Source organism: Xanthomonas sp. LF02-5 (assembly GCF_034105325.1).
In the GTDB taxonomy this organism is placed as follows: domain Bacteria; phylum Pseudomonadota; class Gammaproteobacteria; order Xanthomonadales; family Xanthomonadaceae; genus Xanthomonas_A; species Xanthomonas_A sontii.
In genome coordinates, this window is sequence record NZ_JAXGGF010000007.1 from 113776 (window position 1) to 226642 (window position 112867).

The 112867-nt window shown below is 69.9% G+C and carries 110 protein-coding genes (1 of these 110 cut by a window edge); 71 read left to right on the top strand and 39 right to left on the bottom strand.

What is annotated here, in order from left to right; genetic code table 11:
* From SLW52_RS17570 to bfr, 10 genes are all read right to left on the bottom strand, one after another.
* Window positions 1-95 carry the 5' portion of an aldehyde dehydrogenase family protein gene (locus SLW52_RS17570; protein ID WP_320740838.1) on the bottom strand. The gene continues 1348 nt to the left of window position 1, outside the view, so the window shows 95 of its 1443 coding nt (coding positions 1-95); its start codon is at window positions 93-95; the stop codon falls past the left edge of the window.
* A gap of 125 nt (window positions 96-220) precedes the next feature.
* Window positions 221-1372, bottom strand: coding sequence for an MFS transporter (locus SLW52_RS17575; protein WP_320740839.1), 1152 nt, complete (start codon window positions 1370-1372; stop codon window positions 221-223).
* An 84-nt stretch (window positions 1373-1456) separates the two neighbouring features.
* Window positions 1457-2095, bottom strand: coding sequence for a hypothetical protein (locus SLW52_RS17580; RefSeq protein ID WP_320740840.1), 639 nt, complete (start codon window positions 2093-2095; stop codon window positions 1457-1459).
* 3 nt (window positions 2096-2098) lie between these two features.
* Window positions 2099-3547 carry an aminotransferase class III-fold pyridoxal phosphate-dependent enzyme gene (locus tag SLW52_RS17585; protein ID WP_148828535.1) on the bottom strand — a complete coding sequence of 483 codons (1449 nt, stop codon included), beginning with the start codon at window positions 3545-3547 and terminating at the stop codon, window positions 2099-2101.
* Between the two features lie 49 nt (window positions 3548-3596).
* Window positions 3597-4238 carry a class II aldolase/adducin family protein gene (locus SLW52_RS17590; RefSeq protein WP_267122258.1) on the bottom strand — a complete coding sequence of 214 codons (642 nt, stop codon included), beginning with the start codon at window positions 4236-4238 and terminating at the stop codon, window positions 3597-3599.
* Entirely contained in the window at window positions 4225-5868 is a 1644-nt protein-coding gene (locus SLW52_RS17595; protein ID WP_267099316.1) for an FGGY-family carbohydrate kinase, read from the bottom strand. The genes SLW52_RS17590 and SLW52_RS17595 overlap by 14 nt, the downstream gene beginning before the upstream one ends.
* Window positions 5869-5871: 3 nt before the next feature.
* Window positions 5872-6765, bottom strand: a complete 894-nt coding sequence (locus SLW52_RS17600) for a TorF family putative porin (RefSeq protein ID WP_320740896.1) — start codon at window positions 6763-6765, stop codon at window positions 5872-5874.
* Window positions 6766-6882: 117 nt separating this feature from the next.
* Entirely contained in the window at window positions 6883-7308 is a 426-nt protein-coding gene (locus tag SLW52_RS17605; RefSeq protein ID WP_152237637.1) for a DUF2147 domain-containing protein, read from the bottom strand.
* A gap of 74 nt (window positions 7309-7382) precedes the next feature.
* On the bottom strand, window positions 7383-7727 hold the full coding sequence (locus tag SLW52_RS17610; protein WP_320740841.1) for a hypothetical protein: 345 nt from the start codon (window positions 7725-7727) through the stop codon (window positions 7383-7385).
* Window positions 7728-7891: 164 nt separating this feature from the next.
* Complete coding sequence (bfr, locus tag SLW52_RS17615) at window positions 7892-8383, bottom strand: bacterioferritin (protein WP_026143459.1); 492 nt, start codon at window positions 8381-8383, stop codon at window positions 7892-7894.
* Between the two features lie 191 nt (window positions 8384-8574).
* Here bfr and SLW52_RS17620 point away from each other — a divergent pair, with 191 nt between their 5' ends.
* From SLW52_RS17620 to SLW52_RS17635, 4 genes are all read left to right on the top strand, one after another.
* Entirely contained in the window at window positions 8575-10965 is a 2391-nt protein-coding gene (locus SLW52_RS17620; RefSeq protein ID WP_320740842.1) for a penicillin acylase family protein, read from the top strand.
* An 82-nt stretch (window positions 10966-11047) separates the two neighbouring features.
* Window positions 11048-12094 carry a right-handed parallel beta-helix repeat-containing protein gene (locus SLW52_RS17625; RefSeq protein ID WP_150408984.1) on the top strand — a complete coding sequence of 349 codons (1047 nt, stop codon included), beginning with the start codon at window positions 11048-11050 and terminating at the stop codon, window positions 12092-12094.
* Between the two features lie 254 nt (window positions 12095-12348).
* A complete protein-coding gene (locus SLW52_RS17630; RefSeq protein ID WP_267113859.1) occupies window positions 12349-13425 on the top strand; it encodes a GGDEF domain-containing protein in 1077 nt (358 codons plus the stop codon).
* A 271-nt stretch (window positions 13426-13696) separates the two neighbouring features.
* Window positions 13697-14782, top strand: coding sequence for a GGDEF domain-containing protein (locus SLW52_RS17635; RefSeq protein WP_320740843.1), 1086 nt, complete (start codon window positions 13697-13699; stop codon window positions 14780-14782).
* A gap of 93 nt (window positions 14783-14875) precedes the next feature.
* Here SLW52_RS17635 and SLW52_RS17640 read toward each other — a convergent pair whose 3' ends face one another.
* The 11 genes from SLW52_RS17640 to map all read right to left on the bottom strand — a co-directional run bounded on the left by SLW52_RS17640 (window position 14876) and on the right by map (window position 26155).
* Entirely contained in the window at window positions 14876-15304 is a 429-nt protein-coding gene (locus SLW52_RS17640) for a LysE family transporter (protein ID WP_320740844.1), read from the bottom strand.
* Window positions 15305-15307: 3 nt separating this feature from the next.
* Window positions 15308-15493, bottom strand: coding sequence for a hypothetical protein (locus SLW52_RS17645; RefSeq protein ID WP_320740845.1), 186 nt, complete (start codon window positions 15491-15493; stop codon window positions 15308-15310).
* Complete coding sequence (asnB, locus tag SLW52_RS17650) at window positions 15490-17181, bottom strand: asparagine synthase B (protein WP_267092523.1); 1692 nt, start codon at window positions 17179-17181, stop codon at window positions 15490-15492. Before asnB ends, SLW52_RS17645 begins: the two co-directional genes overlap by 4 nt.
* 251 nt (window positions 17182-17432) lie before the next feature.
* Window positions 17433-18563, bottom strand: a complete 1131-nt coding sequence (dapE, locus tag SLW52_RS17655) for a succinyl-diaminopimelate desuccinylase (protein WP_267084434.1) — start codon at window positions 18561-18563, stop codon at window positions 17433-17435.
* Window positions 18564-18725: 162 nt separating this feature from the next.
* Window positions 18726-19184: a GNAT family N-acetyltransferase gene (locus SLW52_RS17660; protein ID WP_320740846.1), complete on the bottom strand. Its 459-nt coding sequence runs from the start codon at window positions 19182-19184 to the stop codon at window positions 18726-18728.
* Window positions 19181-19537, bottom strand: coding sequence for an arsenate reductase (locus SLW52_RS17665; RefSeq protein WP_017912256.1), 357 nt, complete (start codon window positions 19535-19537; stop codon window positions 19181-19183). Before SLW52_RS17665 ends, SLW52_RS17660 begins: the two co-directional genes overlap by 4 nt.
* A gap of 231 nt (window positions 19538-19768) precedes the next feature.
* Window positions 19769-20335, bottom strand: coding sequence for a hypothetical protein (locus SLW52_RS17670; protein WP_320740847.1), 567 nt, complete (start codon window positions 20333-20335; stop codon window positions 19769-19771).
* A 547-nt stretch (window positions 20336-20882) separates the two neighbouring features.
* Window positions 20883-21752, bottom strand: coding sequence for a hypothetical protein (locus SLW52_RS17675; protein ID WP_320740848.1), 870 nt, complete (start codon window positions 21750-21752; stop codon window positions 20883-20885).
* A gap of 1 nt (window position 21753) precedes the next feature.
* Complete coding sequence (dapD, locus tag SLW52_RS17680; RefSeq protein ID WP_295963622.1) at window positions 21754-22749, bottom strand: 2,3,4,5-tetrahydropyridine-2,6-dicarboxylate N-succinyltransferase; 996 nt, start codon at window positions 22747-22749, stop codon at window positions 21754-21756.
* Window positions 22749-25349 (bottom strand): [protein-PII] uridylyltransferase, encoded by a 2601-nt coding sequence (locus SLW52_RS17685; RefSeq protein WP_152237648.1) that lies wholly within the window; start codon window positions 25347-25349, stop codon window positions 22749-22751. Before SLW52_RS17685 ends, dapD begins: the two co-directional genes overlap by 1 nt.
* 29 nt (window positions 25350-25378) lie before the next feature.
* A complete protein-coding gene (map, locus tag SLW52_RS17690; protein WP_017911155.1) occupies window positions 25379-26155 on the bottom strand; it encodes a type I methionyl aminopeptidase in 777 nt (258 codons plus the stop codon).
* Window positions 26156-26380: 225 nt separating this feature from the next.
* Between map and SLW52_RS17695 the strand changes: the two genes are divergently transcribed.
* From SLW52_RS17695 to SLW52_RS17815, 25 genes are all read left to right on the top strand, one after another.
* Entirely contained in the window at window positions 26381-26884 is a 504-nt protein-coding gene (locus SLW52_RS17695; RefSeq protein WP_267094417.1) for a spore coat U domain-containing protein, read from the top strand.
* 14 nt (window positions 26885-26898) lie between these two features.
* Window positions 26899-27639, top strand: coding sequence for a fimbria/pilus periplasmic chaperone (locus SLW52_RS17700; protein ID WP_320740849.1), 741 nt, complete (start codon window positions 26899-26901; stop codon window positions 27637-27639).
* Window positions 27590-29959 carry a fimbria/pilus outer membrane usher protein gene (locus tag SLW52_RS17705; protein ID WP_320740850.1) on the top strand — a complete coding sequence of 790 codons (2370 nt, stop codon included), beginning with the start codon at window positions 27590-27592 and terminating at the stop codon, window positions 29957-29959. Before SLW52_RS17700 ends, SLW52_RS17705 begins: the two co-directional genes overlap by 50 nt.
* Entirely contained in the window at window positions 29956-30978 is a 1023-nt protein-coding gene (locus SLW52_RS17710; RefSeq protein WP_152245952.1) for a spore coat U domain-containing protein, read from the top strand. The genes SLW52_RS17705 and SLW52_RS17710 overlap by 4 nt, the downstream gene beginning before the upstream one ends.
* A gap of 82 nt (window positions 30979-31060) precedes the next feature.
* Window positions 31061-31381 (top strand): hypothetical protein, encoded by a 321-nt coding sequence (locus SLW52_RS17715; RefSeq protein ID WP_017916088.1) that lies wholly within the window; start codon window positions 31061-31063, stop codon window positions 31379-31381.
* On the top strand, window positions 31381-32103 hold the full coding sequence (locus tag SLW52_RS17720; RefSeq protein ID WP_320740851.1) for a fimbria/pilus periplasmic chaperone: 723 nt from the start codon (window positions 31381-31383) through the stop codon (window positions 32101-32103). The genes SLW52_RS17715 and SLW52_RS17720 overlap by 1 nt, the downstream gene beginning before the upstream one ends.
* A gap of 276 nt (window positions 32104-32379) precedes the next feature.
* Window positions 32380-33177: a 30S ribosomal protein S2 gene (rpsB, locus tag SLW52_RS17725; RefSeq protein WP_017908839.1), complete on the top strand. Its 798-nt coding sequence runs from the start codon at window positions 32380-32382 to the stop codon at window positions 33175-33177.
* Between the two features lie 151 nt (window positions 33178-33328).
* Complete coding sequence (gene tsf, locus SLW52_RS17730; protein WP_017908840.1) at window positions 33329-34207, top strand: translation elongation factor Ts; 879 nt, start codon at window positions 33329-33331, stop codon at window positions 34205-34207.
* Window positions 34208-34326: 119 nt separating this feature from the next.
* Window positions 34327-35823: a GGDEF domain-containing protein gene (locus SLW52_RS17735; protein ID WP_320740852.1), complete on the top strand. Its 1497-nt coding sequence runs from the start codon at window positions 34327-34329 to the stop codon at window positions 35821-35823.
* An 81-nt stretch (window positions 35824-35904) separates the two neighbouring features.
* Window positions 35905-36627, top strand: coding sequence for a UMP kinase (pyrH, locus tag SLW52_RS17740; protein WP_010344040.1), 723 nt, complete (start codon window positions 35905-35907; stop codon window positions 36625-36627).
* Between the two features lie 223 nt (window positions 36628-36850).
* Window positions 36851-37408, top strand: a complete 558-nt coding sequence (gene frr / locus SLW52_RS17745) for a ribosome recycling factor (protein WP_152237379.1) — start codon at window positions 36851-36853, stop codon at window positions 37406-37408.
* Window positions 37409-37446: 38 nt separating this feature from the next.
* The gene (uppS, locus tag SLW52_RS17750) at window positions 37447-38187 is read left to right on the top strand and encodes a polyprenyl diphosphate synthase (RefSeq protein ID WP_160970844.1); all 741 of its coding nucleotides are present in this window, start codon (window positions 37447-37449) and stop codon (window positions 38185-38187) included.
* On the top strand, window positions 38184-39008 hold the full coding sequence (locus SLW52_RS17755) for a phosphatidate cytidylyltransferase (RefSeq protein WP_017908843.1): 825 nt from the start codon (window positions 38184-38186) through the stop codon (window positions 39006-39008). Before uppS ends, SLW52_RS17755 begins: the two co-directional genes overlap by 4 nt.
* Before the next feature lie 4 nt (window positions 39009-39012).
* Window positions 39013-40218 carry a 1-deoxy-D-xylulose-5-phosphate reductoisomerase gene (gene dxr / locus SLW52_RS17760; protein WP_150408999.1) on the top strand — a complete coding sequence of 402 codons (1206 nt, stop codon included), beginning with the start codon at window positions 39013-39015 and terminating at the stop codon, window positions 40216-40218.
* A 26-nt stretch (window positions 40219-40244) separates the two neighbouring features.
* Window positions 40245-41603 (top strand): RIP metalloprotease RseP, encoded by a 1359-nt coding sequence (gene rseP / locus SLW52_RS17765; RefSeq protein WP_267084427.1) that lies wholly within the window; start codon window positions 40245-40247, stop codon window positions 41601-41603.
* Between the two features lie 80 nt (window positions 41604-41683).
* The gene (gene bamA / locus SLW52_RS17770; RefSeq protein WP_017908791.1) at window positions 41684-44104 is read left to right on the top strand and encodes an outer membrane protein assembly factor BamA; all 2421 of its coding nucleotides are present in this window, start codon (window positions 41684-41686) and stop codon (window positions 44102-44104) included.
* A gap of 509 nt (window positions 44105-44613) precedes the next feature.
* Window positions 44614-45636, top strand: coding sequence for a UDP-3-O-(3-hydroxymyristoyl)glucosamine N-acyltransferase (lpxD, locus tag SLW52_RS17775; protein ID WP_152245960.1), 1023 nt, complete (start codon window positions 44614-44616; stop codon window positions 45634-45636).
* On the top strand, window positions 45633-46103 hold the full coding sequence (fabZ, locus tag SLW52_RS17780; RefSeq protein ID WP_010344048.1) for a 3-hydroxyacyl-ACP dehydratase FabZ: 471 nt from the start codon (window positions 45633-45635) through the stop codon (window positions 46101-46103). The genes lpxD and fabZ overlap by 4 nt, the downstream gene beginning before the upstream one ends.
* Window positions 46104-46122: 19 nt before the next feature.
* Window positions 46123-46914, top strand: coding sequence for an acyl-ACP--UDP-N-acetylglucosamine O-acyltransferase (gene lpxA, locus SLW52_RS17785; RefSeq protein WP_152237374.1), 792 nt, complete (start codon window positions 46123-46125; stop codon window positions 46912-46914).
* Window positions 46911-48221 carry a lipid-A-disaccharide synthase gene (gene lpxB / locus SLW52_RS17790; RefSeq protein ID WP_320740853.1) on the top strand — a complete coding sequence of 437 codons (1311 nt, stop codon included), beginning with the start codon at window positions 46911-46913 and terminating at the stop codon, window positions 48219-48221. Before lpxA ends, lpxB begins: the two co-directional genes overlap by 4 nt.
* A complete protein-coding gene (locus tag SLW52_RS17795) occupies window positions 48218-48910 on the top strand; it encodes a ribonuclease HII (protein WP_320740854.1) in 693 nt (230 codons plus the stop codon). Before lpxB ends, SLW52_RS17795 begins: the two co-directional genes overlap by 4 nt.
* A gap of 195 nt (window positions 48911-49105) precedes the next feature.
* Window positions 49106-52696, top strand: a complete 3591-nt coding sequence (dnaE, locus tag SLW52_RS17800; protein ID WP_320740855.1) for a DNA polymerase III subunit alpha — start codon at window positions 49106-49108, stop codon at window positions 52694-52696.
* A gap of 55 nt (window positions 52697-52751) precedes the next feature.
* A complete protein-coding gene (locus SLW52_RS17805) occupies window positions 52752-53621 on the top strand; it encodes a hypothetical protein (protein WP_017912019.1) in 870 nt (289 codons plus the stop codon).
* Between the two features lie 115 nt (window positions 53622-53736).
* A complete protein-coding gene (locus tag SLW52_RS17810; protein ID WP_017908798.1) occupies window positions 53737-54696 on the top strand; it encodes an acetyl-CoA carboxylase carboxyltransferase subunit alpha in 960 nt (319 codons plus the stop codon).
* Between the two features lie 24 nt (window positions 54697-54720).
* Window positions 54721-55479: a tetratricopeptide repeat protein gene (locus SLW52_RS17815; RefSeq protein ID WP_017908799.1), complete on the top strand. Its 759-nt coding sequence runs from the start codon at window positions 54721-54723 to the stop codon at window positions 55477-55479.
* A 59-nt stretch (window positions 55480-55538) separates the two neighbouring features.
* Here SLW52_RS17815 and SLW52_RS17820 read toward each other — a convergent pair whose 3' ends face one another.
* A complete protein-coding gene (locus SLW52_RS17820) occupies window positions 55539-55994 on the bottom strand; it encodes a CopD family protein (RefSeq protein ID WP_320740856.1) in 456 nt (151 codons plus the stop codon).
* A gap of 81 nt (window positions 55995-56075) precedes the next feature.
* On the opposite strand from SLW52_RS17820, the gene SLW52_RS17825 reads away from it, so the two are divergent.
* Window positions 56076-56681, top strand: a complete 606-nt coding sequence (locus SLW52_RS17825) for a class I SAM-dependent methyltransferase (protein WP_017908801.1) — start codon at window positions 56076-56078, stop codon at window positions 56679-56681.
* Window positions 56682-56744: 63 nt separating this feature from the next.
* Window positions 56745-58055 (top strand): polyhydroxyalkanoate depolymerase, encoded by a 1311-nt coding sequence (phaZ, locus tag SLW52_RS17830; RefSeq protein WP_043092494.1) that lies wholly within the window; start codon window positions 56745-56747, stop codon window positions 58053-58055.
* Between the two features lie 45 nt (window positions 58056-58100).
* Here the strand turns inward: phaZ and SLW52_RS17835 are convergent, their stop codons facing one another.
* Both SLW52_RS17835 and SLW52_RS17840 read right to left on the bottom strand, forming a co-directional pair.
* On the bottom strand, window positions 58101-59027 hold the full coding sequence (locus SLW52_RS17835; protein ID WP_295938696.1) for a sensor domain-containing protein: 927 nt from the start codon (window positions 59025-59027) through the stop codon (window positions 58101-58103).
* Window positions 59024-59389 carry a PadR family transcriptional regulator gene (locus SLW52_RS17840; protein ID WP_017908804.1) on the bottom strand — a complete coding sequence of 122 codons (366 nt, stop codon included), beginning with the start codon at window positions 59387-59389 and terminating at the stop codon, window positions 59024-59026. Before SLW52_RS17840 ends, SLW52_RS17835 begins: the two co-directional genes overlap by 4 nt.
* 171 nt (window positions 59390-59560) lie before the next feature.
* On the opposite strand from SLW52_RS17840, the gene SLW52_RS17845 reads away from it, so the two are divergent.
* Together SLW52_RS17845 and SLW52_RS17850 are read left to right on the top strand one after the other, a co-directional pair.
* Entirely contained in the window at window positions 59561-61330 is a 1770-nt protein-coding gene (locus SLW52_RS17845) for an XVIPCD domain-containing protein (RefSeq protein WP_267099340.1), read from the top strand.
* A 101-nt stretch (window positions 61331-61431) separates the two neighbouring features.
* Entirely contained in the window at window positions 61432-62352 is a 921-nt protein-coding gene (locus SLW52_RS17850; RefSeq protein WP_148829574.1) for a peptidylprolyl isomerase, read from the top strand.
* Between the two features lie 30 nt (window positions 62353-62382).
* Here the strand turns inward: SLW52_RS17850 and SLW52_RS17855 are convergent, their stop codons facing one another.
* Complete coding sequence (locus tag SLW52_RS17855; RefSeq protein ID WP_152181955.1) at window positions 62383-62895, bottom strand: DinB family protein; 513 nt, start codon at window positions 62893-62895, stop codon at window positions 62383-62385.
* 78 nt (window positions 62896-62973) lie between these two features.
* Window positions 62974-63900: a DMT family transporter gene (locus SLW52_RS17860; RefSeq protein WP_295927857.1), complete on the bottom strand. Its 927-nt coding sequence runs from the start codon at window positions 63898-63900 to the stop codon at window positions 62974-62976.
* Window positions 63901-64116: 216 nt separating this feature from the next.
* Between SLW52_RS17860 and SLW52_RS17865 the strand changes: the two genes are divergently transcribed.
* Window positions 64117-65058: a LysR substrate-binding domain-containing protein gene (locus SLW52_RS17865; RefSeq protein WP_320740857.1), complete on the top strand. Its 942-nt coding sequence runs from the start codon at window positions 64117-64119 to the stop codon at window positions 65056-65058.
* Between the two features lie 100 nt (window positions 65059-65158).
* Here SLW52_RS17865 and SLW52_RS17870 read toward each other — a convergent pair whose 3' ends face one another.
* A complete protein-coding gene (locus SLW52_RS17870; RefSeq protein WP_152247006.1) occupies window positions 65159-65545 on the bottom strand; it encodes a hypothetical protein in 387 nt (128 codons plus the stop codon).
* 212 nt (window positions 65546-65757) lie between these two features.
* Between SLW52_RS17870 and SLW52_RS17875 the strand changes: the two genes are divergently transcribed.
* From SLW52_RS17875 to SLW52_RS17895, 5 genes are all read left to right on the top strand, one after another.
* Window positions 65758-66864: a histidine kinase gene (locus SLW52_RS17875; protein WP_320740858.1), complete on the top strand. Its 1107-nt coding sequence runs from the start codon at window positions 65758-65760 to the stop codon at window positions 66862-66864.
* The gene (locus tag SLW52_RS17880) at window positions 66861-67640 is read left to right on the top strand and encodes a LytTR family DNA-binding domain-containing protein (RefSeq protein ID WP_320740859.1); all 780 of its coding nucleotides are present in this window, start codon (window positions 66861-66863) and stop codon (window positions 67638-67640) included. The genes SLW52_RS17875 and SLW52_RS17880 overlap by 4 nt, the downstream gene beginning before the upstream one ends.
* A 159-nt stretch (window positions 67641-67799) precedes the next feature.
* On the top strand, window positions 67800-68114 hold the full coding sequence (locus SLW52_RS17885; RefSeq protein ID WP_019798027.1) for a metalloregulator ArsR/SmtB family transcription factor: 315 nt from the start codon (window positions 67800-67802) through the stop codon (window positions 68112-68114).
* A 30-nt stretch (window positions 68115-68144) separates the two neighbouring features.
* Complete coding sequence (locus tag SLW52_RS17890; protein WP_320740860.1) at window positions 68145-69578, top strand: DUF2867 domain-containing protein; 1434 nt, start codon at window positions 68145-68147, stop codon at window positions 69576-69578.
* Window positions 69579-69644: 66 nt separating this feature from the next.
* Window positions 69645-69938 (top strand): hypothetical protein, encoded by a 294-nt coding sequence (locus SLW52_RS17895; protein ID WP_017909065.1) that lies wholly within the window; start codon window positions 69645-69647, stop codon window positions 69936-69938.
* Between the two features lie 373 nt (window positions 69939-70311).
* On the opposite strand, the gene SLW52_RS17900 is transcribed toward SLW52_RS17895, so the two are convergent.
* Complete coding sequence (locus tag SLW52_RS17900; protein WP_267099341.1) at window positions 70312-70974, bottom strand: DUF4349 domain-containing protein; 663 nt, start codon at window positions 70972-70974, stop codon at window positions 70312-70314.
* A gap of 419 nt (window positions 70975-71393) precedes the next feature.
* Between SLW52_RS17900 and SLW52_RS17905 the strand changes: the two genes are divergently transcribed.
* The gene (locus SLW52_RS17905) at window positions 71394-73208 is read left to right on the top strand and encodes a DUF885 domain-containing protein (RefSeq protein ID WP_320740861.1); all 1815 of its coding nucleotides are present in this window, start codon (window positions 71394-71396) and stop codon (window positions 73206-73208) included.
* A gap of 497 nt (window positions 73209-73705) precedes the next feature.
* Here the strand turns inward: SLW52_RS17905 and queA are convergent, their stop codons facing one another.
* Together queA and SLW52_RS17915 are read right to left on the bottom strand one after the other, a co-directional pair.
* On the bottom strand, window positions 73706-74788 hold the full coding sequence (gene queA, locus SLW52_RS17910; protein ID WP_267104395.1) for a tRNA preQ1(34) S-adenosylmethionine ribosyltransferase-isomerase QueA: 1083 nt from the start codon (window positions 74786-74788) through the stop codon (window positions 73706-73708).
* Between the two features lie 104 nt (window positions 74789-74892).
* The gene (locus tag SLW52_RS17915; RefSeq protein WP_017909210.1) at window positions 74893-75324 is read right to left on the bottom strand and encodes an Lrp/AsnC family transcriptional regulator; all 432 of its coding nucleotides are present in this window, start codon (window positions 75322-75324) and stop codon (window positions 74893-74895) included.
* 127 nt (window positions 75325-75451) lie between these two features.
* Here SLW52_RS17915 and SLW52_RS17920 point away from each other — a divergent pair, with 127 nt between their 5' ends.
* From SLW52_RS17920 to SLW52_RS17935, 4 genes are all read left to right on the top strand, one after another.
* Complete coding sequence (locus tag SLW52_RS17920) at window positions 75452-76948, top strand: aminotransferase class III-fold pyridoxal phosphate-dependent enzyme (RefSeq protein ID WP_320740862.1); 1497 nt, start codon at window positions 75452-75454, stop codon at window positions 76946-76948.
* Window positions 76949-77587: 639 nt separating this feature from the next.
* Window positions 77588-79882 (top strand): catecholate siderophore receptor Fiu, encoded by a 2295-nt coding sequence (locus tag SLW52_RS17925; protein WP_320740863.1) that lies wholly within the window; start codon window positions 77588-77590, stop codon window positions 79880-79882.
* Window positions 79883-79945: 63 nt separating this feature from the next.
* The gene (locus SLW52_RS17930; RefSeq protein ID WP_320740864.1) at window positions 79946-80638 is read left to right on the top strand and encodes a Fe2+-dependent dioxygenase; all 693 of its coding nucleotides are present in this window, start codon (window positions 79946-79948) and stop codon (window positions 80636-80638) included.
* A gap of 169 nt (window positions 80639-80807) precedes the next feature.
* Window positions 80808-81728, top strand: coding sequence for an FAD:protein FMN transferase (locus SLW52_RS17935; protein ID WP_320740897.1), 921 nt, complete (start codon window positions 80808-80810; stop codon window positions 81726-81728).
* A 165-nt stretch (window positions 81729-81893) separates the two neighbouring features.
* Here the strand turns inward: SLW52_RS17935 and SLW52_RS17940 are convergent, their stop codons facing one another.
* The 3 genes from SLW52_RS17940 to SLW52_RS17950 all read right to left on the bottom strand — a co-directional run bounded on the left by SLW52_RS17940 (window position 81894) and on the right by SLW52_RS17950 (window position 83890).
* Complete coding sequence (locus SLW52_RS17940; protein ID WP_017909205.1) at window positions 81894-82586, bottom strand: response regulator transcription factor; 693 nt, start codon at window positions 82584-82586, stop codon at window positions 81894-81896.
* A gap of 132 nt (window positions 82587-82718) precedes the next feature.
* Window positions 82719-83327 carry a HutD family protein gene (locus tag SLW52_RS17945; RefSeq protein WP_267094197.1) on the bottom strand — a complete coding sequence of 203 codons (609 nt, stop codon included), beginning with the start codon at window positions 83325-83327 and terminating at the stop codon, window positions 82719-82721.
* 230 nt (window positions 83328-83557) lie between these two features.
* Complete coding sequence (locus tag SLW52_RS17950) at window positions 83558-83890, bottom strand: ComEA family DNA-binding protein (protein WP_017909203.1); 333 nt, start codon at window positions 83888-83890, stop codon at window positions 83558-83560.
* A gap of 204 nt (window positions 83891-84094) precedes the next feature.
* Between SLW52_RS17950 and SLW52_RS17955 the strand changes: the two genes are divergently transcribed.
* The 4 genes from SLW52_RS17955 to murU all read left to right on the top strand — a co-directional run bounded on the left by SLW52_RS17955 (window position 84095) and on the right by murU (window position 87946).
* Entirely contained in the window at window positions 84095-85585 is a 1491-nt protein-coding gene (locus SLW52_RS17955; protein ID WP_320740865.1) for a M20 family metallopeptidase, read from the top strand.
* Between the two features lie 252 nt (window positions 85586-85837).
* Entirely contained in the window at window positions 85838-86107 is a 270-nt protein-coding gene (locus SLW52_RS17960) for a GlsB/YeaQ/YmgE family stress response membrane protein (protein ID WP_010344083.1), read from the top strand.
* Between the two features lie 73 nt (window positions 86108-86180).
* The gene (locus tag SLW52_RS17965) at window positions 86181-87209 is read left to right on the top strand and encodes a phosphotransferase (RefSeq protein ID WP_320740866.1); all 1029 of its coding nucleotides are present in this window, start codon (window positions 86181-86183) and stop codon (window positions 87207-87209) included.
* A complete protein-coding gene (gene murU, locus SLW52_RS17970) occupies window positions 87206-87946 on the top strand; it encodes an N-acetylmuramate alpha-1-phosphate uridylyltransferase MurU (protein ID WP_320740867.1) in 741 nt (246 codons plus the stop codon). The genes SLW52_RS17965 and murU overlap by 4 nt, the downstream gene beginning before the upstream one ends.
* A gap of 148 nt (window positions 87947-88094) precedes the next feature.
* On the opposite strand, the gene hda is transcribed toward murU, so the two are convergent.
* The 3 genes from hda to SLW52_RS17985 are packed head-to-tail and all read right to left on the bottom strand — an operon-like array spanning window position 88095 to window position 91092.
* Window positions 88095-88814 carry a DnaA regulatory inactivator Hda gene (gene hda, locus SLW52_RS17975; RefSeq protein ID WP_267084407.1) on the bottom strand — a complete coding sequence of 240 codons (720 nt, stop codon included), beginning with the start codon at window positions 88812-88814 and terminating at the stop codon, window positions 88095-88097.
* On the bottom strand, window positions 88811-89980 hold the full coding sequence (locus SLW52_RS17980) for an AI-2E family transporter (RefSeq protein ID WP_320740868.1): 1170 nt from the start codon (window positions 89978-89980) through the stop codon (window positions 88811-88813). Before SLW52_RS17980 ends, hda begins: the two co-directional genes overlap by 4 nt.
* Entirely contained in the window at window positions 89977-91092 is a 1116-nt protein-coding gene (locus SLW52_RS17985; protein ID WP_267084540.1) for a DUF2066 domain-containing protein, read from the bottom strand. Before SLW52_RS17985 ends, SLW52_RS17980 begins: the two co-directional genes overlap by 4 nt.
* A gap of 94 nt (window positions 91093-91186) precedes the next feature.
* Here SLW52_RS17985 and purM point away from each other — a divergent pair, with 94 nt between their 5' ends.
* The 6 genes from purM (at window position 91187) to SLW52_RS18015 (ending at window position 95589) form a co-directional block, all read left to right on the top strand.
* Window positions 91187-92245, top strand: coding sequence for a phosphoribosylformylglycinamidine cyclo-ligase (gene purM, locus SLW52_RS17990; protein WP_320740869.1), 1059 nt, complete (start codon window positions 91187-91189; stop codon window positions 92243-92245).
* A gap of 5 nt (window positions 92246-92250) precedes the next feature.
* Window positions 92251-92880, top strand: a complete 630-nt coding sequence (locus tag SLW52_RS17995; RefSeq protein WP_320740870.1) for a DUF2238 domain-containing protein — start codon at window positions 92251-92253, stop codon at window positions 92878-92880.
* An 8-nt stretch (window positions 92881-92888) separates the two neighbouring features.
* Window positions 92889-93335, top strand: a complete 447-nt coding sequence (locus tag SLW52_RS18000; RefSeq protein ID WP_320740871.1) for a hypothetical protein — start codon at window positions 92889-92891, stop codon at window positions 93333-93335.
* Window positions 93332-93985 carry a phosphoribosylglycinamide formyltransferase gene (gene purN, locus SLW52_RS18005; protein ID WP_267092547.1) on the top strand — a complete coding sequence of 218 codons (654 nt, stop codon included), beginning with the start codon at window positions 93332-93334 and terminating at the stop codon, window positions 93983-93985. Before SLW52_RS18000 ends, purN begins: the two co-directional genes overlap by 4 nt.
* Window positions 93986-94180: 195 nt before the next feature.
* The gene (locus SLW52_RS18010; RefSeq protein ID WP_320740898.1) at window positions 94181-94903 is read left to right on the top strand and encodes a DUF3108 domain-containing protein; all 723 of its coding nucleotides are present in this window, start codon (window positions 94181-94183) and stop codon (window positions 94901-94903) included.
* Between the two features lie 2 nt (window positions 94904-94905).
* Entirely contained in the window at window positions 94906-95589 is a 684-nt protein-coding gene (locus tag SLW52_RS18015; RefSeq protein ID WP_017910671.1) for a DUF3108 domain-containing protein, read from the top strand.
* A 459-nt stretch (window positions 95590-96048) separates the two neighbouring features.
* Here the strand turns inward: SLW52_RS18015 and SLW52_RS18020 are convergent, their stop codons facing one another.
* From SLW52_RS18020 to SLW52_RS18030, 3 genes are read right to left on the bottom strand one after another with little or no spacing between them, the layout of a single operon-like run.
* Window positions 96049-96363: a hypothetical protein gene (locus tag SLW52_RS18020; RefSeq protein ID WP_010344096.1), complete on the bottom strand. Its 315-nt coding sequence runs from the start codon at window positions 96361-96363 to the stop codon at window positions 96049-96051.
* Window positions 96360-97634, bottom strand: coding sequence for a UDP-N-acetylglucosamine 1-carboxyvinyltransferase (gene murA / locus SLW52_RS18025; RefSeq protein WP_010344097.1), 1275 nt, complete (start codon window positions 97632-97634; stop codon window positions 96360-96362). The genes SLW52_RS18020 and murA overlap by 4 nt, the downstream gene beginning before the upstream one ends.
* A gap of 47 nt (window positions 97635-97681) precedes the next feature.
* Window positions 97682-97924: a BolA/IbaG family iron-sulfur metabolism protein gene (locus SLW52_RS18030; RefSeq protein WP_017910668.1), complete on the bottom strand. Its 243-nt coding sequence runs from the start codon at window positions 97922-97924 to the stop codon at window positions 97682-97684.
* Window positions 97925-97976: 52 nt separating this feature from the next.
* On the opposite strand from SLW52_RS18030, the gene SLW52_RS18035 reads away from it, so the two are divergent.
* From SLW52_RS18035 to SLW52_RS18115, 17 genes are all read left to right on the top strand, one after another.
* A complete protein-coding gene (locus SLW52_RS18035) occupies window positions 97977-98978 on the top strand; it encodes a KpsF/GutQ family sugar-phosphate isomerase (protein WP_017910667.1) in 1002 nt (333 codons plus the stop codon).
* 88 nt (window positions 98979-99066) lie between these two features.
* Window positions 99067-99615: an HAD hydrolase family protein gene (locus SLW52_RS18040; RefSeq protein ID WP_017910666.1), complete on the top strand. Its 549-nt coding sequence runs from the start codon at window positions 99067-99069 to the stop codon at window positions 99613-99615.
* A complete protein-coding gene (gene lptC / locus SLW52_RS18045) occupies window positions 99612-100178 on the top strand; it encodes an LPS export ABC transporter periplasmic protein LptC (RefSeq protein ID WP_152182017.1) in 567 nt (188 codons plus the stop codon). Before SLW52_RS18040 ends, lptC begins: the two co-directional genes overlap by 4 nt.
* Window positions 100156-100731 (top strand): lipopolysaccharide transport periplasmic protein LptA, encoded by a 576-nt coding sequence (lptA, locus tag SLW52_RS18050; protein ID WP_267092550.1) that lies wholly within the window; start codon window positions 100156-100158, stop codon window positions 100729-100731. The genes lptC and lptA overlap by 23 nt, the downstream gene beginning before the upstream one ends.
* On the top strand, window positions 100731-101450 hold the full coding sequence (gene lptB / locus SLW52_RS18055; protein ID WP_267106060.1) for an LPS export ABC transporter ATP-binding protein: 720 nt from the start codon (window positions 100731-100733) through the stop codon (window positions 101448-101450). Before lptA ends, lptB begins: the two co-directional genes overlap by 1 nt.
* 43 nt (window positions 101451-101493) lie before the next feature.
* Window positions 101494-102957: an RNA polymerase factor sigma-54 gene (locus tag SLW52_RS18060; RefSeq protein ID WP_267122225.1), complete on the top strand. Its 1464-nt coding sequence runs from the start codon at window positions 101494-101496 to the stop codon at window positions 102955-102957.
* A gap of 50 nt (window positions 102958-103007) precedes the next feature.
* Entirely contained in the window at window positions 103008-103325 is a 318-nt protein-coding gene (gene raiA, locus SLW52_RS18065; protein ID WP_010344105.1) for a ribosome-associated translation inhibitor RaiA, read from the top strand.
* Window positions 103326-103346: 21 nt separating this feature from the next.
* On the top strand, window positions 103347-103799 hold the full coding sequence (locus SLW52_RS18070; protein ID WP_152182014.1) for a PTS sugar transporter subunit IIA: 453 nt from the start codon (window positions 103347-103349) through the stop codon (window positions 103797-103799).
* The gene (gene hprK, locus SLW52_RS18075; RefSeq protein WP_017910661.1) at window positions 103796-104746 is read left to right on the top strand and encodes an HPr(Ser) kinase/phosphatase; all 951 of its coding nucleotides are present in this window, start codon (window positions 103796-103798) and stop codon (window positions 104744-104746) included. The genes SLW52_RS18070 and hprK overlap by 4 nt, the downstream gene beginning before the upstream one ends.
* A complete protein-coding gene (gene rapZ / locus SLW52_RS18080; protein WP_017913816.1) occupies window positions 104743-105621 on the top strand; it encodes an RNase adapter RapZ in 879 nt (292 codons plus the stop codon). The genes hprK and rapZ overlap by 4 nt, the downstream gene beginning before the upstream one ends.
* A 144-nt stretch (window positions 105622-105765) precedes the next feature.
* Window positions 105766-106158, top strand: a complete 393-nt coding sequence (locus SLW52_RS18085; RefSeq protein ID WP_017910659.1) for a PTS sugar transporter subunit IIA — start codon at window positions 105766-105768, stop codon at window positions 106156-106158.
* A complete protein-coding gene (locus tag SLW52_RS18090; RefSeq protein ID WP_010344110.1) occupies window positions 106151-106420 on the top strand; it encodes an HPr family phosphocarrier protein in 270 nt (89 codons plus the stop codon). The genes SLW52_RS18085 and SLW52_RS18090 overlap by 8 nt, the downstream gene beginning before the upstream one ends.
* 58 nt (window positions 106421-106478) lie before the next feature.
* Complete coding sequence (ptsP, locus tag SLW52_RS18095; RefSeq protein ID WP_026143486.1) at window positions 106479-108197, top strand: phosphoenolpyruvate--protein phosphotransferase; 1719 nt, start codon at window positions 106479-106481, stop codon at window positions 108195-108197.
* A gap of 470 nt (window positions 108198-108667) precedes the next feature.
* Entirely contained in the window at window positions 108668-110026 is a 1359-nt protein-coding gene (gene mgtE / locus SLW52_RS18100) for a magnesium transporter (protein ID WP_010344112.1), read from the top strand.
* Window positions 110027-110237: 211 nt separating this feature from the next.
* On the top strand, window positions 110238-111056 hold the full coding sequence (locus SLW52_RS18105) for a prolyl oligopeptidase family serine peptidase (RefSeq protein WP_017910657.1): 819 nt from the start codon (window positions 110238-110240) through the stop codon (window positions 111054-111056).
* Between the two features lie 97 nt (window positions 111057-111153).
* A complete protein-coding gene (locus SLW52_RS18110) occupies window positions 111154-111894 on the top strand; it encodes a tetratricopeptide repeat protein (protein ID WP_226980575.1) in 741 nt (246 codons plus the stop codon).
* Window positions 111895-112235: 341 nt separating this feature from the next.
* Window positions 112236-112685 (top strand): hypothetical protein, encoded by a 450-nt coding sequence (locus SLW52_RS18115; protein ID WP_152182012.1) that lies wholly within the window; start codon window positions 112236-112238, stop codon window positions 112683-112685.
* The last annotated feature ends 182 nt before the right edge of the window (window positions 112686-112867 follow it).

Genomic DNA, 112867 nt, shown 5'->3' on the forward strand with positions numbered 1-112867 from the left:
GACGAGCCGCGCCAGGCCAGCGCGGTGGCCTGCTGCGCGGCGAACAGCGCCGCGACCGTCTCCGGTGGGGTGTCCAGCACGGGCTCAAACGCCATCGCCGCGCTCCTGCTTGGCGGACATCGGCCATCGCCCGGTGCCTGGCAATCTCCTGCCCTGCGCCATGCGCGGCCGACGGAAGCGCGTCATCGCAGCGGCCGGCACGCTCGCACGGCCACCCCCATCAGCCCGCATGCGAGCCCGCCTCCACGACGGCCGGACGGCGCTGCCGCCGGCCGATCCACAGCGCCAGCAGCGCCGCGGTCAGCGCAAAGCCCAGACCGACCAGCGGCACCGGCGCCGGATCGTCGGCATGCAGCAGCAGCGACGCCAGCAACGGCCCGCAGGCCGACCCGATCAACTGCGCGGCCGGCACCAGCACCGCCACCCGCCCCTGCGCATCGGCACGCAGCGCCAGGCCGACATGGAACGGCATCAGGAACATCCAGGCGAAGCCGAACGCCACGCACACCGCGGCGAAGCCCAGCGTCGCATTGCCCGGAACCCGGTACATCGCCGCGGCCACCAGGCACAGCGCCACGCTGCCCAGGGTCAGGGTCGCCGTCACCGACAGCCGGCGCACCCAGTAGATCGCCGCCAGCCCGCCGACGATCTGCATGCCCAGCACCCACGAGGTCTGCAATTGCGCCGCATGCGCGTCCAGCCCCGCGCGCAACGCCAGCGGCTCCAGGTAGGCCCACAGCGCGCCGATCGCCGACATCTGCAGGAACGCCACCAGCAATGGCGCCAGCGTCGCCAGCGACCAGCGCAGCCTGGCGGTGGCGGTCGCCGCGCACTGCGCATCGGCGGCGGGAGCCAGGCTTGCCGGCACCGACAGTGCCGCCGCCAGCGGCAGCACCAGCAGGCAGGTCGCGGCCATGGCCACGAAACCGCCCTTCCAGCCGGCCGCCGGCAACACCCACAGCGCCAGCGCCGCCGCCAGCGCGATCTGTGCGAGCGCCTGCAGCACCATGAACACCGCGGTGATCCGGTCCGGCGTGGCCGCGCGCACGATGCTGACCGTTGCCACCCAGACCAATAGACCCTCGGCCAGGCCGGCGACGGCACGCAGCGCGACGAACGCCGCATCGCCCTGCGCCTGCACCGTGGCCAGGTTAAGCGCCGCGGCCAGCAACGCCGCCAAGACCGCCGTGGCACGCTGCCAGGACACCGGCAGCAGCGCATCGCCCAGTGCCACGCCGATCCCCAGCGCGATGATCTCGCCCATCGCCACCACGCCCACGCCGGGCAGCGTGATCAGGTGCTGCTCGACCAGTGCGCCGAGCACGATCGGCTGCACGCCGAGGATCAGCAGCGCGATGGCGCCGATCGACAAGGCCGCGGCGAGCGGACGTGTCGCGTGGAAGGCGGTTGATGCGACGGAAGACGGGGATGGCGTGGCGGTCATCGCGATGGACCCTCAGTAGCCTTTGCTTTCGGCCGGCAGTTCGCCCGCGGCGAAGGCCGCGGCGGCACGCCGCTGGTCCTTGCGCAGCCGCCCGTTGGCGATGCGCCGCACCCACCAGGGCAGCTCCCGCACCTGCCCGCCGGTGGCCGCGGCAAGCACATAGGCCTTGGCGCATTTCTCGAACAACTCCACGTTCAATGCCAGCCGCTGCGCGGTGATGCCAAGACACAGCGGGCGTCCGCCGAACAGCAGGACGCTGCCGCTGCCCGGCGCGGCCGTCGCCAACGCGTCGAGCGCAGGAAACGGCGCCGGCATCGGCCCGATGTGCCGCGCCTGTTCGTCGAACACCTGCGGCAACACGCCGCCGACATTGGCCAGAAGGTGGCCGAACGCACCGGCCGACCAGGCGCTGGCGCCGACATCCGGACGCCGCGCGTACACCTGCGCGTGCACCTGCGCCGCGGCCGGCAGCGCTGGGTCGCGCCAGTCCAGCCACTGCGGCCGCTCCGCATCGAGCGCGCCACAGCACATCGCCGTGCTGCCCGGACAGCGCAGCGCCAAGGCTGCCGCGTCGTCGCCGAGCAAACGCTTGGCGGCGAGCCGCTCGCGGGTCTGCAGCCACAGCGCTTCGATGTGCGAGAGGGTGGGCATGCGCTATACCAGCTTGAACACGTCGTCGAAGCGGTTCAGCGCCTCGTCGACCACCGCATCGGTATCGGCGCGGCTGGTGTAGATGCGGCTGCCGGCCAGTGTGATCAGCCCGTGCGCCGAATACGCCGCGCCCATCTCTTCCATCATGTGCTTGCGCTCCTTGGCTTCGTTGCGCACGCGCCACAGCTTGTACAGGTTGCCGGTGTCCAGCAGCAGCACGCCGGAGGTCTGCAGGTGCACGATCGAGCCCATGTTGTAGACCACGTACGGCAGGCCGAGACGGCGGATAATCGCCTCCAGGCCCTGCCGCAGGCGATCGCCGGCGCGGCCGGCCTGGCCGGCGGCGTCGCTGCGCTGCGCTTCCAGCAAGGCGTGGTAGCCGGCCACGCAGGACAGCGGATTGGCCGACAGCGTGCCGCCGACGAAGGCGCGCCGCGCCGTCGTGCCGATGCCGCCGACCAGGCTCATCATCACCTCGCGGCGGCCGCCGATCGCGCCGGCCATCGGATAGCCGCCGGCCAGGCACTTGCCGAGCACGGTGATGTCCGGCAGGACCCCGAAGTAGCCCTGCGCACCGCCCGGGCCGAGCCGGAAGCCGGTGACCACTTCGTCGAAGATCAGCAGCGCGCCGAACTCGTCGCACAACTTGCGCACCTGCCGGTTGTAGTCGTGGTGCACCGGCCGCGTGCCGCTTTCCGGCCCCAGCGGTTCCAGCAGCACCGCCGCGGTGCCGCCGCGCAGGCGATTGAACTGCAGCTTGCGCCGCAATGCCTCCAGATCGTTGGGGTGGCATTCCTGGGTGTAGGCGGTGGCGCCGCGCGGGATGCCGATCGCCTCCATGCGCCCGGTGCCCGGCAGGCGCATGCCGTACACCAACTGGTCGCTCCAGCCGTGGTACGCGCCGCCGATCTTGATGATCCATTTCTTGCGGGTGTGGGTGCGGGCCAGGCGCACCGCGCCCATCACCGCCTCGGTGCCGGAGCCGAGCAGGCGCAGCATTTCCACCGCCGGCATGCTGGCGCAGACCAGTTCGGCCAGCTTGACCTCGTACGCGTGCAGCAGGCCGGTCACCGGGCCGCACTGGTCCAGCACCGCCTGCACGTGTTCGCGCAGTTCCGGCGGATTGGACCCGAGCAGGGTCGGCCCGCCCGCCTGCAGGAAGTCGATGTAGCGGTTGCCGTCCACGTCGGTCAGGTACGCGCCCTCGGCGCTGTGCATGGCCAGCGGGAACGGATGGTTGAACGCCAGGTTGTGCTGCACGCCGCCGGGGATCACCTGCTTGGCCGCCTCGCCCAGGCGCTTGGAGCCCTGGCAGCGCGCGTCGAAATAGCGCATCACCTTGGCCATGCCGGCGGCGCCGATCGGCCGCATCGGCTGGTTCACCAAAGCATGGAAGCGTGCGTACAACTGGTCCACATCGGGCCACTGCGAAATGGCGGGGGTCTGGCTCATGGTCGGTGCCGGGTTCGGGGGAACGGAAACGGAAAGCGCGTGCATGGGGTCAGGCCTCCAGTGCAGTGAGGACGGCACGCAACGGCAAGGCCAGGCCGGCGTCATGCAGCGCGCGGCGTTCGATGCGGCGCGCCAGGTGATCGCACGCCAACTGCTCCAGCGCATCGACCGCCGCCACCGCCTGTTCCAGGCTGCGGCCGCAGCACAGCACGCCGTGGTTGCGCATCAGGTAGGCGTTGCTCGACGGCCGCAGCTGGCGCGCCAGCAACCAGGCCAGCAGCCCGGTGCCGGACGGGAAGTAGCCGACCATCGGCACGCGCGTGCCGATCGCTGCCTGCAATGCCGGATCCTCCACCGCCAGCGCCGCGCCTAGCAGCGCGCAGGCGCTGGCCACCGGCTGATGGGTGTGGATGCTGCAGGCCACGTCGGGCCGGCGGCGCAGCACCTGCGCATGCAGGCCGGTCTCCACCGACGGCGTGGCGGCGCCGTCCAGTTGCCGCAGGTCGGCCAGGCGCACCACACAGATGTCCTCGGCGCGCATCGTCAGGTAATCGATGGCCGACGGCGTCACCGCGAAGCGCTCGGCATCCAGGCGCAAGGCGACGTTGCCGCCGGTGCCGGCCAGATAGCCGCGCCGCGACAGGTCCACGCACAGCGCGACCACGCGCGCGCGTTGTTCATGGGCAAACATGCTGGGGAACCTCCGGCACGCACTCGGGAACGGGATTCATGCGCCGGTAGATCGGCGCCAGCGTGCGCTGCAATTCGCGGAACATCGCATAGCGGTCGTCGTACAGCGCGCGCGTGCGCGGCGACGGTTCGTATACCCGGCGCGCGCGTTGCAGCGCCGGCAGGTCGGCGAAGTGCAGCCGGCCCAGGCCGACGCCGGCAATGAAGGTGGCGCCGATCGCATTGGCCTGGATCGGGTTGTGCAGTTGCCGGATCGGCTGGCCGCTGACGTCGGCGATGATCTGGCACCACAGGTCCGACTGCGCGCCGCCGCCGACCGCGGCGATCACGCCCGGATCGCGGCCGAGCAAGCGCGCGAACGGTTCCATCATCCAGCGCGTGTTCAACGCCACCCCTTCCATGAAGGCGCGGATGATGTCCTCGCGGGTGTGCATCAGCGACAGGTTGACCAGCCCGGCGCGCAGGCTATGGTCCTCCACCGGGGTGCGCTCGCCGAACAGCCACGGCATGTACACCAGGCCGTTGGCCCCGGCCGGCACCCGCGCGGCGATGACGTTGAGCACCTCGTACACGTCCGGGCGTTCTTCGTCGCGCAGCAGTTCGTCGGGATGGAACAGGATGCGGTCGCGCAGGAACGACAGGTTGGCGCCGGCGGTGGACTGCAGCGCGGTGGCCAGGTAGCGCCCGCTAACCGCGCACGGCACCGCGGCGATGTTGCTGAACACGTCGGTCTTCATCCGCGGAACGTGCGCGCCCAGCCACGACGAGGTGCCCAGATACAGATGCGCGGCGTAGTCCTCGACCGCCGCGGCCACCGCCACCGCCGAGTTGTCGATGGCGCCGGCGATCACCCGGGTCTGCGGCGACAGGCCCAGTTGCGCGGCCACGCCCGGCAGCAGCGGTCCCAGCACCTCGGTGGAGGCCACCAGCTCCGGCAGCTTGTCGCGTTCGATGCCGAGCAGCCGCAGCAGGCCGTCGTCGTAGCGGATGCGCATCGGGTCGCGGTTGTCGGTGACCCAGGTGGTGAGCACCGAATCGGCGGTGGCGCAGAAGCGCCCGGTCAGGCGCAGGTTGAGATAGTCCAGCGCGTTGAGGAACTTGTGCGTGCGCTGGTAACGCTGCGGTTCGTGGTCGCGCAGGTAGGCGATATGGCCGGCGCAATCCTTGCCGCTGCCGGCCGGCGCGCCGCCGCTCAGGCGCAACCAGCGCAGCAGCTTCAGCGGCGCATAGCCGCGCACGTTGAGCCAACGACCGCGCAGGCGCCGCGCGATCGCGGCCTGCCCGCGCATGTCCAGCCACAGCATGGCATTGCCCAGCGCGCGGCCGTCGCGGTCCACGCACACGGTGCACTCGCCCTGGGTCGAGCAGCAGACTGCGGTCACCCGCTGGCGCAACGCCTCGCCGCCTTGCAGCACCGCCGCCGCGGTGACCAGCAACGCGTTCCACCAGTCGCGCGGATCCTGCTCGGCGCAGACGCCATGCACGTGCAGCGGCACCGGTTCGAAGGCCCAGGCGATCACCTGGCCCTCCAGGGTGACCAGCGCGCACTTGCAGCCGGAGGTTCCCAGGTCCACCGCCAGCACCAGCGGCTGGTCGCCGCCCCGGTCGGCATCGAGCAGTTCGCTGCGCATCGGTCAGAACGTGTAGCCGATCGAGGCGACCAGGGTGTCGCCATCGGTCTTGCGGATGCGCGCGCCGTCCTGCACCCAGTACAGCTCGTGCGCATTGACCCGGGTGCTGACCCAGTCCAGGTTCCAGTCCAGGCCCCAATGCTTGTGGGTGACGCCGATCTGGTAGTCGGCGAAGCTGCCCTCGCTGAAGTTGCCCAGCTTCTGGTAGCCGGCGTGCAGGCGCAGCGTGGTCGACGGCAATACCGACGGCAGCAGCGGGGTCTGGTAGTTGAGATCGCCCAGCAAGGTGCCGCGCGATTCGTGCTCGCCACGGGCGAAGCAGCGCAGCGCCGTCGTCGGGTCGGCGGCGAACTGCAGGATCTGTGCGCACACGCCGCCGGTGTCGGCGCCGCGGTAGGTCTTGGAGAACACGTACAGCACGCGGCCCTCGACCGCGCCGTAGCCGAGTTCGAGCACGCCGAAATTGCTGTCGTAGTCGGTGCGGCGGATGTCCTCGGGCGTTCCCGTCTCCAGGTCGATCCGGTGCGGGGCCAGGAAGCTGGCGCCGGGGAAGCGCTCGGTGGCCAGGCCGACGCCGGCATGCCAGGCATCGGGATTGCCGAAGCGGTAGCCGGCCGCGGCGGTGATGCCCAGGCCGTCGCCGTCGAGGAACTGCTTCTTGCTGACCTTGGCCACCTCCAGCAGCGCGACGAAACCACTGGCGTGCACGAACTGGGTGGTCCACTTCAGCGACGGGCGCATCAGCGAGTCGGACACGCCGCGCGTGCGTTGCTCGCTCATCAGCTTGATCTGGTTCTGGAACTCGTAACTGACCATGCCATCGGCGTCGGCCTGCTGGGCGTGTGCCCGGGCGCAGCACGCGCCGTGCAGGGCCAGTGCGCCCGCGAGGGTCGCCATGAAGCGGACTGCGGTCATCTCAATCTCCCCTGTTCGCTGAGGAAGGTGGGACGCGCGGCGGCCGTCGCTGGCCCCGCACATCGATGACGCCGGCGCGTTGCGCGCGCGGCGGGTGAATCACGTCGCGCAGACCGGCGTGCTGGGCAGCGTCTGCACGCGGGTGAAGCGTTCGGTCTCGCCGAGCACTTCCACCCCGACGAAGGCGCGCAGGTCCAGCGATTTGCCGCTGGCGCGCAGCGTGGCCTTGTAGCGCTTGCCGCTGCGCGGATCGAAGGCCCAGCCGTCGCGCCAGGTATCGCCGTCCTCGCGCCCCAGGCGCGCGATCTGCACGCCGCAGGTATCGGTGGCGGTGCCGGCGTCCTTGTCCCAGACGATGCGTCCGCACAAGGCCGTGGCCGCATCCGCGCACGGCGCGAACTCCACCACCGCGTCCTTGGCCGCGGTCAGCCACAACCCCTGCGCCGCGGCCGGCGCCGCACACGCCGGCGCGGTCGCCAGCAGCCATCCCGCGACCACCACACCGACCGCGCCGTACCGCTTCATTCCCGGACTCGCCTGCATCGAACGCCCCCTCGCCATCGCGCAATTAAGTAGTGAAAACTACCGTATAGCGATCACTACCGTTTTGCAAGCATTGTCCGCAGGGCCTTTGCCGCGGACGTGGCGAGGCGCGCAAACGCCTGGATTTCAAGGGTTCGCGTGTGCAGCGACATGCGTGCGACGGCCGATTTTTGCGGCATTGCAACAGCCATCGGCGAGGACGGCGACGACAGATCGGCTCGCCCGATCGCCATGGCGTCGCACTGCGAACCGAGCGAATGCGCCAGCCACGCCATCCAGCCACGCGGCCGCGCGCGGCCGAACCCGATCGGCGGCGTCAGGAAACGAGAAGGGCAGAAGGCGTGTCGGCAGTCGCTGCGGCCTTGCTGCAGCAGCAACCGCCGCGACACCGCGATGCGCACTGTCGCCCGCGAGGGTCGGCAGCGCCGGCGCGGGCCAGCGAGAGTTGTGGCGACCGGCACGATCGGCGGGTCAGAAGCGGCCGGCGATGGCACGGCCGCGGTGGCGGGGATGGGTCCCGCTCAGTGCATCGGCGCCTCCCGCATGTGGGAGGCGCACGGACGGATCAGGCGTCCTTGCCGGACACGTGCCCGTCGATCTTCGAGGTCTGGTACAGCGCCATGCCGATGCGCTTGATCAGGCCGAGCTGCTGCTCCAGCCACCAGGCATGGTCTTCCTCGGTGTCGCGCAGCTGCGCCAGCAACACGTCGCGGCTGACGTAGTCGCCATGCTGCTCGCACAGCTTCATGCCCGCGGCCAGGTTGGCGCGCACTTCGTACTCGACCTTCAGGTCCTTCTCCAGCATTTCCTCGACCGTGCGCCCGGGTTCGAAGGCATGCGGGCGCATGTCCGGGTCGCCCTCCAGGAACAGGATGCGCCGCAGCAGCGCATCGGCGTGCTCGGTCTCCTCTTCCATCTCGTGGTTGATGCGTTCGTACAGCGCCAGCAGGCCCTGGTCCTCGTAACGCCGCGAGTGGATGAAATACTGGTCGCGCGCGGCCAGTTCGCCGCGCAGCAGCTCCTTGAGGCATTGCACAACGTCGGGGTGTCCCTTCATGGGGCGGGCTCCGTGGGGTCGACTGAGGGCGCCATAGTGCCCGATGCCGCCGCACCGCGTTCCAATCGGAATCATTCACATCCCGACTCGCACATCCGCGATGCGTGACCCCGCGCACAGCGCGCCGCGCCTACGCGGGAACGACACGCAGTCGTGTCTAGAATCGCAGACTTGCCCACCGGAGAGAGACGATGCGCGGTCGATGGAAACGCCTGCTGCTGGGGACGCTGCTGCTGACGGCGGCCGTGGCGCTGGGCATCTGGCTGCTGCTGCGCGGCAGCCTGGCCACGCTCGACGGCAAGGCCCCGCTACAAGGCCTGCGCGCACCGGCAATCATCCAGCGCGACGCGCTGGGCACGGTCACCATCGATGCCGCCGACGAGGCCGATGCGATGCGCGCGCTCGGCTACGTGCACGCGCAGGAACGCTTCTTCGAGATGGACCTGCTGCGCCGCGCCGCCGCAGGCGAACTGTCCGAGCTGGTCGGTCCGCACGCGCTGGACGTGGACAAGGCACGGCGGGCGCATCGCCTGCGCGCGCGCAGCAGCGCGCAACTGGCCGCGTTCGCCGGCCAGCACGCGGCGGCCTTGCAGGCCTACAGCGCCGGCGTCAACCAGGGCCTGCATGCGTTGCGGATACGGCCGTGGCCTTACCTGATGCTGTTCGCCGCGCCGCGCGACTGGCAGCCTGTGGATTCGGCGCTGGCCGGCCAGGCGATGTACTTCGACCTGCAGGGCAAGCAACTCGAGCGCAAGCTGGCCCTGTATCGCCTGCAGCAGCGCTTGCCGGCGCCGCTGTACGCCCTGCTGCGCCACGAAGGCAGCAGTTGGGACGCGACACTGGACGGCAGCGTGCGCGGCGACGCGGCGCTGCCCTCCGCCGATCAGGTCGATCTGCGTCGCCTGGCGCAGGCGCCGGCCGCCGCCGCGACCGAGGCGGTCGCCACCAGCGCGCCCGGCAGCAACAACTGGGCGATCGCCGGCAGCCGCACCGCCGACGGCCGCGCCATCGTCGCCAACGACATGCATCTGGGCCTGCGCGCGCCCAGCCTGTGGTTCCGCGTGCGCCTGCGCTATGCCGATGCGCAGGCGCCGGGCGGCCACGTGGACGTGTCCGGATTCTCGCTGCCCGGCCTGCCGGCGGTGATCGTCGGCAGCAACGGTCACGTTGCCTGGGGGTTCACCAACAGCTATGCAGATACCGCGGACTGGTACCGGCTAACCCCGTGCGCCGCGGTGGCGCAGCCCGGCTGCACGCCGGTCACCGTGCATCGCGAACGGATCAAGGTCTCGGGCGCCCCCGACACCGAACTGCAGGTCGAAGACACCGCCTATGGCCCGATCCTGCAACACGAACCCGACGGCAGCGCGCTGGCGTTGCGCTGGGCCGCGCAGTTGCCGGGTGCGCTGAATCTGGGGCTGGCCGACTTCGCCCGCGCCGACACCCTGCCCGATGCCTTCGCCCGTGCGCAGCACATCGCCACGCCGGCGCAGAACCTGGTGCTGGCCGACCGCGACGGCCACATCGGCTGGCGCGTGCTCGGCCCGCTGCCGCTGCGCGGCCCGCACTGCGCGGCCGATGCGGTGATGCACGACGTGCGCGCGACAGTGCCGGCGGAGGCGCGCTGCGCGCCATGGCCGCTGTCCACCAGCCAGTCGCCGCAGCGCATCGACCCCGCCGACGGGCAACTGTGGACCGCCAATGCCCGCGTGGTCGGCGGCGCCGAACTGGCGCCGCTCGGCGACGGCGGCTACGCGCTGGGCGCACGCGCACAGCAGATCCGCGACGACCTGCGCCTGCATCCGCGGCTGAACGAACCGCAGTTGCTGGCGATCCAGCTCGACGACCGCGCCCTGTTCCTGCAGCGCTGGTGGGCGCTGCTGCAGCAACGCGATGCCGGTTCGGCGACGCCGGCGTTGCACGCCATCTCGCAAGCGGCCAAGCACTGGGAGGGCCGCGCCAGCACCGGCTCGGTGAGCTACACCCTGGTGCGCGCCTGGCGCCTGGCGGTGCTGACCCGGATCCGCGACGGCCTGATCGCACCGGCACGTACAGGATCGAACGCAGATACCGCGCCCGCGCCCCCGGCGCTGCCGCAACTGGAAGGCGTGGCCTGGCCGCTGCTGCAGCAACAGCCGCTGCACCTGCTGCCGCGCCGCTACGGCAGCTGGCAGGCGCTGCTGGAAGACGCCGCCACCGAGGTGCGCACGCACCTGCAGGCCGATGGCCCGCTGGACACTCGCCGCTGGGGCCAGGAGAACCGTGCGGCGATCTGCCATCCGCTGGCGCAGGGCCTGCCGGCGCCGCTGCGCGGCTGGCTGTGCATGCCGGACACGCCGCTGCCGGGCGATGACGACATGCCGCGGGTGCAGCGCCCGGCCTTCGGCGCCTCCGAGCGCATGGTGGTGGCACCGGGTCACGAGGCCGACGGCATCGTGCACATGCCCGGCGGCCAGAGCGGCCACCCGCTGTCGCCGTTCTGGGGCGCCGGCCACGCCGACTGGGTGCAGGGCCGCGCCACAAAGTTCCTGCCCGGCCCGACCCGGCACACGCTGACATTAAGCCCGTCCGCACCACAATGACCCGCGATCGGCTCCGCGCCCGCGTCCGACCGCATACGCCGGCCTGCCTTCCCCCTTCCCCCACTGCCGAGTCTGCCTACCGATGAAGCGCCCTCCCCTGCTCGCCCTGTTGCTGCCGCTCGCCGCGGCCGTGTCGTTTTCCGCCTGTGCCACGCCGGCTGCCGACGCGCCCGCGGCCGCCTCCGACTGCAGCGTGCGCGCCCAACCCGGCGACGATCTGCAGGCCGCGATCGACCGCGTCCCCAACGACGGCAAACCCGCCACGGTGTGCCTGAGCGCCGGCGAGTTCCCGGTCGGCAAGCTGATCTCGATCCAACGCGACGGCCTGCGCCTGCGCGGCCAGGGCGACAGCACCGTGCTGCGCATGCGCGACCACGTGCAGCAACCGACCATCGTCATCGGCGACTATCAGAACGAGCGCCCGATCCGGCCGATCCGCGACGTGCGCGTGGAGCAGTTGCAGATCGTCGGCGGCACCATCGACAAGGAGTTCATGCCCGAACGCCCGTACCTCAGCAACAGCCTGGTGGTGGTGCGCAACGGCCAGAACATCCAGCTGACCCACCTGCGAGTGAGCAAGTGCCGCAGCGCCTGCCTGCTCAGCGAGTTCGACAGCCGCGACCTGCTGATCGCGCACAACGACGTCTCCGGCGCGACCTGGGATGGGGTGTCGTTCAACCGCACCGCCAAGGTCAAGCTGATCGACAACGTGATCCACGACAACGTCGCCGCCGGCATCACCACCGAGCACCTGGAAGACAGCGAGATCCGCGACAACCGCCTGGAGCGCAACGGCAGCCAGGGCGTGTACCTGGCCGACGCGCGGCGCAACCTGTTCGCGGGCAACCAGTTCATCGACAACAAGGGCGCCGGGCTCTACCTGACCTGCTCGATCCGCCAGCGCACGCCGCAGATCCTGTGCTGGGACAACAGCATGAGCCAGGACAACACCTTCGAGAACAACACCTTCCGCGGCAACCCCTACACCTACACCATCGGCGTGGACAGCGCGGCCAACTGCACCGGCCCGGAGTTCCGCCCCAACCTGTGGCGCAAGAACAACCAGGCCGATGCCTCAGGCATCGACATCCAGCCCGAACGCTACGGCCACTGCGTGCGCTTCGAGTAAGCGCGCGCGGCCGCGGCGCCTGCGCACGCCACCCGGCCGGCCTTGAACAGGTCGGGCAGGCACGCCCGGCTGCGTCCAGTAGGGTGTCGGACCACCACCCAGGCGGGCGACACGCACGCCGCGACACATCCATTAAAGCTCTGCCTGCAGCGGCCGCTAACCGGTGACGACGCCCCAGCGACCGACGGACCGCGCTGGACCACCGACCGGCCGTGCCGCAGACGCTGGAGTGCCGCGGCGCTCTGGGAGAGCAGATGAACTACCACCTTCATGTCCGCCGCACCCTCGACACGCCGATCCTGGCGATCCAGGGCCTGACCCTGTGCGTCTGGCTGGCGCTGCTGCTGTGCAACCCCTACCTGAGCCACCCACTGGACGCGCGCTATGCGCTGGCGTTCGCCGCCATGCTCGGCAGCGCCGCGGTCATGCGCATGGCCAGGCACTTCTGGCAATGGCGGTTGAGCGCCTTCCTGTCGGTGATCGCGTTCGACGCCGCATTCCGGCTGCAGTTGCACCACATGGGCGGCGCCGGCCTGCCCTGGATGCTGCCGGTGGCGGTGACCCTGAGCCTGGGCTACAGCCTGCTGTTCTGCCACGCGCGCGACTATCTGCTGGCGCTGGCCTGCACCTGGGCGATCATGCTCGGCTGGCACGACAGCCTGGTGCCGGCCTCCGCCGACCTGCCGCTGCTGGAGATCCTGGTGGCGGCGGTGACCATGGTCGGGTTCGCGTTGAACCGCATCTTCGTCACCACCATGCGCAGCAACCACGCACTGAAGGAAGGCTATCGGCGCCTGGCCGCGACCGACGCACTGACCGGCATCCCCAACCGGCGCGCGCTGATGGCCGACCTGCAGGCAGCGGTCGGCACCCAGCACGCCGTGCAGTTGGCCATGCTGGACATCGACGACTTCGAGCGGATCGGCGCCGAGCACGGTCACCACGTCGGCGATGCGGTGCTGCAGGCGCTGGCGACGGAACTGGTGCGGCTGGACCCGCGTTGCCGCGTCGGCCGCCTCGGCGGCGAGGAGTTCGGCCTGCTGTTCGAGGGCGTGTCGCAGGACAAGGCGAGCGCACTGGTGCAGCGCCTGCAGCAGCGCATCCGCGGCCTGCGCGTGGACGGCGCCAGCTTCACCTGCAGCGTCGGCATGGCCTCGTTGCCGGCCGGCGGCGAACTGTCCGACCTGCTCGCCCGCGCCGACCGCGCGCTGTCCGCCGCCCGGCAGGCGGGCAACGGCAGCCTTCGCCTCGACGGCGCCACGCCGGTGTCGGCCAGCACGTCCGCGGCGTTCGCGCGCGATCCCGTGCTGCCGGCCGCCACGTCGCTGTAGCAGGCAGCACCAACAGCCCCCCCGCGGGGCGGCGCATGCCGCCGCCCCGCAGCGCACTCGCTCGTGGTGCACGCGCATCAGGCCCGACGCAGACAGCGCAGACGTCCACCCCGCTTCACCGCCGCTGCGTGCGGCACGAACAGGCTGAACCGCAGACGCTGCGGCCACTCAAGCCGCCACGCCGGCATGCCGATAAGCTGCCATCGATCCAGCGCGTGCGCGTCGGCGTCCGCACATCACGAACCGGCCGGGACGCGCCGTTGGGCAGCACATGACGTACCCGGAGTACATCCGCCACCTGCTGGGCCGGTCGACCACCGCCATCCAAGCGCTGACCCTGTCGATCTGGGTCGCGACGCTGCTGTTCAATCCGTATCTGCAGCGACCATGGGGCCTGGTCAATTTGATCCTGCTGGCCGCGCTGCTCGGCGCTGCCGCCTGCACCCTGCTGGTCCGCCGCTTCTGGCACTGGCGCCTGAGCGGCGCGCTGTATGTGCTGCTGCTGTCGTGGGCGTATCAGATCGAGCTGCGGCAGATGGGCGTACATGGCGAATTCTGGTGGCTGCCGACCGCGGTCACCCTGTGCCTGGGCATCAATCTGTTGTTCCCGTTCACGCGCGACTACCTGCTGGCGCTGGCATACACCTGGACGATCATGCTGAGCGGTCGGGCGCTGCCACCGGCGGCCGCCAGCGACCCGATGCTGCTGGGGCTGCTGGTCGCCGCGGTGTCGCTGATCGGCCTGGCCATGAACCGCACCTTCGCGCGCAGCATGCTGATCACCTACCGTCTGAAGGAAGACTACCGGCGCATCTCCGAGACCGATGCGCTGACCGGGCTGGCCAACCGGCGCGCCCTGATGGCGCAACTGCATGCGCTGGCGGCCGAGCGCGGTCGCCGCGGCACGCTGCAGTTCGCGATGCTGGACATCGACGATTTCAAGCAGGTCAACGACCGCCATGGCCACGATGTCGGCGATGCGGTGTTGCTCGCCCTGGCCGCCGAACTGACCCGGCTCGAACACGGCTGCCGGGTCGGCCGGCTCGGCGGCGAGGAATTCGGCATCGTGCTCGACGGCATGAGCGACGCCCAGACCGATGCCCTGCTGCAGCGGCTGCTGGAACGCGTGCGCCAGACCCGCGCCAAGGGCGTGGCCTTCACGTTCAGCGCCGGGGTCGCGCGCATGCACCCCGACGGCGACGTCTCGGATCTGCTCAAGCGTGCCGACCGTGCGCTGTATGCCGCCAAGCGCGACGGCAAGAGCCGGATCTGCCTGGACAGCGCCACAGGGCCAGCCCCCATGGCGGCCGTGCACGGCGGCCTCGACAGCGCGGCGCCGACGGCGGATCCGGCGTAGCGGGAGGCGCGCGGAAAGGAGCCGCATCCCGCGGCACGCATCGCCGGCGAACACGCACGCTACCCGGGCAGCGCGACACGCCTGCGCTTGCGGCTACACCGCCCGCCACAGCAGGCGCAGGCCCAGGCCACTCATCAGCACCGCACTGAGCCGGTCCAGCGGCCGCCGCGCGCGCAGCCACCAGCGCCGCGGCGCGGGCGCGGACAGCAACCCGGCCACCAGCGCGAACCAGGCCGCATCGATGGCGAAGGCCAGCGATGGCAGCGCCACGTACTCGACAGGCACGCGCTGCGCCGGCAGCAGCGCGGCGAACAGGCCGGCGAACACCAGCGCGGTCTGCGGGTTGCCGAGCTGGGTCAACAGGCCCATGACGAAGGCCGAGCGCACCGCCGGCACCTGCTGTTCCGGCGCGATGGCGGCCAGCGACACCGGCGTCCGCCACGCCCGCCAGGCCAGCCACAGCAGATAGGCGGCACCGGCGACCGACACCGCGCGATGCAGCGCCGGCACCCGCTCCAGCAACGCCTACAAGCCGAACAAGGCCGCCAACGCGAACAGCGCGCAGCCCACGCCCATTCCCAGTGCCGCGGCGAGCCCGGCCGTGCGCGAGCGCCCCGCGGCCAGCCGCGCCACCAGCAGGAAGCTGGCGCCGGGGCTGATCGCCCCCAGCGTCAGCACCCCGGCGATCGCCAGCAGGCTGGCGCCGGTCACCCCAGCGCCTGCGCGTGCACCCCGGCCACCGCACGGCCGGAGGGATCGGCCATGGCCGCAAAGCTGGCATCCCAGGCGATCGCCGCCGGCGAGGAGCAGGCGATCGACTTGCCGCCAGGCACGGTCTCGGCGGCGGCCGGCGTCGGGAACACGCGCTCGAACAGGCTGCGGTAGTAATAGGCTTCCTTGGTCTGCGGCGGGTTCACCGGGAAGCGCTTGTCGGCCGCGGCCAGTTCGCGGTCGCTGACCTGCGCCTCGGCATGCGCCTTCAGCCCATCGATCCAGCCGTAGCCGACGCCGTCGCTGAACTGCTCCTTCTGCCGCCACAGGATCGACTCGGGCAGATAGCCCTCGAAGGCTTCGCGCAGCACCGCCTTCTCGATGCGCTTGCTGCCGTCGGCGCGGGTGCCGGCCATCTTGTACTGGGCGTCCATGCGCATGGCCACGTCCAGAAACTCCACGTCCAGGAACGGCACGCGCGGCTCCACGCCCCAGGCCATCATCGACTTGTTGGCGCGCAGGCAATCGTAGTTGTACAGCGCGTCGAGCTTGCGGATCAGTTCTTCGTGGAATTCGCGCGCGTTCGGCGCCTTGTGGAAGTACAGGTAGCCGCCGAAGATCTCGTCGCTGCCTTCGCCGGAGAGCACCATCTTCACCCCCATCGCCTTGATCCGCCGCGCCAGCAGGAACATCGGCGTGGAGGCGCGGATGGTGGTGACGTCGTAGGTCTCGATGTGCCGGATCACCTCCGGCAACGCGTCCAGGCCTTCCTCGAAGGTGTACTCGAAGCCGTGGTGCACCGTGCCCAGCGCCTCGGCGGCGATCGCCGCGGCGGCCAGATCCGGCGAGCCCTTCAGGCCGATCGCGAACGAGTGCAGGCGCGGCCACCAGGCCTCGGCCTCGTCGTTCTCCTCGATGCGCTTGCGCGCGAAGCGCGCCGCCACCGCCGCCACCAGCGAGGAATCCAGTCCACCGGAGAGCAGCACGCCGTACGGCACGTCGGTCATCAACTGGCGATGCACGGCGCGCTCGAAGGCCTCGCGCAGTTCCTGCTTGCTCACCTCCACGCCCTGCACCGCCGCATAGTCGCGCCACGGCTTGCGGTAGTACTGCACCAGTGCGCCGCTGGCGCTGTCGTAGTAGTGGCCCGGCGGGAACTGGGCGACGTCGGCGCAGCTGTCGGCCAGCGACTTCATCTCCGACGCCACGCGCAGCCGGCCCTGCGCGTCATGACCCCAGTACAGCGGGCACACGCCCATCGGATCGCGCGCGATCAGCACGCGGCCGGCGGCCTTGTCCCACAGCGCGAAAGCGAAGATGCCGTTGAGGCGGTTCAGCAGCGCGTCCGGCGTGGTTTCGCGGTACAGCGCGTTGATCACCTCGCAGTCCGAGCCGGTCTGGAAGGCGTATGGCTGCACCAGCTGCTTCTTCAGTTCGCGATGGTTGTAGATCTCGCCGTTGACCGCCAGCGCCAGCTGCCCATCGTCGGAAAGCAGCGGCTGCGAACCGCCGGCCGGGTCGACGATGGCCAGGCGCTCGTGGACCAGGATCGCGCCGTCGTCGACATACACGCCGCTCCAGTCCGGGCCGCGGTGGCGCTGCCGCTGCGAGCAGTCCAGCGCCTGCCGCCGCAGCGCCTGCAGGTCGTCGCCCGGTTGCAGGCCGAAGATGCCGAAGATCGAACACATGGGAAAGCTCCTGATCGTGGGGTGTTGGTTGCGGAGGGGAACACCCAGGCACAAAAAAAAACCCGCATCGGCCGATGCGGGTTTTCTGGTGGCTGGGCGTGGTGTTTCTGGTAGCGCCTAGTCGCAGACCCGCATCGGCCGCGCACGATTATTCGCCAGCGCATTATTGCGGCCGTTGGCGTTGCTCGAGCGGAGGGCGGACAGCGAGGTCATGGAACGACCGTAACCCGGCACGCGGGCCGGCGCAACTGTTACCGCAGCAACCGTTCGATCAGGCGCAGGTACAAATCCGGCAACGCCTCCAGGTCGGCCACGCGCACGTGCTCGTCGACCTGGTGGATGCTGGCGTTGACCGGGCCGACTTCGATGCACTGCGCGCCCAGCGGGGCGATGAAGCGTGCATCGGAGGTGCCGCCGCCGGTGCTCTCCTCCGGCGGCGCGCCGGCGACCTCGCCCAGCACCTCGCGTGCCACCCGGCGCAGCGTGCCTTCGGGGGTGTAGAACGGCTCGCCGCTGCGGTGCCAGCGCAGTTCGTAGTCCAGGCCATGGCGATCGAACAGCGCGGCGATCTCCGCTTCCAGCCGCGGCGCATCCCAGTGCGGGGTGTAGCGCAGGTTGAAGGCGACCTGCAGTTCGCCGGGGATCACGTTGTTGGCGCCGGTACCGGCATGGATGTTGGAGAGTTGCAGGCTGGTCGGCGGGAAGCTTTCGTAGCCGTCGTCCCAGTGCCGCGCGACCAGCTCGGCCAATGCCGGCGCGGCCAGGTGGATTGGGTTGCGCGCCTTGTGCGGATAGGCCACGTGCCCCTGCACGCCGCGCACCCGCAGCGCGCCGGAAAGACTGCCGCGACGGCCGACCCGCAGCAGGTCGCCAAGCCGCTCGGTGGACGAGGGTTCGCCGGTGATGCACCAGTCGATGCGCTCGCCACGCTCGGCGAACAGCCGCGCCACATGACGCACGCCGTCGATCGCATCGCCTTCCTCGTCGCTGGTCAGCAGCAGCGCCAGCGTGCCCGGGTGCTGCGGCTGCGCGGCCACGAACCGTTCGGCGGCGACCACGAAGGCGGCCACGCTGCCCTTCATGTCGGCGGCGCCGCGCCCGTACAGCACGCCATCGCGGACCTGCGGCGCGAACGGATCGCTGCTCCAGGCCTCGCGCGGCCCCGGCGGCACCACGTCGGTATGCCCGAGCAGCGCCAGCACCGGACCGTCGCCGCCGCGATGGGTGGCCCACAGATTGTCGACCTCGCCGCAGCGCAGCCGCTCGATGGCGAAACCGGCGCGCTGCAGCCGCTGCGCGATCAGGTCCTGGCACCCGGCATCGTCGGGGGTGACCGACGGGCGGGCGATCAGGTCGCAGGCGAGTTCAAGGACATCGGACATGCAGGGACACCGTTGGAAAACACGAGGGAGACGCGATGCGGATCGGCGGCGGGAGCGTCGCGTGCCGACGGCGCACGGCGTGCAGTGTACGAGTGGGACTGGCGGATTCGAAGCATCGGCCAGGATCGCCGAACGGGTGCGCGGTCGCGGCGCCGGTCGTCGCTACGGCGCAATGCCGGGCCAGCGCATGCACTGCACGCGCACCGCGAAAGCTTCGTTGCCAGGCATGCGCCCGCCGTGCGTGCTGGTTTCGACGAAACCGCAGACGCGGTAGAACGCGAGCGCCGCGGCATTGCCCTCCAGCAGTTCCAGCGTCAGGCCGGCCGGGCTGGCACCCTGCACCGCGGCCACCAGCGCCTGACCGACGCCGCGCCGGCGCGCGGCCGGATCCACGTACAGCCAGGCCAGTTCCTCGCCGTCGTCGGCGACGAAGCCGAGCACCTGACCCTGCGCTTCTGCGACCTGCACGCGGTAGTCGAACAAGCCTTCGCGCTCGGCCGCGATCGGCAGCGGCAGGAACGCCTCCGCCAACCCCGCCGCCTGCAACTCCTCCAGGCGCGCGCCGTCGTGGATGGCGCACAGCCGCGCCCAGTCCTCGGCCCGGTACGGGCGGACGGTCACGCCACCCCGAACCGCTGTTTGAAGCCGTTGTCGGAGAAGCCCTGGCTGAGCTTGCCGTCGTCGGTCACCACCACCGGGCGGCGGATCAGTTGCGGGTATTCGCGCAGCAGCAGCTTCCACTCGGCATCGGAGCCGGGTGTCTTCTTGTTGTCGGGCAACTGCCGCCAGGTGGTGGAGGACTTGTTGACCAGCGCGTCGAACCCACCGGCCTGGCCGGCCCAGTCCAGCAGGGTCTCCGGGGTCGGCTTGTGCTCGCGGTAATCGACGAAGGTGTAGGCCACGCCGAAGCGGTCCAGCCACTTGGTCGCCTTCTTGCAGGTGTCGCAGTTCTTCAATCCGTACAACGTCGTCATCGAAACATCCCTTCAAGCGAATGAAGCCGCTCTCCCACCGGGAGCGGGGTTGGGGTGAGGGTCGGTCGGCCCAGAACAGATCGCACCCCAAAGCACCGCGCACCGCCTTTCGGCGGGCGATGCCATCAGGAGACGAACCGGGCATGCCGTCATCGACAGGCAGCAGCGCGCGTGATCTTACCCGCCGCGCGCGCCATCGGCCTCCCAGGCGCAAGAAGACGCCGCCAGGCCTCACTGCACCGGCACTTCCTGGAGCTTGGCCGAGTCGATCCGCCAGCGCAGCTGCGCCGCCGAAGCGCCGTCCACACCGTTGACCCGGCGCAGCACGTAGTCGCCGCGGAAGCGTTGCCGCGTGCCGTCGGCCAGCGTCGCCTCCACGGTGACCGGCACCGGCTGGTACACCGAACCGGCGGCGCCATCGCTGGCGCCCAGCGCGCCGATCGTCGCCTTCACCGCACGCGTCTGCGCGAAGCCGGCCTTGAAGGCCGCGTAGGACTGCCCCGGGCGCCCATCCTCGCCCCACTGCTGCCAGGCCGTGGCGTAGTCGCGCGCATTGATCGCCGCGTAGTAGCGCCGCACCACGTCGGCCGCGGCCTGCGGGCTGTCGGCGGCCGGGCCGCACCCGGCGGTGGCCGGCCCGTCGCGGCCGAGCAGCGCGCAACTGCGCGCGATCTCGTCGTCGATCATGGCGCAGCTGTTGGCGGCATTGCAGGGCGGGTGCGTGGCCGGCGACACCGAGCGACAGGTGGCCGCACGCGCCGCCGCGGCGTCGGCGCCGATCTCGTCGGCGCAGGACAAGGGCGCGCCCGCCGCACCGGCAGTCCCCGTCGTCGTCGCAGGCGCTTGCGCAGGCGCAGGTGTCGCGGCCGGCGCCGGATTTGGCGCAGCGGCGGCCGCCGCAGGCGTGTCGCCCTGCTTGGGCGTCGTCGACGCCGGCGCGCCCTCACGGCCGCACCCGGACAGCGCGAACGCCGCCGTCATCCAGCAAGCCCACATGATCGTACGCATCGGTCTCTCCTGTTCGTTCGTGGCAGCGCGCCAGGCCTCTTCCGTTCCGCCCCCTGACGTGGCGGCAGTGGCGCAATCGCGTGCGCCAGCGTATCGGGCCACCCATGTACGCCGGGTATGCACAGCGCTCCCGACCGGCCGCGGGATCGCCCGGTTCAACCGACGGCCGGCCGTCCATCTCCTGCAACGTCGATCACCCAGGCGGAGGCGAGCGTCGACGCAACAGGGCACGGCAACGCTACGGTGCAACCGGCGCGCATGGTCCTCTACCCGCAGGCACGCGACGGAACCGCTCGAACATGTTGCACGCTGCCGGCGTTACCCAGGCGCCAGGCGCTCAGAGCAGCCGTTCGGACACCACCCGGAACGCGACACGCGGCAGGCGAAAAACCAATCCCTCCTCCAGCGCGACACCCAGCGCCTGCAGCCGCGGGCAGGTCAGCGCCCCGGTCAGCCGCAACGGCTGCAGCGTGGCCGGGTCCACCGGCAAGGCGATGCGGGTGCTGGCCCAGCGGCCGTCGCAGGTACGGGCGATGGCCTCGTCCTGGCAGGTGAGGAAGCGCAGCAGCGCCTCGCGCGTGGCGAACGCCGGCGTCCAGTCGGCATCGTGCCAGGCCTCGGCAGGCTGCCAGTGCAGTTGCAGCGCCGGCGCGCTGCCCTGCCCCGGCTCGATCTGCGTGTGGCCGCTGCCATCGGACTGCAGCGCGTGCACGAAGCGCGCGGCCAGGTGCGGCTGCATGGCGTCGCTGGCGGCGCGTGCGCCGGCCACGTAGGCCAATCCATCCATCACGTTGCGGTCGAACAGCACCACCGGCCCGGCGCCCACGTCGTCCACGCGGCGCAGGTACCACCGCCAGTTGCTCTGCAGCGGCGATGGCAGCAGCTTCCGCAGCGGTCCGGCCAGGGCCGGACCGAAGTGGCCGTGGCGATAGCTGAGGATGGTGTACGGCGTGCGCCCCTGGTGAACGACGTGGGCGTAGCCCGGCGGCGGTGGCGGGGCGCGACGCACGTCGACCCACCAGTTCAGATAGACCACCTCGCGCACGTCGCTCACAAGCGCCGGCAGCGGCCAGCGTTGCGTCAACGCACGCCGCAGCCGGGTCCAGCCAGGCGCATGCAGCAGGCGCGGCAGCGCGCGCCCGTACCAGGCGGCGGACGGGTGCCGGTAAGCCGCGGCCTCGGCCAGGTCCGGCACCGCCGCCGGCATCTCAGTCGGCCAGGCCGCGCAGCAGGTCGTTGACGCTGGTCTTGCTGCGGGTCTTGGCGTCGACCTGCTTGACGATCACCGCGCAGTACAGCGAGTGCGAGCCGTCCTTGGCGGGCAGCTGCCCGGACACCACCACGCTGTACGGCGGCACGTAGCCGTAGGAGATCTCGCCGGTGGCGCGGTTGTAGATGCGCGTGCTCTGGCCCAGGAACACGCCCATGCCGATCACGCTGTGGTGGCCGACCACCACGCCCTCCACCACTTCCGAGCGCGCGCCGATGAAGCAGTGGTCCTCGATGATGGTGGGGCTGGCCTGCAGCGGTTCGAGCACGCCGCCGATGCCGGCGCCGCCGGACAGGTGGCAGTGCTTGCCGATCTGCGCGCAGGAACCGACCGTGGCCCAGGTGTCGACCATGGTGCCCTCGCCCACGTGCGCGCCGATGTTGGTGAAGCTCGGCATCAGCACCACGTCCTTGCCGAAGTAGCTGCCGCGGCGCGCCACCGCGCCCGGCACCACGCGCACCCCGGCCTTGCGGAATTCGGCTTCGTGATAGCCGGCGAAGCGCGCTTCCACCTTGTCCCAGAACGGCGCCGGCTGCGCTTCCACCACGGCCATCTCGTTGACCCGGAAGTACAGCAGCACCGCCTTCTTCAGCCACTCGTTGACCTTCCAGCCGCCGTGCCCGTCCGGCTCGGCGACACGGAACTCGCCGCTCTCCAGGCCATCGATGACGCGGTTGACCACCGGCCGGGTCGACCCCTCGATCTCGTCGAGCGTCAGCGTGGCGCGACGCTCGAAGGCGCTGTCGATGGTGAACTTCAGCTCGTCGGCGCTGGGCACGGCCACCGGCTTGGCGCGCAGCGGCTTCGGCGCGGGCTTGGCGGGCTTGCTCGCCACGGTCGGCGCCGCAGGCTTTGCGGCAACCGGCTTGGCCGTCTTCTTGGGGGCCGCCGTCTTGGCAGCGGGCTTCTTGGCGGCAGGCTTCTTGGTGGCCATCAGCGGGGGTCTCCAGGCGGGGTATCGGGGTCCAGGCAGGCCTGCAGCGCGGCCTGCAACGCCTGGCGGGCGGCGTCGGGCAACGGCAGGTTGTGCTCGTCGGTGATGTGGAACAGATCCTCGGCGCGCTCGCCGAAGGTGGCGATGCGCGCGTCGTGCACGCGCAGGTGCTGCCGGCGCAGCACCTGGGCCACGTCCGACAGCAGCCCGGGGCGGTCCGGCGCGACCAGGCTGAGCCGGGTCAGGCGGCCGTCGAGGCTTTCGCGGAATTCGATGCGCGGGGCGAAGCGGAAATGCCGCAGCTGGCGCGGCACCACCCGCCGCGCCGGGCGCAGCCGCGCCAGGTCGCCGGCCAGCGCCTCGCGCAGTCCGGCCTGCAACTGCGCGATGTCGCCGCTGGCGAAGGCGTCGGCCGGCATCACCTCGAAGGTGTCGAAGATCGCCCCGTGCGGGGCGTCGAGCACGCGCGCGCGATGGATGCCGTAGCCGAGCCGGTCCAGGGTCATCACGATCGCGGCGAACAGGCCGTCGCGGTCCGGCGAATACACGAACACTTCCAGCGCCGCGTCGTCGGGGGTGACCGGGCGCACCTTGACCAGGGTGCCACCGAGTTCCACCTCCATCAGCGAGGTCGCCTGCCAGGCCAGTTGCTCCGGACGGAAGCGCAGGAAGCTCTCGTCCGGCATGCCGGCGAACTGGCGGTCGATGATGGCGTCGTCGTGGCCCTGGATGTGCATCAGCGCGCGCGTGGCCTCGCGCGCCTCCTGCAGGCGCTCGGCCACCGGCAACGGATGCTCCAGGCCTTCGCGCAGGGCGCGGCGCGCGGCGAAGTACAGATCGGCCAGCAGCCGGTCCTTCCACGCGTTCCACAGCTTGGGGCTGGTGCCGGCGATGTCGGCGCAGGTCAGCAGGTACAGATAGTCCAGCCGCTCGCGGTCGCCGACCAGGCTGGCGAAGCGATGGATCACCTCCGGATCGGCGATGTCCTGCTTCTGCGCGGTCACCGACATGCGCAGATGCTGCTCGACCAGCCAGGCGACCAGCTCGGTGTCGGCGGCGCTGAGCGCGTGCGCGGCGCAGAACGCGCGCGCATCCACCGCGCCCAGCTCCGAATGGTCGCCGCCGCGGCCCTTGGCGATGTCGTGGAACAGGCCGGCCAGCAGCAGCAGTTCCGGCTTGCGCAGCCGCGGCCAGACTTCGTGGGCGATGGAGAAGCGTTCGTCGGCGCGCGCGTTGGCGAACACCGCCATGTTCTTCAGCACCATCAGCGTGTGCTGGTCGACCGTGTACACGTGGAACAGGTCGAACTGCATGCGCCCGGACACCTGCGCGAAGGCGGGGATCCACTGCCCTAGCACGCCCAGCCGCGCCATCCGGGTCAGCGTCTGCACCGCGCGCGGGCCGCGCAACAGCGCCAGGAAGCGCTCGCGCGCGGTCGGGCTGGCGCTGGCGTAGGCCGGCAGATGCGGCAGCGCCTCGGCCAGCGCGCGCGCGGTCAGCGAATGCAGGCCGCGGATCTCGCCGTGCGCGGCCCAGGTGGCGAACAGCGCGAACACCTGCACCGGATCGGCCTGCGGCCAGCGCTCGTCGTCGGCAGCCAGATAGCCACGGCGCAAGGAGAAGCCGCCGTCCAGCGGCTGCGGCTGCGCTTCGCCGTCGAACTGTTCCTCGAAGCGCTGCAGCAGCCGGTCGCTGAGCCGGCGCACGATCGCCGCGCTGCGATAGAAGCGCTGCATCATCTTTTCGACGCCCAGGCTCTCGACGTCGTCGGAGAAGCCCAGGCGCTGCGCCAGGGTCTTCTGGTAATCGAAGCGCAGGCGCTCTTCCGGACGGTTGGCGACCAGGTGCAGCCCGTAGCGCAAGCGCGCCAGTTCGCGGCGCTCGCGGCGCAGCGCGGCGGCCTCGTCGCCGCCGACATGGCCCAGCCCGATCAACGGCTCCAGATCGCGCACGCCGAACGCGCGCAGCGCCATCCAGCCCAGCGTATGCAGGTCGCGCAGGCCGCCGGGGCCGTCCTTGATGTCCGGCTCCAGGTTGTCGGCGGTGTCGCCGAAGCGCTGGTGGCGGGCCTGCAGTTCCTCGCGCTTGGCCATGAAGAATTCGCGCGGCGGCCACACCCGCTGCGGGGCGATGGCCGCCGCCAGCGCCGCCTTGGCGGCGGCGTCGGCCTGCAGCGGGCGCGCCTCGATCAGCGCGGTCAGCACGGTCTGGTCGGCGCAGGCCGCGGTGCACTGCGCGGCCGAGCGCACCGCATGGCTCACCGGCACGCCGGCGTCCCACAACAGCGGGAACAGCCGTGCCAGCGCCGGTTCGCAGGCGGGATCGAGGTCGCCGAACACCAGCAGGTCGATGTCCGAGCGCGGGAACAGTTCGCCACGGCCATAGCCGCCGACCGCGAACAACGCCAGCCCGGCCTCTCGCGGCACGCAGCGGCTCCAGGCGTGGCGGATCAACTGGTCCAGCGCGCGCGCGCGCAGCGCCAGCAGGCGATCGATGTCGTCGCCCTGGTCGAAACGCTTGCTCAGCCGCGCATCGGTCTGCGCCAGCAGTTGCCGGACCGCAGCCGCCCAACCGGCGTCGTCGACGCCGGCACCGGGCATGCCGGCATCGGCACCGGCCGGCAGCAGGCTCACGGTTCGCCGAGGCCGCCCGGCGACAGGGTCAGGACCTCCACCCCATCCTCGGTGACGGCGACCATGTGTTCCCATTGCGCGGAGAGCTTGCGGTCCTTGGTCACCACGGTCCAGCCGTCCGGCAGCACGCGGGTGTAGCGCGTGCCCTCGTTGATCATCGGCTCGATGGTGAAGGTCATGCCCGGCTTCAGCACCAGGCCATCGCCCGGCCGGCCGTAGTGCAGCACCTGCGGTTCGTCGTGGTAGACCTTGCCGATGCCGTGGCCGCAGTACTCGCGCACCACGCTGAAGCGCTCGCTCTCGGCGTACTGCTGGATGGCATGGCCGACGTCGCCGAGCGTGGCGCCCGGCTTCACCGCGCGGATGCCGCGCCACATCGCCTCGTAGGTGGCCTCGATCAGGCGCCGCGCCATCACCGACGGCGTGCCCGCGCAGTACATGCGGCTGGTGTCGCCATGCCAGCCGTCCTTGATCACGGTGACGTCGATGTTGACGATGTCGCCGTCCTTCAGGACCTTGCCCTCGCTGGGGATGCCGTGGCAGATGACGTTGTTCACCGACGTGCACACGGTCTTCGGAAAGCCGCGATAGCCGACGTTGGCCGGCACCGCCCCCTGCACCTTGACGATATGGTCGTGGCAGATGCGGTCCAGCTCGGCGGTGGTGACGCCGGGCTTCACGTACGGGCCGATCAGGTCCAGTACCTCGGCGGCCAGGCGGCCGGCCACGCGCATCTTCTCGATGTCCTGCGGAGTTTTCAGATTGACGGTCATGTCGTCATTATCGCTCATCCCGGCGCTGGCTGAACGCGCCGGACGCGTTGCCGGGTTTTTGGCACGCCGGCGCGGTCGCCGCTGCCTTCATCGCGCTGAACACGGCCCCCTGTGGCGGCCATCCCATGTGAAAACTGGATAACGATCCATAAATATGTGAACTGGCGCGCATTTTGCACTGGTGGTGGCACCGGCGGTTGTCCGCCCTCACCGAAGAACCCTGCCATGTACCTCTTCCATCGCGTTCTCGCCTTCATCGTGCTGTTCGCCGCCGGGACCGGCCTGGCCTGGGCCCAGTCCGACTCGCGCACCTTCAACGTCAAGATCCAGATCACCAGCGTCTGCGACATCCAGACCGCACCCACCGACGTCGATTTCGGCAGCGTCAATTCCACCCAGACCGCGATCAACAGCACCGGCACCTTGAACGTGCGCTGCACCTCCGGCACGCCGTACAACATCGCGCTGAACGCCGGTTCCGGCTCCGGCGCCACGGTCACCACCCGCACCATGGGCAGTGCCGACGCCAGCAATACCGCACGCGTGCCGTACGCGCTGTACCGCAATGCCGCGCGCACCCAGAACTGGGGCTCGACCATCGGCACCGACACCCAGGCCGGCACCGGCAATGGTGCAGTGCAACCGATCACCGTCTACGGCCAGGTCGCCAGCACCAACTACCCTGCCGGTTCCTACAGCGACGTCGTCACCGCCACCGTCACCTGGTAACCGGAGCCGCCTGCATGCGTTCGCGACTGTCTTCCTTCCTGCGCCTGACGGCGCTCGCCGCGCTGTGGCTGGCGGCGGCAGGCGCGGCTGTCGCCGCGAGCCTGCAGGTGGCGCCGACCTCGGTGTCGCTGCGTGCCGAGGAGACCGCGCAGGGCCTGTGGCTGAGCAACAGTGGCGACGTGCCGCTGCGCGCGCAGGTGCGCGTGTTCCGCTGGCAGCAGCGCGACGGCGAGGATGTGCTCGACCCAAGCGACCGCATCGCGCTCAGCCCGCCGATGCTGCAACTGGCGCCGCACGCGCGGCAACTGGTGCGGGTGATCCGCCTGGATCCCGCGCCCGCCGCCGGCGAGGACGCCTATCGCATCCTGGTCGACGAACTGCCCAGCCAGGATGCCGGCGGCAACGCCAGCGCCGGGCTGCAGTTCGTGCTGCGCTATTCGGTGCCGGTGTTCCTCAAGCCGGCGGTGGCGACCGCGCCGGCGCTGCGCGCGCGGGTGGTGGGCGAAGGCGAGAGCGCGGCCCTGGAAGTGCTCAACCAGGGCAATGGCCACGCGCAGTTGGTGGACCTGCAGTTCGTCGCCGGCGATGGCCGCCGCAGCGCCATCGCCGAGGGTCTGGCCGGCTACGTGCTGCCGGGCCAGCGCAAGCGCTGGCCGCTGCCGGCGGCGCTGGCGCAGCCCCAGGGAACGTTCGAGGCAAGGATCAATGGCGAGCCACGCGCACAGTCGCTGGTCGTGGACGCCGCGGCGCCCTGAACTGCTGCTGGCGCTGTGGGCCGGCAGCGCCGCGCTCGCCGTCGCCCAGCCGCAGCCCCCGCCCCGGCCCGAGGCGACCGCTCCGGCGCAGGAAACCCTGTACCTGGAGGTCACCCTGAACCAGACCCGCCAGCCCGGCCTGTTCCAGTTCCAGCGCGACGGCGAGCAACTGCGCGCCAGCGCCGCCACCCTGCGCCAGCTCGGCCTGCGCGTGGACGGCAGCGACGCCAGCGCGGCGATCGCCCTGGGCGACCTGGACGGCGTGCGCTTCCGCTACGACGCCAGCCTGCAGCAGGTGACGATCGACGCGCCGGTGGCGCTGCTGGACGTCGCCACCACCCGCATCGACGCGCGCGGCGGCGTGCCGTCGCTGCCGGCGACCAGTTCACCCGGCGCATTGCTCGACTACGACCTCTACGCCAGCCGCCAGGGCGGCGCCAGCAATCTCACCGCCAACGGCGAACTGCGCGTGTTCGGCCTGGGCCAGGGACTGCTGCGGCAGTCCTTCGTCGGCCGCGTGTACCGCGAGCCGCAGCAGGACTGGCGTGCCCAGACGATCCGCCTGGACACGCAATGGCAATGGTCGCTGCCCGAGCGCATGACCAGCGTGGTGCTGGGCGACACCTTCAGCAGCAGCACCAGTTGGAGCCGCACCGTGCGCCTGGGCGGCGTGCGGGTGGGCAGCGACTTCGGCCTGCAGCCGTATCGCGCGATCACCCCGTTGCCGGAATTCCTCGGCGAAGTGGCGGTGCCGTCCAGCGTGGACCTGTACGTCAACGGCATCCGCCAGTACGGCGCGCAGCTGCCGGCCGGGCCGTTCCAGCTGTCCGCCGCGCCGGGCGTGGACGGCGCCGGCAATGCCCAGGTAGTGATCACCGACGCCTACGGCCGCACCCGCTCGCTGGCCTTTCCGTTCTATGCGACCCAGGATCTGCTGGCCAGCGGCCTGACCGACTGGTCGCTGGCGCTGGGCCGGGTGCGCGAGGCGTACGGCGTCGCCGATTTCGCCTATGCCGGCGACACCGTCGGCAGCGCCAGCTGGCGGCGCGGCCTCGGCCCGCGCTTCACCGCCGAGGCGCACGCCGAGGCCGGCGCCGGCGTGCGCAATGCCGGGGTCGGCGGCCTGTGGCTGTTGCCGCGCACCGGCGTGTTCGGCGCCTCGCTGGCGCACGGCGGTGCGGCCGGCCAGCAAGGCCTGCAGTACGCGCTGAGCTACCGCTGGAACAACGGCCGCTTCAACCTGGCGATGGATACCCAGCGCGCGCAGGCCGGCTACCGTGACGTGGCCGCGCGCTACGGCGCCGCGCCGCCGCGGATCAGCGAGCGCGCCCTGTTCGGCAGCACCTGGGACGGCGTCGGCAACATCGCCCTGAGCTACGTGCGCCTGGCCTACCCCGACAGCGGCGACCAACGCTACGCCAGCCTGTTCTGGACCCGGGCCCTGCCGCGGCAGTCGTCGTTGAACCTGAGCATCAACCAGAACCTGGACCAGGCCAGCGACCGCAGCCTGTACCTGGGCTGGTCGATCGCCCTGGACGGCCGCCGCCAGGCCGGCGTGGCGATGCAGCGCATCGGCGCGCGCACCAGTGCGACGGCGGACCTCAGCCAGGCGGCCGCCGCCGACGGCGGCAGCGGCTGGCGGCTGCAGGCGCGCGGTGGGCAGGACGGCGGCGGCGGCCTGGCCGAAGCCAGTTGGCGTGGCGACAGCGCCCGCTACGCCGGCGGCATCGCCAGCGCCGGCGGCCAGCGCTACGCCTACGCGGAAGCGTCGGGCGGCGTGGCCTGGATCGGCGGCGGCTGGTTCCCTGGCCGCGATCTCGACCAGGCCTTCGCCCTGGTCTCCACCGGCGGCGTCGCCGACGTGCCAGTGCTGCTGGAGAACCGGCCGATCGGCCGCACCGATGCGCGCGGCTTCCTGCTGGTCACGCCGCTGCTGGCCTGGCAGCACAACCGGCTGTCGATCGATCCGATGCGCCTGCCGCCCGAGTTGCGGCCGGAGCAGGTGGACCAGATCGTGGTGCCGCGCGATCGGACCGGGGTGGTGGTGGCGTTCCCGATCCGCCGCAGCGACGGCGTGCTGGTGCAACTGCACGATGCCGCCGACGCGCCGCTGCCGGTCGGCAGCCGGGTGCATGGACTGGGCGTCGACACCGTGGTCGGCTACGATGGCCAGGCCTATGTGGAAGGGCTCGCACCCGGCCGCAACGACCTGGAGGTGGACATGCAAGGAAGCCGCTGCCGGTTCCGGATCGAGCGCCCGACGCAGGCGCCGCCCACCCGGCTGGGTCCGCTGCGCTGCCTGCCGGAGCGCACGCCGTGAGCGCGCGCGCCTGGCGGATATGGCTGCCGGCGCTGCTGCTGGTGGCCGCGGCGCTGCTGCCGCAGCGCGCTGCCGCCACCACCACCTGTACCGCGCAGGCCACGGCGGTGAGCTTCGGCACCCTCTCCGACACCGCCGCCACCGACGCCACCGCACAGATCCTGGTGACCTGCCAGACCGGCGCGATCAGCGTGCTGGGCACGATCTACGTGCGCATGTGCCTGAACATCGGCGAGGGCGCGCAGGGTGCCGGCCTCGGCATCACCCCGCGGCGCATGCTCAACCCGCTCAACGACAGCCTCGGCTTCCAGCTCTACCGCGACAGCGCGCGCAGCCTGATCTGGGGCAGCGCGCTGAGCGGTTCCACCCCACTGCAGGTGGACCTGACCTACTCGTCGCTGGCGACCGGCGGCAGCGGCACCGGCACCTACACCATCTATGCGCGCGTCCCGTTGCAGAGCGGTATCGCCACCGGGGCCTACCAGAACAGTTTCAGCGGCGTGTACACCAACCTGCAGTACCGCTACGACGAGCCGTTGGTCGGCAACCCCGCGGTGATTCCCACCTCCTGCACCACCGGCGGCAAGGGCGGCGGCACCTCGGTGCAGTTCCCGTTCGTGGCCAGCGCCACCGCCGCACCGACCTGCACCATCGCCAGCATCGCCGACCTGGACTTCGGCACCCAGTCCGGCCTGATCGACAACCCGCTGAACTACACCACCGTGCTCAGCATGAACTGCCGCTACCGCACCGCCTGGCAGGTGAGCCTGGACAATGGCCAGAACGCCAGCGGCAACGTGCGCCGCATGCGCAGCGCCAGCGGCCAGTACCTGACCTATGAGCTGTACCGAGACGCTGCGCGCACCCAACGCTGGGGCAGCACCCTGAATACCGATACCCAGACCGGCACCGGGACCGGCAGCGCACAGACGCTGACCCTGTACGGGCAGGTCCCGGCCCGGCAGACGCCCGCCCCGGGCAGCTACAGCGACGTGGTCAAGGTCACCGTCACCTACTGAGGCCTGAACGGCGCCGTGGCGCCGGTCAAGTTGCCGGGGGGTCGGGCCGCTATTGGCTGTGTCCTCCCCGGAGTTCCGCTCGATGACTGCGCCGTTCCTGCGACCGCTGCTGCTGGCAAGCCTGTGCGTGGCCGGCGTCGACGCGGCTGCGCAACCCGCCGTCGGCACCGGCGGCGCGATGTTGCGGATCGGTATCCGTATCGAACGCAGTTGCGAGATCGGCGCCCCGGCGCGTCCGCAACCCGGGGCACTGCCGACGGTCGCCTGCAACCGCCCGCTGGCCTACCAGGTCAGCATCGACGGCACACCCGCGCCCGGCGCCGGCATGGCGTTGGCCTTGAGCCTGCCCGCCGCCGGCATCACGCCGGGCACGTCGGCGGGCTACGCCACGGTCGCGTTCTAGTGGGCCGCGCTCGCGCGCGCCTGCTGCCGGCGCTGCTGCTGGCGCTGGCCGGCAGTGCTGGCGCGGCCGGGGTGCGGATCAGTCCGACCCTGGTGCAACTGGCACCCGGCGAGACCAGCACCGAGATCTGGCTGAGCAATACCCAGGACCGCCACTGGCAGGCGCAGGTCACGGTGTACCGCTGGCGGCAGACCGACGGGATGGACGACCTGGAGAGCACCGACGAGGTCCGCGCCAGCCCGCAGTCGATCGACATCCCCGCGCAGGGGCGGCAACTGCTGCGGCTGGTGCGTCCCGGACCGGCCAGCGCCGAGGAAAGTGCCTACCGCCTGGTGCTGGAGGAACGCCCCGCCCCAGCCGACCCGGCCGCACCGGCGCCCGCCACGCCGGCCCCACCCTTGCTGCTGCGCTATTCGACCCCGGTGTTCCTGAGCCCGGCGGACCCGGCAGCCGCGCCGCGCCTCAGCGCCCACCTGAGCGCCGGCGCGCGCGGGCCGGAGCTGGTGGTGCACAACCGCGGCAGCGCCCACGCCCGGCTCAGCGACCTGAGCTTCGTCGGCGCCGACGGCCGCACCCTGCCCCTGTTCCCCAGTCTCTCCGGCTATGTCCTGGCCGGCGCCTACAAACGCTGGCCGCTGCCGGCCACCGCGACCGCGCCCGGCGGCCACTTCGCGGCCAGGCTCGACGACCAGGCGCCGCTGCAGGCGCTGCCCGCCGAGTGAACCGCCCGGCACATTGCGCCAGCGGCCCCCGCCAGGTATAGTGCGCGGCTTCGTCGTGCCCGTCATGGGCCGATGGACCGTCCACGCCGGACGCACCGGCGAATTCACACCTGCAGCCATCGCCCGTGCCGGGGTGCTCCGCAAGGAGTTCGGCCACGGAGGCAGCAGGGAGGCCCAACCCCGGAATCGTCGTGCGGCCCCATAAGGCTGCCGTCATGCGCGCGCTTCACCCATTCCTGCCCGCGCACGGCCGGTTCCCCATCAGGAGTCACTGCAATGCCTCAGGTCACCATGCGTCAGATGCTGGAAGCCGGCGTCCACTTCGGCCACCAGACCCGCTACTGGAACCCCAAGATGGCGCCGTACATCTTCGGCGCGCGCGGCAAGATCCACATCATCAACCTCGAGAAGACGGTTCCGCTGTTCAACGACGCGATGAACTTCATCTCCAGCGTCGCGCAGAAGCGCGGCACCATCCTGTTCCTGGGCACCAAGCGCAGCGCCCGCGACGCGGTGAAGGAAGAAGCCGAGCGTTGCGGCCAGCCGTTCATGACCCAGCGCTGGCTGGGCGGCACGCTGACCAACTTCCGCACCGTCAAGCAGTCGGTGGCGCGTCTGAAGGAGCTGGAAGCGGCCGAAACCGACGGCACCTTCGACAAGCTGGTCAAGCACGAAGTGCTGACCCTGCGCCGCGAGCGCGACAAGCTGGAAGCCTCGCTGGGCGGCATCAAGGAAATGAACCGTCTGCCGGACGCCCTGTTCGTCATCGACATCGGCCACGAAGACATCGCCATCAAGGAAGCCAAGAAGCTCGGCATCCCGGTGATCGCGGTGGTCGACACCAACTACAACCCGGACCTGGTCGACTACGCCATCCCGGGCAACGACGACGCCATCCGCGCCGTGCAGCTGTACGCCCGTGCCGCCGCCGACGCCGTGCTGGAAGGCAAGGCCGCTGCGCCGAACGCCGCCAGCGTGCGCGAGGAAGAGTTCGCCGAGGGCGGCGACGACAAGGGCCGCGGCCCGCGCAAGAACGGCAAGAAGGCCGAAGAGACCGCTCCCGCCGCCGAGTAACCGGCGCGCCATGCGGCTGCGCGATCATGCGCAGCCGCCGCCCGGCGCGTTCGGCGCGCCCGGCTTCGCGAGCGCCGCCTGCGGCGCCCGCTTCCCAGATCTACCGGCCGGCCGCAAGCCGGCCTTTTCCCACCTTTCGTGAGGACATCCCGTGGAAATCACTGCTTCCCTGGTCAAGGAACTGCGCGAGCGCACCGGCGCCGGCATGATGGAGTGCAAGAAGGCACTCACCGAGAACGCCGGCAACATCGACAACGCCGCCGAGTGGCTGCGCAAGTCGGGCCTGGCCAAGGCCGACAAGAAGGCCGACCGCGTCGCCGCCGAAGGCCGCATCGCGATGGCGCAGGACGGCGGCAAGGCGGTCCTGGTCGAAATCAACTCCGAGACCGACTTCGTCGCCAAGGACAACAACTTCCTGGCCTTCACCGACGCCGTCGTCCAGGCCGCCCTGGCCTCCGGCGCCGCCGACGTCGAAGCGCTGAAGAGCGCCAAGCTGCCCAGCGGCGAGACCGTCGAGGAAGCCCGTGCCGCGGTCATCGCCAAGGTCGGCGAGAACGTGCAGGTGCGCCGCCTGGTGCGCATCGACAGCGCCAACAACGTCGCCGCCTACGTGCACGGCGGCCGCATCGGCGTGCTGGTCGAGGTCAAGGGCGGCGACGCCGACCTGGCCCGCGGCATCGCCATGCACATCGCGGCGATGAACCCGCCGCACGTCAAGGCCTCCGACGTCCCGGCCGAGTTCGTGGCCAAGGAAAAGGAAATCGAGCTGGCCAAGATGTCGGAGAAGGACAAGGCCAAGCCGGCCGACATCCTGGAGAAGATCATCAGCGGCAAGATCGCCAAGATCGTCAACGAGGTCACCCTGTACGGCCAGCCCTACGTGCTGAACACCGACCAGACCGTGGAGCAGGCGGTGAAGGCCGCCGGCGCCGACGTGGTCGGCTTCCAGCGCCTGGCCGTGGGCGAAGGCATCGAGAAGGTGGTGGAAGACTACGCCGCCGAAGTGATGAAGCAGGCCGGCTTGGCCTGATCCCGCGCCCGGGAAGAAAAGAGCCGCGCATTGTCGCGGCTTTTTTTTTACGGGTGTACGCTGCGCAGGCCGGGACAGGCCGCTCCCCCACCTCTCATTCCATGCCGTATCGGAAGTGCATGCATCCTGAACTCGAAGCGATCCTGAGTCACTCCCGCGACCTGCCCTCGCCCCCCGGCGTTGCCTTGCGCATCATCGAACTGGCGCAGGACGCGGACGTGGACCTGGCCGCGACCGCCGATGCGATCGCCATGGACATGGCACTGAGCGCGCGCATGCTGCGCATCGCCAATTCCCCGCTGTACGCCAGCCGGCGTCGCGTCGACAACCTGGGTCAGGCGCTGACCATGCTCGGCCTCAACGCCGCGCTGAGCCTGGCATTGGGCTTCTCGATGGTGCAGAGCCTGCGCGGCGGCAGCGGCGAGCCACAGGAACGGCTGTGGCGGCGCAGCGTGCTGGCGGCACTGGCCAGCCGCCTGCTCGGCCAGGCCGCGGGGCTGCGCAAGCACGAGGAGCTGATGCTGGCCGGGCTGCTGCAGGACATGGGCGCACTGGCCCTGCTGCACGTCTGCCACGACCAGTACGCCACCCTGCTGCACGAGGCGGCCGGCGATCCGCAACGGCTGAGCGCGCTGGAGCGCGAGCACCTGGGCGCCGACCGCGCCGAGGTCGGGGCCTGGCTGGCGCAGAAATGGAAGCTGCCCGCCTACCTGCAGCGCAGTATCGGCAGCGGCGGCACTGCCGGCGCCGCGACCGAACCCTTCGACATCTGCGTGCGCCTGTCCGGCGCCATCGCCGACATCTGGCTCGGCGACGATCCCGAAGCCGCGCGCACCCACGCCATGCAGTGCGCCTATCGCGACCTGCAACTGGACAGCCGCCGCTTCGACGAGGTGGTGGGCCACATCGCCGAGGCGCTGCCGGCGGTCAGCCCGATCTTCGACGTGCGCATCGCGCAGCCGGAACGGGTCGACGCGATCATCAGCCATGCCCGCGAACTGATGGTGCTGCGCAACCTGCGCGAAGTGCAGGAAGCCAACCGCGTGCGCCAGCGCGCCGACGAGTACGAGCAGCACGCACGGCGCCTGGCCGAACAGGCCAGCCGCGACGCCCTCACCGGCGTGTTCAACCGGCACCAGTTGGACACCTTGCTCAAGCAGCAGTTCGAGCTGGCCAATCGCCACGACTGGCCGCTGTCGGTGGCCTTCATCGACCTGGACGATTTCAAGAAGATCAACGACGCGCACGGGCACCTGGTCGGCGACCAGGTCCTGCGCGCATTCGCGCAGACCCTGCAGCCGATGCTGCGCGCCAGCGACACCGTGGCGCGCTTCGGCGGCGAGGAATTCCTGGTGCTGTTGCCCAACACCGGCGAAGAGGCCGCGCTGGGCGTGATGCGGCGCATCCTCGCCGAGATCGCGCAGCGGCCGATGGCCGACACCAAGCAGGGGCCGCTGCACATCAGCTTCTCCGCGGGCGTGGCCACCCAGGGCGGCCGCGAGCGTTTCAACAGCGCACAGGAACTGCTGCAGGCGGCCGACGACATGCTTTACAGCGCCAAGCACGGCGGCCGCAACCGCGTCACCGCGCGTTCGTGCGGCGAGGTACAACGCTGAAGCATCGCCGGCGGCACAGACGCGCTGGCGCGCATCGGCTAAAATTGTGTGGTTTGCCCGTCATCCCCCAACGAGGTCGCCATGTCCCAGCTCGCCTATCGCCGTATCCTGTTGAAACTGTCCGGCGAAGCGCTGATGGGAGACGGGGACTACGGCATCGACCCGAAGATCATCAATCGCCTCGCCCATGAGGTGATCGAGGCGCAGCAGGCCGGCGCGGAAGTGGCGCTGGTGATCGGCGGCGGCAACATCTTCCGCGGCGCCGGCCTGGCCGCCAACGGCATGGACCGGGTCACCGGCGACCACATGGGCATGCTCGCCACCGTCATCAACGCGCTGGCGATGCAGGACGCGCTAGAAAAGCTCGGCGCCAAGGTGCGGGTGATGAGCGCGATCAAGATCAACGACGTGTGCGAGGACTTCATCCGCCGCCGTGCGATCCGCCACCTGGAAAAGGGCCGCATCGCGATCTTCGCCGCCGGCACCGGCAACCCCTTCTTCACCACCGACTCCGGCGCCGCGCTGCGCGCGATCGAGATCGGCGCCGACCTGCTGCTGAAGGCGACCAAGGTCGACGGCGTGTACGACAAGGACCCGAAGAAGCACGCCGACGCCGTGCGCTTCGACAGCCTGACCTACGACGAGGTCATCGCCCGCAACCTGGAAGTGATGGACACCGCCGCCTTCGCCCTGGCCCGCGACAGCGACCTGCCGCTGCGCATCTTCAACATGGGCCAGCCCGGCGAACTGCTGAAGATCCTGCGCGGCGCCGAGATCGGCACGTTGGTCAAAGGTCGGGGCTGAAAAGCCGGGAATCGGGAATCGGGAATCGGGAATCGAGAATCGGGAATCGGGAATCGCAACAGCGTTGCGCACTGCAACATTGGCGCCAGCCCCGATTCTCGCGCCACTGGCGTTCAGTCAGGCGCGCAGGGATCCGCCCTCGCCATTCCCCATTCCCCATTCCCGATTCCCCACTCCCAGCAGGCTATAATCGTCCGATTCAGATTCAGCACGGACACCGGCGATGCTCAACGAAATCAAGCAAGACGCACAGACCCGCATGGCCAAGAGCATCGACGCGCTGCGTCATACGCTCATCAAGGTGCGCACCGGGCGCGCGTCGACCGCCCTGGTCGAGCACCTGAAGGTCAACTACTACGGCTCGGAGATGCCGCTGAGCCAGGTCGCCAGCGTGGCCGTCGCCGACGCCCGCTCGCTGACCATCACCCCGTGGGAAAAGCAGATGGTCGGCGCGGTCGAGAAGGCGATCCTGGCCTCGGACCTGGGCCTGACCCCGAACACCGCCGGCACCACCATCCGCCTCAACCTGCCCGCGCTCACCGAGGAGCGCCGCCGCGAGCTGTCGAAGGTCGTGCATGGCGAAGGCGAGGACACCAAGGTCGCGATCCGCAACATCCGCCGCGACGCCAACCAGCAGGTCAAGGATCTGCTGAAGGACAAGAAGGTCACCGAGGACGAGGCCCGCGCCAGCGAGGACGACATCCAGAAGCTGACCGACAAGGCGATCAAGGACGTGGACGACGTGGTCAAGGGCAAGGAACAGGAACTGATGGCGGTCTGAGCCTGCGCCTGCCGGCCATGCCTTCCGACCCCGTCCCCATGTCCCTGCCCCGCCACCTGGCCATCATCATGGATGGCAACGGCCGCTGGGCGCAGCGCCGCCGCCGGCCGCGCGTGATCGGCCACCGCGCGGGCGCCCGCGCGGTCAACCGCACCATCGACTTCTGCCTGGAGCGCGGCATCGGCGCGCTGACCCTGTTCGCCTTTTCCAGCGAGAACTGGGGGCGCCCGCAGGAGGAAGTGGACGCGCTGATGAAGCTGTTCCTGCACGCGCTCGACCGCGAGGTCGAGGAGTTGCAGCGGCGCGGCGTGCGCGTGCGCTTCATCGGCGACCGCTCGCGCTTCGCGCCGTCGCTGTGCGAGCGCATGGCCCAGGCCGAGGCGCGCACCCGCGACAACCAGGCCCTGCACCTGTCGATCGCCGCCAGCTACGGCGGCCGCCAGGACATCGCCCTGGCCGCGCGCGCGCTGGCCGAGGACGTCGCCGCCGGGCGCCTGCGCCCGGAGCAGATCGACGAGGACGCGCTGTCGGCGCGCATGGCGCTGGCCGACCTGCCGCCGCCGGACCTGTTCATCCGCACCGGCGGCGACCTGCGCATCAGCAACTTCCTGCTGTGGCAGTTGGCCTACACCGAACTGTGGTTCACCGAGACCCTCTGGCCCGAGTTCGGCCCCGAGGTGCTGCAACAAGCCCTGGACGACTACGCCCGCCGCGAGCGGCGTTTCGGCCTCACCAGCGCGCAGGTCGCCGAAGCGGCGACGGAGAACGTTTCCGCATGACCCGTACCCGCGTCATCGCCGCGTTGATCATGGCCCCGCTGGCCATCTGCGCCATCCTGCTGCTACCGACCCAGTGGCTGGTCGCACTGGCCGCCTTGATCTTCCTGATCGGCCTGTGGGAATGGCTGAAGCTGGCCGAGGTCGACGACACCCTGCCGCGCACCATCCTGCTGATGCTCAACCTGCTGCTGATGGTGCTGCTGGTGTGGGCCTCGGCCGGCTCGCTGGTGCTGTTCCAGCTGACCACCCTGATCGGCGCCGGCTGGTGGTGCGTGGCCTTGCTGTGGCTGGGCTTCTACCGCTTCGGCTCCGACCACGCCACCTATGCGCGGGTGTTCAAGCTCGCCGCCGGCACCCTGGCGATCGTGCCCGCCTGGGCCGCCCTGGGCCTGATCCACGCCAGCGAGCCGAACGGCCACCGCTGGCTGCTGACCGCCCTGGCCACGGTGTGGGCCGCCGATTCCGGCGCGTATTTCGCCGGCCGCCAGTTCGGCAAGCACAAGCTGGCGCCGCGGATCAGCCCCAACAAGACCGTGGAAGGCCTGGTCGGCGGCCTGCTGGCCGGCCTGATCGTGGCCGCCGGTTTCGGCTGGCTGGCCGGGGTGACCCTGCCGCACCTGCCCGGGCTGCTGATCGTGGCCGCGGTCAGCGTGCTGGCCTCGGTGGTCGGCGACCTGTTCGAGAGCCTGCTCAAGCGCCATGTCGGCGCCAAGGACTCGGGCAATGTGATTCCCGGTCACGGCGGCGTGCTGGACCGGATCGACGGCGTGCTGGCGGCGCTGCCGATCTTCGCGCTGGGCAAGGACATCTTCGGGTTCTGAGCCAGTGAACACGCAACGCAGCAAGACCCCAGCGGTCCGCACCATCGCCGTGCTCGGCGCCACCGGCTCGATCGGCGCCTCGGCGCTGGACGTGATCGCGCGCCATCCGCAGCGCCTGCGCGCCGGCGTGCTGGCCGCCGGGCGCAACGTCGACGCGCTGCTGGCGCTGTGCGCCACGCACCGTCCCGCGCATGCGGTGATCGCCGATCCGGCGCTGTACCCGGCGCTGCGCGACGGCCTGCGCGCGGCCGGGCTGTCGACCCAGGCGCATGCCGGCGACGCCGCGCTGGACCAACTGGTGGCCAGCGACGCCTGCGACAGCGTGGTCGCCGCCATCGTCGGCGCCGCCGGCCTGGCCTCGACCCTGGCCGCGGCCCGTGCCGGCAAGCGCCTGCTGCTGGCCAACAAGGAAGCGCTGGTGCTGGCCGGCGAACTGGTCACCGCCGCGGCGGCCGCGGCCGGCGCCGAGATCATCCCGATCGACAGCGAGCACAACGCCATCTTCCAGTGCCTGCGCTCGCGCCAGACCGGCGCCGAGGTGCGACGGGTGCTGCTGACCGCCTCCGGCGGCCCGTTCCGCGGCTGGGACCGCGCGCGCCTGCAGGCGGTGACCCCGGCGCAGGCCGTGGCGCACCCGAAGTGGTCGATGGGGCCGAAGATCTCCGTCGATTCGGCGACGTTGATGAACAAGGGCCTGGAAGTGATCGAGGCCCACCACCTGTTCGCGCTGGCGCCCGAGCGCATCGAGGTGCTGGTGCACCCGCAGAGCCTGGTGCATTCGCTGGTCGAGTTCATCGACGGTTCGACCCTGGCGCAGATGGGCCTGCCGGACATGCGCACCACCCTGGCGGTGGGGCTGGGCTGGCCGGACCGCATCGCCTCCGGGGTCGCCGGGCTGGACCTGCTGACGCAGGGCCGGCTGGATTTCGAGGCGCCGGACCTGGACGCCTTCCCCTGCCTGGGCCTGGCCTGGCGCGCGATGCAGGCCGGCGGCAGCGCCCCGGCGATCCTGAACGCGGCCAACGAAGTGGCTGTTTCAGCCTTTCTTCAGGGCCGGATCGGTTTCCTATCGATTCCTGCGCTGGTCGAGAACGCCCTGACCGAGCTGCCTGCGGTCGCGGCCGATTCCCTGGACGCGTTGCTGGCGGCGGATGCGCACTCGCGCAAGATCACCGAACTCGCCATTGCCCGCCATTTCGCCCATGCTTGATCCCCACGCCGCCATGAGCCACGCGCATGGGTAATGTCGTCGGCTCCATCTGGTGGATGCTGGTCAGCCTGGGCATCCTGGTGACCTTCCACGAGTTCGGCCATTTCTGGGTCGCCCGCCGCTGCGGGGTCAAGGTGCTGCGCTTCTCGGTGGGCTTCGGCAAGCCGCTGTGGTCGCGCTACGACCGCCACGGCACCGAGTTCGCGATCGCCGCGATTCCGCTCGGCGGCTACGTGAAGATGCTCGACGAACGCGAGGGCGAGGTGGCCCCGGCCGAGCGTGCGCAGGCCTTCAACAACAAGAGCGTGTGGCAGCGCATCGCCATCGTCGCCGCCGGTCCGATCGCCAACCTGATCCTGTGCGTAGCGTTGCTTTGGGCGATGTTCGTGATCGGCAAGCAGGACTACGCGCCCATCGTCGGCCGCGCCGAGGGCCTGGCGCAGCAGGCCGGATTCCAGCCCGGCGAGCGCATCGTCCGCGTCGGCGACCGCGACGTCGCCACCTGGAGCGAGGCCGCCATGCAGCTGACCGTCGCCGCCATGGACCGCGAGGACGTGCCGGTGCAGACCGAGGACGCGCAGGACGGCGCCAGCCATACCCGGACCCTGCGCCTGTCGCAACTGCCGGTCGGCTTCGACGAGCAGCAGGTGCCGGCCCTGGCCGGCCTGACCTGGCGCTTCACCCTGCAGCCGGCAGTGATCGCCAACGTCACCGCCGGCTCGGCCGCCGACGGCGTGCTGCGCCCGGGCGACCGCGTGCTGGCGGTGGACGGCACCCCGATCACCAGCGCCGACCAGGTCGCACCGCAGGTGCAGGCCCTGGGCCGCGACGGCGGCAACGGCCTGATCGAGGTCGAGCGCAACGGCGAGCGCCTGGCCCTGGACGTCCATCTCAAGCAGGCCGCCGGCCCCGGCGCGCCGCGCTGGACGCTGGGCGTGGCCATCGGCGAGCAGCGCCGCCCGGCCTACGACGCCACCCTGCGCTACGGCCCGCTGGCGGCGATCCCGGTCGCCTTCCGCGAGACCGGCCGGCTGGCCGGCGATACGCTCGGCATCCTGCGCCGCATGCTGACCGGCGAGGCCTCGCTGAAGAACGTGTCCGGCCCGATCACCATCGCCAAGGTCGCCAACGTCTCGGCCAAGCAGGGCCCGGACTGGTTCCTGAATTTCCTGGCGCTTCTGTCGCTGAGCCTGGCGATCATGAACCTGCTGCCGATCCCGATCTTGGACGGCGGGCACTTGCTGTATTACCTTATCGAGTTGGTCAAGGGCAGCCCGCTGAGCGAGCGCGCCATGGCGGCGGGGCAATTCGTGGGCCTGACGTTGCTGGCAGGACTGATGGGGTTGGCGTTCTACAACGACCTCTTCGGCCAGGCCCTGCGATGACCCGCGCCGATCCACTCGACCCGCTGTCGTCTTGCGCCGGCGCCCATGCAACAACGATATCGACCTCTACCGGACGTGACATGACGAGATTTCCCACTCGCCGCCTGCTTGCCCTCGCCCTCGCCGCCAGCCTCAGCCTGCCGGCCCTGGCCCAGGTAGCGGAGCCCTTCACCGCCAGCGACATCCGCGTCGACGGGCTGCAACGCATTTCGTCCGGCACCGTGTTCACCTACCTGCCGGTGGAACGCGGCGACACCGTGGACGAGGCCAAGGTCGCCGAGGCGATCCGTGCCCTGTACCGCACCGGCTTCTTCGAGGACGTGCGCGTCGACCGCCAGGGCAACATCCTGGTGGTGACGGTCAAGGAGCGTCCGGCGATCAACAAGCTGACCGTCACCGGCAACAAGGACATCAAGAGCGAGGAACTGCTCAAGGGCCTGTCCGACATCGGCCTCAGCGAAGGCGGCACCTTCGACCGGCTGAGCCTGGACCGGGTGACCCAGGAGCTGACCCGCCAGTACAACAACCGCGGCAAGTACAACGTCGAGATCACCCCGACGGTGAGCCCGCTGGACCGCAACCGCGTCGACGTGGCCATCGCGATCAAGGAAGGCAAGGCGGCCAAGATCCGCCACGTCAACCTGATCGGCACCGAGAAGTTCCTCAACAAGGACATCCTGGAGAACTGGGAGTCGCGCGAGCACAACTGGCTGTCCTGGTACCGCCGCGACGACCAGTACTCCAAGGAAAAGCTGTCCGGCGACCTGGAGAAGCTCAACTCCTGGTACCTGGACCGCGGCTACGTCGACTTCAGCGTCGACTCCACCCAGGTGGCGATCAGCCCCGACAAGCGCGACATGTACCTGACCGCCGGCATCACCGAAGGCGAGCAGTACAAGATTTCCGACATCAAGGTCACCGGCGACACCATCCTGCCGCAGGAAGAGATCGAGAAGCTGGTGATCCCCAAGGCCGGCGACACCTTCTCGCGCGCGCTGCTGGAATACAGCTCCGACGCGATCACCAATACCCTGAGCAACATCGGCTACGCCTTCGCCAAGGTCACCCCGATCCCGACCACCGACCGCGAGAAGCGCACGGTGGCGGTGAACCTGCAGGTGACCCCGGGCCCGCGCGTGTCGGTGCGGCGCATCGTGTTCCGCGGCAACACCCGCACCTCCGACGAAGTGCTGCGCCGCGAAATGCGCCAGTTCGAGGACACCTGGTACTCGCAGGCGGCGATCGACCGCTCCAAGATCCGCCTGCAGCGCCTGGGCTATTTCGAGTCGGTGGACGTGGAAACGCCGCCGGTGCCGGGCAGCAACGACAAGGTCGACGTGGTCTACAACGTCAAGGAGACCACCTCGGGCAGCTTCACCTTCGGCCTGGGCTATTCGCAGACCTACGGCGTCACCACCTCGGTGCAGCTGTCGCAGAACAACTTCCTCGGCGGCGGCAACCGCGTCGCGGTGGACGCCTCGCGCAGCAGCTACCAGGAGCGCTACGCGTTCTCCTACACCAACCCGTTCTTCACCGACGACGGCGTGTCGCTGGGCTACAACCTGTCCTGGCGCAAGCTGGACTACTCCGACTTCGGCACCGCGCAGTACAACAGCACCAACGGCGCGGCGCAGGTGATCTTCGGCGTGCCGATCACCGAGACCGACAGCGTCTCGCTGATGTTCGGCGTGGACAGCAACCAGATCACCACCTATCCGGGCTTCACCCCGCAGGCGATCATCAACTACATCGACGCGATCGGGACCAAGACCTTCCACGCCTGGCGCAGCGAGCTCGGCTGGGCGCGCGACACCCGCAACGACTACTTCATGCCCACCCGCGGCATGTACCAGCGTGTGGGCCTGGAAGCCACCCTGCCCGGTTCGACCGTGGAGTACTGGAAGCTCAACTACCAGATCTCCAAGTACTGGCCGATCTCGCCGGCGCTGGTGCTCAACACCCGCGCGGAGTTCGGCTACGGCGACAGCTACGGCAGCGACGTGTCGCGCGACATCTGCGGCACCTACACCAGCGATGCGCAAGGCACGACGACCTACAACCCGCAGGCCTGCAACGGCTCCAACCTGATCCGCAGCGTCACCGCCTCGGGCCTGCCGTTCTACGAGAATTTCTACGCCGGCGGCACCAACTCGGTCCGCGGCTTCGAGGACAACACCCTCGGCCCGCGCTCGGAGGCCACCGCCTCGTACCGCCGCGGCCAGCCGCTGGGCGGCTCGTTCAAGACCGTGGGCTCGGCGGAAATGTACTTCCCGAAGCTGTTCGACAGCCCGTCGGCGCGCATTTCGGCGTTCGTGGACGTCGGCAACGTGTTCAATGGCGTGGACAACTTCAAGTCCAACCAGTTGCGCGCCTCCACCGGTATCGCCCTGCTGTGGCGGGCCCCGGTCGGCCCGATCTCGATCAGCTATGCGATTCCGTTGAAGAAGGAAGACAACGACGAAATCGAGCGCCTGCAGTTCACCTTTGGTGGGCAGTTCTAAAAGAACTGCGTACCCGCTGCCAGGGCTGCGCCCTGGCAGCCAGGTTTTCGCGATGCGAAAACCTGCTGGGGCTTGGCTTGCCTAATCCCGGCGCCTGTCGGCGCGCCCCCTTTAACAGGAAGGGGGCTTTGCTCCAGTCGGTTGATCGTTCCTGATAGGTGGTCGTGGCCTGTTGCGCGGCCACGTGCGATCGCCTTACGCGGCCGTACGACTGCCCACCCGATGCCGGGGCTTGGCCTTCCAAATCACTGCGCCTGTCGGCGTGCCCCTCGCGTTGCGAATCGCAAGCCGTGGTTCATTGCCTTCCGAATCCTGCGCCTGGGAGTGTGTTGCTTGTGGCCGTACCCTCACCCCTCTCCCGGTGGGAGAGGGGCTGACGCGACTCCCTTCTCCCATCGGGAGAAGGTGCCCCGTAGGGGCGGATGAGGGGCGGGCAGTGCACGCTGTATCAGCACGCCCTACGCGGGCGTACGTATGACCGTGCTGGTGGCACACGGTAGAATCTCCCGGTGAATACTTCGACCTATACCGCTGACGAGATCGCCGAGCGTTTCGGCCTGCAGGTGCATGGCGACGGCAGCGTCGCGGTGCGCGGCGTGGCCACGCTGGCGCAGGCCGGCCCGGGACAGCTCAGCTTCCTGGCCAATCCACGCTATCGTGCGCAACTGGCCGACAGCACTGCGGCGATCGTGGTGCTGCGTGCCGACGACGCCGAGGCGGCGCCGGGCACCGCACTGATCGCGCGCGATCCGTACGTCGCCTTCGCCAAGATCGCCGCGCTGTTCGACGTGGCCCCGCTTCGACCGCCCGGCATCCATCCCAGCGCCAGCATCGATCCCAGTGCGCAGGTCGCGGCCAGCGCGCACATCGGCGCGTTCGTCAGCATCGGCGCGCGCAGCGTGGTCGGCGAGGGCTGCGTGATCGGCCCCGGCTGCGTGATCGGCGAGGACTGCCAGGTCGGCGCAGGCAGCGAACTGATCGCCCGCGTTACTCTGGTCACCCGGGTGCGTCTGGGCCAGCGCGTGCGCGTGCATCCCGGCGCGGTGCTCGGCGCCGACGGCTTCGGCCTGGCGATGGACGCCGGCCGCTGGATCAAGGTGCCGCAGCTCGGCGGCGTCCGCATCGGCGACGATTGCGAGATCGGCGCCAACACCTGCGTGGACCGCGGCGCGCTGGAAGACACCACCCTCGAAGAAGACGTGCGCCTGGACAACCTAGTGCAGGTCGCGCACAACGTGCACATCGGCGCGCACAGCGCCATCGCCGGCTGCACCGGCATCGCCGGCAGCGCCAAGATCGGCCGCTACGTGATGCTCGGCGGCGCGGTCGGCGTGGTCGGCCACCTGGAGATCTGCGACAAGGTCGTGGTCACCGGCAAGTCGGTCGTGCGCAACTCCATCCACGAGCCGGGCGAGTACTCGTCCGGCACCCCATTGACCGACAACCGCACGTGGCGCAAGAACGCCGCGCGCTTCAAACAGCTCGATGCCCTGGCCCGTCGCATCCTGTCTGTCAGCAAGGAGAAGGAATGAGCCACGATCAGCCCCTGCCGGATGCCACCCTGCCGGACATCAACCAGATCCGCGCACTGCTCCCGCACCGCTACCCGTTCCTGCTGGTGGACAAGGTGGTCTCGCTGGATTTCGAGAACCGCCGGATCGTCGCGCACAAGAACGTCAGCATCAACGAGCCGTATTTCCAGGGCCATTTCCCGGGCCAGCCGATCATGCCCGGCGTGCTGATCATCGAGGCGCTGGCGCAGGCCGGCGGCATCCTGACCCAGCTGGCGATGGGCCGCGACGCGCAGTCCAAGCTGTTCTACATGGTCAAGGTCGACAACGCCCGCTTCAACAGCCAGGTGGTGCCCGGCGACGTGCTGGAGCTGCACGTGGAAATCAAGCGGGTGATCCGCAACATGGCGGTGTACTACGGCGAGGCCAAGGTCAACGGCAAGGTCGTGGCCTGCGCCGAAGTGCTGTGCGCCGGCACCCGCGAATGACCCTGGCAGGAGACCTGCGATGAGCGCCAACGCTCCCCTGATTCACCCCTCCGCGATCATCGATCCCGGCGCGAAACTCGCCGCCAACGTGCGCGTCGGCGCCTTCACCGTGATCGGCGCCGAGGTGGAGATCGGCGAAGGCTGCGAGATCGGCTCGCATTGCAGCATCGTCGGCCCGACCCGGCTCGGCCGCGACAACCGCCTGGTCGGCCACGTCGCGCTCGGCGGCGACCCGCAGGACAAGAAGTTCGCCGGCGAACGCACCGAACTGGTGATCGGCGACCGCAACGTGATCCGCGAGTTCGTCACCGTCAGCCGCGGCACCGGCAGCGGCGGCGGCATCACCCGCGTGGGCAGCGACAACTGGTTCCTCGCCTATACCCACGTCGCCCACGACTGCATCGTCGGCAACCATTGCGTGTTCTCCAACAACACCACCCTGGCCGGGCACGTGGAAGTGGGCGACCACGTGATCATCAGCGGCTTCGCCGGCGCGCACCAGTTCTGCCGCATCGGCGATCACGCCTTCCTCGGCATGGGCGCGCTGATCAACGGCGACGTGCCGCCGTTCACCATGGTCGGCGGCAATTCCCTGGGCCGCCCGCGCGGCATCAACAGCGAAGGCCTGAAGCGCCGCGGCTTCGATCCCGAGCGCGTGGCCGCGATCAAGCGCGCCTACCGCGCGCTGTACGTGGCCGGCCTGCCGCTGGCCGAGGCCAAGCACCAGTTGGCGGTGCTGGCCGAAGGCAGCGAGGACGTGCGCGCGATGCTGGAGTTCATCGAATCCAGCGAGCGGCCGTTGTTGCGATGACGGCCGGGATTCGGGATTCGGGATTCGGGATTGGCAACGGCAGCATTGCCGGTGCCGATAGCGCCGCGTCCGCTGTTGCGAATCCCCAATCCCCAATCCCCAATCCCCGCGCAACACCGCTGCGCATCGCCCTGGTCGCCGGCGAAGCCTCCGGCGACCTGCTGGGTGCGGGGCTGATCGAGGCGCTGCGCGCGCGCTACCCCGACGCCGAGTTCGCCGGGGTCGGGGGCGAGGCGATGCGCCAGGCCGGGTGCCAGACCTGGTTCGACGCCAGCGAGCTGGCGGTGATGGGTCTGCTGGAAGTGCTGCGGCACCTGCCGCGCCTGCTGAAGCTGCGCCGCGCGCTGCGCGAGCGGCTGCTGGCCTGGCGCCCGGACGTGTTCGTCGGCATTGATGCCCCCGACTTCAACCTGGGCGTGGAGCGCTGGCTGAAGCAGCGCGGGCTGCGCACCGTGCATTACGTCAGTCCATCGGTATGGGCCTGGCGCGAGCAGCGCGCGGCCAAGATCGGCGCCAGCGCCGACCGGGTGCTGTGCCTGTTCCCGATGGAGCCGCCGATCTACGCCAAGCACGGCGTGGACGCGCGCTTCGTCGGCCACCCCATGGCCGATGCGATCGCGCTGCACGAAGACCGCGGCGCGGCGCGTGCGTCCCTGGGCGTGGCCGCCGACGTGCCGGTGCTAGCGGTGTTGCCGGGCAGCCGCCTGGGCGAGATCGGCAAGCTCGGCGACACCTTCTTCGCCGCCGCCGCGCAGGTGCTGCAGCAGCTGCCGGACGCGCGCGTGCTGGTGCCGGCCGCCAATGCCGCGTGCAAGGCGCTGATCGAAGAACAACTCGCGCGCTCGGCCTTGCCGGCGGCCGCCACCCAAGTGCTGGACGGCCACGCGCGCACCGCGCTGCTCGCCGCCGATGCGGTGCTGCTGGCCTCCGGCACCGCGACCCTGGAAGCCATGCTGGTGAAGCGGCCGATGGTGGTCGGCTACAAGGTCGCCCCGCTCACCTACCGCATCGTCAAGGCGCTGGGCCTGCTGAAGGTGGACCGCTACGCCCTGCCCAACATCCTCGCCGGCCACGACCTGGCGCCGGAACTGATGCAGGACGCCTGCACCCCCGACGCCCTGGCCGCCGCGCTGCTGCACTGGCTGCGCAACCCGCAGGCGGTGGCGGCGCTGCAGCACGAATACGAACGCCTGCACCTGCTGCTGCGCCAGGACGCCTCGGCGCGCGCGGCCGATGCGGTGCTCGAATTGCTGGAGGGCCGGGAATCGGGAATCGGGAATCGGGAATCGACAGGAGCAACGGCATGAAGCGCTCCCTTCCCCCGCCGTCGCCGCAGCAGTCGCTTTTGTCCCATTCCCCATTCCCCACTCCCGATTCCCGGCTCTACGCCGGCGTCGACGAAGCCGGCCGCGGCCCCCTGGCCGGGCCGGTGGCGGTGGCGGCGGTGGTGTTCGATCCGGCGCGCACCCGCATCAACGGGCTGGACGATTCCAAGCAGCTGACCGCGGCGCGCCGCGAGACGCTGTATGCGCGCATCGTCGAGCGCGCGCTGGCCTGGCAGGTGGTGCTGATCGAGGCCGAGGAGATCGACCGGCTGAACATCTACCAGGCGACCATGCTAGGCATGCGCCGCGCGGTCGAGGGCGTGGCCCACGTGGCCGGCTTCGCCCGCATCGACGGCAACCGCGTGCCCAAGGGTCTGCCCTGCGCCGCCGAGGCGCTGGTCGGCGGCGATGCCCGCGACCGCGCGATCATGGCCGCCTCGATCGTGGCCAAGGTCACCCGCGACCGGATCATGCAGCGCCTGCACGACGAACACCCGCACTACGGCTTCGACCTGCACAAGGGCTACGCCACCCCGGCACACCTGGCCGCACTGGCCGCGCACGGCCCCTGCATCCACCACCGGCGCAGCTTCGCGCCGGTGCGGATGGCCCTGGAAAGCCGGGACCCGGAGCCCGGGACCCGGGACCCGGAACGGCAACTGGTCGCATAGGCTCCGAATTCGACGCCACTTACCGGTGTCCACGCCGATCACGCGATGCTCCCAAGCACGTGCGCGGACGGCAGTCCTGGCTTTTGCTTTTCCGGGTCCCGGGCCCCGGGTCCCCGGTCCCGGCTCTTCCACCTGTCAAGCCTTGCCCGGCTCGCCCCCCGCCGCTACCCTGCCCGGGCATCGCTCTGGTTCCGCATGTCCACTTCCCGCTTCGCCCATCTGCACATCCACACCGAGTTCTCGCTGGCGGATTCGACCATCCGTGTGCCCGAGAAACCGGATCAGGCTGACCCGAAGAAAGCCAAGCAGGCCAACCTGCTCAGCCGCGCGGTGGAGCTGGACCTGCCCGCGCTGGCGGTCACCGACCTCAACAACCTGTTCGCGCTGGTCAAGTTCTACAAGGCCGCCGAGGGCGTGGGCATCAAGCCGATCGCCGGCGCCGACCTGCTGATCGCCGACGGCACCCAGGCGCCGTGGCGGCTGACCGTGCTGTGCCGCAATCGCGACGGCTACCTGAGCCTGTCGCGACTGCTGACCCGCGCCTGGCTGGAAGGCCACCGCAACGAAGGCGGCGTGGCGCTGCACCCGGAATGGCTGCAGACCGGCAGCGACAACCTGTTCGCGCTGGCCGGCCGCGAGAGCCTGGCCGGGCGCCTGGCCAGCGAAGGCCGCCACGACCTGGCCGAGCAGCAACTGGCCGACTGGCAGCGCATCTTCGGCGATGGCCTGCACCTGGAACTGACCCGCACCGGCCGCGACGGCGAGGAGGCGTTCAACCAGTTCGCCCTGCACGCCGCCGGCACCCGCGGCCTGCCGGTGATCGCCAGCAACGACGTGCGCTTCCTGTACGCCAGCGACTTCGCCGCGCACGAGGCGCGCGTGTGCATCTCCTCCGGCCGCGTGCTCGACGATCCCAAGCGCCCGCGCGACTACAGCGACCAGCAGTACCTGAAGTCGGCCGAGGAGATGGCCGCGCTGTTCGCCGACATCCCCGACGCGATCGACAACACCCTGGCGCTGGCGCAACGCTGCAACATCGAGATGCAGCTGGGCACCTACTTCCTGCCCGCCTATCCGGTGCCCGACGACGAGACGCTGGACAGCTGGATCCGCAGCCAGTCGCGCGACGGCCTGGCCGCGCGCCTGGAAAAGAACCCGCTGGCGCCCGGCAAGACCCGCCAGGACTACGTGGACAGGCTCGAGTTCGAGCTGGACACCATCATCAAGATGGGCTTCCCCGGCTACTTCCTGATCGTGGCCGACTTCATCCAGTGGGGCAAGAACCAGGGCATCCCGATCGGCCCGGGCCGCGGCTCCGGCGCCGGTTCGCTGGTGGCGTGGGCGCTGCAGATCACCGACCTGGATCCGCTGCCGTACAACCTGCTGTTCGAGCGCTTCCTCAACCCGGAACGCGTGTCGATGCCCGACTTCGACATCGACTTCTGCATGGATCGCCGCGACGAGGTGATCGACTACGTGGCGCGCAAGTACGGCCGCGACCGGGTCAGCCAGATCATCACCTACGGCACCATGGCGGCCAAGGCGGTGGTGCGCGACTGCGGCCGCGTGCTCGGCTTCCCGTACGGCCTGGTCGACGGCGTCGCCAAGCTGATCCCCAACATCCTCGGCATCACGCTGAAGGATGCGATGGGCGAAGGCAAGGACAGCGAGATGGCCTCGCCGGAGCTGATCCAGCGCTACCAGGCCGAGGACGACGTCCGCGACCTGATGGACCTGGCGCGGCAGCTCGAGGACCTCACCCGCAACGCCGGCAAGCACGCCGGCGGCGTGGTGATCGCGCCGACGCCGCTGTCCGACTTCTGCCCGCTGTTCGCCGAACACGACGTCGACAATTTCGGCAAGAACCCGGTCACCCAGTTCGACAAGGACGATGTCGAGCAGGTCGGCCTGGTCAAGTTCGACTTCCTCGGCCTGCGCACCCTGACCATCATCGACTGGGCGGTGAAGGCGATCAACGTGCGCCACGCGCGCGCCGGCGTCCCGCCGGTGGAGATCGCCGCGATCCCGCTCGACGATGCGCCGACCTACAAGGGCATTTTCGCCTCGGGCAACACCGGCGCGGTGTTCCAGTTCGAATCCTCGGGCATGCGCCGGCTGCTGAAGGACGCCCGCCCCGACCGCTTCGAAGATCTCATCGCGCTGGTGTCGCTGTACCGCCCCGGCCCGATGGACCTGATCCCCTCGTTCAACGCGCGCAAGCACGGGCAGGAGGAGATCGTCTATCCCGATCCGCGCACCGAAGCGATCCTGAAGGACACCTACGGCATCATGGTGTACCAGGAGCAGGTGATGCAGATGGCGCAGATCGTCGGCGGCTACTCGCTGGGCGGCGCCGACCTGCTGCGCCGCGCGATGGGCAAGAAGGTGCCGGCGGAAATGGCCAAGCACCGCGAGATCTTCCGCGAGGGCGCGGCCAAGGGCGGCGTCGGCGAGGCCAAGGCCGACGAAATCTTCGACCTGATGGAGAAGTTCGCCGGCTACGGCTTCAACAAGTCGCACGCCGCCGCCTACGCGCTGGTCAGCTACCAGACCGCGTGGCTGAAACGCCATTACCCGGCCGAGTTCATGGCGGCCACGCTGTCCTCGGACATGGACAACACCGACAAGGTGGTCGGCTTCCTCGACGAGGTGCGCAACCTCGGCCTGACCGTGCTGCCGCCGCGCATCAACGCCTCGGCCTACATGTTCGAGGCGGCCACGCCGGACACCATCCAGTACGGCCTGGGCGCGATCAAGGGCGTGGGCCGCGGCGCCTGCGAGGCGATCGTGGCCGAGCGCGAGCGTGGCGGCGAGTACGCCTCGCTGCTGGATTTCTGCACCCGCGTGGAATCGGCCAAGCTCAACAAGCGCACGCTGGAAGCGATGATCAACGCCGGCGCGATGGACGGGCTGGGCAGCAACCGCGCCACGCTGATGCTGCAGTTGCCGGAGGTGATGAAGGCCACCGAGCAGATGGCGCGCGAGCGCGCCTCCGGGCAGAACTCGCTATTCGGCGGCGCCGACACCAGCGCGCCGGCGCTGCGCCTGGACCTGCCGGAAAGCAAGGAATGGCCGCTGGGCCAGTTGCTGGCCGGCGAGCGCGAGACGCTGGGCTTCTACCTCAGCGGCCATCCGTTCGATCCGTACCGCGACGAAGTGCGCGAACTGGTTGGCTGCGACCTGAGCGCGCTGGAGAAGATCTGCGCGCAATCCGGCGGCGGCCGCGGCGGTGGCGGCGACGGCGAGAAGCGCGCCTGGCGCCCGGAGGTCAGCGCGATCCTCGCCGGCCAGGTGGTCGGCGTGCGCCGCAAGGGCGACAGCCAGGTGTTCGTGCAACTGGAGGACGGCCGCGGCCGCATCGAGTGCAGCGCATTCTCCGACGCCATCGCCGAGTTCGGCCACCTGCTGACCCGCGACCGCATCCTGATCGTCAAGGGCGGCGTGCGCGAGGACGAATTCAACGGCGGCTACGCGATGCGCATCCGCCAGTGCTGGGACTACGAACAGATCTGCACGCACCACGCGCAGCGCCTGTCGCTGCGCCTGGACCTGCGCCAGCGCAGCGCCTGGCCGCGCATCGACGGCCTGCTCGCCCGCCACCGCCCGGGCAAGACCCCCCTGCGCCTGGACCTGCTGCTGCAGTCGGCGCAGGGCGGCATCGCCGGCATGCTCGACCTCAACGGCAGCCATTCGGTGCGCGTGGACCCGCAGCTGCTGGACGCCCTGCGCGGCGACCCGGCGGTGCGCGCGGTGAAGGTCAAATACAACCCGCCATGGGCGAACTGAGCCTGGCGCGCAGCGCGGCGCGCCCGTTGCACATGGCCGAAGGAAGGATGCCGCGATGAAGACCGTGCTGTTCCCGTTCGCTGCCGCGCTCGCGCTGGCGGCGTGCTCCTCGTCCAAGGTCGACTTCCAGATCGACAACCCCACCACCGCGCCGCTGTCGATCACGCTCGACGGCAAGACCCTGCAGGTGCCGGCGCAGCAGGCGCAGCCGGTGACGTTGGCGGCCGGCGAGCACCACCTGCGCAGCGAACGCCTGGGCGATGTGCGCTTCATCGTCTACGCCGATACCAGGGGCGGGCTGATCAATCCGACCCTGAGCGAGTACGTGACCGCGAACGCGATCTACCTCACCGGCCCGGACAAGGCAAAGAACTTCGGTTCGATCAACGCGCGGATCGAACTGAACGGCGTCACCTTCGAAGGCCCGTTCAAACAGACCCACGACCTGTTCATCGACAAGGACTGGACCTTCGGCGTGCGCGAGCCGTTCCCGGACGAGCAGGTCGTCGCGCATGTCGATGCCAGCGGCGGCAAGATCGACCGCAAGATCTTCACTGCGCCGGACTTCATCGCCTACGTCGAGACCGGCATGGGCCAGCCCGGCGCGTTCGAGCGCGCGCGGCCGGGCCGTTACGTGACGCCGCGCTTCGCGCTGGAGAAGGCCCCGGCGACGTTGCCGCCGCTGGACCCGGCCTACGAGGCCCATGCCGGCCCGCTGCGCGCGCTCTACGCGCGCCACCTGCGCGCGACCAGCGCCGACGCGCAGCGTGCCCTGCGCAAGGAAGCCTTCCAGGCGCAGATGGCGTTCACCACCGCCACCGCGACGCTGGGCGCCTCGCTGCCGCCCTCGGCCAACGAGGCATGCAACACCTTCGTGCACGCCTTCGGCGAGCTGACCGGGCGCAGTGCGCTGGTCGTTCCCTGAACCGCCGCCGCCCCCGGCCAGCCGCGCCCCGCCGACCTTTCCACACCGGAGCGTACGGGCAGTTGCCGTACATTCGGCTAAGCTTCCCCACCTTTGATCCATCCGACGGCTTCCAATGAACCCGAACTACCTCGACTTCGAGCAACCCATCGCCGATCTGGAAGCCAAGATCCAGGAACTGCGCAACGCCAGCACCGGCCCGGCGGTCAACGTCGACGCCGAGGTGGGTGCGCTGGAGGACAAGCTGCGGGTGCGCACCGCGCAGATCTTCCGCGACCTGTCCTCGTGGCAGATCTCGCAGTTGGCGCGGCATCCGCAGCGCCCGTACACGCTGGACTACATCAACGTGTTCTGCGACGAGTTCCAGGAACTGGCCGGCGACCGCGCGTTCGCCGACGACAAGGCCATCGTCGGCGGCCTCGGCCGCATCGACGGCCGCGCGGTGGTGATCATCGGCCACCAGAAGGGCCGCGACACCAAGAGCAAGATCGCGCGCAATTTCGGCATGCCGCGCCCGGAGGGCTACCGCAAGGCGCTGCGCCTGATGAAGCTGGCCGAGCGCTTCAAGCTGCCGCTGCTGACCTTCATCGACACCCCCGGCGCCTACCCCGGCATCGGCGCCGAGGAGCGCGGCCAGAGCGAAGCGATCGCGCGCAACCTGCTGGAGATGGCCGAGCTGAAGGTGCCGGTGATCTGCACCGTGATCGGCGAAGGCGGCTCCGGCGGCGCGCTGGCGATCGGCGTGGGCGACCGCACCCTGATGCTGGAATACGGCACCTACTCGGTGATCTCGCCGGAAGGCTGCGCCTCGATCCTGTGGAAGGACGCCTCCAAGGCCAAGGACGCCGCCGAGCAACTCGGCCTGACCGCCAAGCGTCTGTCCGCACTGGGCCTGGTCGACAAGGTGATCCGCGAACCGATCGGCGGCGCCCACCGCAACCCCACGCAGATGGCCAAGCGCCTGAAGGCGGTCCTGCTCAACGAACTGGACGCCCTGGAACAGCTGCCGATCGAGCAGTTGCTGGAGAAGCGCTACGCGCGTCTGCGCAGCTACGGGGCGTACGAAGCGGCCTGATCGCGACACAAGGAAGCGTTGTCCATGAATCCCATCGTCCTGCTGTCGCTGGCCTTGCAGTTGGCCTGCTGCGTGCACGTGGTGCGCAGCGGCCGCCCGCTGTATTGGATCTTCATCCTGCTGATCTTTTCGTATCTGGGGATCCTGATCTACGTGATCGCCGAACTGCTGCCGGAGTGGCGCAACGATCCGCGCGCGCGCCGCCATCTGCGCAAGGTCGGCGCCACGCTCGATCCGAACCGCGACAAGCGCACCGCCGGCAATCGCCTGGAACTGGCCGACACCGTGGACAACCGCCGGCAACTGGCCGAGGTGCACCTGGATAACGGCGAGTACGCGCAGGCGGCCGAGGTGTTCGAGAGCGGCTTGCGCGGCATCCACCGCGACGACCCCGGACTACTGCTCGGACTGGCCAAGGCGCAGTTCGGCCTGGACCAGCCGGCCGCGGTGAAAGCCACGCTGGACCGGCTGATCGCCGCCAACCCGCAGTTCCGCTCGCAAGACGGCCACCTGCTCTACGCGCGCGCCACCGAGGCGCTGGGCCAGACCGACGCGGCGCTGGAGGAATACGCCGCGCTCGCCGACGACTACCCCGGCGAAGAAGCGCGCGTGCGCTACGCGCAACTGCTGCAGCGCGCGGGCCAGCCGCAGCGCGCCGGCGAAGTGTTCAACGAAGTGCTGAAGCGCTCCAGCCTGGCCCCGCGCTACTACCAGCGCGACCAACGCCAGTGGATCGACCTGGCCCGCAGCGAACTGAAGCAACTCGACAGCCGCAACGCCTAGCTGCTGGCGCAAACCCGGAAAGGGTCGGAAACGGGGACTTTCGAATCCCCAATCCCCGCTCAAAACGGCTTGGCCAGCACCAGCCAGATCACCACCAGCAGCGCGAGCACCGGCAGCTCGTTGAACAGGCGCAGCGCGCGCGAGGACGGCAGCGCGCCGGCCTGGCCGACGCGCTTGAGCCAACGGCCGGTGAAGATGTAGTAGGCCAGCATCAGCGCCACCAGGCCGAGCTTGGCGTGCAGCCAGCCGCTGTGGCCGGGCGCGACCATGGTCGGGAAGTCCGGCAGCACCTTGTAGCCCAGCCACAGGGTCAGTCCCAGCAGCAGCGCCAGGCCGAACATCATGTGGCCGAAGCGGTACAGGCGCCGCCCCATCAGCGCCAGGCGCTCCTGCACCTGCGGCTGGCCCGCGCTCTCGGCGATGTTGACCAGGATCCGCGGCAGGTAGAACACCGCCGCCATCCATGCGATCACGAACAGCAGATGCAGGGACTTGATCCACAGGTAGAGTTGCATGCGCTGGCTCCAGGTCGCTGGCGTAGGATGTGCGGCCATTTTCGCCGATTCGTCCGGCGCCCGCACGGACCACACGCCCGCATGGACAAACAGTACGACGCCGACTACTTCCAGCGCTGGTATCGCCGCGACGGCATCGGCGACGCGGCGCGCCTGGCGCGCAAGGTCGCGCTCGCCGTGGCCCAGGCCGAGTACTACCTGGAACGGCCGATCCGCAGCGTGCTCGACATCGGCTGCGGGGAAGGCGCCTGGCGCGCGCCGCTGCTGAAGCTGCGGCCGAAACTGCACTACCTCGGCTTCGACAGCAGCGACTACGCGGTCGCCCGCTACGGCCGCCACCGCAACCTGCACCCGGCGCGCTTCGGCGATTTCGCCTGGCTGCGGCCGTGCGCACCGGTGGACCTGCTGGTGTGTTCGGACGTGCTGCACTACGTGCCCAGCCGCGAGTTGCGCCAGGGCCTGCCTGGCCTGGTGGAGCTGTGCGGCGGCGTGGCGTTCCTGGAGACCTTCGCCGCCGAGGACGACTTCGACGGCGACCACGCCGGCTTCCAGCCCCGCGCGGCACGCTGGTACCGGCGCCAGTTCGGTGCGCTCGGGCTGCGCCCGGTGGGCAGTCATTGCTGGCTGGCGCCAGCGCTGGCGGGGGATGCGGCGGCGCTGGAGACGATTGGTCTGGTGCCCCATTAAGGTGCAAACCGCGCGGATGCGTTATGCTGCACGGCAGCATACGCTCAGGATGGAAACACCGGCATGCTCTACCAGTGGCACGAACTGACCCGTAACCTGCTCGCCCCCTGGGTGCACCAGGCCGAAGCCAACGCCAAGATCTTCTCCGACCCCAACAGCCTGTGGTCGACGCTGCCCGGCGCCGAGCGCCTGGCCGCGAGCAACGAGTTGATGCACCGCCTCGGCAAGGACTACGAGAAGCCGGCCTGGGCGCTGGACCATGTCGAAGTCGACGGCCACGCCCTGCCGATCGTCGAGCAGGAAGTGCTGCGGAAGCCGTTCTGCCGCCTGCTGCGCTTCAAGCGCTTCAGCGACGACGCCAAGGTCGTGGACGGACTCAAGAAGCAGCCGGCCGTGCTGGTGGTGGCGCCGCTGTCCGGCCACCACGCCACGCTGCTGCGCGACACCGTGCGCACCCTGCTGCGCGACCACAAGGTCTACGTCACCGACTGGATCGACGCGCGCATGGTGCCGCAGTCCGAAGGCGACTTCGGCCTGGACGACTACGTGCGCTACGTGCAGGACTTCATCCGCCACATCGGCGCCGAATCGCTGCACGTGATGAGCGTGTGCCAGCCGACCGTGCCGGTGCTGGCCGCGGTGTCGCTGATGGCCGGGCGCGGCGAGACCACGCCGCGCTCGCTGGTGATGATGGGCGGGCCGATCGACGCGCGCCGCAGCCCCACCGAAGTCAACAACCTGGCCACGCGCAACCCGCTGTCCTGGTTCGAGCACAACGTCATCCATACCGTGCCGCCGGCCTACCCCGGCCACGGCCGCGCCGTCTACCCGGGCTTCCTGCAGCACATCGGCTTCCTGGCGATGAACCCGAGCCGGCACTTCATGTCGCACTGGGATTTCTACGCCAACCTGGTCAAGGGCGACCTGCAGGACGCCGAGGCGCACCGCCGCTTCTACGACGAGTACAACGCGGTGCTGGACATGCCGGCCACCTACTACCTGGACACCATCCGCGTGGTGTTCCAGGAATTCCTGCTGCCGCGCGGCGAATGGGTGATCGACGGCGAACGCGTCGACCCGGCCGCGATCCGCGACACCGCGCTGCTCAGCATCGAAGGCGAACTGGACGACATCTCCGGCCTGGGCCAGACCGCCGCCGCGCAGGACCTGTGCACCGGCATTCCCGCGGCGCGCCGCCAGCACCTGGAAGTGCAAGGCGCCGGCCATTACGGCATCTTCAGCGGCCGTCGCTGGCGCGACATCGTGTATCCGCAGGTGCGCAGCTTCATCGCCGCCAATGCCGGCGCCAGCCGCGCGCCGGCGGCCGGCAACGTCACCCCGCTCAAGCGCCGCGGCAGCCGCAAGGCCGGCTGAGCCGCGTCGCGCCCGCGGCCGGCGGTCGCCGGCCGCGACGCCTCGTCATTGCCCCGTGCTGTGCACCAGTAGTTGCTTGGCCAGCAGGCCGTGCAGCTTGCCGACGGCCCGCGCCAGGTGCAGCGTGACAAAGAGCAACACGACACCCAATGCGGTGGACAGCGGCAGCAGCCACAGACCTGCACCGGCGGCGCCGAGATCGCCGAACGCCACGCCAAGATAGAAGTGCTCGGGGAACAGCAGGCCCAGTGGTGCCGCGGCCAACCCCAGCGCGGTGCTGAGCAGGGTGACGAACACGGTGAAGTAGGCGATCCCCAGCGGCAGCATCAGCAGGAAGTACAGCATCGTGGTCCAGGTGCGCGCATCGGTGAACATCTGCCCGATGCGCTGCAGCCACGGCTGTTGCGGCGCGCTGTACAGCGGCCGGCGTGGCATGCGCTCGCCCAGCAGGACTTCCACCACGCGGCCCTCCACCAGCGACAGCAGCCGCACCGACCCGAAGAACAGCACCAGCAGCGGCACCCCGACGATCAGGATCAGCAAGCCCGCCGACACGCTGACGCCGGTCACCAACCAGGTGAAGTAGAAGATGCCGGTGACCAGCGACAGCAGCATGTAGAACAGGCTGCCGTAGGCGCGCGGGTCGGCGATCACGCCGAAGAAGCGGCCGGGCAACGATTTGCGCTTGGGCGGCGCCGGCGGCTTCAGCGCGCGGCTCACCGTGACCTCGGTATCGCGGTAGATCTCAGCCACTTCCTCCGGTGCGCCGTAGCTGCCGGCGACGCCGGCGATGACCTCGGCCTCGCTCTTGCCCGGCTGCTCGGCCAGCTCCGAACGCAGGTATTCCTCCGCGTCGTACAGCGCGTCCTGGACCAGCGCGGGGTCGGCGCCGGCCAGCGCCGCGCGCAGTTGCGCCAGGTAGTCGGGAATGGTGGTCGGCAAGGGCCGCGGTGCGGTGTGTGCGCTGCTCATTCTGAAATCCCCTTCAGCACGGAATCGACGGAATCGCGGGTGGCGCGCCACGCCGCGGCCCATTGCCGCAGCGTGGAAAGACCCGCCGCGGTGATGCGGTAGTAACGCCGTGGCGGCCCCGCCACCGACGGCTCGACATGGCTGGACAGCAGGCCGGCCGCCTCCAGGTTGCGCAGCACCGGATACAGCGCACTCTGCTTGCCGCTGAGCACACCCTCGCCCACCTGCTCCAGGCGCTTGGCGATCAGGTAGCCGTACAGCGGCGCCTCGGCCGCGGCCAGTACCGCCAGCAGGGCCAGCGACACGGTGCCGGCGCTCAGTTCCTTCTGGAATTTCTTCAGCTGTGCATCCGGCTCGACCATGGCGCCCTCGCTAGGTTGATCTAGATACTAGTACCGAGTTCGACATAGTGATCGTGCCATTGGTCATGCACGCCGCCCAGGCGCCGCGATTGCCGCGGCAAACGTTTCGACAACGTCGCGCGCCCTACACTCGTGACGGTTCCGTTCCACATGTATTCCAGGAGGTATCGCATGAGCCCGTCCCCCACCGAACAGCAACCCGGCCAAGCCACCGACCCGAGCTTCGCCAGTTCCGGCAACCAATACTCCGCTGGCCCGATCAAGCGGGATCCGAACGCTGGCGCAGGCTCCCTCGAGTACAGCCGTACGGTCACCGAAGCCAGGCGTGGCCCACTGGAGTACGCCTTGGTGCAGACCGGCAAGGTCGGCGCCGGCAGCAAACAGGAAGACGGCAAGACCGTGTTCAACGTGGAGATGGAGTTCACCCAGGGCCATCGCATCGAGGGCGCATTCAAGGCCGGGCGCCTGGCCGCCGACGGCAGCCTGACCCAGGCGGTCGGCGAGCGCGGCCGCTACGAGGTGCGCCTGCCCGGCGAGGCCAAGGCCGAAGCCGCTGCCCAGGTGAATCCGTTCGACCCGCAGACCATCCCGGTGGACGGCAGCGTCAAGCTCGATGGCCAGGCCTTCGCCAAGACCTCGATGGAGGCGACGTTTCGCGGCTTGGCCACCTCCAGCGAGCGCACCGATGCGGCCGGCATGAGCTACGCTGTGCAGCGCGTGGACGAGCACAGCGTGCGCGTGGCGGTCGGCCCGACCCAGGCGCTGGAGCGGCTGGAGGCGGTCGGATTCAAGACCGACATCGCCCAGGCCATGCTCGGCCGCCAGGACGCGCTCGGCCAGGCGACCATGCGCACCGCCACCTTCGACCTGCGCGAGCCGCAGGCGCAAGCCGCCTATCGCGACTTCCTGGCCAGCGGCAAGCTCGCCGCCAACGTACCCGGCGTCAGCGACGTACAGAAGGTCGAAAGCCTCACGATGAGTTCGGAAACCCGCGCCCAACTCGGGGTAGGCCCGTTCAAGGCCGAGCTGGGCGGCCAGCGCAACACCGGGGAGAACGTGCGCACCACCTATGCCGACGGCAGCTACAGCCTGGTCGGCAAGGTGCAGTACGCCGGCAACGTGCCGATGACCATGACCCGCCAGTTCGACGCCGCGAACAACGAGCGCGTGGACGAACGCAGCTACCAGTTCAAGTTCGACAAGGTCGACGAGAACCAGGCGCAACTGCTCAACTCGGTGCTCGCCGGCAAGGCCGGTGCCGCGGGTCCGGCGAAGGCCGGCCAGGACCTCACCCTGCACTTCTCCGAGCGGCAGATGGATGCGCTGCGTCAGCAGTACCAGCGCGCGGCGCAGGCCAGCCCGATGACCGCGCACGAGGCGGCGCAGTACGCCAAGCAAAGTCCGCAGGACTTCGCGATCGGCCTGGCGCGCAACCTGGGCAATTCCCAGTACGGCCTGAGCGAGCGCCTGTTCCGCGTGGCCGACAGCGCCGGCGGCACGCCGGGCGGCGATCTGCAGCGCATCGACGCCAAGGCCGAAACGCCAGAGCAGAAGTCGCCGACGGCGCCGACACGCGCCACCGGCAGCGGGCCGGAGCCGCACGCCGCTGCCGCCGCCGACCCGCGGCAACAGGCGATGCAGCAGGCGATCGAGCGCAAGCTCACCCCGTACGACGCCAACGTCGCCAGCAACTTGCTGCTGGCGGCCAGGCGCGACGGCCTGACCCAGGTCGATCACGTGCTGCGCAACGACAACGGCCGCGTGTTCGCGGTGCAGGGCGACCCCGGCGCCGGCGACAAGCGGGTGGCCTACGTGGACGCCGCGCAGGCGGCCACCATTCCGGCGGCGGAAAGCGCCAGGCAACTGGCCGCGCTGCCGCCGCTGCCGAACCAGGCGCCGGTGCAGGACACACAGGAACCGCAGAAGCGCGCGCTGTCGTAGACAGCGCTGTCGGCGGCACGGCGGTCGCGCCATGCCGCCGGCACATTGGCAGCGGCCGCCGCTTCGGTGAGAATCGGGCGCTCACCGACCGGGCCGCCCTCATGCCGCTGCGCACTTCCCTGCTCGCCCTCGCGTTGTCGCTGTCCACCTTCGCCGCGTCGGCCGGGGCACCGCCGCCGGCCGTGCCCTACCGCAGCCCGCAACAGATCCTGGACGCATCCAAGCCCAGCGACTGGCGCACGTTGGATCCGGCGAACACGCTGTACCTGGAACTGGACACCGGCCGGGTGATCATCGAACTGGCGCCGGCGTTCGCGCCGCAACACGTCGGCAACATCCGCACCCTGGCCCACGAGCACTTCTGGGACGGCCTGAGCATCTACCGCGCGCAGGACAATTTCGTGGTGCAGTTCGGCGACCCCGACGGCGAGGAGCCGGGCAAGGCCAGGTCGCTGGGCAGCGCCAAGACCCACCTGCCCGCCGAATTCCAGCGCCCGGCCGCGGGCCTGGCGTTCCAGCCCCTGCCCGACCGCGACGGCTGGGCGCCGCAGGTGGGCTTCGTCGACGGCTTTCCGGTGGCGCGCGATCCCAAGGCCGGCACCGCCTGGCTGGCGCATTGCTACGGCACGCTCGGCGCCGGCCGCAACAACGACGAAGACAGCAGCATCGGCGCCGAACTGTACGTGGTCACCGGGCAATCGCCGCGGCAACTGGACCGCAACATCACCGTGGTCGGCCGCGTGGTCAAGGGCATGGAACTGCTCAGCGTGATCCCGCGCGGGCCGGACCCGATGGGCTTCTACGAAAAACCCGAACAACGCACCCCGATCCGCGCCATCCGCCTGGCCAGCGACGTGCCGGAGAACGAACGCACCCCGCTGCAATTGCTGCGCACGGATACGCGCACCTTCCGCGAGGTGGTCGAGGCGCGACGCAACCGCCGCGACGCGTTCTACAAGCGCCCGGCCGGGCACATCGACCTGTGCAATGTGCCGCTGCCGGTGCGTACGCCGCCGAAGTGACGCGTCATGCGCGCGCCGGACGGTGCGTGCTCAGGCGCCGCCGACGCTGCGCCGCTGCGGTTGCTGCGCGTGCAGGAAGCGGGTGAACAGTTCGCGCGGCTGCTCCACGCCGCACTCGGTCAGCAGCATGGCGATGTTGCCGCGGTGGAAAGCGCCATGCGCGAGCACGTGGAACAGCATTTCCTCTCGGCTCATGCGGCCGGCATCGCCATCGGTGAAATGGAAGGCCAGTGTCTGCTGCAAGGCGGGCGCGTCGATCCGGGCGACATAGTCGGCATACCACCGGTCCGATTCGGCCACCGCCGCACCCAGCGCCTCCAGTTCCGGCGTCTGCGGCGTATTGCTCGCGGTGAACGCATGCGTGCCGCCCTCCAGGTGCGCAGCGAAGATCCGGTCCACCACGTAGGTATGGTTCAACAGCCGGATCGCGCGCTGCCGCTGCGCCGGAAACGCCGCACCATCGATCTGCGCCAGCGCCTGCAGCAGTTCGGCGTTGGCCCAGGCCTTGAAGGCGAACTGCGATGCGAGCAGGGAATCGGTCATTGCGTCGTTCTCAGGCAAAGTGTGGACACGGAATTTGCGGCGCGCCGACGTCCTCGCGCACGCCTGCCAGTTGCGCCGCTACCGCGCGCGCTGGCTGAAGGCGACGCTGCCCAGGATCAGCATGCCGGCCAGCAACATGGTCCAGGTCAGCGGCTCGCCGAGGATCGCCCAGGCCAGCAGCGCGCCGAACACCGGCACCAGATAGGTCACCGTCGACGCGCGCGCCGGGCCGATGCGCTGGATCAACCGGTAGTACAACAGGAACGCCAGGCCGGTGCAGAGCACGCCCAGGCCGCCGGCGCAGGCCCAGGCCACCGCCGGTACCGGTGCGGCCGGCCAGTGCGTCCAGGCCAGCGGCGCCAGCAGCAACGCGCTGCAGCCCAGGGTTGACGCCGCCGCCGCGGCCGGCGGCAGATCGCTCATGTGCCGCTTCACCAGGCTGTAGCCGATGCCGTACAGCAGGGAGGCAGTGGTGCCGGCCAGCGCGGCGGGGCCCACGCTGATGCCGGCCGACTTGCCGGTGGCGAGCACCACGATGCCGGCGAAGCCGATCAACAGCGCCAGCGCGCGGCGCGTGCCGATCTTCTCGCCGAAAAACAGGAAGGCGATCAAGGCGGTGAACAGCACGGTCATCGCGTTGCAGATCGCGCCGATCGCCGCCGGCGCATGTTGCGCGCCCCAGGCGAAGAGCAGGAACGGCAGCGCCGAGTTGAGCAAGCCGATCGCCGCCAGGGTCGGCCAGCGCCGCAACGGGAAGCGCGCCCGCGCCAGCCACAGGAACGGCAGCAGCACCGCCGCGCCCAGCGCCAGGCGCAGTTCCACCAGCGCGTAGGCGCCGAACTGCGGCGCGGCCACGCGCATGAACAGGAACGAGCAGCCCCAGACGATGCCGAGGAAACCCAGTTCCAGCGGCGTGCGCCAATCGCGGGCGGGCGCGCCGTCGGATGCGGAGGCAGCAGCGGCGGAGGCGATGGCCGGCTGCAGGGAAGGATCGGAGGTGGGCATGGAAGAGGCTCGCGGTCGATCGGACACGCGCCGCAGCGGTCGTGCGACGCCCGGCATCCGCTGCCGGCTGAGGACGCCGGGCGGCGCATCCGCGCCGACGCCGCATCACCGCTGCCCGCCGCGCATGTCGTGTTCGGCTGCCAGCATCGCCCTGCGCCACGGGGCCGACAAGCGCGTAGTATCGTCGCAAGCCACAAATCTGCCGCGTGCCTGCTCATGCAACTGCGCCCGTCCCTGCTGCCCGCACTCGGCGTGTTCGCCGCCGCGGCGCGCCACCAGAACTTCGCCCATGCCGCGGAGGAACTGCATCTCACCGCCAGCGCGGTCAGCCACCATGTGCGGCGCCTGGAAGCCCTGCTCGGCGCCACGCTGTTCCAGCGCCACGCGCGCGGGGTCAAGCTGACCGCCGAAGGCAGGCAACTGGCCGATGCTGCCAGCGCGGCGCTGGCCGACATCGCCGCGGTCGCCGGCAACCTGCATCCGCAGGCCGACACCGCGCCGCTGCGCCTCACCACGCTGCGCTCGCTCTCGTACTGCTGGCTGCTGCCGCGCCTGCCGCGCTTCTGCCAGGCCTATCCGCACGTGCGGCTGGACATCCAGACCGATGCGGCGTTCTCGCGCTTCGAGGAGGGCGGCCCGGATCTGGGCATCCGCTACGGCCAGGGCGCCTGGCCCGGCCTGACCTCGCACCACCTGATGGACGACGAACTGTTCCCGGTCGCCTCGCCCGCCCTGCCGCAACTGGCGACGCTGCGCCGGCCCGAGCAGATCGCGCAACTGCCGCTGCTCACCGACATGTCGCCGCAGGGCTGGCGCGACTGGTTCCGCGCCGCCGGCGTGCGCGGCGTGGCGCTGCCGCCCATGCACACCTTCAACGACAGCACCGATGCGATGCGCGCGGCGGTATACGGCGTGGGCGCGGTGCTGGCACGCAAGCACATCGCCCAGCCCTACCTGCAGCGTTACGAACTGGTGCGCCTGCCCGGCCCGGCGCTGACCGCGCGCTATTCCTACTACATCGTGCATCCCACCCACCGCCTGCTCAGCCCGGCCGCCAGCCACTTCATCGACTGGCTCAAGCGCGAGGCGCTGGACGAGCGCACGCCGATGCCGGCGCTGCCGGCCGAACTGCTCGGGTTACCGCCGAAGGCGGGCTAGCGCCCCTCCCCACACGCATTCGCAGGCGCGGCCTCCGCCGCGACGGAGAGCGCCTTGCGACGACGCAGTCGCACGGCGACGAAGCCGAACGCAGCGCGCGTCAGGGCGACGTTCCTGCGGCTCCCGCGACCTGCGCCGCACGCGCGCCCGGCTGCAGGCGCGGCAACGGCCGGATGCGCACGCGGTGGGCACAGACGTCCACATCCGGATACAGCATCGAACGTCCGTTGCGAAAGGTGAAGCGGAGGTCGTAGCGGCATGCGGCACCTGCGAGCGGGAAGGTCGCTGCGTCACCGCCACCCCGCAACGGCGCACCGAGCGCGACGTCACGGAAGGCATGGCTGCCTGGGGCAGCGACTGCCAGCGCCGTCAGCGCGTCGTAGGCGCGGTTGCTCAATTCCAGATAGCGAACCGGCTCGGCGGCGGCCGCCGCTGCGGTCGCGACGGACAGGGAAAGGGTCAAGGCAAGGACACGAATCGAGGGCATGACAGAGCTCCGATAGGAAGGATTCGCCAGCCGCGAGGGAACAGATTCCCTTGGTGCTGACGTGCCCATCAGGCCGCGTGGCCGCGTGGCTGCAAATCGATTCGGGACGAATCGTCGTTCTCGCGCTCCCAATCGTAGTGCGCGCGCATCGGCGCTTTCCATGGCGTGTCGCTGCGCCTAGGATGCGCCCGTCACCCCTCGGCCATCGCTGGATGAACGTCCGACTCGGCAGTACCGAAATCAGCCTATGGCGCTATGTCGCGCTGTGGACGCTGGTGGCCATGGTGTTCATGCTCCAGAACATCATCAACAACGGTGCGTCTGCCGGCAGGTGGCCTCTGGAGGTGCTCATCCGGTGGTCGCTGATCCAGTGGTACAGCTGGGCCCTCCTGGCGCCCACCGTCTTCCGGCTCGCCGAACGTTTCCCTGTCCGCGGCGCCCAGCGCTTCCACGGGCTTGGCGCGCAGGCAGCCGCAAGCCTGTGCGTGACGTTCGCCGCGATGGTCATCGGCGCGCTGTTCTCCACCCTGTTCGAGCCCAGCGGCTTCGCTGAACAACTGGGGTATTTCCTGGAGCAGCACTTCGCCATCGGGTTGCTGACCTACTGGACCTTGTTCGCGATTCAGCAAGCGCTGCACTTCCACGCCGAGAAGGCCCGGCGCGAGGTGGAAGCCAGCCGTCTGGCCGCCGAACTCGCGCAGTCGCGCCTGCAAGCGCTGAAGAGCCAGCTGCAACCGCATTTCCTGTTCAACACGCTGCATGCCATCGTCACCCTGCTGGATGAAGACACCGTCGCCGCCGAGGACATGCTGCTGCGGTTGAGCGAACTGCTGCGCGCCTTCCTGGAAGACTACGACGGCCAGGAAATCACCCTGGAACGCGAACTGGCCCTGCTCGACCTGTATCTCGGCATCCAGCGCAAGCGCTATGGCGAGCGCCTGAGCACGAAGCTCTATGTCGCGCCCGGCACGCTGCACTGCGCAGTGCCCAGCCTGCTGCTGCAACCGCTGGTGGAAAATGCGATCCGCCATGGCATCGGCCAACGTGTCGGCAGCGACCGCATCGAGATCGAGTGCCGACGCGAAGGCGAAACGCTGTCCATCGAAGTGCGCAACGGCAACAGCACGCTGCAGGACAACAGCAGTGCGGGCGGACACGGCATCGGTTTCTCCAATAGCCGCCTGCGGCTGAAGGAACTCTACGGCGACAACGCCGACATCCGGCTCGACATGCTCTATCCGCAAGGCGTTGCCTGCCGTATCCGGCTGCCGTTCCGCGAACTGGACGCCGAGGACGCCCCGGAGCACGTCGCAGCATGAGCATCACGGCGCTGGTCATCGACGACGAACCGATCGCGCGCCACGCCATCGTGCGACTGCTGCGTGCCGATCCGGCCATCGCGCTGCTGGGCGAATGCGGCGATGGCGCCTCCGCGGTGATCGCGATCCGCAGCCAGTCGCCCGACCTGGTGTTCCTGGACATCCAGATGCCGGCCATGACCGGCATGGACGTCGTCGCCACGATCGGCGCGGCCAACATGCCGGCGACGATTTTCGTTACCGCCTACGAGCAGTACGCGGTCCGTGCGTTCGAGGCCAATGCGGTGGACTATCTGGTCAAGCCCTTCAGCCGCGAACGCTTCGCCGAGACGTTGCAACGCGCCAAACGACGACTGTCCTTCAGCAGCGGCGCGGGTTCCTTTGTCGAGACGCGCATTCTGCAAACCCTGGATGCGCTGCGCCAACGCGACGACTATCTGCAACGGATTCCGGTACGCGTCGACGAAGCGGTGGTGCTGGTCGCGGTCGAGGACATCGTCTGGATCAAGGCCAGTCGCAACACGGTGCTGATCCACCTGGCCGACCGCACCCATGAACTGCGCGAGACCATGGCCACGCTGGCCGCACGGCTGGACCCGCGCCACTTCGCCCGCGTGCATCGATCGTCGATCGTCAACCTGCGTCGGGTGAGGGCGATCCACCCCTGGTTCAACGGTCACCACGTGGTCACCATGGAGACGGGGCAGCAACTGCGGATGAGCCGCTACCAGCACGAAGCCTTCCTGCGCCTGGTGACGACACACAAGGAAGGTTGACGAACGGGGGGCTGCGCCCGTCACCTCTTCAACACGGCGGCTCTTCTCATGGATGGCGAACCTCCTTGGGGGAAACCGCGTCACCGCGCCGATTCGGCACTTGACATAGACAAGGCAACACGTCATTAATTAACTAATTCGTTAATTAGCTAATCCCCGATGTCCATCGACCGCGTCTTCGAAGCCCTCGCCTCGCGCCCGCGCCGCGAGATCCTGGCCTACCTGTCGGCACAGGAACTCACGGCCGGCGAGATCGCGCAGCGCTTCGCGATGAGCGCGCCGGCGATCTCGCGGCATCTGTCCGTGCTGGAAGCGGCCGGGCTGGTGGCGAGCGAGCGCCGCGGCCAGTTCGTGGTCTACCGGCTCACCCCCGACAACCTGGTCAACACCCTCAGCGGTTTCGCCTTCGAGATCTGCCCCAGCGCCGGCCCGCTCAAGCGCGAGTCGCGCAGGCAGGCCAAGCGCACCGCCTGACCCATCCGCCACGGCAACAGGAGTCCGCCGATGACCGCCGCACCGCTCAGCGAACACGCCGCCGCACAAACCGGATTCCCCTCGGTGCGCCTGCCCTCCTACAGCGGTGGCTTGCCGGTGGAGGTCATCCTGATCGCCCAGCTCGGCGTCGGCGCCGGCGATCCGCTGATCGCCCAGGCCTGCCTGCGCCAGCGCGCGCATCCGCAGTTCCGCGACGCGCTGGACGAACCCTCGACGCGCCTGGCCGGCACCGATTTCGGCAACGGCGAGTCCACCGCGCTGTACTCGTTCGCGGTCGGCAGCGGCGGCCATCCGTTCCATTGCCATGCCGGGCATCGCATGTTCACCGCGATCACCGGCAGCGGCGGCGCGCTGCTGCGTTTCAGCACCGCGTCGCCGGCACAGCTGGCGGAAGATCCACAGCATTTCCTCGCCGCGCTGCGGCATGTCGAATTGCCCGCCGACTGCCTGTTCAGCGTGCGCTTCGGCGGCGGCACCTGGCACCAGTTCGCGCCGCTGCGCGCGCAGTCGGGGCACCCGGCGTTCTTCGCCCTGTCCTGCCACAGCGACGAAGCCGGCGGCGCGCTGGCCGAGGATGTACGCGCGCAGGTGCTGGCCGGCACCGCCGATATCGCCACGCTCACCGAATTGCTGCCGGCGCCGGTCGCGACCCTGCTGGCGTCGCCGCAGGCGCAGGGGCTGGCCGTACCGACCGTGCGATTGTCGCTGGCGGCCTCGCCAGGCAGCCGACGCCTGGCCTGGTGCGCCGGCCTGCGCGCCCTCAGCGGGCGCCTGCGGCAGCGGCTGGGTGCCTGGCGGCATCCGGCCGGCTTCGCGGCACTGGCGCCGCGCCTGCCGCGGGCGCGGGTGACGCCGCAGTTGCTGCCCGGCTCGCTGCTCGAACCGCAGCTGCCTGCGCACCATCACCAGGACAGCGTGCGGCTGACGGTGCCGGCGCAGGCGCTGCGGCCGCTGGGTACGCATGCGCTGATGACGGCGTTGCTGGACGGTTTCCTGCAGCACCCGCCGCGTGGCGTGACATGGCTGATGCGCCTGCGCAACCTGCTGGTGGCGCCGCTGCGGTTGCGCACCTCGCCGCTGGGCTGCCCGGTGTCCTCGCTGCTGTCGCCGCAGCGCGATCAGCTGTTCGCTGGGCGCTTCCCGGTGCTGGCGCAGGCTTCCACCGCGCAGGCGCGGCGCGTGCAGGTGCTGCTCGGTGCCGACGATCGCCACCTGGTGTTCCGCAGTTGCGTCGGGGTGACGCTGCGCGACGACGGCAGCGCCGAACTGAGCCTGGAAACGCGGGTGGCCTGCCGCAACCGCTTCGGGCACCTGTACATGGCGCTGATCGCCGCCGCGCACCGCCGCTACATCGCCCCGACGCTGCTGCGCGCGGCCGCCGAGGCGCTGCTGCTGCCCATCGCCGAGCATGCCGGGCCGGATGCGGTCGCGCCGATGCATTGAGCGCGTCATCACCCCGCCTTAGCCGACGCCTGCCTAGCCTGCGCCTTCCCCCCAAGAGGAAGGCCCATGCCCCAGCTCCGCATCCGCATCACCGGCAGCGAGGACGATGCCCGCGCCATCATCAACCTGCTGTCGAGCCTGGACGGCATCGAGCACGTCGAGGAAATCGACGACCTGATGCCGCACATGGACGACGACGATTCCAGTTCCGCCGGCCTGCCCGACGACCAGGGACCGGGCACCCACGAAGTGGAAGTGGAGGCCGGCAACGCCGCCACCGCCCAGAAGGTGCGCGAGGCCGTGGAAGCCCTGGCGTTCGAACTGGACGTGGTCGTGGAGTTCGAACAGGACGAAGGCTGAGGGCCTGCATCCGGGGCGTTGCGCCGCATGGCGCAGCGTCCTGGCGTGCCCATGGCCAGCATCCTTGCTTTCCAGCGGCGCCAGCCGTGCCTCAGGTACCCGACTTCAAGGCGTCGGGACTGAAGTCCCTCCCACAATGCAACCAGCGAATGCATCGCGAGCTCCAGCAGGAGTTGGTTTGCTGTCGCTCAGGCTTGCGTGTCAGACGAAAAGAACGGTAGGAGCGGCTTCAGCCGCGACCCGCAACCCATCATTGCCCGCTGTTGCTGGACGACGTGCCACTGTTCCGTCGACAGCGCATGGCAGCATCGCTGCTCGCGCATCACCTCCATCCGTTCCCGCCCGACCCCGTCGGACGGGAACCTCCTCCCCGCTAGGCGGAACGACGCCGCCGTCGGCGCCAGGCGATCAGCCGCCACAGCGCATAGCCGAGCAGCACGAATGGGGCCAACCCCACCACCGCGCGGATCGCCCAGGCGATCGATCCGGCGAAGATTTCGCCGCTGTCGCGCAGCGCATCGCCGATGTCGCTGCGGCTCCGCTCGGCGGTCGGCGCGGCGAAGGTCAGCGTCACCCGCTGCGTATCCAGGCGCCGGCGCTGCTGTGCGGCTTCCTGGCTGGTGGCGAGCAACTGCGTCTCTACCGCTGCCAGTTTCTCCGACAGCGCGATCATGTCGGCCACGCTGAGATCGCGGCGTTGCTGGAACTCCTGCAGGCGCCGCTGCTCGGCCTGCAGGCGCTGGCGCTGCGCGTCGTTGTCCTGCACCGCCTGCGCCAGGTCCTCGGCATGGGTGGTGCGGCTTTCGATCTGGCCGTCCTGGCCCGCCTGCGCGATCAACGGCTCGACCCCGGCCGGCGCGATCCGCACGCTGAGCTCACCGCGCGGCTGCTCGCCGCCGCGCTGCTCGACCTGCAACACGGTGCATGCGCCGAAACTGGATTTCAGGCAGCTTTCCTGGAGTTGCTTGAGGCGTGCGGGAATCTGCGCCACCGGCAATGCCACATCGACCTCGTGCTCATAGGCCAGGGACGGCATGGCGAAAGCGCCGGGACTCGGCGGCGGCGCTGCGACGGCTGCCTCTGCCGCCTGCGCTGCGGCCTCGGCGGCACTGGCCGCGCTACTGGCGGCATCGGCGGAATAGAGATGAGCGGCCGGCAGCGCCGCGCTCTCGCCTCCCCGGCTGCAGGCAGCGATCGACACCGCCAGCGCCAGGGAAGCGCCCCAGCGACACCAGCGCCCACGCGCAGGCGCTACGACAGCGAGCGTGCCAGCCGCTGCTGCGACGCCATCCGGATCGAACGCGGTGTCGCCTACGACATGGCCACGATGGCGACGTCCCTTGTCCCGCATTGCAGTGCTCCTGAATGGCGAAAGCGTTCAGGGTAATCCAATGGCAGGGGCGCTGGCAGCACGGCGCAGCTACCCTGGTGGATCGACCCACTCCAGGAACCCCGATGCGCAAGCACCTGCTCGCCGCCGCCCTGCTCGCCGCCCTTGCCGGCTGCCAGAAACCCGCCGACGCGCCTGCCGCCAGCACCGCCGCCCCCGGCTCGGCCGCCGCCGCGGCGGACCCGGCCGCGGACACTGCGTTCGCCGCGCTCTCCAAGCGCGCCGTCGACACCTGGATGCAACTGTCCCCGGTCGGCGCCACCCAGACCGGCGACCATCGCTACGACAGCGAACTGGACGACCTCAGCGCCGCGGGCCGGCAGAAGAGCCTGGACGCGAGCAAGCAGTTGCTGGCCGAGCTGGACAAGCTCGACGTCACCAAGCTCTCGCGCGAGAACCAGGTGGACGCGGCGATCCTGCGCAACCAGTTGCAGTCGGACATCTGGAACAGCGAGGTGGCACAAGGTTGGGCGACCGATCCACAGGTCTACAACGGCCTGGCCGGCGGCGCGATCTACGGGCTGATGGCGCGCGAGTTCGCGCCGCTGCCGGAGCGGCTGAAGTCGGCCACCGCGCGCATGGAGAAGATCCCGGCGCTGTTCGCGCAGGCGCGCGCCAACCTCGACCCGGCCCGCGTGTCGGAGATCAGCGCCAAGACCGTGGCCAAGCAGAACCGCGGCATCCTCAGCATCGTCGACAGCTTCATCGTCCCGCACATCCAGGAACTGCCGCAGGCCGACGCACAGCGCCTGCAGGCGGCGATCGAGGGCCTGAAGAAGGCCGTGGCCGAACAGCAGACCTGGCTGGACCAGACCCTGGTGCCCAACGCCAAGGGCGACTTCCGCCTCGGCGCGGAGAAGTACGACCAGAAGCTGAAGTTCGCGCTCAACTCCTCGCTGTCGCGCGCCGACATCAAGCAGCGCGCCGAGGCCGAGCTCACGCGCGTGCGCCAGGACATGTACGGCATCGCCCGCACCGTGCTCAAGGACAAACCCGGCGCGCCGCCGCTGGTGGATGCGCCCAGCGACGAACAGCAGCAGAAGGCGATCGAGGCGGCGCTGGAGCTGGCCTATGCGCAGCATCCGGCGCGCGACAAGGTGGTCGAGGCCGCCAAGGCCTCGCTGGCCGATGCCACCGACTTCGTGCGCAAGAAGGACCTGGTGACCCTGCCCGACGCGCCGGTGGACATCATCCTGATGCCCGAATTCCAACGCGGCGTGGCGGTGGCGTACTGCGATTCGCCCGGTCCGCTGGACAAGAACCTGAAGACCTTCTACGCGGTGTCGCCGATCCCCGACGACTGGAACGCGCAACAGGCCGACTCGTTCCTGCGCGAATACAACAGCCGCATGATCCACCTGCTGAGCATCCACGAGGGCGTGCCCGGGCATTACGTGGAAGGCTGGCATTCGGCCAAGTTCCCCTCCACCCTGCGCGGCGTGCTGCGCTCGGGCGTGTTCGCCGAAGGCTGGGCGGTGTACACCGAGCGGATGATGCAGGAGCAGGGCTACCTGGACAACGATCCGCTGTTCCACCTGGTGCAGCTGAAGTTCTATCTGCGCAGCATCGCCAACGCACTGCTCGACCAGGGCGTGCACGTGGACGGCTGGAGCAAGGAACAGGCGCTGCACCTGATGGTCCACGACACCTTCCAGCAGCAGAGCGAGGCCGAGGGCAAGTGGGTGCGCGCACAGCTGACCTCGGCGCAGCTGCCGACCTACTTCGTCGGCGTGCAGGAGCACCTGGACCTGCGCAAGGCGATGCAGGACAAGCTTGGCGACAAGTTCAACCTCAAGGCCTACCACGACCAGGTGCTGTCCTACGGCGCGCCACCGGTGCGGTTCGTGCGCGAACTGATGCTGGACGAGCCGATCAAGTAGTCGGGATCGGGGAGTCGGGATGACGGGCCTGCGGCCGTGGTGAAGCCCTTGAGGATTGGCAAGAACGTCTGGCCCCTGCTGCTGCATGGTCGTTGATACGGGCGCGATACCGTGTCTGCGCGATGCGGGGTTGATGGGCTGTCGCTGCGCGCTGCCTCACCCTCACCCCCACCCTCTCCCGGAGGGAGAGGGGCTTTGGCCTCTCCCTTCTCCCCTCGGGAGAAGGTGCGCCGAAGGGGCGGATGAGGGTACGAGCGCCGCCTCGTGCAATCACGCGGATGCAGGCTGGTTTCGCGATGCTTCGCGGTGGCTTGCATTTTCTGCAGCGGCAGGCCAGAGGTGAGGCGCGAGGTCATGCACCGCCAGCGCGACGACGCCCGCTCATCGGTGCGCGGCGCACGCGTCGTCGATGCGTTCACCGGCTGGGCGTAACAACGCCACCATCTTCGCCAACGCGTTCGATCGACGGCCGCCACGACCGCACGACCTCACGCGGGTCAGCCCACGCGGTCTGCCGGCGTCTCGCTGCTCCACAACAGCATCGCGTCGCCGTAGCTGAAGAAGCGGTAGCGCTCGGCGATGGCGTGGCGATAGGCGGCGAAGATGCGCTCGCGGCCGGCGAAGGCCGAGACCATCATCAGCAGCGTGCTTTCCGGCAGATGGAAGTTGGTCACCATCGCGTCGACACTGCGGATGCGATAGCCCGGCAGGATGAAGATCTGCGTCTCGCCGGCGAACGGATGCAGTTCGCCGTCCTTGGAGGCGCTCTCCAGCGCGCGCACCACCGTGGTCCCCACCGCAATCACGCGGCCGCCGGCCGCACGCGTGCGCCGTACCTGCTCGACCAGGCTGGCGCCGACGTTGAGCCACTCGCGATGCATCTGGTGCTGCTCCAGCGCTTCCACCCGCACCGGCTGGAAGGTGCCGGCACCGACGTGCAGGGTCACATGCCCGACCTCGACCCCGCGCTGCTGCAGCGCCTGCAGCAAGGGCGCGTCGAAATGCAGCCCGGCGGTCGGTGCGGCGACCGCGCCGGCCTCGCGCGCGAACACGGTCTGGTAGCGCTCGCGGTCGTCCAGGCCCGGCTCGCGGCGGATGTACGGCGGCAACGGCAAGCGTCCTGCCTGCTGCAGCCAGTGCTCCAGCGCGCCGTCCACATGGAACTGCAACTGGTAGAACTCGCCATCGCGGCCCAGCACCTCGGCCTCGCCGCCGGCATCCAGGGCGATGCGTGCGCCGGCCTTGGGCGACTTGCTCACGCCCAGTTGCGCCCGCGCGCGCTGGCCGCCGAGCAGCCGCTCGATCAGGATCTCGACCCGCCCGCCGGTGCTCTTCTGCCCGAACAGCCGCGCCGGGATCACCCGCGTGTCGTTGAAGATCAGCAGATCGCCGGCACGCAGCAGTTCCGGTAGATCGCGCACGTGCCCATCGGCGAAGGCCGCCGGCGCCGGCGGTACCAGCAACAGCCGGCTGGCCGAGCGCTCGGCCAGCGGTTCCTGCGCGATCAGGTCTTCAGGCAGGTCGTAGTGGAAATCGGACTTTTTCAAGGCGCCGGGGGAGATCGGGAATGGGCCGGCCATTGTAGCGGCGCCGGGATTGGGGATTCGGGAGTGGGGATTCGCTGAAACAGAAGCGGGATCGCGCTCTTGCGAATCCCAAATCCCGAATCCCGAGGCCCGGCGCTTCACCGCTCGAATTTTGTGGACAGAATGATCGACGAAGTGGTGCGCTCCACCCCGTCCAGCGCGCCGATGCGGTCGGTCAGTTCGTCCATGTCGTTGACGCCCGGCACCACGCCGAGCGCGATCAGGTCGAAGGAGCCGCTGACCGAATGCAGCACGCGCACCGCATCGATCTCGCGCAGTGCCTTGACCACCGAGGTCATCTTCTTCGGCAGCACGGTGATCAGGATGTGCGCGCGGATATGGCCCTGTTCGTAGTCGTCGCGGGTGCGCACGGTATAGCCGCAGATCACGCCCTCGCGCTCCAGGCGCTCGATCCGGCTCTGCACGGTGGTCCGCGACACGCCCAGGCGACGGGCGATCTGGGCGGTGGAGGCGCGCGCGTCCTCGCGCAGCAGCGACAGCAGGGCGTCGTCGGAGGCGGTGATCTTCATGACCACCGATTTTCGTCGAATCGACGAAAATGCGTCAATTCCTGCACGGATTCACGCTGCCATTCGACGATCCTGTCCCGATAATAGACAGGATCGTCGCCAGACAGCCCGCCTTCAGGAGATCTCCATGACCGTACTCGGCCCCCTCGCCCCGCTCCGTGCCCACGCTGGCGATCGCCTGACCCAGGGCCTGGACGACGCCAGCATCGAGCGCCTGGCGGCCTCGCATCCGTCGCTGCGCGCGGCGATCGACGCGGCCGGTGCGGACTACGCGCGCATCGCCGCGGAGTTCGGCGACCTGCTCGACCTCGACGAGGCCGAGCAGATCCGCCGCCTGCAGGCCGGGTTCGTCAATTTCTACGCCGACGACGCAGTGACACCGTACGTGGCGCTGAGCGCGCGCGGCCCGTGGGTGGTCACGCTGAAGGGCGCGGTGCTGTACGACGCCGGCGGCTACGGCATGCTCGGCTTCGGCCACACCCCGGAGGCGGTGCTGGAGGCGATGGCGCGGCCGCAGGTGATGGCCAACGTGATGACCCCCAACCTGTCGCAGCTGCGCTTCGAGCGCGCGCTGCGTGCGGAGATCGGCCACCGCCGCGGCGGCTGTCCGTACGCCCGCTTCATGTGCCTCAATTCCGGTTCCGAATCGGTGGGCCTGGCCGCACGCATCGTCGACATCAACGCCAAGTTGCAGACCGATCCGGGCGCACGCCACGCCGGCGCCAAGATCAAGCGCCTGGTGGTCAAGGGCAGCTTCCACGGCCGCACCGACCGGCCCGGCATGTACTCCGACTCCAGCCGCAAGACCTATCTGCAGCACCTGGCCAGCTACCGCGGCGACGATGGGCTGATCGCCATCGCGCCCTACGACGTGGACGCGCTGCGCCGCGCCTTCGCCGAGGCCGAGCAGCACGGCTGCTTCATCGAGGCGGTGTTCCTGGAGCCGGTGATGGGCGAAGGCGACCCCGGCCGCGCGCTGCCGCCGGCGTTCTATGCCGCCGCGCGCGAACTGACCCGCAACCACGGCAGCCTGCTGCTGGTCGACTCGATCCAGGCCGGCCTGCGCGCGCACGGCGTGCTGTCGGTGGTGGACTATCCCGGCTTCGAGCAGCTCGACCCGCCGGAACTGGAAACCTATTCGAAGGCGCTCAACGCCGCGCAGTACCCGCTGTCGGTGCTGGCGGTGACCGAGCACGCGGCGCAGGTGTACCGCAAGGGCACCTACGGCAACACCATGACCAGCAACCCGCGCGCGCTCGACGTCGCCACCGCGACCCTGGCGCAGCTGACCCCGCAGGTGCGCGCCAACATCCGCGAGCGCGGCGCCGAGGCGGTGCAGAAGCTGGAGAAGCTCAAGGCCGAGCTCGGCGGCGCCATCACCCAGGTGCAGGGCACCGGCTTGCTGTTCTCCTGCGCACTGGCCCCGCAGTACAAGTGCTACGGCGCCGGCTCCACCGAGGAGTGGCTGCGCCAGCACGGCGTCAACGTGATCCACGGCGGCGAGAATTCGCTGCGCTTCACCCCGCACTTCGCGATGGACAGCGAGGAGCTCGACCTGCTGGTCGGGCTGATCGGCCGCGCCCTGCGCGAAGGCCCGCGCGTGGCCCAGGCCGCGGCGGCCTGAACCACGCTGCTTGCGGTGCCGCGGGACGGCGCCGCAAGCGGCCAATCCCGACAGCATTGGCGCGTGCCGCCCTTGCACAGAGGGCGAGTATCGGCCTGGCTTCGTGGTCCGCCGACACTGGCGACGCTCATGGCGACACGCAATCTGGCACTGCACCACCCGCTCCTTCGGCATACGTTGAAACGCACCTGGTGCGACGATCCGGCAGCGACAGTGCGCCGTCGGTACCACGCCATCTCCGGGCAGCATCGGCTGCCTGACACCGGCGCGCCTCTCTACCGCCCCTAGTTCGGACTTCCACCTACCCGCAGCGCCCGTCTGGTCGGCGCTGGCGTCGCGCGCCCGCACGGACGGGCCCCAAACCACTCAGTGCCGGGTCCTTTGGCCGATTGCGCGCCTCGGTCGATGGTCCGCATTTTCTGGCGAGTCCGGCTATCCGAACCGCGGCGGACCGGCACCGATGAAAAAGAGATTGCAAACAATTCGTATTTGCATGGAAAATGAATGCACTGCCTGCATCGCATGCGCGGCAGACACCGTTTCGCCCAGCCGCCCGATCTCGCCGCCGCGGCCGCTCCCACTGGGGGACGGCCGCTGCCCGCGATCGGGGTGCCGCCCCTCCTGCAAACCGAACCGCCCATGACCTCTCCGATCAAGCGCCGCAAACACGCCGTGACCCGCCAGGCCGCCGCGCCCACCCTCACCACCGCCGTGTTGCTCGGCGGGCTGAGCCTGCTTACCCCCGCGCATGCGGACACCGGCGACCAGCCCACCACCCTGGACAAGGTCGACGTGCAGGCGCAGCGCGCCAAGCGCTACCTGGTGGAAGTGCCGGATTCGCCGAAATTCACCCAGCCGCTGATCGACACCCCGCAGACCCTCAACATCATCGGCAAGGACCTGTTCAACGAACAGGGCGCCACCACCCTCACCGAAGCGCTGCGCAACAGCCCGGGCGTGGGCACGTTCTATGTGGGCGAGAACGGCAACACCAGCACCGGCGATGCGATCTACATGCGCGGCTTCGACAGTTCCAGCAGCATCTTCGTCGACGGGTTGCGCGACCTCGGCTCGATCTCGCGCGACGTGTTCAACATCGAGCAGATCGAGGTCGAGAAAGGCCCGGCCGGCACCGACAACGGCCGCAGCGCGCCGACCGGCGCGATCAACCTGGTGAGCAAGCAGGCGCACCTGGACAACGCCAGCAGCGCCACGCTGTCCGGCGGCGACCATGGCCAGCGCCGCGCCACCGCGGACTGGAACCAGGCGCTGGGCGCCAGCAGCGCGCTGCGGTTGAACGTGATGGGCCAGGACAGCGACGCCATCGGCCGCGACCATGTCGCCAACAAGCGCTGGGGCCTGGCCTCGTCGCTAGCGTTCGGCCTGGGCACCGACACGCGCTACCTGCTCGACCTGCTGTACGTGAAGCAGGACAACGTGCCCGACGGCGGCGTGCCGACGATCGGCCTGCCCGGCTACAGCTCGCCCGACCCCGCACGGCCGTGGCTCGGCGGCGCGGCGCGCGTGGACAGCAGCAACTTCTACGGCACCCGCGACGACCACGACGACGTGACCGCGAAGATGGCGACCTTCCGCATCGAGCACGACGTGTCCGACACGGTCAAGCTGACCAATACCGCGCGCTGGGGCCGCAACGACCAGGACTACCTGCTGTTCGCGTTCATGCCCAACGCCGCCAACCTGCGCACGCCGAATCCGGCGGATCCTGCGACCTGGACGGTGCTGCGCAGCCTGCCGACCTTCAAGGACCAGCAGTACACCACCCTCGCCGACCAGTTGAACCTGCGCGTGGACTTCGCCACCGGCGCAGTGCAGCACAACCTCAGCACCGGCGTGGAAGCCTCGCGCGAGGAACTGCGCAGCTGGGGCCACAACATCGTCGACCGCGCCGCCTGGCTGGCGGCCAATCCGGCCAACCTGTATGCGCCGGACTGGAACACCACGCCGCTGCACACCGCGCGCAACGGCGCGCGCAGCCATGGCACCACCATCACCTACTCGGCCTATGCCTTCGACACGCTGAAGTTCGGCGACAGCTTCCTGATCACCGCCGGAGTGCGCGCGGATCGCTACAAGACCGACTTCGACAGTCTGGTGTGCAGTTCCGCCACGTCCACCGCCGCGCCCTGCACCACCGTGGTCGGCCTGGACACCGACATCGCCGACACGCTGTTCAGCTGGAAGCTCGGCGCGGTCTACAAGGCCAACGAGGACGTGAGCGTGTACGCCAACTTCGCCACCTCGCAGCAACCGCCCGGCGGCAGCACGCTGGAACTGAGCGCCTCGGTCAACAATGCCAACAATCCGCGCTTCGATCCGCAGAAGGCCAAGACCGCCGAGGTCGGCACGAAATGGAACTTCCTCGACGATGCGCTGTTCGCGACGCTGGCGCTGTTCCGTACCGACGTGAACAACGAGATCGTGCAGGGCAGCGACGGGCTGTACTACCAGAGCGGCGCGAAGCGCGTGCAAGGCATCGAACTGTCGGCGGTGGGCAAGCTGACCGAGCGCTGGTCGCTGTCCAGCGGCTACACCAAGCTGGATGCGCGGGTGCGTCAAGGCACGACCGTCTCGCAGGACGGCAGCCAGGATCTGGCCTACACCCCGGACAGCGCGTTCACCGCCTGGACCACCTACACCCTGCCGTTCGGGCTGACCGTCGGCGGCGGCGTGCGCTACTCGGGCGAGATGAAGCGCGGTCGCGACGGCGCGGTCGGCACGCCGGCGTTCGTGAAGTCCTACACCGTGTGGGACGCGGTGCTGAGCTACCCGGTCAACGACCACGTGGCGCTGCGCCTGAACGCCTACAACCTGTTCGACAAGGACTACGTCGCCGCCATCAACAAGAGCGGCTTCCGCTACACGCCCGGCGCGCCGCGCTCGGTGCTGCTGACTGCCGAGGTCCGCTTCTGAGCGACCGCGCCTGCCAACGCGCGGTGGACGCCCTATCCTGGGCGTCCACCGCCGGAGCGCCCCATGCTGCTGCACATTCCCGACATCCTCAGCGCCGATGAGGTCGCGCGGTTCCGCCAGGCATTGGAGACCGCCGACTGGGTGGACGGCCGCGAAACCGTCGGCGCGCAGGGCGCGCAGGTCAAGCGCAACCTGCAACTGGCCGACGCCTCGCCGCTGAAGCAGGACCTCGGCCAGGCGGTGCTGAGCGCACTGGCGCGCAGCCCGCTGTACTTCGCCGCGGCGCTGCCGCTGCGCACCATCCCGCCGCGCTTCAACCGCTACAGCGGCGGCGGCAGCTACGGCCTGCACGTCGACGGCGCCGTGATGACCCAGGCCGCCACCGCCGCGCAGCCGGCGCTGACCGTGCGCAGCGACCTGTCCTGCACCCTGTTCCTGAGTGCGCCGGAGGAGTACGACGGCGGCGAACTGCTGATCCACGACACCTACGGCGAGCATGAGGTCAAGTTGCCCGCCGGCGATCTGATCCTGTATCCGTCCAGCAGCCTGCACCGGGTCGCGCCCGTGACCCGCGGCGCACGGCTGGCCTCGTTCTTCTGGGTGCAGAGTCTGGTGCGCGACGCCGGCCGGCGGCAGACCCTGTTCGACCTGGACACCGCGATCCAGGCGCTGACCGCCAGCGGCGCGGACGCGGCGGCGCTGCTGCGCCTGACCAACATCTACCACAACCTGCTGCGCGACTGGTCGGAGACATGAGCGGGCGTGGCGACCTGAACGCCGAACATGCCGCCGGCACACGGTCGCGCAGCGTAGGGCACCTGCGCGCTGCCGTTGTACGGTCGCGCTGCGTCGACGCGTGAGTCGCCCCGCTTCACCGACCGCAGTCCGTGCCAGCGCCGGCATCGCCACGCTGCACGGCAGCAGCATGGGCACGCGCTGGAGCGCCAGGCTGCTGCCGCCCCAACGCAGCGGCCTGCACGCATTGCGCGATGCGATCCAGGCGCAGCTCGATCTGGTCGTCGCGCAGATGAGCACGTGGGACGCGCAATCGGATCTCAGCCGCTACAACCGCGCCGACGCCGATACCTGGCACGCCTTGCCCGCCGCGTTCGACACGGTGCTGCGCTGCGCGCTGGAAGTGGCGCATCGCAGCGGCGGCGCCTTCGATCCCACGATCGGCGCCGTGGTCGGCGCGTGGGGTTTCGGCGCCACCGCCGGAGATCGGCGGGTGCCGGAGCCCGCCGCACTGCAACGGGCCCGCGCCGCGGGCGACTGGCGCCGGCTGACCGTCGACGACGCGGGCCGCTGGCACCAGCCGGGCGGGCTGCATCTGGATCTGTCCGCGATCGCCAAGGGCTACGGCGTCGACCTGGCGGCGACGGCGCTGCGTGCGCATGGCGTGGAAAGCGCACTGGTCGAGGTCGGCGGCGATCTCTATGGCTACGGTCGCAAGCCGGACGCGCAGCCGTGGCGGGTGTTGATCGAGGCCGCTGCGGACGAGCAGGTGCATGGCGACGCATCGCCGCGCGCGCTCGCGGTCGACGGCCTGGCGGTGGCCACCTCCGGCGACCGCTGGCACCACTTCGAACAGGACGGACGACGCTATGGACACCTGCTGGATCCGCGTAGCGGCCGACCGATCGCCGCGACGCTGGCCGCGGTGACGGTGGTGGCCGCCGATGCCATGCGTGCCGATGCCTGGGCCACTGCCCTGAGCGTGCTCGGTGTGGAAGCCGGGCTGGCCTGCGCCGAACGCGAAGGACTGGCGGTGCGCTTCCTGGTGCGCCAGGACGGCGCAGTGCAGGAACGGCTCAGCAGAGGCTTCGCGGCGTTAGCACGGGACTGAGCTGAGCGCGGCACGCTGCTCGATGAGCCGCGGCCGGGAGAACACCAGGGCACCGCGCGAGACCTCGCGCCGGCGTGTTCCGGACAACGCGCCGCGACCCAACCGCCACTGCTACGGTTGCGGCTTCGGCCGCGGCGACGCCAGCAACGCCACGCCGTCACGTCCTCAACGCGAAGCCGGCAACCCCATGCGCTGCAGCTCGAACACATAGCCCTTGCCGCGTACCGTGCGGATCCATTGCGGCACCAGCGGGTCGTCGCCGAGCTTCTGGCGCAGCCGCGAGACCTGCAGATCGATGCCGCGGCTGCCCGCAGGCATGCTGGCCTCGCCGTCGCCCAGCGCGGTGCGCAGCGTCTCGCGCGTGAGCACCTCGCCCGGCTGCTCCAGGAACACCGCCATCAGCCGCAATTCGCCGGGCGACAGCGGGATCGTCCGCCCGTCCGGCGCCACCGCCTGGTGCCGCGCGGCATCGACCTGCCAGCCACCATGCGCCACTGCCGGCGGCTGGGTCGCGCGCACCCGACGCAGCACCGCGTTGAGCCGCGCCACCAGTTCGCGCAGGTCGGGCGGCCGTACCAGGAAGTCGTCCGCGCCCAGATCCAGCCCGATCACCCGGTCCACCGGCTCGGCGCGGTCGGCCATCATCACGATGGCGATGTCGCCGCGGTCGCGCAGTTGCCGGCACAAGCGCAGGCCCTCGGCACCGTCGAGGCCGGCATCGAGCACCACCGCGTCGTAATGCCCGGCCGCCAGTTGCGCCTGCAGGTGCGGCGCACTGTCGGCGTCGTGGGCCTGCAGGTTGAAACACGCCAGGTAATCGCGAATCCGGTCGCGCAAGACCGCGTCCGCGTCCGCCACCAGAATTTTCGCCAACCACCTGTTGTCCGAGAGCACCTGTCGGCTTCCGCTGTACGGCCCGGATGGCCGCGTTCGCGCATTGGACGCGGTCGGCGTCGACGCTGCAAGAGCCGCGCGCGTGGTGGAGCGGGCTCAGTCCGCGGGCGTCGGCAGGGCCTCGATGCGCATCGCCAACACCTCCCCGCCCCCGCTCAAAGCAAAGCGGCGCCTGGCATCGGCGGCCAACCAGGCGCTGTCGCCGGCCGCCAATGGCGGCAGTCCGCTGGCCGCATCGAACTGCGCTTGCCCTGCCAGAAGATGAACGGCCCAGGCGACAGCGGGTTCGGCGAAGAACAGCATCGGCCCGACCAGCGGCCGGTGCAGCAGTTGCGTGCGTAGCCGGTCACGTCGCCACATGAGGTTGAAATCGTGGGTCGGCCCGTCCAGCAACTCGCCACGCAACGGCCGCTCGCCAGCGAAGCGCAGACGCGCGCAAGGATCCTGCAGCACCTGTTCCTCGCCGTCGTCGAAACGCAAGCGCACGCCGTTGCCGCGCAGCAGCACCAGTTCGCGGTCGATCCCGGGAAAAGGTGAGAAGGCGGCATCCTGCTCGATCTCGGCGATGGACAGGCGCAGCACCCAGTCATCGCCGGCGGCCGGCAGACGCAGGATCTCCCGGGTCCAGCCCAGGCCGTTGCGCCAGCGTTCGCGGCGATACTCATTGGCGGGGATCACCCGCGCGGGCAGCGTGCACCAGTCCATGCGCGCATTCTGCACGATCAAGGCAAGCGGCCGGTCCTTGGCCAGCCCGAATATGCGACGCAAGAGGCGCCATGGCGCCCAAAAAAACATCGCCCGGCTGCACGTCACTGTGCAACGCCGGGCGACGATGTACCTCCCTGTCGGCTTCCTGCCTTCCCCCTTCGCATCCTGCTCAGTGAGGCTGCGGCCGCGCGTCCAGCGCCGGCCCTATCCTTTCGTTGCAAATCCCTTTAACGCCTTTCCACCGGCTTGGCAGCTGCCTGCTTGGCGGCTGTCGGTGCGGGTGCCTTCGTGGCGCCCACATCGATCCGGTCGCGGTTCCGCTCGACCGTCTTGAGTCCGATGCCTTTCACCAGTGCCAGTTCCTCGGCGCTCTTGAAAGGTCCGTGCGCCTGCCGGTAGTCGACGATCGCCTGGGCCTTGGAGGCCCCCACGTTCACCAACACCTGGTCGATTTCCTCCGCTCCAGCGGAGTTGATGTTGACCTTGTCCGCGGCGAGCGCGGAACCGGACAGCATCAGGGCAACGACCAGCGACTTCAGGACCACGATAAAAGACTGCATGGCAACGCTCCTTGTGACTTGGATGGGGACATCGCCGGCCTTTCCTGCCGGCGTTGTCAGCATCGCTCGCCACATGGGTACAGCCTATCGTCGGAACGCGTCACAAACAGCAGGTAAACGGCGCGTCGCCGTGTAGGAAAAACCCTACACGGGCACCGGGGCGTAGAATGGCTGCACACGTGTGCAATCACTTCGGAGCTTTTCATGGACAGTGCCAAGATCGGCCGTTTCCTGAGCGAAAAGTGGGATGACGACATCGTCCCGCAACTGGTCGATTACATCCGCATCCCCAACAAATCGCCGATGTTCGACGCCGATTGGGTCGCGCATGGCTACATGGCCGATGCGGTGGCGCTGATGGAGCGCTGGGCGCGCGCGCAGGCGATCCCCGGCCTGCAGGTGGAGGTGGTGCAACTGGAAGGCCGCACCCCGTTGATCTACCTGGAGGTGCCGGCCAGCAGCGACGCCACCGGCGAGGACACCGTGCTGCTGTACGGGCACCTGGACAAGCAGCCGGAAATGACCGGCTGGGACGCCGACCTGGGCCCGTGGACCCCGGTGCTCAAGGGCGACCGCCTGTACGGCCGCGGCGGCGCCGACGACGGCTATGCCCTGTTCGGTTCGCTGGCGGCGATCCAGGCGCTGCAGGACCAGGGCATCCCGCACGCGCGCTGCGTGGTGCTGATCGAGGCCTGCGAGGAATCGGGCAGCTACGACCTGCCCGCCTACGTCGACCATCTGGCGGCGCGGATCGGCAAGCCGTCGCTGGTGGTGTGCCTGGATTCGGGCTGCGGCAACTACGAGCAGCTGTGGTGCACGACCTCGCTGCGCGGCCTGGCCGGCGGCAACTTCAGCGTCAAGGTGCTCAGCGAAGGCGTGCATTCGGGCGACGCCTCCGGCGTGGTGCCGTCGAGCTTCCGCGTGCTGCGCGACCTGCTGTCGCGGCTGGAGGACGAAGCCACCGGCAAGATCAAGGTCGACGGCCTGTACGCCGACATCCCCGAGGAGCGGCTGGCGCAGGCGCGCAAGGTCGCCGAGGTGCTGGGCGACGAGGTCTACAGCAAGTTCCCGTTCCTGCCCGGCATGCGGCCGATGCACGAGGACCTGTCCGAGCTGGTGCTCAACCGCACCTGGCGCCCGGCACTGTCGGTGACCGGCGCCGACGGCCTGCCGCCGCTGGCCTCGGCCGGCAACGTGCTGCGCCCGGAAACCGCGGTGAAGCTGTCGCTGCGCCTGCCGCCGACGCTGGACGGCAAGCACGCCGGCGAACTGCTCAAGGACGTGCTGCTGCGCGATCCGCCGTACGGCGCCGAGGTGTCGCTGGCGCTGGAGAAGTCCTCCTCCGGCTGGAACGCGCCGGCGCAGTCGCCGTGGCTGACCGACGCGATCGAAGCGGCCTCGCAGGCGGCGTTCGGCAAGCCGGCGATGTACATGGGCGAAGGCGGCTCGATCCCGTTCATGGGCATGCTCGGCGAGAAGTTCCCCGGCGCGCAGTTCATGATCACCGGCGTGCTCGGCCCGCATTCCAACGCGCACGGCCCCAACGAGTTCCTGCACATCCCGATGGGCAAGCGGGTCACCGCCTGCGTGTCGCGGGTGATCGCCGCCCACCATGCCGCCAGCCTGCGCGGCGAGACCACCGGCAGCGCGGCGGTGGCCGGCGGCGAGCAGCATGGCGGGCATGGGTGCTGTTGATGGGGCCGGGATGGCGGGAGTCGGGATTCGGGATTGGCGAAGCCTGTTTCCTGAGTGACTGATCCGTCCCCTGCTTGCGGTGGGAGAGGCGTCGGCTCCGACGCGGCGCCTTTCTGATGGTGTCATTGGTGCAGCGCGGGCGGCCGCCTTCCATGGGCGTGCCGCCTGCGCCGCGCATCCAAGCATCGACGCCATCACAGTCGATCTGGCACGATCCGACGCTGATCCCCCTCCGCGCTCGGAACGCTCTCCATGCACACTCTGTTCGGCAGCGACAGCTGGCTCTACATCATCCTGGTGGGCTTCGTGGTCGGCCTGCTGGCGCGTTTCCTCGGCCCCAGCAGCGGACGCTCCGGCTGCCTGTTCACCGTGTTGCTGGGCATCGCCGGTGCGTTGCTGGCCGGCTGGTTCGGCCACTACATGGGCTGGTACAGCCGTGGCGAGCCGGCGGGCTTCCTCGGTGCGCTGCTCGGCGCCATCGCCCTGCTCGCGCTGTTGCGGCTGTTCTCCAGCAAGCGCTGAGGCACGGCGCGCCGCTCGCCACGGCGGCGGCGCCCGTTTACGCTGTGCGGCTCGTTTCCGCCGCAGCCTGCCGATGAGCGCCAGCCCGATGGTTCCCGATGTCCTTGCGGCACGCGCCGCGCAACGCCTGGCCTGGGCGCGCACGGCCCTGGACGACGCACAGGCGACGCTGCAGCGCGCCTCGGTGGACGCCGGCCAGCGCAGCTACTGGCGCAGCCATGGCCAGGGCGTCAGTCGCATCGTGATGGATTCGCCGCCGGACCTGGAAGACGTGCGGCCGTGGCTGCGCATGCACACGCTGCTGCACGGCGGCGGCGTGCGGGTGCCGACGATCCTGGCGCAGGACGCGGAGGCCGGCTTCCTGCTGCTGGAAGACCTGGGCCAACCGACCCTGGCGCAATGCCTGGACACGAGCACAGCGGACGCGCACTTCGACGCCGCGCTCGGCCAGTTGCTGCGGCTGCAGGCGATCGCGCCGCCACCGGGCATGGGCGTGTTCGGCGAGGCGCTGCTGCAACGCGACGCGGGCCTGTTCGAGGACTGGTTCCTGCAGCGCCACCTGGGCATCACCCTGGATGCCGACGAACGCGCGGCCCTGCACGGCGTGCAGCGTCAGCTCATGGACAACGCGCTGGCGCAGCCGCAGGTGCTGGTGCACCGCGACTTCATGCCGCGCAACCTGATGCCGGCGGCCGACGGCCCGGCGGTGCTGGATTTCCAGGATTGCGTGATCGGCCCCGTCGCCTACGACCCGGTCAGCCTGTTCAAGGACACCACGGTCAGCTGGCCTTTGGCGCAGGTCGACGCCTGGCTCGCCAGCTATCACGCGCGTGCGCTGCAGGCCGGGATTCCGGTGCCGCCGCTGGCGCAGTTCCTGCGCGACGCCGAGTGGATGGGCGTGCAGCGCCACCTGAAGAACCTGGGCATCTTCGCGCGGCTGAACTACCGCGACGGCAAGGCCTGGTACCTGGACAACGTGCCGCGCTTCATCGCCTACCTCGACGAGGCATTGCCGCGGCACCCCAGCCTGCAGCCGCTGGCGCAACTGCTGCAGACGCGGATCAAGCCGGCCCTGGCGCAGCGCGCGGCGGCCGGCGTATGAAGGCGCTGATCTTCGCCGCCGGCCTCGGCGAGCGCATGCGTCCGTTGACCGCACACACGCCCAAGCCGCTGCTGGCGGTGGGCGGCACGCCGCTGATCGTCTGGCACCTGCGCAAGCTCGCCGCGCTGGGCGTGCGCGAGGTGGTGATCAACACGTCCTGGCTGGCCGAACAGTTCCCGCAGACGCTCGGCGACGGCAGCGCGTTCGGGCTGCGCATCGCCTATTCCTACGAAGGCGCCACACCGCTGGAAACCGGCGGCGGCATGCTGCACGCGCTGCCGCTGCTCGGCGAGGCGCCGTTCCTGCTGGTCAACGGCGACATCTGGACCGACTTCGATTTCGCCCGGCTGGCGCCCGAGCCACCGGGCCTGGCGCAGCTGGTGCTGGTGGATCCGCCGGCCTATGCGGCGCACGGCGATTTCGCCCTGCAGGACGACGGACGCGTGCACAACGCCGGCGACCCGCTGCTCACCTACGCCGGCATCGGCATGTACCGCCCCGCCCTGCTGCGCGACTGGCAGACCATCGCCGCCCCGGCGCCGACCGCGCCGGGCCTGCCGCCCCGCTTCTCGGTGGTGCCGCTGCTGCGTGCGCAGGCCGAACAGGGACGACTCCACGGTCTGCGCCACTACGGACGCTGGACGGATGTCGGCACGCCGCAGCGGCTGGCGGAGTTGGATGAAGTGCTGGGAATGGGGAGTCGGGAATCGGGAATGGGAAAAGCTGAGGTCCCATAGCTTGCCTGCCCCACGGCGGCACGCGGGCATCTCCAGAACCCTTCGATTCAGAGCACGACACGCGGAACATCAGCGGCGCCGTGCCGGTTACGCGGCGCGAAGCGCTGTTTTTCTCGAATGCCGCAGTCCGGCTTCGGTCGCGGGGATCTCAGTTTTTCCCCATTCCCGATTCCCCATTCCCGATTCCCACCCTCCGCAAAAACGGCACCGTCACCCGCCGCTGCGCCGCCAGCGATTCGCGGTCCAGGCGCTCCAGCAGGCCGATCAGGCCGGCCAGGTCGCGCCCGGCGTGGGTCAGCAGCCAGTCGATCGCCGCGTCTTCCAGCACCAGGCCGCGGCGCTGGGCGCGCTCGCGCAGCACCGCGGCGCGGCCGGCGTCGTCCAGCGGCGCCAGCGCGATGCGGGTGCACTGCGACAGCCGCGAGCGCAGATCCGGCAGGCTGAGCGCCAGGCCGTCGGGCATCGCCTGCGCGGTGTACAGCAGGGTCACCCCGGCGCTGCGCGCACGGTTGTGGAAATCGAACAGCGCCACTTCGTCCTCGCGCTGCCCGGCGATCGCTTCCAGGCCGTCGAGGGCGACCAGATCGCGGCCCTCCAATGCTTCCAACGCATCGCGCAGACGGCCGGCGGCGGCCTGCAGCGGCAGGTAGGCGGCGCTGCGCCCGGCCTGCTCGGTGGCCGCGCACAGCGCCAGGGCCAGGTGGGTCTTGCCGGTGCCGGCGGGGCCGGACAGGTACACCCAGTCGTCGGCGGCGCCGTCGGCGACCGCCTGCAACTGCGCCAGCAGTCCGTCCGGCGCGCCCAGATAGCGGTCCAGGCGTTGCTCCGGCGGATAGCGCAGGGCCAACGGCAGTTGCGGCACGCTCACGGCTGATCGGGGCTGCGCGGCGGCAGTTCGATGATGGTGGTGCGCTCGGTGACCGTATCCAACAGGATCGCCGACTTTTCGCCCGCGTACAGGTCGCTCTGCCGGTACTGCTCGTGCAGGTAGTGCAGCAGCACGTTGGCCACCGCCGCCACCGGCAGCGCCAGCAGCATGCCGAGGAAACCGAACAGCTGGCCGCCGGCCATCACCGCGAAGATCACCGCCACCGGATGCAGGCCGATCTTGTCGCCGACGATGCGCGGGGTCAGCACGTAGCTTTCCAACAACTGGCCGACGGTGAACACCACGCCGACCAGGATCAGCAACTGCAGGTCGAAGCCCTTGGCCTGCACCAGTGCGGCCAGCACCGCCAGCAGGATGCCGGTGGTCGCGCCCAGGTACGGGATGAAGCTGATCAGGCCGGCGACGATGCCGATCAACAGGCCGAGCTTGAGACCAACCAGGGTCAGGCCGCCGGCGTAGATCACGCCCAGCGCCAGCATCACCAGGAACTGGCCGCGGATGAACGCGCCCAGCACCTCGTTGGACTGCTGCGCCAGGCGGGTGATGGTGCCGACGTGGTTGCGCGGGATGGTGGCGGCCACGCGCGCGACCAGCAGGTCCCAGTCGCGCAGGAAGTAGAAGGTCAGGATCGGCAGCAGCACCAGGTTGAGCACCCAGGTCACCATCGCGAAGCCCGAGCGCGACAGGTAGCCGAAGAAGGTCGCGGCGACGCCGCCGGCCTGCTGCCAGTGCCCGCGGATCCAGTCGATCAGCCGCTCAGGGTCCAGCCAGCCCATCAGCTCCAGCCCGGTCTTCCGCTCGGCCCACGGGATCGCGGTGCCGATGAACCAGTCGCGCGCCTGCGGCAGCACGTCGATGAAGGTGACGATCTGCCGCTCCAGCATCGGCACCAGGATCACCAGCGCCAGCACCAGCAGCAGCACCATCAGCACGAACACCAGGGTCACCGCCATGTTGCGCGAGCGCCCGGCGCGCTCCAGGCGGTCCACCAGCGGGTCGCCGAGCCAGCCGAGCAGCAGCGCCAGCACGAACGGGGTCAGGATCGGCGCCAGCAGCCACACCACCCACAGCACGCCGACGATCACCGCCGTCCATTTCAGGCGGCGCAGAAACAGCGCGATCTCGGCTTCCGGCGACAGCGTCATTTCAGGCGGTACTCCGTCGGCTCGCTGTTGAGGATCACCGGACCGTCGACCGGCGCGACCACCGGCTGCAGCGCGCCGTCCGGGCCGAGCATGCGGTTCAGACCGGACACGCCGCTGAGCAGATCCAGATCCAGTTCCAGGCGATCGCCGTCGGCGCGGACCGGCACGATGCGCCGCACCACCGAGGCGTTCTGCAGCGCGGCGGAGGCGCGCAGGTAATCGTCGGCGCTGCGGATGCCGGTGATCACCACCCGGTAGATCCCGGCCGGGCCGGCGCTGACCGCCTTGGCGTAGCGCTTGACCAGGGCATCGGCGGCGCCGTCGGCACCGCTGGCCATGGCGCGGCGCGCGTCGGCGTCGCTGGACGACCAGGTCGACAGCACCTTGCCGCTATCGACGAAGGTCCAGTCCGCGGTCCAGCCGCCGGCCTTGCCGCGGTACAGCTTGCCGATCAGTTGCATCGGCGGGCTGTAGCGCGACGAGGCGCTGGCCACCGCCGCGGTGTCCTGGCGCCAGATCGCACCGGCCAGGGCCTGCTCGGCGGCGTTGCCGGTCGGCAGGCCGAGGCGGAAGCCACGCTCGATCGCGCGGTCGAGCAGGCTGCGCGCGGCGTTGGACTGCTGCACGCCGACCAGGCGCGGGCCGCTGCCGTCGTCGATGGCCAGCCACACCACAGGCTTGGGCCGCGGCTGCGGCCACACCGGCAGCCCCAGCGCCGCGGCCAGGCCGTCCACATCCTGCGGGCGGAAGCGCGCCACCAGGATGGTGCGGAAGGTGGGCGCGCCGCTCGGCGAGGTGCCCTGGTCCTGGCGGTAGTCGAAGGTGTCGACCAGATTCTTGGCGTTGCGCAGCGCCTGGGTCACCCCGGGCCGCGACATCACCCCCTTGTCGCCGGAGATCTTGCCCAGCACCACGCCGAGCGCACGGGCCAGGGCACCGTTGCGGTCGGCCTCGCTCTGGCTGTTGACCGGCACCTCGGCATCGTAGGGGCCGGTGGCGCCGGCCACGTCGCCCTCGGTGCGCAGCTCGGCCTGGGCCAGGGCGGTCGCGGCGGGCAGGCACAGCGCGAAAGAGAGGAGGAAGGCAAGGCTGCGGCGCATGAAGGGTCCAATACTCGGCGTATCCGGGGCGAATTGTTGCCCGAATGCGGGCCTAGCGCCAATGCGGCCTGTTAAAATCGCCGCCTTTCCGCCGACCCCGCCGCCCGTGACCACTTCCCAGCCCCCCGCCGCCGCCCCGTTGACCTACCGCGACGCCGGCGTCGACATCGATGCCGGCAACGCCGTCGTCGAACGCATCAAGCCCCTGGTCAAGCGCAGTTTCCGCCCCGAAGTGATGGGCGGGCTGGGCGGCTTCGGCGCGCTGTTCGACCTGTCCGGCAAGTACCGCGAGCCGGTCCTGGTGTCCGGCACCGACGGCGTCGGCACCAAGCTGAAGCTGGCGCAGCAGCTCGGCCGCCACGACACCATCGGCATCGACCTGGTGGGCATGTGCGTCAACGACGTGCTGGTGCAGGGCGCCGAGCCGCTGTTCTTTCTGGACTACTTCGCCACCGGCAAGCTCGACGTGGAGACCACCGTGGCGGTGGTCGGCGGCATCGCCCGCGGCTGCGAACTGGCCGGCTGCGCGCTGATCGGCGGCGAGACCGCGGAAATGCCCGACATGTACCCGCCGGGCGAGTACGACCTGGCCGGCTTCACCGTCGGCGCGGTGGAGAAGTCGCAGCTGCTCGACGGCGCCCGGGTGCGCCAGGGCGACGTGTTGATCGGCATCGCCTCCTCCGGTCCGCATTCCAACGGCTACTCGCTGATCCGCCGCATCTACGACCGCGCCGGGCGCCCAGCCGACCTGCAGGTCGGCGGCGTGGCACTGGCCGACGCGCTGATGGCGCCGACCGCGCTGTACGTCAAGCCGATCCTGTCGCTGCTGCGCGAACAGGGCGAAGCCATCCACGCCATGGCGCACATCACCGGCGGCGGCCTGACCGAGAACATCATCCGGGTCATCCCCGACGGCCTGGGCCTGGACATCCGCGCCAGCGCCTGGACCCTGCCGCCGGTGTTCGAGTGGCTGCAGCGCGAAGGCGCCGTGGCCGACAGCGAGATGTGGCGCACCTTCAACTGCGGCATCGGTTTCGTGCTGGTCGCCGCGCCGGCGCAGGTGGCCACGCTGGAGCGCAGCCTGGACAGCCTGGGCCTGGCGCACTGGCAGATCGGCGCGGTGGTGGCCGCCGCGGACGCCGGCGAACGCGTGCACATCGGCTGAGCCGCATGGCGGCGGCCAAGCGCGCCTGGCTGACGCTGGCGCTGGCGGTGTTCGCCGCCAGTTGGCTGCGGCCGCTGTGGCCGGCGGAACAGGCCATGCACAGCTCCCTGGCGGTACTGGGCCTGGCGTGGCTGGTCTGGCACGACCGGCGCTGGCCGCTGCGCACCGGCCATTTCGCCGCCATCTGCCTCTTCATCAGCGTGCACAACGTCGCCGCGCACTGGCTCTATTCCAATGTGCCCTACGACCAGTGGCTGCGCGCGCTGACCGGTGGCTGGTCGCCGAGTGCGGCGTTCGGCTGGCAGCGCAATCACACCGACCGGCTGATCCACCTGCTGTTCGGGGTGTGCTTCGCGCCGGCATTGCGCGACCACGCGCGCCAGCGCTGGCCGGCGCTGTCGGCGCGGCAGGCCTTCGTGCTGGCGACGATGGCGATCATGTGCGTCAGCCTGGTCTACGAATGGCTGGAATGGCTGATCGCGCTGCTGCTGTCGCCGGAGCAGGCCGAGTCCTACAACGGCCAGCAGGGCGATCCCTGGGATGCGCACATGGACATGCTGCTGGCTACGCTGGGCTGCGCCAGCGCTTGGCCGTGGCGGCGCATCCCGCGCCCGCTTCCCTCCACCCCGCGCTGAGACCGACGATGTCGCTGCCACCGCCCCTCCCCGCCCCCGGCGGCCATGCCGCCGATGTGGTGCGTGCCACCTCCGACCTGAACACCCTGGCGACGCTGTATGCCGTCATGGCGGGGCTGCAGGTCGTCGTGGTGCTGCTGGTGGGCGCTTTGCTGGCCTACGGCGTGCACGAGGAGGCGCAGCTCAACGCCGTCGGCCAGAGCCCGGACCAGGCGCAGAGCGGCGTCATCGCGATCGTGATGCTGTCGATCCTGCTCGGCCTCGGTCTGCTCGCGCTGCTGCTCAAGGTGCTGGTTGCGCGCGCCTTGCGCCACCGCCGCCAGTTGGGGCTGTGCTACGCCGGCGCCGTGATCACCTGCCTGGGCTTCCCGCTGGGCACCGCACTGGGCATCGCCACCCTGCTGACATTGCAACGCCCGGCCGTGGGCGCCCTGTTCCGGACTCCCGCCCGATGACGCTCCGCCTCGCTGTCCTCGCCTCCGGGCGCGGCTCCAACCTGCAGGCCATCCTCGCCGCGATCGCCGCCGGCACCCTCGATGCCGAGGTGGTCGGCGTGTTCGGCGATCGTCCGGAGGCGCCGGCGCTGGCGATGGTGGCGCCGGACCGGCGCTGGTCGGCGCGGCCCAAGGACTTCCCCGATCGCGTCGCCTTCGAGCAGGCGCTGGGCGACGCGGTCGCCGCGGCACGGCCGGACTGGGTGGTCTGCGCCGGCTACATGCGCATTCTCGGCGCAGGCTTCGTGCAGCGCTTCGGCGGGCGCCTGCTCAACATCCACCCCTCGCTGCTGCCCAAGTACCGCGGCCTGCACACCCATGCCCAGGCCTTGGCGGCCGGCGACGCCGAACACGGCGCCAGCGTGCATTTCGTGGTGCCGGAACTGGACGCCGGCGCGGTGATCGCGCAGGTGCGGGTGCCGGTGCAGCCCGGCGACGGTCCCGACGACCTGGCGCAGCGCCTGCTGCCGCGCGAACACCGGCTGCTGTGCGCGGTGCTGCGGCTGGCCGCGGCGGGCCGTCTGGCTGAACGGGACGGCAAGGTCTGGCTGGACGGTCAGTGCCGGTTTAGTCCGCTGCGCCTAGATTGCGACGACGTGCTGCTTCCCTGAATGCGCTGCCGCACCTTCCGCGGCCCCTCCCCCTCTTCCCTCCCGCTCACGCCAGCCGATCCCATGAAGCTCGCTCCGCGTCCGTTCGCCTTCCTCGTCGCGTCCGGCCTCGGCCTGCTGGCGCCCATCGTCGCTGCGCAGGTCGCGCTGGCGCCCGCCGCGCAGCCGGCGCCGCAGACGGCCCCCGCCCCGACCATGCCCGCCACCGGCGCACCTGCACCGGCTGCCGCAGCGGCGCCGGCGCTGCCCGCCGAGGCCTGGACGCCGCCGCCGCTGCAGCCGTTCGTGGCCACCTACGACGCGCTGTACAAGGGCAAGCCGGCCGGCGACGCGCGCATGGACGTGGTGCATACCGGCGGCGATCAGTGGCGGGTCGACCTGGGCGTGCATGGCCGCAGCGGCTTCGCCAGCATCCTCGGCCTGAACATCGAGCAGAGCACGGTGTTCACCGTGCAGGACGGCCGCTACGTCCCGCAGAGCCAGAGCACGGTCAAGAAGGCGGTGTTCTTCGGCAAGAAGGTCACCGGCGTGTACGACTGGAAACAGGGCGTGGCGCGCTGGGACGGCGACCTGAAGAAGGACCGGCAGGCGCCGATCCCGCTGCAGCCCGGCGACCAGAGCGCGCTGCTGCTCAATCTCTCGCTGATGCGCGACGCGCAACCCGGCAAGACCATGACCTATCGTTTCGTCGACGTCGGCCGGGTGCGCGAACATGTCTACCGCGCCGCCGACCAGACCGAGACCGTGCAGGTCGGCGACATCAGCTACGACGCATTGCGGGTGTCGCGCACCAATGGCGGCCGCAATGAGACCATCCTGTGGATCGCCAACGGCGTGCCGACGCCGGTGCGCATCCTGCAGCGCGAAGATGGCGAAGACCGCATCGACCTGCGCCTGACCGAATACCAAGGAGCCTGACCATGACCCGCATCGCCCGCCCGCTGACCGCCCTCGCCGCCGCCCTGCTGGCCACGGCGAGCCTGCCCGCCCTGGCCCTGGAGCCGTTCACGGCGGACTACCAGGCCAGCTACATGGGCATGCAGGCCAACGGCGTGATGACCCTGGCCAAGCAAGGCGCCGACCGCTGGCGCTACAGCCTGGCGATCAAGAACCAGGTCGCCGACCTCAGCCAGAGCACCGTGTTCGAGGAAAAGGGCGGGCAGCTGCGTCCGCTCAGCAGCGACGACCGCTCGGTGTTCCTGATCAAGAAGAAGGCGGTGACCGCCAACTACGACTGGAGCACCGGCCAGGCGACCTGGGGGGGCGATCTCAAGGCCGACCGCCGCGGCCCGGTGAAGCTGCAGCCGGGCGACATGGACGCGCTGCTGATCAACCTGGCGATCGCGCGCGACGTCAACGCCGGCAAGACCCCGAGCTACCGCATGGTCGACGAGGGCCGCGCCAAGCCGATGACCTACCGCGTCGCCGGCAAGGAAGCGGTCACCGTCAACGGCAAGACCGAGCAGGCGACCAAGGTCAGCCGCACCGACGGCTCCAAGGAAATCATTGCCTGGATCGTGCCGGACATGCCGGTGCCGGTGCGCATCCTGCAGCGCGAGAACGGCCAGGACGCGCTGGACCTGACGATCAAGGCGTTGCGCTGAAGAGCCGGGATTGGGGAATGGGGATTGGGGAATCGTGAAAGCGGCTTCGCCGCGGGAATTGGGAATCGGGAGTGGGGAATCGTGAAAGCGGTTTCCCGCGCTTGATCGTTCCCGTGTGTGGGCTGGGATTGGGGAATCGCAACAGCAACTCCCTGCCCGTGGTGCTTCCCATGTGGGAGGGGCTTCAGCCCCGACGCGCTGAGCCGGGATTGGGATTTGGGAAAGCGCAGCAGCAGCTCCCAACGCAGCGCGTGGCGTCCCATGTGGGAGGGGCTTCAGCCCCGACGCGAGTATGCGAATCGCCCTGCGGAAACCGGCGAGCGCTTGCAGGAGCTCCAAACGGCGCGAGTCGACGCCCATCCATGGAACATGCAACGGGGCGACAGGTAGCGCTCTGCCTTGGTGCACAGCCTAGGCGGGCGCCGCCCAGGCGCCCAGGCAGCGCCCTGCCCCACGCCGTTACTTCTTCTCCGCCGGCGCGGCCTTGAAGGTGGTGCGGCAATCCACGCGGATCTGCGCACCGGTGCTGCGCCAGTAGAAGGTGCTGCATTCGCGCGGGCCGTTCTGGGTGCGGCTGACGCCGACCGCATAGAACGACTGCCAGATCTCGTCGCGGGTGACCTGGCCGTCGCCGTTCCAGTCCATGTCGCGCTCCTCGATGCCCTGGGTGATGGCGATGCCGGTGTACCAGGCATAGCCCACCCAGGCCAGCAGCACCACCACGATCGCCAGCAATACCTTGCGCCGGCGGCTGAAGCGGCCGCTGAGGATCATGCGACGCGCCGGATGGACGCGCCCAGCGCCCCCAGCTTCTCCTCGATGTTCTCGTACCCCCGGTCCAGGTGGTAGATGCGGTCGATGGTGGTGTCGCCGTCGGCGACCAGGCCGGCCAGGATCAGCGAGGCCGAGGCGCGCAGGTCGGTGGCCATCACCGGTGCGCCGCTGAGCCGCTCGGCGCCGCGCACGATCGCCGTATGCCCTTCGATCTGGATGTCCGCGCCCAGGCGCAGCAGTTCGTTGACGTGCATGAAACGGTTCTCGAAGATCGTTTCGTTGATCACGCCGACGCCGTCGGCCACGCAGTTGAGCGCCATGAACTGCGCCTGCATGTCGGTGGGGAACGCCGGATACGGCGCGGTGGTCAGGCTGACCGCGCGCGGGCGCTTGCCGTGCATGTCCAGGCGGATCCAGTCCTCGCCGGTCTCGATGCTGGCGCCGGCCTCGGTGAGCTTGTCCAGCACCGCGTCGAGGGTGTCGGCGCGCGCGCGGCGCACGGTCACGCTGCCGCCGGTCATCGCCGCGGCGACCAGGAAGGTGCCGGTCTCGATGCGGTCCGGCAGCACCGCGTGGCGGCCGCCGGACAGGCGCTCCACGCCGTGCACGACGATGCGCGAGGTACCGGCGCCTTCGATCTTCGCGCCCAGCGCGATCAGGCAGTCGGCCAGGTCGCTGACCTCCGGCTCCATCGCCGCGTTCTCCAGCACGGTGGTGCCGTCGGCCAGGGCCGCGGCCATCAGCACGTTCTCGGTGCCGGTGACGCTGACCATGTCGAACACGTAGCGGCCGCCCTTGAGCCGGCCGTTGCTGCTGGCCTTGATGTAGCCGTTCTCGACACTGATCTCCGCGCCCAGCGCCTGCAGGCCCTTGATGTGCTGGTCGACCGGCCGCGAGCCGATCGCGCAGCCGCCCGGCAGCGACACTTCGGCCGCGCCGAACTTGGCCAGCAACGGGCCCAGCACCAGAATCGAGGCGCGCATGGTGCGCACCAGCTCGTACGGGGCGACGTGCTGGTGGACCTTGCGCGGGTCGACGGTGATCGCGCTGCCGCGCGACAGCGTGCCTTCGTCGATGGTGACTTCCGCGCCCAGCTCGCCGAGCAGCTTCACCGTGGTGATCACGTCGTGCAGCTGCGGCACGTTGGTGATCTCCACCGGCGCATCGGCCAGCAGGGTCGCGCAGAGGATCGGCAGCACGGCGTTCTTGGCGCCGGAAATATTGACTTCACCGTGCAGCGCGTTGCCGCCGGTCACTACGATTTTGGCCATGGGTCTCGTGGGGGAATTGAAAAGGGGAGAAACGGGCGCGCGGCGGCTCAGCCGGCGGCGCGCCCGGCCTGCTCGGGGGTCAGGGTGGTCAGGGCCAGCGCGTGGATCGCCCCGCCCATAAGCTCGCCCAGGGTGGCGTAGACCATGCGGTGGCGGGCCAGCGGCAGCTTGCCGGCGAAGGCGGCGCTGACCACGGTGGCCTCGAAGTGCACGCCGTCGTCGCCCTGCACCTGCACCTGCGCGTCCGGCAAGCCGGCCTCGATGAGTTTACGGATGGTTTCGGCGTCCACCGGGCTTTCCTAATAAAATGATCGGCCATTCTACCCTCCGACCGGCACCCGCATGGATGTATCGCCCCTGTCTCCCACGACGCCCGACGACGCCGGCCTGGTCGCCAGCGGCCGTCGCGTGGTCGAGATCGAGCAAGCCGCGCTGGCGGCGGTCGGCGCGCGCATCGGCGCCGAGTTCGCGGCCGCCTGCCGGCTGATCCTGGGTTCGCGCGGGCGCGTGGTCGCCACCGGCATGGGCAAGTCCGGCCATGTGGCGCGCAAGATCGCCGCCACCCTCGCCTCCACCGGCACCCCGGCGTTCTTCGTGCACCCGGGCGAGGCCGGGCATGGCGACCTGGGCATGATCACCGATGCCGATGTGGTCCTGGCGCTGTCCTATTCCGGCGAGTCCGACGAGATCCTGATGCTGCTGCCGGTGCTCAAGCGCCAGGGCAACGCGGTGATCGCGATGACCGGGCGCGCGCAGTCCACGCTGGCGCGCGAGGCCGACCTGCACCTGGACGTCAGCGTGCCGGCCGAGGCCTGCCCGCTGGACCTGGCGCCGACCTCCAGCACCACCGCCTCGCTGGCGCTGGGCGATGCGCTGGCGGTGGCGCTGCTGGACGCGCGCGGCTTCACCGCCGACGACTTCGCCCGCTCGCACCCGGCCGGCAGCCTCGGCCGCCGCCTGCTGCTGCACATCACCGACGTCATGCACCGCGGCGACGAACTGCCCAAGGTGCGCGAGGACGCCAGCCTCAGCGAGGCGCTGGTGGAGATGAGCCGCAAGCGCCTGGGCATGACCGCGGTGGTGGACGCCGACGACCGCCTGCTCGGGCTGTTCACCGACGGGGACCTGCGCCGCGCCCTGGACAGCGCGCTGGACGTGCGCCAGACCCGTATCGCCGAGGTGATGACCCGGCAGCCCCGCACCATCGGCGCCGACCAGCTCGCCGCCGAGGCCGCACGGTTGATGGAAACCCACCAGATCAATGGCCTGATCGTGGTCGACACGGCCGGCCGCGCGGTCGGCGCGCTCAACATTCACGACCTGTTGCGCGCCAGAGTGGTTTAACAGGCTGAACCCGTTCACTACCCGCGGTGCCCCACGCCGCTGGCCCTGGCCGCTGGAAAGCCGGCCTCCCCGCCCCGATATCCCGAACATGCCCTATTCCCCGCTGGCCGACCTTCCCGCCGACCTGATCGACCGCGCCGCCCGGATCCGCCTGGCGTGCTTCGACGTCGACGGCACGCTGACCGACGGCCGCCTGTATTACGACCGCGACGGCAACGAGAGCAAAGCCTTCAACGTGCTCGACGGCCAGGGCCTGGTGCAGTTGCGCCGGCACGGCATCGACGTGGCGCTGATCACCGCGCGGCCCAGCCTGGCCGCGGAGAAGCGCGGCCAGGAGCTGGGCCTGCTGGTGCAGATCGGGGTCAAGGACAAGCGCGCCGGGGTACAGGCGCTGTGCGACGAGCGTGGCATCGGCCTGGAGCAGGTCTGCTTCATGGGCGACGACCTGCCCGACCTGGCGCCGCTGCGCGTGGTCGGCCTGGCGGTGGCACCGGCCAACGCCCATCCCTGGACCGCCGAACACGTGCACTGGACCACCCGCGCCCGCGGCGGCGAAGGCGCCGCCCGCGAACTGTGCGACGTGCTGCTGGCCGCCCAGGGCCACGTCCCGTCCCTGCTGCAGGAGCATGGCGCATGAACTGGCGTACCACTCTCGGCGGCCTGCTGCTGGTCGGCGCCCTGATCAGCGGCTGGTCGGCCTGGAACCAGCGCAGCAAGCCCAGCCGCAATCCGTCCGACGAAGCCAGCGTGGACTACATCGCCCGCGACTTCGAGATCGTCAGCCTGGACAAGCAGGGCAAGGAAGCGATGACCCTGCGCGCGCCGCAGATGGAACGCAGCCGCGCCGATCAGACCATGTCGATCGTGACTCCGCTGTTCCTGCTGCCCGACGCCAACGGCCAGCACTGGGAAATGCGCAGCAAGACCGGCTGGGTCAGCGCCAACGGCGACGAACTGCGCCTGCGCGACGACGTCGCCGGCGACAGCCCCAAGGTGCCCAGCATCCCGCCCACCACCTTCCGTACCCAGAGCCTGGACGTCTTCCCGCAGACCAACAGCGCACGCACCGCCGACCCGGTCACGATGACCCGGCCCGGTATGATGCAGACCGGCGTCGGCTTCCAGGTCGACTTGAAATCCCGGCAGTACAAGCTCCTTTCACAGGTCAAGTCCCGTTATGAACCGAATGCTGCCCGCTAAGCTCGCCCTGCTCGCCCTGCTGCTGCCGACCCTGGCGCTGGCCAAGTCGACCGACCGCAACCAGCCGATGGACATCAAGTCCGATGCAAGCGATTGCAACATGATTGACGACAACGGCAAATGCCATTTGTCGGGCAACGTCGTGATCATCCAGGGCACCCTGGAAGTGCATGCCGACACGGCCGACATCTTCCGCAAGAACGGCGACATTGATCGCGTGCTGCTCAAGGGCAAGCAGGCGACATTGAAGCAGCTGATGGACGACGGCTCGCCGATGGACGGCGTCGCCGACAACATCGACTACACCATGTCGAACGACACGGTGATCCTCACCGGCAATTACCGCATGACCTCTCCCAAGGGCACCAACGCCGGCCAGCGCATGGTCTACAACACCAAGACCGGCGACATGCAGGGCGGCGGTGACGGCACCCGCGTGCACACGGTGATCCAGCCGAAGAACGCCGCGCCGGCCGGCACTCCTGCCGCTGGCGCCAAACCGGCTGCCAAGCCCGCCGCGACGCCGGCCAAGCCCAAGCAAGGAGGCCAGTGATGCTGCTCGCCGAAGGCCTGCGCAAGCGCTACAAGCAGCGCGAAGTGGTACGCGACTTTGCGCTGACCTTGGAGGCCGGCGAAGTGGTCGGCCTGCTCGGCCCCAACGGTGCCGGCAAGACCACCTGCTTCTACATGATCGTCGGCCTGGTGGACGCCGATGCCGGGCGCATCGTGCTCGACGGCAACGACATCACTGCGCTGCCGATGTACAAGCGCGCCAAGCTCGGCGTCGGCTACCTGCCGCAGGAACCGTCGGTGTTCCGCAAGCTCAGCGTCGCCGACAACATCCGCCTGGTGCTGGAACTGCGCGAGGATCTGGACAACGCCGGCCAGGAACGCGAACTGGTGGCGCTGCTGGACGAACTGCAGATCAGCCACGTCGCCGACCAGCTCGGCGCCAGCCTCTCCGGCGGCGAACGCCGCCGCTGCGAGATCGCCCGCGCGCTGGCAGCCAGGCCGCGGCTGATGCTGCTCGACGAGCCCTTTGCCGGCGTCGACCCGATCTCGGTCGGCGAAATCCAGCGCATCGTCACCCACCTCAAGCAGCGCGGCATCGGCGTGCTCATCACCGACCACAACGTGCGCGAAACCTTGGGAATCTGCGACCGGGCGTATATCCTCAACGAGGGCAGCGTGTTGGCGCAGGGGGCGCCGGAAGCGCTGCTGGCCAACAGCGACGTGCGCCGCGTCTACCTCGGGGAAACCTTCAGGCTCTGACCGCGCACGCGCCGGCTACGCTCCTTCCGCGCTCGGTACAGGCATGAAAGCACGGCTGCAGACATCGCTGGGACAGCACCTGGTCATGACGCCGCAGTTGCGGCAGGCGATCAAGCTGTTGCAGATGTCCAGCGCCGAGCTGGAAGTGGAGATCGCCGAGGCGGTGGAGAGCAATCCGCTGCTGGAGTGGTCCGAGGACGCTGCACCGGCGTTCGAACGCAGCGAAGGCGCCGACCACGGCCTTGACCGCGACCACGCGGCAGGCGAGACACGTAGCGACGGCGATGGCGACCGCGGCGAAGCCACGCAGGCCGCCGACGGCGCCGACTGGGCCGACGCCGAGCCGGCCTGGGCCGGCGGCAGCGGCGGGTCGTTCGACGACGACGACCTGGGCAGCGCGGCAGAACGCGTCGCCGAACCCGACACCCTGATCGATCACCTGCTGTGGCAGTTGCACCTGTCGCCGCTGTCGGCGCGCGACCGCAGCATCGGCGCGGCGCTGATCGACGCGCTGGACGACGATGGCTACCTGCGCGAACCGCTGGCCGCGATCGCCGAGACCCTGCGCCCGGACATCGCCGCCGAGGAGGACGAGATCCTCACCGTGCTGCACCAGATCCAGCGCTTCGACCCGGCCGGCATCGCCGCGCGCAGCCTGGGCGAGTGTCTGACCCTGCAGTTGGACATCCTGCCCGAGGACACGCCGGGGCTGGCGCTGGCCCGCATCATCGCCAACGGTCCGCTGGAGCGGTTGCCGCGCAGCGGCGTGGCCGGACTGGCCCACGAACTCAAGCGCCCGGCGGCGGAGGTCGACACCGCGGTCACGCTGCTGCGCTCGCTGGACCCGCGCCCGGGCAAGCAGATCGGCGAACTGGGCAGCGACACCTACGTGGTGCCCGATTGCGTGGTCTGGCGCCAGCGCGGGGTCTGGCATGCGGCGCTGTCCGCGCACGCGCAGCCCAAGGTCACCATCCACCGCGGCTACGAGCGGCTGATCCGCCAATGCGGCGAAAGCGACGCCGGCTACCTGCGCGGGCAACTGCAGGAAGCGCGCTGGCTGCTGAAGAGCCTGGAGGCACGCGGCGAGACCCTGCTCAAGGTGACCCGCTGCCTGCTCAAGCAGCAGGCCGGCTTCCTGGAGTTCGGCGAACAGGCGCTGCGGCCGCTGACCCTGCGCGAGATCGCCGGCGAACTGGGCCTGCACGAGAGCACCATCTCGCGCGCCATCGCCCGCAAGTACGTGCGCACCCCGCGCGGCACCATCCCGCTGCGCGCCTTCTTCGCCTCGGGCATCGACACCGACAGCGGCGGCGAGGCGTCCAGCACGGCGATCCAGGCGATGATCCGGCGGCTGATCGAGGCGGAAAATCCGCGCAAGCCGCTTTCTGACGCCAAGCTGGCCGACCTGCTGAAAAGTGCCGGCGTGCCTGTAGCGCGCCGCACCGTGGCGAAGTATCGTGAGGCCATGAACATTTCCGCCTCCCACGAACGCGTTCGAATCGGCTAGCGGCGGCGGCGATGGTTCATAGGTGTGAAACCCGAACCAAGGAGTATCCGATGCGTATCGAGACCTACGGCCAGCAGATCGAAGTCACCCCCGCCCTGCGCGAGTATGTGGAGACCAAGCTGCAACGGCTGAAGCGACACTACGAGGAAACCATCGAGGTCCGCGCCCAGCTGGCGCTGCGCAAGCCCGACCATCACGTCGAGGCCACCGTCAACGTCCCCGGCCGCACCCTGCACGCCGACGCCAGCGCGCAGACCATGTACGCGGCGATCGACCTGCTCGCCGACAAGCTGGACCGGCTGATCATCAAGCACAAGGAAAAGAAGCACGACCACCATGCGGCCGAGGTGCGCGACAATCTCGCGTGATCCTCCCCACGTTGCGCCGCCATGCCCTTGACCGATCTGATGGCGGCCGTCAGCACCCAGGTGCTTCCGGCCGCCGATCGCGACACCCTGCTGCACACCGCCGCCGGCCTGCTGGCCTGCCAGCAGGCCGGCGCCGATGAACTCTTCACCAGCCTGCGCGAGCGCGAACAACTCGGCAGCACCGCCATCGGCCACGGCATCGCCATCCCGCACGGCCGCGCGCCGGACCTGGACGCCCCACGTGGCGCGCTGCTGCGCCTGCAGCAGCCGATCGATTTCGACGGCCAGGGCACCCTGGTCGACCTGATCTTCGCCATGGCGGTCCCGGCGCACTACACCCACCAACACCTGATGCTGCTGTCCGAACTGGCCGAGCAGTTCTCCATCGAGGAATTCCGCGACGCCCTGCGCAATGCGCCGGACGCCGCCGCACTGTATGCGCTGCTCGGCGGCGCGCCACGGGCCGCCGCATGAACACCAGCATCGACGCACGCGAGCTGTTCGACCAGCAGCGCGACCGCCTGGGCCTGCGCTGGATCGCCGGGCACAAGGGCGAACACCGGGTGCTGGAGGCCGGCAATGCGGTCTCGCGGCGCCCGTCGCTGGCCGGCTATCTCAACACCATCTACCCCAACAAGGTGCAGATCCTCGGCACCGAGGAACTGGCCTGGCTGGACTCGCTGGACGCGCGCCAGCGCTGGGAGACCATCGAGAAGATCGTGCAGGTGCGGCCGTTGGCGCTGGTGGTCACCAAGAACCAGTCGTGCCCGGAAGACCTGCGCGCGGCCGCCGACGAATCCGACACGCCGCTGTGGGTCTCGCCCAAGCGCGGCCACGAACTGCTCAATCACCTGTCCTACCACCTGGCACGCACGCTGGCGCCGCGGGTGATCCTGCATGGCGTGTTCATGGAAATCTACTCGATCGGCGTGCTGATCACCGGCGAGGCGGGTTCGGGCAAGAGCGAACTGGCGCTGGAACTGCTCAGCCGCGGCCACCGCCTGGTCGCCGACGACGCCCCCGAATTCACCCAGATCGCCCCCGACGTGCTCGACGGCACCTGCCCGGAACTGCTGCAGGACCTGCTGGAAGTGCGCGGGCTCGGCGTGCTCAACGTGCGCGAGATGTTCGGCGACACGGCTGTAAAGAAGAACAAGTACCTTCGGCTCATCGTGCACCTGACCCGGCCCATGACCGAGCCCACGCCCCATGGCTACGAACGTCTCACCGGCGATTCCGGGACCCGCCACGTGCTGGACCTGGACGTGCCGCTGATCACCCTGCCGGTGATGCCCGGCCGCAACCTGGCGGTGCTGACCGAGGCCGCCACGCGCCTGCACATCCTGCGCACCAAGGGCATCGATCCGGCGGCGATGTTCATCGCCCGCCACAGCAACCTGCTGGAGCGGCGCAGCCCATGACCGACGGCGCCCCCACCTCCACCCTGGTCATCGTCAGCGGCCTGTCCGGCTCCGGCAAGTCGGTGGCGCTGAAGACCTTCGAGGACCTGGACTACTACTGCGTCGACAACCTGCCGGTGGAACTGCTGCCAGCCTTCGTCAAGAGCCTGGTACGCGAGGATGCCGGCCCCAGCAAACTGGCGGTGGGCATCGACGTGCGCAGCCGCCATAGCGACCTGAGTCAGCTCTCGCGCTGGCGCGAGGCGGTGGCGCAGTTCGGCCTGGATGCGCGACTGCTGTTCTTCGACGCCAACGACGAGGCGCTGATCAAGCGCTACGCCGACACGCGCCGGCGCCATCCGCTGTCGCGTCAGGGCCTGTCGCTGCCGGAAGCGATCGAGCGCGAGCGCGCCCTGACCGAGCCACTGCGCGAGGCGGCCGATGCGGTGATCGACACCAGCACGCTCAACGTGCACCAGCTGCGCCGGCGGGTCACCACCGAGTTCGCGCTGTCCAGCGAGAACACCCTGTCGCTGCTGTTCGAGTCCTTCGCCTACAAGCGCGGGGTGCCGGCCGAGGCGGATTTCGTGTTCGACGCGCGGGTGCTGCCGAATCCGCACTGGGACCCGGAACTGCGGCCGATGACCGGCCGCGACAGCGGCGTGCGCGAGTACCTGGACGCGCAACCAGATGTGCAGCGCTACACCGCGCAACTGATCGACTTCCTCGACACCTGGCTGCCGCGGCTGCGCAACGACACCCGCAGCTACGTGACCATCGCCTTCGGCTGCACCGGCGGCAAGCACCGCTCGGTCTACCTGGCCGAACGCCTGGCCCGCCACGCCCGCGAACAGGGCTGGCCGGAAGTGGCGACCTTCCATCGCGAGCAGGATTGATCGAAAAGCCGGGATTCGGGATCGGGGATTCGGGATTGGCAAAAGCGGCATTGCTCTGGCTCTTGCGAATCCCAATCCCGAATCCCCAATCTCCGCTCCCCACAGGCATTCCCTGCGCCCTGCCTGACCTGTTAACGTTCTCCCATGGCCTGTGGCATTCTCCTCATCACCCACCCTGGGATCGGCGCCGCGCTGCTGAGCGTGGCGACCCGGCTGTTGCGGCAATTGCCGCTGAAAACCGAAGCCTTCGAGGTGCCGTTCGACGCCGACCTCGACGCGCTGCTACCGAACGCATCTGCCGCGTTGCGGCGGGTGGACGACGGCGATGGCGTGCTGGTGGTTACGGATCTGTACGGCGCCAGCCCGAGCAACCTCGCCGCACGGCTGGCGCGCCTGGGCACGCCGGTGCGGCGCGTCTCGGCGTTGAGCCTGCCGATGCTGCTGCGGATCATGAACTACCCCGAACAAGGACTGGAGCAGTTGCCCGCGACCGCCGCCGCCGGCTCGCGCAACGGCGTGGTGATCGACGATGCTTGAACGCGAACTGCTGGTCTCCAACCGCCTCGGCCTGCACGCCCGCGCCACTGCCAAGCTGGTGCAGACGCTGTCCTCGTTCCGCTGCAACGCCACGCTGGCGGCCAAGGGCCGCGAGGTCAACGCCAAGAGCATCATGGGCGTGATGCTGCTGGCCGCCGCACAGGGCACGCCGGTGACGGTGCGAGTGGACGGCGCCGACGAAGCCGAGGCGCTCAAGGCCGTGGTCGACCTGTTCGAGCGGCGCTTCGACGAGGACAGCTGAGCATGCGCCCCCGGCGGCCGCAGGCAGGGACGCGGTGCCGCCGCATGGGGCACGCGCGGTGAGCGTGCGTATCGCCGGCCATGGCGCCTCGCGCGGCAATGCCCTGGGCCGGGCGCGGGTGCGCCTGCCGCATGCGCTGGAGGTGGCCGAGCAACGCATCGGCGCCGCGCAGATCCCCGAAGAACTCGATCGCCTGCACCGCGCGGTGGACGCCGCGCGCGAGGAGATGCACGGCCTGCGCCAGCGCCTGCACGGCGCCCTGGCCAAGGAGGTCGGCGAATTCCTCGACCTGCACGCGCTGCTGCTCGACGACCCGGAATTGCTGCACGGCCTGGACGAACTGATCCGCACCGGCCGCTACAGCGCCGACTACGCGCTGCGCCTGCAGCGCGACCGCCTGGCGACCGTGTTCGACGACATGGAAGACGCCTACCTCAAGAGCCGCATGGACGATCTGGACCATGTGATCGGGCGGATCCATGCGTTCCTGCAGAAGCGCCAGCCGGACAGCGAAGGCCTGGCCGGCGAGATTCTGGTGTGCGAGAACGTGGCGCCGTCGGAACTGGCGCAACTGCAGGCGCAGGGCGTGGTCGGCATCGTCACCAGCGCCGGCAGCACCCTCTCGCACAGCGCGATCCTGGCGCGCAGCCTGCACCTGCCGCTGGTGGTCGGCGTCGCCGACGCGCTGCAGAAGATCAACGACGGCGACGTGCTGATCATCGACGGCACCCAGGGCGCGGTGCTGGTCGACCCGACCCCGGACGACCTGCGCGACTACCGCAGCCGCGTGCGCGAGCAGGCCAAGCTGCAGCGCAGCCTGGGCAAGCTGCGCTCCAAGCCCAGCCGCACCCGCGACGGCGTGGACATCACCCTGCTGGCCAATGCCGAGTCGCGCGACGACGTCACCCGCGCGCATGCGCTGGGCGCCGACGGCCTGGGCCTGTACCGCACCGAATTCCTGTTCCTGCAGCGCGACGCCCTGCCCGACGAGGAAGAACAGTTCCATACCTACCGCGACGCGGTGCTGGGCATGAGCGGACGGCCGGTCACCATCCGCACCCTGGACCTGGGCGCGGACAAGGCCGATCGCACCGGCCTGACCATGAGCAACGAAGAAAACCCGGCGCTGGGGCTGCGCGGCGTGCGCCTGTCGCTGGCCCGGCCCAAGGTCTCCGACACCCAGTTGCGCGCGCTGCTGCGCGCCTCCGCCTACGGCCCGGTGCGGGTGCTGGTGCCGATGGTCAGCACGCGCGAGGAACTACTGGCGATGCGCCGCCATCTCAAGCGCATCGCCGCGCAGTTGCGCCGCGACGGTCATGCCATCGCCGAGCAGGTGCAACTCGGCGCGATGATCGAGGTGCCGGCCGCAGCGCTGGCCCTGGATACCTTCATCGACACGATCGACTTCCTGTCGATCGGCACCAACGACCTGGTGCAGTACCTGCTCGCCGCAGACCGCAACAACGAAGCAGTGGCCGCGCTGTATTCGCCGCTGCATCCGGCGGTGCTGCGGCTGATCGCGCAGGTGATCGCCACCGGCCAGGCCCATGGCAAGCCGGTGGCGGTGTGCGGCGAGATCGCCGGCGACCCGGCACTGACGCCGATGCTGCTGGCGCTGGGGCTGCGCGAGTTCAGCCTGCACCCGGCGACGATGCTGGAAGTACGCCAGGTGATCCGCGACACCGACCTGCAGACCCTGCGCCAGCGCGGCGCCAAACTGCTGCAGGCGCGCGATCGCAAGGGCATCGAGCGCTGGCTGGGCTGCGCGATCGGGTAGTTCCCGTGCGTGTTGCGGCATTGCCTTGTGGGAGGGACTTCAGTCCCGACGCCTGAACCCTTATCGCGTCGGGACTGAAGTCCCTCCCACAAAAAAGCCGTCGCCCGCGTGCCGGCGTACATGCGTCATTCCGATCGACATCCCTCTCCCTGCCTTTCTGCCTTCCTGCCTTCTGGTCTGCTCTCTGCTTCCTTCTCGGTGCTACCCATTCTCCTGCTCCCCTGTTCCTGCCCCCTGCCATTTGCCTCTCGCCCCCTTCCCCGAGAGCAGTTTTTCGCTTGCTACCCCGTCGCTTTTCTCCCCGCGCACTGACGCTGCTTCGCTCTGCACTTGCGATTCCCGATTCCCCATTCCCCACTCCCGGCTCCACCAACACTGTGCTTCCCGCAACATGCAGGCGATAATGTTGGGATGAACATCTGACCCACCGCGTTTCTCCGGAGCGCGGCCTCACCCCAAGGGAGCAGCGCATGGCCGACGCCGTCCGCCACGACAAGACCGCGCGGCAGCTGCGCATGCTGTCCGATGCGCTGGACAGCGGGCGCCTGGGCCCGGTGCGGCGGCTGGTCAATACGCTGGCGCCGGCCGAGATCGGCAACCTGCTGGAGTCGTTGCCGCCGGGCAAGCGCGAGGTGGTGTGGGGGCTGGTCGATCCGGAGGACGACGGCGAGGTGCTGGTCCACGTCGGCGAGGAAGTACGCGAGAGCCTGCTCGCGGACATGGATCCGGACGAAATCGTCGCCGCGGTCGAAGACCTGGACATCGACGACCTCGCCAACCTGGTCGAGGATCTGCCGGACACGGTCATCGACGAAGTGCTCAAGTCGATGGACCGCGAGAACCGCGAGCGGCTCGAGCAGGTGCTGTCGTATCCCGAGGACAGCGCCGGCCGCCTGATGAACCCGGACGTGGTCACCGTGCGCGCCGACGTCAACGTCGACGTAGTGCTGCGCTACCTGCGCCTGCGCGGCGAACTGCCGGACCACACCGACCACCTGTTCGTGGTCAGCCGCCGCCACCAGTACCTGGGGCGGGTGTCGCTGGCGGCGCTGGTCACCCACGAGGACTCCACCCCGATCAACCGGCTGATCGACGACGAGCAGCCGGCGATCGACGTCGGCGAGGGCGCCGACGAGGTCGCGCGGCAGTTCTCCGACCACGACTGGATCTCCGCGCCGGTGGTGGACGACAACAACATCCTGCTCGGCCGCATCACCATCGACGACGTGGTCGACATCATCCGCGACCAGGCCGAGCACCAGGCGATGAGCGCCGCCGGCCTGGACGAGGACGAGGACCTGTTCAGCCCGGTGCGGCGCGCGTTCCGGCGCCGCCTGCTGTGGCTGACGATCAACCTCGGCACCGCCTTCATCGCCTCCAGCGTGGTCGGCCAGTTCGAGGGCACCATCGCCAAGCTGGTGGCGCTGGCCGCGTTGATGCCGATCGTGGCCGGCATGGGCGGCAACGCCGGCACCCAGGTGCTGGCGCTGATGGTGCGCGGCCTGGCCCTGGGCCAGATCGGCGCCTCCAACGTGATCGTGCTGCTGCGCAAGGAACTGTCGGTGGCGCTGATCAACGGCCTGGCGCTGGGCATCGGCCTGGGCCTGATCGTGCTGCTGTGGTTCAAGCAGCCGCTGCTGTCGCTGGTGATCGGCTCGGCGCTGACCATCAACCTGCTCACCGCCGCGCTGGGCGGCGTGCTGGTGCCGCTGACGCTCAAGCGCCTGGGCTTCGATCCGGCGCTGGCCGGCGGGGTGATCCTGACCACGCTGACCGACGTGATGGGCTTCCTCAGCTTCCTCGGCCTGGCCACGCTGGTCCTGCTGTAAGGCATCTCCATGCGGCGGGCGCGATTCCCGCCGACGCACCGCACGGAGCGGCAGCAGCGCGCGTCGCCGCATCAACCGGTGCACGACGGTCACGCCACGCCAGCACGCACCTTGGCCGCCGGCTGACTGGCGCATGTCCGCCGCCCCTGCCCGGGTTGTCGTGGAGACGTCGCGCCCACGATACTGCGGCCTTCCCATCCGAGGGCCGGCCATGTCGATGCGTTCGTTGCTGCTTCTGCTGTGCCTGTCGATGGTCGGCTGCAGCACTCTGCCCAGCGACCCGGCCACCGGCCACTTCGTCAGCCGCCAGCTCAGCCTCGACGGACGCATCTACCGCTACCAGGTGTTCGTGCCGGCGCCGGCGCATCGCCAGGGCCCGGTGCCGGTGGTGCTGTTCCTGCACGGCTCCGGCGAGCGCGGCGACGATGGCCGCGACCAGACCACGGCCGGACTGGGCCCGTACCTGCGCCGCCACCTGGCCGATTTCCCGGCCCTGGTGGTGATGCCGCAGGCACCCGACGGCGAGGAATGGAACGGCGCCAACGCGACCATGGCGCTGCAGGCGCTGGACGACAGCAGTGCCGAGTTCAACGGCGACCCGCAGCGCACCTACCTGACCGGCATGTCGATGGGCGGCTACGGCACCTGGGAGATCGCCCTGAAGCAGCCGCAGCGCTTCGCTGCGCTGGTACCGATCTGCGGCGCGATCCTCTCCCCGCACGAAGACCGCGAATACCTGGTGGTGACGCCGGTGGCCTATCTGGCCGACCCCTACAGCGCCCTGGCGCAGCGCCTGCGGCACGTGCCGGTGTGGATCTTCCACGGCGCCCAGGACGACGTGGTGCTGCCGCACGACGACCGCAAGATCGTCCGTGCATTCAAGAACCTCGACGCCGACGTGCGCTACACCGAATACCCGCAGGGCAACCACAACGCCTGGGATGCCACCTACCGCGATCCGAAGATGTGGCAGTGGCTGTTCGCGCAGAAGCGCAGCGACGCCGCCACGCAGACGACCGCGGACAACTGAGCGCGGCCCGCCCTGCGCCGCGCGCACGTGCGCGACGGCGTAACCGGCCTGTCCGCGCACTGCCGATCTTCGATCACCGTTCGATGCAGGGGGATGCATGCGACACAAGGGGATGCTGTGCGCCATCGTGTGCGCGCTGTTGGCCTGCGCCAGCCACGGCGCGACGGCACAGGCGCTGACCGAACCGGTCACCACCTACCTGCAGAGCAAGGCGGCGACCGCCCGCCCCGGCGTGGAATACCGCAAGGACATCGCCGCGCTGCAGACACGCTTGGACAGCATGGATGCGGCGGACATCGCCCTGCTGGACCGGATCATCGCCCATTGCAGCAGTTGGCAACGGCCCGGCCTGCGCGTGATCAGCGTCGCCGACGTGCACGAGTACGAGGCCTACATGGCCGCCCATGACGACGGCCAGCCGACCGAATGGATCGACCTCAGTTGCGCCAACGCACTGCAGATGCGTGGCTTTGCCGCCGCCGCACAACGGCAGTGGTCGGAGGCGCTGGCATGGCTTGATCAGGCCATCGCGCTCGGGCCGTATCTGTTCTCCGCCTACACCGAACGCGGCTATGCGTTGCGCAACCTCGGGCGCACGGACGAAGCGCTCGCCACCTATCGGCAGGCGCTGGCCCTGGCCGACGTCTCGCCGCGGGCGCGGGCAGGCCGCGCGATCGCGCTACGCGGCATCGGCTCGCTGTTGATCGACACCCCGGACAAGGCCGGCGCCCGCGCGGCCCTGCAGCAGTCGCTGGAGCTTGAACCCGGCAATGCTGTCGCCCTGCACGAACTGCAGTATCTCGACCAGATGGAAGCGGCAGCGTCGCAAGCGCATTAGGTCCTGCCCGCGCTTCCGCGCATGCCGCGCCGAGGTGATGCACGCCTCCGGCAGCGACACCGCCGCAGGCCTGTGTGCATGGGTCCACTGCCACGCCGATCGGCGCGGGCCTGGCAGGTGCGTCGCCGACACGCGCAGCGTACGTCGACGGCCGGCAACACCGACGGTGCGATCGGGCCCAACGCGGCGAACATGGCCGCTGCGCTGCAGGCAGTGCGCAGCGGCAGCGGCCCCGCGTGACGCGCCCGGTCGACGACGACAGTTCCAGCTGCGCGACGCCATCGGCTGTGCGGCGACGCGCCAAACCGCGTACAGTCCGCGCTTTCGTGCATAGGCCCGGCATGGCGACCGCCATCTCTTCATCGCAAACCGCGTTCCATGCCCGCCTGCGCGCCCTGGAGCCGAGCGCAGCGGTGGTCGCCGGCGCGGCGATTCCGCCACTGCTGGTGCCGGCACACGACGACGCCGCTGCGTTGCAACTCAGCGACAGCGGACGCTGGCTGTTGCAGGTGCTGGATGCGCTGGACGCGCTGCACCAGGCAAGCCAGGCCACCCGCCTGTCCGCCGATGCGCTGCGCCGCGACCAGAAGTTCGCACCGCCCGGACGGCCGTCGCTGCACCTGGTGCAGTTGCGCCAGCAGCAGGCGGCCGCGCAGCAGGCCGTGCGTCGTGCCAACCAGACGCTGGCGCAGGCCGCCGCCGGCTTCGTGCGCAGCGCCGGGCTGACGCCGCCGCCGCGGACCGGGCCGGTGGCGTTCGTGCAAGGATGGCTCGCACGCCATCTGGGGTAGCGGCACCGCGGTGCCGCGCGGCCCGGGCGTGCATCGATATACGGCCCGCCACGCCGCGCGTGTCTACGCAAGCTAAACCGCGGGCGCCGGAGCGCCCATGCCAGCCCGGCCTGCACCTGCCCCGCTGCTATCCTGCACGCCCCTCGCACTCCGCTGCCCGACGCCCCATGCCCGTGCCCGCT

Excerpts from the sequence above, each read along its gene's own strand:
- SLW52_RS17580 (WP_320740840.1), bottom strand. The coding sequence starts at position 2,095 with ATGCCCACCCTCTCGCACATCGAAGCGCTGTGGCTGCAGACCCGCGAG.
- SLW52_RS17585 (WP_148828535.1), bottom strand. The coding sequence starts at position 3,547 with ATGAGCCAGACCCCCGCCATTTCGCAGTGGCCCGATGTGGACCAGTTG.
- SLW52_RS17590 (WP_267122258.1), bottom strand. The coding sequence starts at position 4,238 with ATGTTTGCCCATGAACAACGCGCGCGCGTGGTCGCGCTGTGCGTGGAC.
- SLW52_RS17595 (WP_267099316.1), bottom strand. The coding sequence starts at position 5,868 with ATGCGCAGCGAACTGCTCGATGCCGACCGGGGCGGCGACCAGCCGCTG.
- SLW52_RS17600 (WP_320740896.1), bottom strand. The coding sequence starts at position 6,765 with ATGGCGACCCTCGCGGGCGCACTGGCCCTGCACGGCGCGTGCTGCGCC.
- SLW52_RS17605 (WP_152237637.1), bottom strand. The coding sequence starts at position 7,308 with ATGAAGCGGTACGGCGCGGTCGGTGTGGTGGTCGCGGGATGGCTGCTG.
- bfr (WP_026143459.1), bottom strand. The coding sequence starts at position 8,383 with ATGAAGGGACACCCCGACGTTGTGCAATGCCTCAAGGAGCTGCTGCGC.
- SLW52_RS17620 (WP_320740842.1), top strand. The coding sequence starts at position 8,575 with ATGCGCGGTCGATGGAAACGCCTGCTGCTGGGGACGCTGCTGCTGACG.
- SLW52_RS17625 (WP_150408984.1), top strand. The coding sequence starts at position 11,048 with ATGAAGCGCCCTCCCCTGCTCGCCCTGTTGCTGCCGCTCGCCGCGGCC.
- SLW52_RS17630 (WP_267113859.1), top strand. The coding sequence starts at position 12,349 with ATGAACTACCACCTTCATGTCCGCCGCACCCTCGACACGCCGATCCTG.
- SLW52_RS17635 (WP_320740843.1), top strand. The coding sequence starts at position 13,697 with ATGACGTACCCGGAGTACATCCGCCACCTGCTGGGCCGGTCGACCACC.
- asnB (WP_267092523.1), bottom strand. The coding sequence starts at position 17,181 with ATGTGTTCGATCTTCGGCATCTTCGGCCTGCAACCGGGCGACGACCTG.
- dapE (WP_267084434.1), bottom strand. The coding sequence starts at position 18,563 with ATGTCCGATGTCCTTGAACTCGCCTGCGACCTGATCGCCCGCCCGTCG.
- SLW52_RS17665 (WP_017912256.1), bottom strand. The coding sequence starts at position 19,537 with ATGACGACGTTGTACGGATTGAAGAACTGCGACACCTGCAAGAAGGCG.
- SLW52_RS17675 (WP_320740848.1), bottom strand. The coding sequence starts at position 21,752 with ATGCCGGCGGCGGTGCCGGACCTGGCCGAGGCCGCGGCTTACCGGCAC.
- dapD (WP_295963622.1), bottom strand. The coding sequence starts at position 22,749 with ATGGCCACCAAGAAGCCTGCCGCCAAGAAGCCCGCTGCCAAGACGGCG.
- SLW52_RS17685 (WP_152237648.1), bottom strand. The coding sequence starts at position 25,349 with ATGCCCGGTGCCGGCGTCGACGACGCCGGTTGGGCGGCTGCGGTCCGG.
- map (WP_017911155.1), bottom strand. The coding sequence starts at position 26,155 with ATGACCGTCAATCTGAAAACTCCGCAGGACATCGAGAAGATGCGCGTG.
- SLW52_RS17695 (WP_267094417.1), top strand. The coding sequence starts at position 26,381 with ATGTACCTCTTCCATCGCGTTCTCGCCTTCATCGTGCTGTTCGCCGCC.
- SLW52_RS17700 (WP_320740849.1), top strand. The coding sequence starts at position 26,899 with ATGCGTTCGCGACTGTCTTCCTTCCTGCGCCTGACGGCGCTCGCCGCG.
- SLW52_RS17705 (WP_320740850.1), top strand. The coding sequence starts at position 27,590 with ATGGCGAGCCACGCGCACAGTCGCTGGTCGTGGACGCCGCGGCGCCCT.
- SLW52_RS17715 (WP_017916088.1), top strand. The coding sequence starts at position 31,061 with ATGACTGCGCCGTTCCTGCGACCGCTGCTGCTGGCAAGCCTGTGCGTG.
- rpsB (WP_017908839.1), top strand. The coding sequence starts at position 32,380 with ATGCCTCAGGTCACCATGCGTCAGATGCTGGAAGCCGGCGTCCACTTC.
- SLW52_RS17735 (WP_320740852.1), top strand. The coding sequence starts at position 34,327 with ATGCATCCTGAACTCGAAGCGATCCTGAGTCACTCCCGCGACCTGCCC.
- pyrH (WP_010344040.1), top strand. The coding sequence starts at position 35,905 with ATGTCCCAGCTCGCCTATCGCCGTATCCTGTTGAAACTGTCCGGCGAA.
- frr (WP_152237379.1), top strand. The coding sequence starts at position 36,851 with ATGCTCAACGAAATCAAGCAAGACGCACAGACCCGCATGGCCAAGAGC.
- uppS (WP_160970844.1), top strand. The coding sequence starts at position 37,447 with ATGTCCCTGCCCCGCCACCTGGCCATCATCATGGATGGCAACGGCCGC.
- SLW52_RS17755 (WP_017908843.1), top strand. The coding sequence starts at position 38,184 with ATGACCCGTACCCGCGTCATCGCCGCGTTGATCATGGCCCCGCTGGCC.
- rseP (WP_267084427.1), top strand. The coding sequence starts at position 40,245 with ATGGGTAATGTCGTCGGCTCCATCTGGTGGATGCTGGTCAGCCTGGGC.
- bamA (WP_017908791.1), top strand. The coding sequence starts at position 41,684 with ATGACGAGATTTCCCACTCGCCGCCTGCTTGCCCTCGCCCTCGCCGCC.
- fabZ (WP_010344048.1), top strand. The coding sequence starts at position 45,633 with ATGAGCCACGATCAGCCCCTGCCGGATGCCACCCTGCCGGACATCAAC.
- lpxA (WP_152237374.1), top strand. The coding sequence starts at position 46,123 with ATGAGCGCCAACGCTCCCCTGATTCACCCCTCCGCGATCATCGATCCC.
- lpxB (WP_320740853.1), top strand. The coding sequence starts at position 46,911 with ATGACGGCCGGGATTCGGGATTCGGGATTCGGGATTGGCAACGGCAGC.
- SLW52_RS17795 (WP_320740854.1), top strand. The coding sequence starts at position 48,218 with ATGAAGCGCTCCCTTCCCCCGCCGTCGCCGCAGCAGTCGCTTTTGTCC.
- dnaE (WP_320740855.1), top strand. The coding sequence starts at position 49,106 with ATGTCCACTTCCCGCTTCGCCCATCTGCACATCCACACCGAGTTCTCG.
- SLW52_RS17805 (WP_017912019.1), top strand. The coding sequence starts at position 52,752 with ATGAAGACCGTGCTGTTCCCGTTCGCTGCCGCGCTCGCGCTGGCGGCG.
- SLW52_RS17810 (WP_017908798.1), top strand. The coding sequence starts at position 53,737 with ATGAACCCGAACTACCTCGACTTCGAGCAACCCATCGCCGATCTGGAA.
- SLW52_RS17815 (WP_017908799.1), top strand. The coding sequence starts at position 54,721 with ATGAATCCCATCGTCCTGCTGTCGCTGGCCTTGCAGTTGGCCTGCTGC.
- SLW52_RS17820 (WP_320740856.1), bottom strand. The coding sequence starts at position 55,994 with ATGCAACTCTACCTGTGGATCAAGTCCCTGCATCTGCTGTTCGTGATC.
- SLW52_RS17825 (WP_017908801.1), top strand. The coding sequence starts at position 56,076 with ATGGACAAACAGTACGACGCCGACTACTTCCAGCGCTGGTATCGCCGC.
- phaZ (WP_043092494.1), top strand. The coding sequence starts at position 56,745 with ATGCTCTACCAGTGGCACGAACTGACCCGTAACCTGCTCGCCCCCTGG.
- SLW52_RS17835 (WP_295938696.1), bottom strand. The coding sequence starts at position 59,027 with ATGAGCAGCGCACACACCGCACCGCGGCCCTTGCCGACCACCATTCCC.
- SLW52_RS17840 (WP_017908804.1), bottom strand. The coding sequence starts at position 59,389 with ATGGTCGAGCCGGATGCACAGCTGAAGAAATTCCAGAAGGAACTGAGC.
- SLW52_RS17845 (WP_267099340.1), top strand. The coding sequence starts at position 59,561 with ATGAGCCCGTCCCCCACCGAACAGCAACCCGGCCAAGCCACCGACCCG.
- SLW52_RS17850 (WP_148829574.1), top strand. The coding sequence starts at position 61,432 with ATGCCGCTGCGCACTTCCCTGCTCGCCCTCGCGTTGTCGCTGTCCACC.
- SLW52_RS17855 (WP_152181955.1), bottom strand. The coding sequence starts at position 62,895 with ATGACCGATTCCCTGCTCGCATCGCAGTTCGCCTTCAAGGCCTGGGCC.
- SLW52_RS17860 (WP_295927857.1), bottom strand. The coding sequence starts at position 63,900 with ATGCCCACCTCCGATCCTTCCCTGCAGCCGGCCATCGCCTCCGCCGCT.
- SLW52_RS17865 (WP_320740857.1), top strand. The coding sequence starts at position 64,117 with ATGCAACTGCGCCCGTCCCTGCTGCCCGCACTCGGCGTGTTCGCCGCC.
- SLW52_RS17870 (WP_152247006.1), bottom strand. The coding sequence starts at position 65,545 with ATGCCCTCGATTCGTGTCCTTGCCTTGACCCTTTCCCTGTCCGTCGCG.
- SLW52_RS17875 (WP_320740858.1), top strand. The coding sequence starts at position 65,758 with ATGAACGTCCGACTCGGCAGTACCGAAATCAGCCTATGGCGCTATGTC.
- SLW52_RS17880 (WP_320740859.1), top strand. The coding sequence starts at position 66,861 with ATGAGCATCACGGCGCTGGTCATCGACGACGAACCGATCGCGCGCCAC.
- SLW52_RS17885 (WP_019798027.1), top strand. The coding sequence starts at position 67,800 with ATGTCCATCGACCGCGTCTTCGAAGCCCTCGCCTCGCGCCCGCGCCGC.
- SLW52_RS17890 (WP_320740860.1), top strand. The coding sequence starts at position 68,145 with ATGACCGCCGCACCGCTCAGCGAACACGCCGCCGCACAAACCGGATTC.
- SLW52_RS17895 (WP_017909065.1), top strand. The coding sequence starts at position 69,645 with ATGCCCCAGCTCCGCATCCGCATCACCGGCAGCGAGGACGATGCCCGC.
- SLW52_RS17900 (WP_267099341.1), bottom strand. The coding sequence starts at position 70,974 with ATGCCGTCCCTGGCCTATGAGCACGAGGTCGATGTGGCATTGCCGGTG.
- SLW52_RS17905 (WP_320740861.1), top strand. The coding sequence starts at position 71,394 with ATGCGCAAGCACCTGCTCGCCGCCGCCCTGCTCGCCGCCCTTGCCGGC.
- queA (WP_267104395.1), bottom strand. The coding sequence starts at position 74,788 with ATGGCCGGCCCATTCCCGATCTCCCCCGGCGCCTTGAAAAAGTCCGAT.
- SLW52_RS17915 (WP_017909210.1), bottom strand. The coding sequence starts at position 75,324 with ATGAAGATCACCGCCTCCGACGACGCCCTGCTGTCGCTGCTGCGCGAG.
- SLW52_RS17920 (WP_320740862.1), top strand. The coding sequence starts at position 75,452 with ATGACCGTACTCGGCCCCCTCGCCCCGCTCCGTGCCCACGCTGGCGAT.
- SLW52_RS17925 (WP_320740863.1), top strand. The coding sequence starts at position 77,588 with ATGACCTCTCCGATCAAGCGCCGCAAACACGCCGTGACCCGCCAGGCC.
- SLW52_RS17930 (WP_320740864.1), top strand. The coding sequence starts at position 79,946 with ATGCTGCTGCACATTCCCGACATCCTCAGCGCCGATGAGGTCGCGCGG.
- SLW52_RS17935 (WP_320740897.1), top strand. The coding sequence starts at position 80,808 with ATGGGCACGCGCTGGAGCGCCAGGCTGCTGCCGCCCCAACGCAGCGGC.
- SLW52_RS17945 (WP_267094197.1), bottom strand. The coding sequence starts at position 83,327 with ATGGACTGGTGCACGCTGCCCGCGCGGGTGATCCCCGCCAATGAGTAT.
- SLW52_RS17950 (WP_017909203.1), bottom strand. The coding sequence starts at position 83,890 with ATGCAGTCTTTTATCGTGGTCCTGAAGTCGCTGGTCGTTGCCCTGATG.
- SLW52_RS17955 (WP_320740865.1), top strand. The coding sequence starts at position 84,095 with ATGGACAGTGCCAAGATCGGCCGTTTCCTGAGCGAAAAGTGGGATGAC.
- SLW52_RS17960 (WP_010344083.1), top strand. The coding sequence starts at position 85,838 with ATGCACACTCTGTTCGGCAGCGACAGCTGGCTCTACATCATCCTGGTG.
- SLW52_RS17965 (WP_320740866.1), top strand. The coding sequence starts at position 86,181 with ATGAGCGCCAGCCCGATGGTTCCCGATGTCCTTGCGGCACGCGCCGCG.
- murU (WP_320740867.1), top strand. The coding sequence starts at position 87,206 with ATGAAGGCGCTGATCTTCGCCGCCGGCCTCGGCGAGCGCATGCGTCCG.
- SLW52_RS17980 (WP_320740868.1), bottom strand. The coding sequence starts at position 89,980 with ATGACGCTGTCGCCGGAAGCCGAGATCGCGCTGTTTCTGCGCCGCCTG.
- SLW52_RS17995 (WP_320740870.1), top strand. The coding sequence starts at position 92,251 with ATGGCGGCGGCCAAGCGCGCCTGGCTGACGCTGGCGCTGGCGGTGTTC.
- SLW52_RS18000 (WP_320740871.1), top strand. The coding sequence starts at position 92,889 with ATGTCGCTGCCACCGCCCCTCCCCGCCCCCGGCGGCCATGCCGCCGAT.
- purN (WP_267092547.1), top strand. The coding sequence starts at position 93,332 with ATGACGCTCCGCCTCGCTGTCCTCGCCTCCGGGCGCGGCTCCAACCTG.
- SLW52_RS18010 (WP_320740898.1), top strand. The coding sequence starts at position 94,181 with ATGCCCGCCACCGGCGCACCTGCACCGGCTGCCGCAGCGGCGCCGGCG.
- SLW52_RS18015 (WP_017910671.1), top strand. The coding sequence starts at position 94,906 with ATGACCCGCATCGCCCGCCCGCTGACCGCCCTCGCCGCCGCCCTGCTG.
- SLW52_RS18020 (WP_010344096.1), bottom strand. The coding sequence starts at position 96,363 with ATGATCCTCAGCGGCCGCTTCAGCCGCCGGCGCAAGGTATTGCTGGCG.
- murA (WP_010344097.1), bottom strand. The coding sequence starts at position 97,634 with ATGGCCAAAATCGTAGTGACCGGCGGCAACGCGCTGCACGGTGAAGTC.
- SLW52_RS18035 (WP_017910667.1), top strand. The coding sequence starts at position 97,977 with ATGGATGTATCGCCCCTGTCTCCCACGACGCCCGACGACGCCGGCCTG.
- SLW52_RS18040 (WP_017910666.1), top strand. The coding sequence starts at position 99,067 with ATGCCCTATTCCCCGCTGGCCGACCTTCCCGCCGACCTGATCGACCGC.
- lptC (WP_152182017.1), top strand. The coding sequence starts at position 99,612 with ATGAACTGGCGTACCACTCTCGGCGGCCTGCTGCTGGTCGGCGCCCTG.
- lptA (WP_267092550.1), top strand. The coding sequence starts at position 100,156 with ATGAACCGAATGCTGCCCGCTAAGCTCGCCCTGCTCGCCCTGCTGCTG.
- lptB (WP_267106060.1), top strand. The coding sequence starts at position 100,731 with ATGCTGCTCGCCGAAGGCCTGCGCAAGCGCTACAAGCAGCGCGAAGTG.
- SLW52_RS18060 (WP_267122225.1), top strand. The coding sequence starts at position 101,494 with ATGAAAGCACGGCTGCAGACATCGCTGGGACAGCACCTGGTCATGACG.
- raiA (WP_010344105.1), top strand. The coding sequence starts at position 103,008 with ATGCGTATCGAGACCTACGGCCAGCAGATCGAAGTCACCCCCGCCCTG.
- SLW52_RS18070 (WP_152182014.1), top strand. The coding sequence starts at position 103,347 with ATGCCCTTGACCGATCTGATGGCGGCCGTCAGCACCCAGGTGCTTCCG.
- hprK (WP_017910661.1), top strand. The coding sequence starts at position 103,796 with ATGAACACCAGCATCGACGCACGCGAGCTGTTCGACCAGCAGCGCGAC.
- rapZ (WP_017913816.1), top strand. The coding sequence starts at position 104,743 with ATGACCGACGGCGCCCCCACCTCCACCCTGGTCATCGTCAGCGGCCTG.
- SLW52_RS18085 (WP_017910659.1), top strand. The coding sequence starts at position 105,766 with ATGGCCTGTGGCATTCTCCTCATCACCCACCCTGGGATCGGCGCCGCG.
- SLW52_RS18090 (WP_010344110.1), top strand. The coding sequence starts at position 106,151 with ATGCTTGAACGCGAACTGCTGGTCTCCAACCGCCTCGGCCTGCACGCC.
- mgtE (WP_010344112.1), top strand. The coding sequence starts at position 108,668 with ATGGCCGACGCCGTCCGCCACGACAAGACCGCGCGGCAGCTGCGCATG.
- SLW52_RS18105 (WP_017910657.1), top strand. The coding sequence starts at position 110,238 with ATGTCGATGCGTTCGTTGCTGCTTCTGCTGTGCCTGTCGATGGTCGGC.
- SLW52_RS18110 (WP_226980575.1), top strand. The coding sequence starts at position 111,154 with ATGCGACACAAGGGGATGCTGTGCGCCATCGTGTGCGCGCTGTTGGCC.
- SLW52_RS18115 (WP_152182012.1), top strand. The coding sequence starts at position 112,236 with ATGGCGACCGCCATCTCTTCATCGCAAACCGCGTTCCATGCCCGCCTG.